General features: G+C 71.3%; 106 protein-coding genes and 1 pseudogene (1 of these 107 only partly in view). 56 read left to right on the plus strand and 51 right to left on the minus strand.

Annotated elements, in window-relative coordinates:
* The 9 genes and pseudogenes from ABZY45_RS28970 to ABZY45_RS29010 all read right to left on the minus strand — a co-directional run.
* Window positions 1-145, minus strand: a pseudogene (locus ABZY45_RS28970) (sulfate adenylyltransferase small subunit); the annotation flags it as partial.
* Window positions 142-711, minus strand: a complete 570-nt coding sequence (cysC, locus tag ABZY45_RS28975) for an adenylyl-sulfate kinase (RefSeq protein ID WP_356744570.1) — start codon at window positions 709-711, stop codon at window positions 142-144. The pseudogene ABZY45_RS28970 and the gene cysC, both read right to left, overlap by 4 nt.
* Window positions 711-1,427 (minus strand): phosphoadenylyl-sulfate reductase, encoded by a 717-nt coding sequence (locus ABZY45_RS28980; protein ID WP_356744572.1) that lies wholly within the window; start codon window positions 1,425-1,427, stop codon window positions 711-713. Before ABZY45_RS28980 ends, cysC begins: the two co-directional genes overlap by 1 nt.
* The gene (locus ABZY45_RS28985) at window positions 1,424-1,603 is read right to left on the minus strand and encodes a hypothetical protein (RefSeq protein ID WP_073748467.1); all 180 of its coding nucleotides are present in this window, start codon (window positions 1,601-1,603) and stop codon (window positions 1,424-1,426) included. Before ABZY45_RS28985 ends, ABZY45_RS28980 begins: the two co-directional genes overlap by 4 nt.
* A complete protein-coding gene (locus tag ABZY45_RS28990) occupies window positions 1,600-3,297 on the minus strand; it encodes a nitrite/sulfite reductase (RefSeq protein ID WP_356744575.1) in 1,698 nt (565 codons plus the stop codon). Before ABZY45_RS28990 ends, ABZY45_RS28985 begins: the two co-directional genes overlap by 4 nt.
* Window positions 3,298-3,410: 113 nt before the next feature.
* Complete coding sequence (locus ABZY45_RS28995; protein WP_349817346.1) at window positions 3,411-3,494, minus strand: putative leader peptide; 84 nt, start codon at window positions 3,492-3,494, stop codon at window positions 3,411-3,413.
* A gap of 255 nt (window positions 3,495-3,749) precedes the next feature.
* Window positions 3,750-4,343: a GNAT family N-acetyltransferase gene (locus ABZY45_RS29000; protein ID WP_356744577.1), complete on the minus strand. Its 594-nt coding sequence runs from the start codon at window positions 4,341-4,343 to the stop codon at window positions 3,750-3,752.
* 85 nt (window positions 4,344-4,428) lie between these two features.
* A complete protein-coding gene (locus ABZY45_RS29005) occupies window positions 4,429-5,721 on the minus strand; it encodes a GAF domain-containing protein (RefSeq protein WP_356744579.1) in 1,293 nt (430 codons plus the stop codon).
* Window positions 5,722-6,031: 310 nt separating this feature from the next.
* Entirely contained in the window at window positions 6,032-7,669 is a 1,638-nt protein-coding gene (locus ABZY45_RS29010; protein WP_356744581.1) for an acyl-CoA dehydrogenase family protein, read from the minus strand.
* 17 nt (window positions 7,670-7,686) lie between these two features.
* Between ABZY45_RS29010 and ABZY45_RS29015 the strand changes: the two genes are divergently transcribed.
* From ABZY45_RS29015 to ABZY45_RS29025, 3 genes are all read left to right on the plus strand, one after another.
* Entirely contained in the window at window positions 7,687-8,865 is a 1,179-nt protein-coding gene (locus ABZY45_RS29015) for a YihY/virulence factor BrkB family protein (protein ID WP_356744583.1), read from the plus strand.
* Window positions 8,866-9,092: 227 nt separating this feature from the next.
* Window positions 9,093-9,797, plus strand: a complete 705-nt coding sequence (locus tag ABZY45_RS29020) for a DUF5701 family protein (protein ID WP_356744585.1) — start codon at window positions 9,093-9,095, stop codon at window positions 9,795-9,797.
* 71 nt (window positions 9,798-9,868) lie between these two features.
* Window positions 9,869-10,627: an AraC family transcriptional regulator gene (locus ABZY45_RS29025; RefSeq protein ID WP_356744587.1), complete on the plus strand. Its 759-nt coding sequence runs from the start codon at window positions 9,869-9,871 to the stop codon at window positions 10,625-10,627.
* Here ABZY45_RS29025 and ABZY45_RS29030 read toward each other — a convergent pair.
* The 4 genes from ABZY45_RS29030 to ABZY45_RS29045 form a co-directional block, all read right to left on the minus strand.
* Window positions 10,564-10,959, minus strand: coding sequence for a VOC family protein (locus ABZY45_RS29030; RefSeq protein ID WP_356744589.1), 396 nt, complete (start codon window positions 10,957-10,959; stop codon window positions 10,564-10,566). The genes ABZY45_RS29025 and ABZY45_RS29030 overlap by 64 nt on opposite strands.
* Before the next feature lie 145 nt (window positions 10,960-11,104).
* Complete coding sequence (locus ABZY45_RS29035) at window positions 11,105-12,634, minus strand: 3-hydroxyacyl-CoA dehydrogenase (RefSeq protein WP_356744591.1); 1,530 nt, start codon at window positions 12,632-12,634, stop codon at window positions 11,105-11,107.
* Window positions 12,635-12,729: 95 nt separating this feature from the next.
* Window positions 12,730-13,524, minus strand: coding sequence for a CoA-transferase (locus tag ABZY45_RS29040; protein WP_356744593.1), 795 nt, complete (start codon window positions 13,522-13,524; stop codon window positions 12,730-12,732).
* A gap of 26 nt (window positions 13,525-13,550) precedes the next feature.
* Window positions 13,551-14,468, minus strand: a complete 918-nt coding sequence (locus ABZY45_RS29045) for a CoA-transferase (RefSeq protein ID WP_356744893.1) — start codon at window positions 14,466-14,468, stop codon at window positions 13,551-13,553.
* Between the two features lie 155 nt (window positions 14,469-14,623).
* Between ABZY45_RS29045 and ABZY45_RS29050 the strand changes: the two genes are divergently transcribed.
* The 4 genes from ABZY45_RS29050 to ABZY45_RS29065 all read left to right on the plus strand — a co-directional run bounded on the left by ABZY45_RS29050 (window position 14,624) and on the right by ABZY45_RS29065 (window position 18,802).
* Window positions 14,624-15,514, plus strand: a complete 891-nt coding sequence (locus tag ABZY45_RS29050; RefSeq protein ID WP_356744595.1) for a LysR family transcriptional regulator — start codon at window positions 14,624-14,626, stop codon at window positions 15,512-15,514.
* A gap of 116 nt (window positions 15,515-15,630) precedes the next feature.
* Window positions 15,631-16,857 carry an acetyl-CoA C-acetyltransferase gene (locus tag ABZY45_RS29055; RefSeq protein ID WP_356744597.1) on the plus strand — a complete coding sequence of 409 codons (1,227 nt, stop codon included), beginning with the start codon at window positions 15,631-15,633 and terminating at the stop codon, window positions 16,855-16,857.
* A gap of 113 nt (window positions 16,858-16,970) precedes the next feature.
* On the plus strand, window positions 16,971-18,314 hold the full coding sequence (locus tag ABZY45_RS29060) for an MFS transporter (protein ID WP_356744599.1): 1,344 nt from the start codon (window positions 16,971-16,973) through the stop codon (window positions 18,312-18,314).
* 29 nt (window positions 18,315-18,343) lie between these two features.
* On the plus strand, window positions 18,344-18,802 hold the full coding sequence (locus tag ABZY45_RS29065; protein WP_356744601.1) for a MaoC family dehydratase: 459 nt from the start codon (window positions 18,344-18,346) through the stop codon (window positions 18,800-18,802).
* Between the two features lie 169 nt (window positions 18,803-18,971).
* On the opposite strand, the gene ABZY45_RS29070 is transcribed toward ABZY45_RS29065, so the two are convergent.
* On the minus strand, window positions 18,972-19,772 hold the full coding sequence (locus tag ABZY45_RS29070) for a chaplin (RefSeq protein ID WP_356744603.1): 801 nt from the start codon (window positions 19,770-19,772) through the stop codon (window positions 18,972-18,974).
* A gap of 289 nt (window positions 19,773-20,061) precedes the next feature.
* On the opposite strand from ABZY45_RS29070, the gene ABZY45_RS29075 reads away from it, so the two are divergent.
* The 6 genes from ABZY45_RS29075 to ABZY45_RS29100 all read left to right on the plus strand — a co-directional run bounded on the left by ABZY45_RS29075 (window position 20,062) and on the right by ABZY45_RS29100 (window position 23,127).
* Window positions 20,062-20,463, plus strand: a complete 402-nt coding sequence (locus tag ABZY45_RS29075) for a rodlin (RefSeq protein WP_356744605.1) — start codon at window positions 20,062-20,064, stop codon at window positions 20,461-20,463.
* 263 nt (window positions 20,464-20,726) lie between these two features.
* Window positions 20,727-20,918 carry a chaplin gene (locus ABZY45_RS29080; protein WP_356744895.1) on the plus strand — a complete coding sequence of 64 codons (192 nt, stop codon included), beginning with the start codon at window positions 20,727-20,729 and terminating at the stop codon, window positions 20,916-20,918.
* Window positions 20,919-21,109: 191 nt separating this feature from the next.
* Window positions 21,110-21,412, plus strand: a complete 303-nt coding sequence (locus tag ABZY45_RS29085; RefSeq protein WP_356744607.1) for a hypothetical protein — start codon at window positions 21,110-21,112, stop codon at window positions 21,410-21,412.
* A gap of 188 nt (window positions 21,413-21,600) precedes the next feature.
* The gene (locus ABZY45_RS29090) at window positions 21,601-22,011 is read left to right on the plus strand and encodes a rodlin (RefSeq protein WP_145812626.1); all 411 of its coding nucleotides are present in this window, start codon (window positions 21,601-21,603) and stop codon (window positions 22,009-22,011) included.
* Window positions 22,012-22,288: 277 nt separating this feature from the next.
* Entirely contained in the window at window positions 22,289-22,525 is a 237-nt protein-coding gene (locus tag ABZY45_RS29095; RefSeq protein WP_356744609.1) for a hypothetical protein, read from the plus strand.
* A 194-nt stretch (window positions 22,526-22,719) separates the two neighbouring features.
* Window positions 22,720-23,127: a rodlin gene (locus tag ABZY45_RS29100; protein WP_356744611.1), complete on the plus strand. Its 408-nt coding sequence runs from the start codon at window positions 22,720-22,722 to the stop codon at window positions 23,125-23,127.
* Between the two features lie 102 nt (window positions 23,128-23,229).
* On the opposite strand, the gene ABZY45_RS29105 is transcribed toward ABZY45_RS29100, so the two are convergent.
* Window positions 23,230-23,727 (minus strand): DUF5949 family protein, encoded by a 498-nt coding sequence (locus ABZY45_RS29105; RefSeq protein ID WP_356744613.1) that lies wholly within the window; start codon window positions 23,725-23,727, stop codon window positions 23,230-23,232.
* Window positions 23,728-24,045: 318 nt separating this feature from the next.
* On the opposite strand from ABZY45_RS29105, the gene rsgA reads away from it, so the two are divergent.
* Window positions 24,046-25,194, plus strand: coding sequence for a ribosome small subunit-dependent GTPase A (rsgA, locus tag ABZY45_RS29110; protein ID WP_356744615.1), 1,149 nt, complete (start codon window positions 24,046-24,048; stop codon window positions 25,192-25,194).
* A gap of 50 nt (window positions 25,195-25,244) precedes the next feature.
* Here rsgA and ABZY45_RS29115 read toward each other — a convergent pair whose 3' ends face one another.
* Window positions 25,245-25,727, minus strand: coding sequence for a DUF456 domain-containing protein (locus ABZY45_RS29115; protein ID WP_356744617.1), 483 nt, complete (start codon window positions 25,725-25,727; stop codon window positions 25,245-25,247).
* Between the two features lie 78 nt (window positions 25,728-25,805).
* Window positions 25,806-26,792 carry a helix-turn-helix domain-containing protein gene (locus ABZY45_RS29120; RefSeq protein WP_356744619.1) on the minus strand — a complete coding sequence of 329 codons (987 nt, stop codon included), beginning with the start codon at window positions 26,790-26,792 and terminating at the stop codon, window positions 25,806-25,808.
* Between the two features lie 309 nt (window positions 26,793-27,101).
* Between ABZY45_RS29120 and ABZY45_RS29125 the strand changes: the two genes are divergently transcribed.
* Window positions 27,102-28,571: a protein phosphatase 2C domain-containing protein gene (locus ABZY45_RS29125; RefSeq protein ID WP_356744621.1), complete on the plus strand. Its 1,470-nt coding sequence runs from the start codon at window positions 27,102-27,104 to the stop codon at window positions 28,569-28,571.
* A gap of 62 nt (window positions 28,572-28,633) precedes the next feature.
* Window positions 28,634-30,376, plus strand: a complete 1,743-nt coding sequence (locus ABZY45_RS29130; RefSeq protein ID WP_356744623.1) for a pyruvate dehydrogenase — start codon at window positions 28,634-28,636, stop codon at window positions 30,374-30,376.
* Window positions 30,377-30,425: 49 nt separating this feature from the next.
* Here ABZY45_RS29130 and ABZY45_RS29135 read toward each other — a convergent pair whose 3' ends face one another.
* Together ABZY45_RS29135 and ABZY45_RS29140 are read right to left on the minus strand one after the other, a co-directional pair.
* Window positions 30,426-30,815 (minus strand): barstar family protein, encoded by a 390-nt coding sequence (locus tag ABZY45_RS29135; RefSeq protein WP_356744625.1) that lies wholly within the window; start codon window positions 30,813-30,815, stop codon window positions 30,426-30,428.
* Window positions 30,816-30,984: 169 nt separating this feature from the next.
* Entirely contained in the window at window positions 30,985-31,380 is a 396-nt protein-coding gene (locus tag ABZY45_RS29140) for a ribonuclease domain-containing protein (RefSeq protein ID WP_356744627.1), read from the minus strand.
* A gap of 250 nt (window positions 31,381-31,630) precedes the next feature.
* Here ABZY45_RS29140 and ABZY45_RS29145 point away from each other — a divergent pair, with 250 nt between their 5' ends.
* Window positions 31,631-32,038, plus strand: a complete 408-nt coding sequence (locus ABZY45_RS29145; protein ID WP_356744629.1) for an ATP-binding protein — start codon at window positions 31,631-31,633, stop codon at window positions 32,036-32,038.
* A 3-nt stretch (window positions 32,039-32,041) separates the two neighbouring features.
* On the opposite strand, the gene ABZY45_RS29150 is transcribed toward ABZY45_RS29145, so the two are convergent.
* Complete coding sequence (locus ABZY45_RS29150) at window positions 32,042-33,127, minus strand: DUF2637 domain-containing protein (RefSeq protein ID WP_356744631.1); 1,086 nt, start codon at window positions 33,125-33,127, stop codon at window positions 32,042-32,044.
* Window positions 33,128-33,331: 204 nt separating this feature from the next.
* A complete protein-coding gene (locus ABZY45_RS29155; protein ID WP_356744633.1) occupies window positions 33,332-34,180 on the minus strand; it encodes a (2Fe-2S)-binding protein in 849 nt (282 codons plus the stop codon).
* Window positions 34,181-34,323: 143 nt separating this feature from the next.
* Between ABZY45_RS29155 and ABZY45_RS29160 the strand changes: the two genes are divergently transcribed.
* Complete coding sequence (locus tag ABZY45_RS29160; protein ID WP_356744635.1) at window positions 34,324-35,070, plus strand: GntR family transcriptional regulator; 747 nt, start codon at window positions 34,324-34,326, stop codon at window positions 35,068-35,070.
* A 72-nt stretch (window positions 35,071-35,142) separates the two neighbouring features.
* Here ABZY45_RS29160 and ABZY45_RS29165 read toward each other — a convergent pair whose 3' ends face one another.
* Together ABZY45_RS29165 and ABZY45_RS29170 are read right to left on the minus strand one after the other, a co-directional pair.
* Window positions 35,143-35,928: a hypothetical protein gene (locus tag ABZY45_RS29165; protein ID WP_356744637.1), complete on the minus strand. Its 786-nt coding sequence runs from the start codon at window positions 35,926-35,928 to the stop codon at window positions 35,143-35,145.
* Window positions 35,929-36,120: 192 nt separating this feature from the next.
* A complete protein-coding gene (locus ABZY45_RS29170) occupies window positions 36,121-37,839 on the minus strand; it encodes a PucR family transcriptional regulator ligand-binding domain-containing protein (protein ID WP_356744639.1) in 1,719 nt (572 codons plus the stop codon).
* Between the two features lie 267 nt (window positions 37,840-38,106).
* Here ABZY45_RS29170 and ABZY45_RS29175 point away from each other — a divergent pair, with 267 nt between their 5' ends.
* The 6 genes from ABZY45_RS29175 (at window position 38,107) to ABZY45_RS29200 (ending at window position 48,723) form a co-directional block, all read left to right on the plus strand.
* Window positions 38,107-38,997 (plus strand): xanthine dehydrogenase family protein subunit M, encoded by an 891-nt coding sequence (locus ABZY45_RS29175; protein WP_356744641.1) that lies wholly within the window; start codon window positions 38,107-38,109, stop codon window positions 38,995-38,997.
* A 2-nt stretch (window positions 38,998-38,999) separates the two neighbouring features.
* The gene (locus tag ABZY45_RS29180) at window positions 39,000-39,602 is read left to right on the plus strand and encodes a (2Fe-2S)-binding protein (RefSeq protein ID WP_356744643.1); all 603 of its coding nucleotides are present in this window, start codon (window positions 39,000-39,002) and stop codon (window positions 39,600-39,602) included.
* Entirely contained in the window at window positions 39,599-42,016 is a 2,418-nt protein-coding gene (locus tag ABZY45_RS29185) for a molybdopterin cofactor-binding domain-containing protein (protein WP_356744645.1), read from the plus strand. The genes ABZY45_RS29180 and ABZY45_RS29185 overlap by 4 nt, the downstream gene beginning before the upstream one ends.
* Window positions 42,017-42,210: 194 nt before the next feature.
* On the plus strand, window positions 42,211-43,671 hold the full coding sequence (locus ABZY45_RS29190; protein ID WP_356744647.1) for an NCS2 family permease: 1,461 nt from the start codon (window positions 42,211-42,213) through the stop codon (window positions 43,669-43,671).
* 51 nt (window positions 43,672-43,722) lie between these two features.
* Window positions 43,723-44,862: an XdhC/CoxI family protein gene (locus tag ABZY45_RS29195; protein ID WP_356744649.1), complete on the plus strand. Its 1,140-nt coding sequence runs from the start codon at window positions 43,723-43,725 to the stop codon at window positions 44,860-44,862.
* 105 nt (window positions 44,863-44,967) lie between these two features.
* Window positions 44,968-48,723: a S8 family serine peptidase gene (locus tag ABZY45_RS29200; protein WP_356744651.1), complete on the plus strand. Its 3,756-nt coding sequence runs from the start codon at window positions 44,968-44,970 to the stop codon at window positions 48,721-48,723.
* A 97-nt stretch (window positions 48,724-48,820) separates the two neighbouring features.
* Here ABZY45_RS29200 and ABZY45_RS29205 read toward each other — a convergent pair whose 3' ends face one another.
* From ABZY45_RS29205 to ABZY45_RS29230, 6 genes are all read right to left on the minus strand, one after another.
* Window positions 48,821-48,988 carry a hypothetical protein gene (locus ABZY45_RS29205; RefSeq protein WP_356744653.1) on the minus strand — a complete coding sequence of 56 codons (168 nt, stop codon included), beginning with the start codon at window positions 48,986-48,988 and terminating at the stop codon, window positions 48,821-48,823.
* Between the two features lie 130 nt (window positions 48,989-49,118).
* On the minus strand, window positions 49,119-49,544 hold the full coding sequence (locus ABZY45_RS29210; protein ID WP_356744655.1) for a DUF3291 domain-containing protein: 426 nt from the start codon (window positions 49,542-49,544) through the stop codon (window positions 49,119-49,121).
* A 119-nt stretch (window positions 49,545-49,663) separates the two neighbouring features.
* A complete protein-coding gene (locus ABZY45_RS29215) occupies window positions 49,664-50,413 on the minus strand; it encodes a hypothetical protein (RefSeq protein WP_356744657.1) in 750 nt (249 codons plus the stop codon).
* Between the two features lie 211 nt (window positions 50,414-50,624).
* The gene (locus ABZY45_RS29220; RefSeq protein WP_356744659.1) at window positions 50,625-52,166 is read right to left on the minus strand and encodes a peptidoglycan-binding protein; all 1,542 of its coding nucleotides are present in this window, start codon (window positions 52,164-52,166) and stop codon (window positions 50,625-50,627) included.
* Between the two features lie 212 nt (window positions 52,167-52,378).
* Window positions 52,379-53,110, minus strand: a complete 732-nt coding sequence (locus tag ABZY45_RS29225) for a nitroreductase family protein (RefSeq protein WP_356744661.1) — start codon at window positions 53,108-53,110, stop codon at window positions 52,379-52,381.
* 76 nt (window positions 53,111-53,186) lie between these two features.
* A complete protein-coding gene (locus tag ABZY45_RS29230) occupies window positions 53,187-53,630 on the minus strand; it encodes a nitroreductase family deazaflavin-dependent oxidoreductase (RefSeq protein WP_356744897.1) in 444 nt (147 codons plus the stop codon).
* A gap of 260 nt (window positions 53,631-53,890) precedes the next feature.
* On the opposite strand from ABZY45_RS29230, the gene ABZY45_RS29235 reads away from it, so the two are divergent.
* The 3 genes from ABZY45_RS29235 to ABZY45_RS29245 are packed head-to-tail and all read left to right on the plus strand — an operon-like array spanning window position 53,891 to window position 56,424.
* Complete coding sequence (locus ABZY45_RS29235; protein WP_356744663.1) at window positions 53,891-54,124, plus strand: phosphopantetheine-binding protein; 234 nt, start codon at window positions 53,891-53,893, stop codon at window positions 54,122-54,124.
* A complete protein-coding gene (locus ABZY45_RS29240) occupies window positions 54,121-55,395 on the plus strand; it encodes a beta-ketoacyl-[acyl-carrier-protein] synthase family protein (protein ID WP_356744665.1) in 1,275 nt (424 codons plus the stop codon). The genes ABZY45_RS29235 and ABZY45_RS29240 overlap by 4 nt, the downstream gene beginning before the upstream one ends.
* 18 nt (window positions 55,396-55,413) lie before the next feature.
* On the plus strand, window positions 55,414-56,424 hold the full coding sequence (locus tag ABZY45_RS29245; protein WP_356744667.1) for an alpha/beta hydrolase: 1,011 nt from the start codon (window positions 55,414-55,416) through the stop codon (window positions 56,422-56,424).
* Between the two features lie 277 nt (window positions 56,425-56,701).
* Here the strand turns inward: ABZY45_RS29245 and ABZY45_RS29250 are convergent, their stop codons facing one another.
* Entirely contained in the window at window positions 56,702-59,125 is a 2,424-nt protein-coding gene (locus ABZY45_RS29250) for an endonuclease/exonuclease/phosphatase family protein (RefSeq protein WP_356744669.1), read from the minus strand.
* Between the two features lie 562 nt (window positions 59,126-59,687).
* On the opposite strand from ABZY45_RS29250, the gene ABZY45_RS29255 reads away from it, so the two are divergent.
* From ABZY45_RS29255 to ABZY45_RS29290, 8 genes are all read left to right on the plus strand, one after another.
* On the plus strand, window positions 59,688-60,941 hold the full coding sequence (locus ABZY45_RS29255) for an ROK family transcriptional regulator (RefSeq protein ID WP_356744671.1): 1,254 nt from the start codon (window positions 59,688-59,690) through the stop codon (window positions 60,939-60,941).
* Window positions 60,942-61,277: 336 nt separating this feature from the next.
* Window positions 61,278-61,835, plus strand: coding sequence for a flavin reductase family protein (locus ABZY45_RS29260; RefSeq protein ID WP_356744673.1), 558 nt, complete (start codon window positions 61,278-61,280; stop codon window positions 61,833-61,835).
* A gap of 13 nt (window positions 61,836-61,848) precedes the next feature.
* Window positions 61,849-62,913 carry an ABC transporter substrate-binding protein gene (locus ABZY45_RS29265; RefSeq protein WP_356744675.1) on the plus strand — a complete coding sequence of 355 codons (1,065 nt, stop codon included), beginning with the start codon at window positions 61,849-61,851 and terminating at the stop codon, window positions 62,911-62,913.
* Window positions 62,910-63,794, plus strand: coding sequence for an ABC transporter permease (locus ABZY45_RS29270; protein ID WP_356744677.1), 885 nt, complete (start codon window positions 62,910-62,912; stop codon window positions 63,792-63,794). Before ABZY45_RS29265 ends, ABZY45_RS29270 begins: the two co-directional genes overlap by 4 nt.
* The gene (locus ABZY45_RS29275; RefSeq protein WP_356744679.1) at window positions 63,770-64,516 is read left to right on the plus strand and encodes an ABC transporter ATP-binding protein; all 747 of its coding nucleotides are present in this window, start codon (window positions 63,770-63,772) and stop codon (window positions 64,514-64,516) included. The genes ABZY45_RS29270 and ABZY45_RS29275 overlap by 25 nt, the downstream gene beginning before the upstream one ends.
* Before the next feature lie 31 nt (window positions 64,517-64,547).
* Window positions 64,548-65,927: an LLM class flavin-dependent oxidoreductase gene (locus ABZY45_RS29280; protein WP_356744681.1), complete on the plus strand. Its 1,380-nt coding sequence runs from the start codon at window positions 64,548-64,550 to the stop codon at window positions 65,925-65,927.
* Window positions 65,928-65,973: 46 nt separating this feature from the next.
* Complete coding sequence (locus tag ABZY45_RS29285) at window positions 65,974-66,147, plus strand: hypothetical protein (protein WP_356744683.1); 174 nt, start codon at window positions 65,974-65,976, stop codon at window positions 66,145-66,147.
* Window positions 66,144-67,184: an aldo/keto reductase gene (locus tag ABZY45_RS29290; RefSeq protein WP_356744685.1), complete on the plus strand. Its 1,041-nt coding sequence runs from the start codon at window positions 66,144-66,146 to the stop codon at window positions 67,182-67,184. The genes ABZY45_RS29285 and ABZY45_RS29290 overlap by 4 nt, the downstream gene beginning before the upstream one ends.
* Here the strand turns inward: ABZY45_RS29290 and ABZY45_RS29295 are convergent.
* Window positions 67,127-67,585 carry a VOC family protein gene (locus ABZY45_RS29295; protein WP_356744687.1) on the minus strand — a complete coding sequence of 153 codons (459 nt, stop codon included), beginning with the start codon at window positions 67,583-67,585 and terminating at the stop codon, window positions 67,127-67,129. The two genes, ABZY45_RS29290 and ABZY45_RS29295, sit on opposite strands and share 58 nt — an antisense overlap.
* Before the next feature lie 106 nt (window positions 67,586-67,691).
* On the opposite strand from ABZY45_RS29295, the gene ABZY45_RS29300 reads away from it, so the two are divergent.
* Together ABZY45_RS29300 and ABZY45_RS29305 are read left to right on the plus strand one after the other, a co-directional pair.
* Complete coding sequence (locus tag ABZY45_RS29300; protein ID WP_356744689.1) at window positions 67,692-69,197, plus strand: MFS transporter; 1,506 nt, start codon at window positions 67,692-67,694, stop codon at window positions 69,195-69,197.
* Window positions 69,194-70,225 (plus strand): glutathione S-transferase C-terminal domain-containing protein, encoded by a 1,032-nt coding sequence (locus ABZY45_RS29305; protein ID WP_356744691.1) that lies wholly within the window; start codon window positions 69,194-69,196, stop codon window positions 70,223-70,225. The genes ABZY45_RS29300 and ABZY45_RS29305 overlap by 4 nt, the downstream gene beginning before the upstream one ends.
* 6 nt (window positions 70,226-70,231) lie before the next feature.
* Here the strand turns inward: ABZY45_RS29305 and ABZY45_RS29310 are convergent, their stop codons facing one another.
* Window positions 70,232-71,095 carry a DMT family transporter gene (locus ABZY45_RS29310; RefSeq protein WP_356744693.1) on the minus strand — a complete coding sequence of 288 codons (864 nt, stop codon included), beginning with the start codon at window positions 71,093-71,095 and terminating at the stop codon, window positions 70,232-70,234.
* 128 nt (window positions 71,096-71,223) lie between these two features.
* On the opposite strand from ABZY45_RS29310, the gene ABZY45_RS29315 reads away from it, so the two are divergent.
* The gene (locus ABZY45_RS29315; protein ID WP_356744695.1) at window positions 71,224-72,342 is read left to right on the plus strand and encodes a winged helix DNA-binding domain-containing protein; all 1,119 of its coding nucleotides are present in this window, start codon (window positions 71,224-71,226) and stop codon (window positions 72,340-72,342) included.
* A 49-nt stretch (window positions 72,343-72,391) separates the two neighbouring features.
* Here the strand turns inward: ABZY45_RS29315 and ABZY45_RS29320 are convergent, their stop codons facing one another.
* Complete coding sequence (locus tag ABZY45_RS29320) at window positions 72,392-73,243, minus strand: LuxR C-terminal-related transcriptional regulator (RefSeq protein WP_356744899.1); 852 nt, start codon at window positions 73,241-73,243, stop codon at window positions 72,392-72,394.
* Window positions 73,244-73,349: 106 nt separating this feature from the next.
* Between ABZY45_RS29320 and ABZY45_RS29325 the strand changes: the two genes are divergently transcribed.
* The gene (locus tag ABZY45_RS29325) at window positions 73,350-75,026 is read left to right on the plus strand and encodes an AMP-binding protein (RefSeq protein ID WP_356744697.1); all 1,677 of its coding nucleotides are present in this window, start codon (window positions 73,350-73,352) and stop codon (window positions 75,024-75,026) included.
* Window positions 75,023-76,630, plus strand: coding sequence for an AMP-binding protein (locus tag ABZY45_RS29330; protein WP_356744699.1), 1,608 nt, complete (start codon window positions 75,023-75,025; stop codon window positions 76,628-76,630). Before ABZY45_RS29325 ends, ABZY45_RS29330 begins: the two co-directional genes overlap by 4 nt.
* Window positions 76,631-76,651: 21 nt before the next feature.
* Here the strand turns inward: ABZY45_RS29330 and ABZY45_RS29335 are convergent, their stop codons facing one another.
* Complete coding sequence (locus ABZY45_RS29335) at window positions 76,652-76,873, minus strand: hypothetical protein (protein ID WP_356744701.1); 222 nt, start codon at window positions 76,871-76,873, stop codon at window positions 76,652-76,654.
* 81 nt (window positions 76,874-76,954) lie between these two features.
* A complete protein-coding gene (locus tag ABZY45_RS29340) occupies window positions 76,955-77,674 on the minus strand; it encodes a hypothetical protein (protein WP_356744703.1) in 720 nt (239 codons plus the stop codon).
* Between the two features lie 271 nt (window positions 77,675-77,945).
* Between ABZY45_RS29340 and gcl the strand changes: the two genes are divergently transcribed.
* Both gcl and ABZY45_RS29350 read left to right on the plus strand, forming a co-directional pair.
* On the plus strand, window positions 77,946-79,730 hold the full coding sequence (gene gcl / locus ABZY45_RS29345; RefSeq protein WP_356744705.1) for a glyoxylate carboligase: 1,785 nt from the start codon (window positions 77,946-77,948) through the stop codon (window positions 79,728-79,730).
* A gap of 353 nt (window positions 79,731-80,083) precedes the next feature.
* Window positions 80,084-82,435 carry a serine/threonine-protein kinase gene (locus ABZY45_RS29350; RefSeq protein ID WP_356744707.1) on the plus strand — a complete coding sequence of 784 codons (2,352 nt, stop codon included), beginning with the start codon at window positions 80,084-80,086 and terminating at the stop codon, window positions 82,433-82,435.
* 272 nt (window positions 82,436-82,707) lie between these two features.
* Here the strand turns inward: ABZY45_RS29350 and ABZY45_RS29355 are convergent, their stop codons facing one another.
* The 8 genes from ABZY45_RS29355 to ABZY45_RS29390 all read right to left on the minus strand — a co-directional run bounded on the left by ABZY45_RS29355 (window position 82,708) and on the right by ABZY45_RS29390 (window position 92,486).
* On the minus strand, window positions 82,708-84,165 hold the full coding sequence (locus ABZY45_RS29355; RefSeq protein WP_356744709.1) for a catalase: 1,458 nt from the start codon (window positions 84,163-84,165) through the stop codon (window positions 82,708-82,710).
* A gap of 185 nt (window positions 84,166-84,350) precedes the next feature.
* The gene (locus ABZY45_RS29360; protein WP_356744711.1) at window positions 84,351-85,244 is read right to left on the minus strand and encodes a 2-hydroxy-3-oxopropionate reductase; all 894 of its coding nucleotides are present in this window, start codon (window positions 85,242-85,244) and stop codon (window positions 84,351-84,353) included.
* Window positions 85,245-85,287: 43 nt separating this feature from the next.
* Window positions 85,288-86,127, minus strand: coding sequence for a TIM barrel protein (locus tag ABZY45_RS29365; RefSeq protein WP_356744713.1), 840 nt, complete (start codon window positions 86,125-86,127; stop codon window positions 85,288-85,290).
* A 157-nt stretch (window positions 86,128-86,284) separates the two neighbouring features.
* Entirely contained in the window at window positions 86,285-87,715 is a 1,431-nt protein-coding gene (locus tag ABZY45_RS29370) for a cellulose binding domain-containing protein (protein WP_356744715.1), read from the minus strand.
* Window positions 87,716-87,749: 34 nt separating this feature from the next.
* On the minus strand, window positions 87,750-89,312 hold the full coding sequence (locus ABZY45_RS29375; protein ID WP_356744717.1) for a beta-N-acetylhexosaminidase: 1,563 nt from the start codon (window positions 89,310-89,312) through the stop codon (window positions 87,750-87,752).
* A gap of 63 nt (window positions 89,313-89,375) precedes the next feature.
* On the minus strand, window positions 89,376-90,215 hold the full coding sequence (locus ABZY45_RS29380) for a carbohydrate ABC transporter permease (RefSeq protein ID WP_356744719.1): 840 nt from the start codon (window positions 90,213-90,215) through the stop codon (window positions 89,376-89,378).
* Complete coding sequence (locus ABZY45_RS29385) at window positions 90,212-91,180, minus strand: sugar ABC transporter permease (RefSeq protein WP_356744721.1); 969 nt, start codon at window positions 91,178-91,180, stop codon at window positions 90,212-90,214. The genes ABZY45_RS29380 and ABZY45_RS29385 overlap by 4 nt, the downstream gene beginning before the upstream one ends.
* 40 nt (window positions 91,181-91,220) lie before the next feature.
* Entirely contained in the window at window positions 91,221-92,486 is a 1,266-nt protein-coding gene (locus ABZY45_RS29390; protein ID WP_356744723.1) for an extracellular solute-binding protein, read from the minus strand.
* A gap of 248 nt (window positions 92,487-92,734) precedes the next feature.
* Here ABZY45_RS29390 and ABZY45_RS29395 point away from each other — a divergent pair, with 248 nt between their 5' ends.
* The 9 genes from ABZY45_RS29395 (at window position 92,735) to ABZY45_RS29435 (ending at window position 100,890) form a co-directional block, all read left to right on the plus strand.
* Window positions 92,735-93,592, plus strand: coding sequence for a GntR family transcriptional regulator (locus tag ABZY45_RS29395; RefSeq protein WP_356744725.1), 858 nt, complete (start codon window positions 92,735-92,737; stop codon window positions 93,590-93,592).
* Between the two features lie 73 nt (window positions 93,593-93,665).
* Window positions 93,666-93,917 carry a hypothetical protein gene (locus ABZY45_RS29400; RefSeq protein ID WP_356744727.1) on the plus strand — a complete coding sequence of 84 codons (252 nt, stop codon included), beginning with the start codon at window positions 93,666-93,668 and terminating at the stop codon, window positions 93,915-93,917.
* The gene (locus tag ABZY45_RS29405) at window positions 93,914-94,291 is read left to right on the plus strand and encodes a helix-turn-helix domain-containing protein (RefSeq protein WP_356744729.1); all 378 of its coding nucleotides are present in this window, start codon (window positions 93,914-93,916) and stop codon (window positions 94,289-94,291) included. Before ABZY45_RS29400 ends, ABZY45_RS29405 begins: the two co-directional genes overlap by 4 nt.
* A 155-nt stretch (window positions 94,292-94,446) precedes the next feature.
* A complete protein-coding gene (gene uraD, locus ABZY45_RS29410) occupies window positions 94,447-94,965 on the plus strand; it encodes a 2-oxo-4-hydroxy-4-carboxy-5-ureidoimidazoline decarboxylase (RefSeq protein WP_356744731.1) in 519 nt (172 codons plus the stop codon).
* A gap of 5 nt (window positions 94,966-94,970) precedes the next feature.
* Window positions 94,971-95,363, plus strand: coding sequence for a hydroxyisourate hydrolase (uraH, locus tag ABZY45_RS29415; protein ID WP_356744733.1), 393 nt, complete (start codon window positions 94,971-94,973; stop codon window positions 95,361-95,363).
* A gap of 8 nt (window positions 95,364-95,371) precedes the next feature.
* A complete protein-coding gene (gene pucL, locus ABZY45_RS29420; RefSeq protein WP_356744735.1) occupies window positions 95,372-96,295 on the plus strand; it encodes a factor-independent urate hydroxylase in 924 nt (307 codons plus the stop codon).
* Between the two features lie 65 nt (window positions 96,296-96,360).
* Window positions 96,361-97,761, plus strand: a complete 1,401-nt coding sequence (locus tag ABZY45_RS29425; RefSeq protein ID WP_356744737.1) for a nucleobase:cation symporter-2 family protein — start codon at window positions 96,361-96,363, stop codon at window positions 97,759-97,761.
* Between the two features lie 45 nt (window positions 97,762-97,806).
* On the plus strand, window positions 97,807-99,207 hold the full coding sequence (locus ABZY45_RS29430; RefSeq protein WP_356744739.1) for an 8-oxoguanine deaminase: 1,401 nt from the start codon (window positions 97,807-97,809) through the stop codon (window positions 99,205-99,207).
* Between the two features lie 231 nt (window positions 99,208-99,438).
* Window positions 99,439-100,890: a nucleobase:cation symporter-2 family protein gene (locus ABZY45_RS29435; protein ID WP_356744741.1), complete on the plus strand. Its 1,452-nt coding sequence runs from the start codon at window positions 99,439-99,441 to the stop codon at window positions 100,888-100,890.
* A 67-nt stretch (window positions 100,891-100,957) separates the two neighbouring features.
* On the opposite strand, the gene ABZY45_RS29440 is transcribed toward ABZY45_RS29435, so the two are convergent.
* Window positions 100,958-101,824 (minus strand): chitosanase, encoded by an 867-nt coding sequence (locus tag ABZY45_RS29440; RefSeq protein ID WP_356744743.1) that lies wholly within the window; start codon window positions 101,822-101,824, stop codon window positions 100,958-100,960.
* 105 nt (window positions 101,825-101,929) lie between these two features.
* Window positions 101,930-102,733: a chitosanase gene (locus tag ABZY45_RS29445; protein ID WP_356744745.1), complete on the minus strand. Its 804-nt coding sequence runs from the start codon at window positions 102,731-102,733 to the stop codon at window positions 101,930-101,932.
* A gap of 64 nt (window positions 102,734-102,797) precedes the next feature.
* Here ABZY45_RS29445 and ABZY45_RS29450 point away from each other — a divergent pair, with 64 nt between their 5' ends.
* A complete protein-coding gene (locus tag ABZY45_RS29450; RefSeq protein WP_356744747.1) occupies window positions 102,798-103,481 on the plus strand; it encodes an alpha/beta hydrolase in 684 nt (227 codons plus the stop codon).
* 169 nt (window positions 103,482-103,650) lie between these two features.
* Here ABZY45_RS29450 and ABZY45_RS29455 read toward each other — a convergent pair whose 3' ends face one another.
* The 4 genes from ABZY45_RS29455 to ABZY45_RS29470 all read right to left on the minus strand — a co-directional run bounded on the left by ABZY45_RS29455 (window position 103,651) and on the right by ABZY45_RS29470 (window position 105,679).
* A complete protein-coding gene (locus tag ABZY45_RS29455) occupies window positions 103,651-104,082 on the minus strand; it encodes a hypothetical protein (protein ID WP_356744749.1) in 432 nt (143 codons plus the stop codon).
* Between the two features lie 37 nt (window positions 104,083-104,119).
* Window positions 104,120-104,380, minus strand: coding sequence for a hypothetical protein (locus ABZY45_RS29460; RefSeq protein WP_356744751.1), 261 nt, complete (start codon window positions 104,378-104,380; stop codon window positions 104,120-104,122).
* Entirely contained in the window at window positions 104,377-104,742 is a 366-nt protein-coding gene (locus ABZY45_RS29465) for a DUF2089 domain-containing protein (RefSeq protein ID WP_356744753.1), read from the minus strand. The genes ABZY45_RS29460 and ABZY45_RS29465 overlap by 4 nt, the downstream gene beginning before the upstream one ends.
* Before the next feature lie 328 nt (window positions 104,743-105,070).
* The gene (locus ABZY45_RS29470; RefSeq protein WP_356744755.1) at window positions 105,071-105,679 is read right to left on the minus strand and encodes a TIGR03086 family metal-binding protein; all 609 of its coding nucleotides are present in this window, start codon (window positions 105,677-105,679) and stop codon (window positions 105,071-105,073) included.
* A gap of 117 nt (window positions 105,680-105,796) precedes the next feature.
* On the opposite strand from ABZY45_RS29470, the gene ABZY45_RS29475 reads away from it, so the two are divergent.
* The 3 genes from ABZY45_RS29475 (at window position 105,797) to ABZY45_RS29485 (ending at window position 109,003) form a co-directional block, all read left to right on the plus strand.
* Window positions 105,797-106,789, plus strand: coding sequence for a fibronectin type III domain-containing protein (locus ABZY45_RS29475; protein WP_356744757.1), 993 nt, complete (start codon window positions 105,797-105,799; stop codon window positions 106,787-106,789).
* A gap of 168 nt (window positions 106,790-106,957) precedes the next feature.
* Window positions 106,958-107,530 (plus strand): QsdR family transcriptional regulator, encoded by a 573-nt coding sequence (locus tag ABZY45_RS29480; protein ID WP_356744759.1) that lies wholly within the window; start codon window positions 106,958-106,960, stop codon window positions 107,528-107,530.
* A 111-nt stretch (window positions 107,531-107,641) separates the two neighbouring features.
* Window positions 107,642-109,003 (plus strand): hypothetical protein, encoded by a 1,362-nt coding sequence (locus ABZY45_RS29485; RefSeq protein ID WP_356744761.1) that lies wholly within the window; start codon window positions 107,642-107,644, stop codon window positions 109,001-109,003.
* 61 nt (window positions 109,004-109,064) lie between these two features.
* On the opposite strand, the gene ABZY45_RS29490 is transcribed toward ABZY45_RS29485, so the two are convergent.
* Window positions 109,065-111,947 (minus strand): DUF3039 domain-containing protein, encoded by a 2,883-nt coding sequence (locus ABZY45_RS29490; protein WP_356744763.1) that lies wholly within the window; start codon window positions 111,945-111,947, stop codon window positions 109,065-109,067.
* Window positions 111,948-112,035: 88 nt separating this feature from the next.
* Between ABZY45_RS29490 and ABZY45_RS29495 the strand changes: the two genes are divergently transcribed.
* On the plus strand, window positions 112,036-112,263 hold the full coding sequence (locus tag ABZY45_RS29495; protein WP_356744765.1) for a hypothetical protein: 228 nt from the start codon (window positions 112,036-112,038) through the stop codon (window positions 112,261-112,263).
* A gap of 128 nt (window positions 112,264-112,391) precedes the next feature.
* On the opposite strand, the gene aceB is transcribed toward ABZY45_RS29495, so the two are convergent.
* Window positions 112,392-112,833, minus strand: partial view of a malate synthase A gene (gene aceB / locus ABZY45_RS29500; protein ID WP_356744767.1) — the end only. It continues 1,178 nt past the right edge of the window; only the last 442 of its 1,620 coding nucleotides appear in the window; its start codon lies off the right edge, out of view — the gene reads right to left on this strand; its stop codon occupies window positions 112,392-112,394.

A 112,833-nucleotide genomic window follows, 5' to 3' on the forward strand; every position in this document is an offset into this window, starting at 1 on the left:
TGCCGCCGGAGAACAGGATCACCGGCCGCTCGAACTCACCCGCCACCTCACGGAAGATGTGCACCGCCTCCGACTCCAACGAGTCCAGATGGCTCAGCGCGTACGGGTTGACGGTGCCTTCCGGCACGGTGGCGACAGTGCTCACGCCAGGCCCCTCTCGGTGAGCAGCGCGTGAAGCGCCGCTGCGGACTCCTGCACGGTCTGCTGGTGCGACTCGATCCGCAGATCCGGCGACTCGGGTGCCTCGTACGGGTCGTCGACCCCGGTGAGACCGCTGAGCTCGCCCGCTGCCTGCTTGGCGTACAGCCCCTTCACATCGCGCTCGGAGCACACCTCGACCGGGGTCGCGACATGCACCTCCAGATACGCGGTGCCTTCCTGCTGGTGACGCTTGCGGACCGCGTCGCGGCTGTCGGCGTACGGCGCGATGACCGGGACGAGGGCCTTCACGCCGTTGGCGGCCAGCAGTTCGGCGACGAAGCCGATCCGCTGGACGTTGGTGTGCCGGTCCTCGCGGGAGAAGCCGAGGCCCGCGGAGAGGAACTCCCGGATCTCGTCACCGTCCAGAACCTCGACCCGGTGCCCGTCCCCGCGCAGCCGGCCCGCCAGTTCGTACGCGATGGTGGTCTTGCCGGCGCTCGGCAGACCGGTGAGCCAGACGGTGGCTCCCGTCTCCGTCACGCTCATCGATATCTCCTGATCAGTCGTCATCAGCCGTGCAGCCCGCATTCGGTCTTCCCACGCCCGGCCCAGCGGCCGGCCCTGGCGTCCTCGCCCTCCAGCACCCGCCGGGTGCAGGGCGCGCAGCCGACGGAGGCGTAACCGTCCATCAGCAGCGGGTTGGTCAGCACGCCGTGTTCCGCGACGTACGCGTCCACGTCGTCCTGGGTCCAGCGGGCGATCGGCGAGATCTTGACCTTGCGGCGCTTCGCGTCCCAGCCCACGACCGGGGTGTTGGCCCGCGTGGGGGACTCGTCGCGGCGCAGTCCGGTCGCCCAGGCGGCGTACGCGGTCAGGCCCTCTTCCAGCGGCTTGACCTTGCGCAGCGCGCAGCACAGGTCGGGGTCGCGGTCGTGGAGCTTCGGGCCGTACTCGGCGTCCTGCTCGGCCACCGACTGACGCGGGGTCAGCGTGATGAGGTTGACGTCCATCACGGCGTCCACCGCGTCCCGGGTGCCGATGGTCTCCTCGAAGTGGTACCCGGTGTCCAGGAACACCACGTCCACACCGGGGAAGACCCGGGAGGCCAGATGGGCGACCACCGCGTCCTCCATCGAGGAGGTGACGCAGAAGCGCTTGCCGAAGGTGTCGGCGGCCCACTTCAGGATGTCGGTCGCGGAGGCGTCCTCCAGCTCGCGCCCGGCCCGCTCCGCCAGTTCCCTCAGTGCTTCGTCGGTGAGCTCGGCAGCTTGCAGCGTGTCCGTCATGTCGTGTCCCCTTCGACGTCGTCGCGCTGGAGTCCCTGGGCCAGCAGGCCGAGGAACTTCAGCTGGAACGCGCGGTTGCAGGAAGCACATTCCCAGGCGCCGTGTCCTGCCTCGTGCGGGCGCAGGTCCTCGTCGCCGCAGTAGGGGCAGTAGAACGGAGCCGCTCGTTCGCTCATGACAGCGACTCCGCACTGGCGCGGGCCGCCCAGGTCGCGAAGCGCTCGCCTTCCTCACGCTCCTCCTGGAACTTGCCGAGCACCCGCTCGACGTAGTCCGGCAGTTCGGCGGAGGTGACCTTCAGGCCACGGACCTTGCGGCCGAAACCGGCCTCGAGCCCGAGCGCGCCACCGAGGTGCACCTGATAGCCCTCGACCTGGTTGCCGTCGGCGTCCAGCATCAGCTGGCCCTTGAGGCCGATGTCCGCGGTCTGGATGCGGGCACAGGCGTTGGGGCAGCCGTTGATGTTGATGGAGAGCGGCTCCTCGAAGTCCGGCAGGCGGCGCTCCAGTTCGTCGATGAGCGCGGCGCCGCGCGCCTTCGTCTCGACGATCGCCAGCTTGCAGAACTCGATACCGGTGCAGGCCATGGTGCCGCGCCGGAACGGGGAGGCGTTCACCTGGAAGTCCAGTGCCTCCAGACCGGCGGTCAGGGAAGCGACCTGGTCCTGCTCGACGTCGAGGACGATCATCTTCTGCTCGACGGTGGTGCGCACCCGGCCCGAGCCGTGCGCCTCGGCGAGGTCGGCGATCTTGGACAGGGTGGAGCCGTCCACACGGCCGACGCGCGGGGCGAAGCCGACGTAGAAGCGGCCGTCCTGCTGCGCGTGCACACCGATGTGGTCGCGCCAGCGGGAGGAGGGCTGCGCGGGAGGCGGGCCGTCCAGCATCGGACGCTTGAGGTACTCGTCCTCCAGGATCTGACGGAACTTCTCCGGACCCCAGTCGGCCATCAGGAACTTCAGACGGGCGCGGGTGCGCAGCCGGCGGTAACCGTAGTCACGGAAGATCCCGACGACACCGGCCCAGACGTCGGGCACCTCGTCCAGCGGCACCCAGGCGCCGAGCCGCTCGGCGAACCGCGGGTTGGTGGAGAGCCCGCCGCCGACCCACAGGTCGAAGCCGGGGCCGTGCTCGGGGTGGTCGACGCCCACGAACGCGATGTCGTTGATCTCGTGCACCACGTCCTGGACCGGCGAACCCGAGATCGCGGTCTTGAACTTGCGGGGCAGGTTGGAGAATTCCTTGCTGCCGATGTAGCGCTCGTGGATCTCGTCCACCGCGGGGGTGCCGTCGATGATCTCGTCGGCGGCGATGCCCGCCACGGGCGAACCGATGATCACACGGGGGCAGTCGCCGCACGCCTCGGTGGTCGAGAGGCCGACCGCCTCCAGCTTCTCCCAGATCGCCGGGACGTCCTCGATGCGGATCCAGTGCAGCTGGACGTTCTGCCGGTCGGTGATGTCGGCCGTGCCGCGCGCGTACTCCTCGGAGATCTCGCCGATGACGCGCAGCTGAGCGGTGGTCAGCTGCCCGCCGTCGATGCGTACGCGCAACATGAAGTAGCGGTCGTCCAGCTCCTCCGGCTCCAGCACGGCGGTCTTGCCGCCGTCGATCCCGGGGCGGCGCTGGGTGTAGAGGCCCCACCAGCGCATACGCCCGCGCAGGTCGTTGGGGTCGATGGAGTCGAATCCGCGCTTGGAGTAGATCGTCTCAATGCGTGTCCGCACGTTGAGACTGTCGTCATCCTTCTTGAACTGCTCGTTCCCGTTCAGCGGGGTGAAGTGACCCATGGCCCACTGACCTTCACCACGGTGACGTCCCGCCTTGCGGCGGGGCGTGGCGGTAGCAGGCTTCTCGGGGATGGCGGCCATGGATATACGTCCTTCGGGACTGCAGGAGGGCGGCTCTGAACTGCACACTCGCGTGAGGCGCGGCGGTGCGCAGGGGATGGAGCGAATACGGTGGATCGCGGTGCTGGAAGCTCTCAGCGGACCGGACAGATGGCGCTGGACATGCGGCCGAGGTCGACGTGCCGCCGACTCACCAAGGCAATTCCAGTTCCAGACATGACGGAAGCGTGTCACGCCGATCTCGGAGCAGTCCACCACGATCCATCATGTGGACGAGATGGTCCCGAAATGCGAGACGGTGTGGTGTCTGTCACGCCGATCTGTCGACAAAGCGACCTGAGTGGCGTGCATCCGGTGTTCGGACCGGCGTGAGAACCGGCGTGCGGGGGACCAGTGCACCGGCGTGGGACCGGCGTGCGGGCGGACCGGAGCGCCGGTGCATGAACCGGCGCGGCGGGCGTCGAACGGGCCGGTCAGGCGTGCGCCCCCGGCCACGGGCCGGGGTTGGCGACAGCGGGCACCCGCTCGGTCTTCGTGTCGTACAGCCGGAAGCCCCGCCGCTGGTAGTTGGCCATCGCGTGCGGGCCGTCGTCGGAGCAGGTGTGCAGCCACACCCGCTTCGTGGGCGTCCGCTCCGGGTGGCGCTCGGCGAGGTCCCAGGCCCGCGCCACCCCGTAGGACAGCAGGTGCCCGCCTATCCGGCGTCCTCGGAAGGCGGGAATCAGGCCGAAGTAGGCGATCTCGACCGTGCCCTCCTCCTGGGGCTCGAGCTCGATGAAGCCGGCGGGCGTCCCGTTCTCGTACGCCACCCAGGTCTCCGTCCCCGGCCGTTCCAGGAGCTCCTGCCACTGCGCGTACGTCAGACCCAGCCGGTCGGTCCACCGGACGTCGCCGCCCACCGCCGTGTAGAGGAAGCGGCTGAACTCGGGCAGCGCCGTCTGAGACCGCACCACCGTCACCTGGCCCTCGGGGACCGCCGCCGGCCGCAGATCCTCGGGCGAGGTCTGCTCCAGATACCAGACGGTCACGTCGGAGAGGGGGGCGGCGGGGTGCGTGGCGTTGCTCATGGCGGTCAGACAACCACGTCACGGGCTCCCAGCCCAAAAATGATCAGGTCCCGTCCAAAAGCGCTCGGGTCGCACTCCAAGGTCATCAGGTCACCCCCGCCGACGCACGGGCCCCGAGCACCACCGGCGCCGTCGAGCGGGGGAGCAGGTCGGCAGGCACGTCCGGGTGGACCACTTCCACCTCGACGTCGTCACCGAAGCGGTACGGACGGTGTGCCAGCACCTCGGCCAGATGCCGCCGGATCCGCGACACCTCGGCCCGCACCGTCACCGTCCTCGACGCGTCGCCGAAGACGTCCTGGGCCAGCTCGGCCGCCGTGCGCCCCTCCCTGTGCAGGGCCAGCGCGTACAGCAGCTCCGCGTGCCGGGGTGAGAGCCGGTGCGTCCAGGTGCCCACCGGCCCAGCGACATGCACCGCGAGCCCCTGCTCGCGACTGAGATCGAGCACCACCCTGCGCGGCGGCCCCTCGTGCTCCCCCTCCTCGACCTGTATCAGCCAGCCTCCCGGCAGGGGCTCCACCCGGCACATCCCCAGCGAGGCCAGCCACACCCTGCCCGGCCGCATCGACTTCGGCAGCGGCAGCCGGTCCATGGGCGGCATACGGCTGACGGCGGCCGGCCAGCCGTGCGTGTCCACCACCACGGCGCGGCCGGGCAGCCTGCATAGAATCGGGGCGGCGACGGACCGCAGGCGGTCCGTCGCCTGCAGGTGGCGGTTGCGCAGCTCGCTCTCCGCCAGCGCCGTCACCGAGCCGACCAGGGCGAGGGTCGCGGGATGGAAGGTGGAAGCCGGCCCGCTGATGTCGACGACACCGATCAGCCGGCCGTCCCGCGGGTCCCGCAGCGGCGCCGCCGCGCAGGTCCAGCCGTGCAGGGCGCGTATGAAGTGCTCGGCGGAGTGGACCTGGACGGGGACGCGGGCGGCGAGCGCCGTACCGATGGCGTTCGTCCCCGTGGCCGACTCCGCCCAGGCCGCTCCCTCCTCCAGACAGATGTCCTTGGCCCGGCGCAGCACGGCCGCGTGCCCCTGCCTCCACAGGACCCTGCCCTCCGGGTCCGTGACCACCAGGATCTGCTGCGCCGCGTCCGCGATGCCGGCGAGCCCGTCCCGCAGCAGCGGCATGACCTCGCCGAGCGCCGTGCTGCCCCGCCGGTGCTCGATCTCCGCCGCCCCCAGCAGAGTGGTCTCCGGCGACTGCTCCGGATCGATGCCGCTGCGCAGCACCCGGTCCCAGGACGCGCCGATCTCCGCGCGCGGCGCGTCCTCCGTGCGCCGGCCTGCCAGCCGGGCCTCCCGCGCGCGGTGGACCAGGCGCTCACTCACCGCGGGACGCGGGGTGTACTCCGGCCGCGAAGGTGCGGCAGGGCGTGTCTTCATGACGAGGTCCCCCCCAACAAGGCCTGGGCCCGGTCCGGAAGACGGAAACCGGACCCCAGGACCCATCCTGCCGTGCCAAGGGTGCCGTCACCCCGCAGTCCACACAATGGTTGCAACCCTTTGCAACTCTGGCGACAGGCCGCAGATCGTACGAGAGTCTGCGGCACGCCGTGCGGGGAGTCCTCGACCCGCCGTGCGGCGGTGCACAAGCGTGGGGGGTGGTGCCGTGTCGGCGCAGCATCACCCCCCGTCGTTTGGCCCCGGCGCGCAGCGCCCGCGCGCCAGCGCCCCCGGGCCACGGCCGTACGTCCTAACGCTCCCGCGCCCGCGCACGCTCCACGATCGTGGCCAGATCCAGACTGTGCGGCAGCGTCCCGAAGGCCGAGCCCCAGTCCCCGCCCAGCCGGGACGCGCAGAACGCGTCCGCGACCTCCGGCGGCGCCCAGCGCAGCAGCAGAGAACCTTGCAGGACGAGCGCCATCCGCTCCACCAGACGCCGCGCCCGCGCCTCGACGGCCTCCAGATCCGCCAGCTCGGTCAGCAGGTCCTTGATCGCCGCGTCGAGCCGGTGGTCGGCGCCGCGCGCCTTGCCGACCTCGGTGAGGAAGGCGTTGAGCGCCCCCGGCTCGCGCTGCAACGCCCGCAGTACGTCGAGCGCCTGTACGTTGCCCGATCCCTCCCAGATCGAGTTGAGCGGCGCCTCGCGCAGCAGCCGGGGCATCCCGGACTCCTCGACGTAACCATTGCCGCCGAGGCACTCCAGGGCCTCGCCGACCACCGCCGTGCACCGCTTCGTCACCCAGTACTTGGCCGCCGGCACCGCGATCCGCAGGAAGGCCCGTTCCTCCTCCGTGTCCGCGTCGTACGCCGCGGCCAGCCGCAGCGCGAGCGTCGTCGCCGCCTCCGACTCCAGGGCCAGGTCGGCCAGGACGTTGCGCATCAGCGGCTTCTCGATCAGCAGTCCACCGAACGCGCTGCGGTAGGCGCTGTGATGGATCGCCTGGGCCACCGCCTGCCGCATCAGGGCCGCCGAACCCACCACGCAGTCCAGCCGGGTCGCCGCCACCATCTCGATGATGGTGCGCACCCCGCGCCCCTCCTCACCGACCCGGCGGGCCCACGTGCCGTCGAACTCGACCTCGCCGGAGGCGTTGGACCTGTTGCCCAGCTTGTCCTTGAGGCGCTGGATCGCGAACACGTTGCGCGCGCCGTCGGGCAGGACCCGCGGGACCAGGAAGCAGCTCAGGCCGCCCGGTGCCTGGGCCAGCACCAGGAAGCCGTCGGACATGGGAGCCGAGCAGAACCACTTGTGGCCGGTGAGCAGGTACTCCCCGTCCGCCGCCAGCGGTTCGGCCAGGGTGGTGTTGGACCGCACGTCGGTGCCGCCCTGCTTCTCCGTCATACCCATCCCGAAGAGCGCACCGGCCTTCTGCGCCGGGACCCGCAGTCCTTCCTCGTACACGTGCGAGGTCAGCAGCGGTTCCCACTCGGCGGCCAGTGCCGGGTCGGTGCGCAGCGCCGGGACCGCCGCGTGGGTCATGGACAGCGGGCATCCGTGGCCCGCCTCGGCCTGCGTCCAGACCAGGAACCCGGCCGCGCGCCGGACATGGCCGCCCTCCCTGCCCCAGGCGTCCGTGAGCCCCGCCGTCACCGCGTGGCCCAGCAGCCGGTGCCAGGACGGATGGAAGTCCACCTCGTCGATCCGGTGCCCGTACCGGTCGTGCGTCCGCAGCTTCGGGGGGTTCTCGTTCGCCTGCGCACCCCATTCCTGGGCCTGGGCGGAGCCGGCGGAGAGGCCCAGCGTGCCGAGTTCCCCCCGGGCCTCGTCGAGGACCGCGGGCGCGAGGTGCCGCTGGACGGCCTCCGTCAGGGCGAGATCGGCCGTGAAGACGTCATAGCCGACCAGCGGCGGAACCTGATTGGTCACTGTGTGGGTGCTAGCTGCCATGCCGATACGGTAAGGAGGTGCAGGCAGCAAACGAAACACCCGAGCGGCCACCGGGTCGGCTCCACCGGGCTCGAGTCCTCTACCGCAACGTGTCGAAGCGGCAGATGGCATGGCATTTGCTCAAGGACACGGTCAATTCGTGCATCGAGTACCGCATCCTGGGCCTCGCCGCCGAGGCGGCGTTCTTCACGCTGCTGTCCCTGCCGCCGCTGCTGCTCGGTCTGATCGGGCTGCTCGGATACGTCGACGACTGGACGGCCACCACCACGGTCGCGTCGATCGAGCGCAACATCCTCGGGGCGGTCCAGACGGTGCTGTCCGAGCGGGGTGTCAACGACATCGCCAAACCGCTCATAGCCGACGTCACGACCGGTGCGCGCCCTGACGTCATCTCCATCGGCTTCGCGATCGCGCTCTGGTCGGGCTCACGCGCGGTGAACGTCTTCATCGACACCATCACCGTGATGTACGGCCTCGACGGTCACCGCGGCATCGTCAAGACACGGCTGCTCGCCTTCCTGCTGTACGTGGTGGCGCTGCTCCTGGGCGCGGTGGTGCTGCCGCTGCTGGTGGTCGGCCCCGACCGGGTGGTGGAGCTCGTCCCCTGGGGCACCGAGGTGCTGGCCGTCCTCTACTGGCCGCTGGTCATCGTCCTGTCCATCGCCTTCCTGACGACGCTCTACCACGTGTCCGTACCCGTCCGTTCGCCGTGGATAGAGGACGTGCCCGGGGCGCTCGTGGCGCTCGGGATGTGGGTGCTGGGCAGCTTCCTGCTGCGGATCTACCTCACGAGCACGGTCGAGGGGCCGACCATCTACGGGTCGCTGGCGGCGCCCATCGCCGTCCTGCTCTGGATAGGCATCTCCGCCTTCGCCGTCCTGGTCGGAGCCGCCGTGAACGCCGCGATCGACCACGTGTGGCCCTCGCTGGCCACGGCGGCGGCCCGCGCGGCCAGCGACCGGCTCAAGGCGGCGCAGGCCGCCGAGCTCGTGGCCCGCACCCAGGCGGCGAACTGGGACGCCTATGCCGACGAGGACGAGGAGGAGGACGTCTCCATGCCCTCCGAATTCCCCGAGCGCTGGTCGCGCTTCCTGCCTCCGGACGACGTGAAGTCCCGTCTGCACGGCGCCCGGGAAGCGAAGGAGGACCGGAGCCACCGCTCCGGCACGGACCGCGGGAGCCAGGCGGGCGGCTGAGGATTTCGGAGGCGCTGACCGCCCGGCCGACGGCTGGGGCCTGACCGCCGGCCTGCGGCCCGGCCGACAGCTGGGGCCCGGAGACTCGGGGCTCCTTGCGGCCCGTGATCCCAAGCCGGTCCGCGCCGCGCCTGCAGGCAGCCGGGAGGAGCGGCCGGACGGGAACGTTCCGCGCACGCGCCTCGTTTGGTCCCGAGCCCGTCCACGACGTCGTCCCTGGGAGCATCGTGCCCGAAACCTCCACCGTCCGTCCCGCACTCCCGGCACCGCGCGCGCAGGCCGAGCGCCTGATCGAACTCGGGGTGCACGAGATCGCGGGTCTGTCCGCCGCCGAGCTGCGCACCTTCGCCGAGTCCGCCGACGCCGGCGCCGACGAGGGAACGCTGCTCGCGGTCCACCCGGACCGAGCACCCGCGTCCGCCCTCGCGCCGTTGCTGCGCCGCAACGACAAGCCGGGCTTCGTCGTCACGGACATGCCCGACGTCGACCTGTTCGCCCCCCTCGACACCGTCGCGCTGCCCGGCACGCCGCTCTACCTCGTCACCGGACTCGACCGCGGGGACGAGATGGCCAACTGGAGCCCGAACGAGGCCCTGCCCGCTCTCACCGGGCAGGGCCGCACCCCTTTGCTGCTCACCGAGGGCATCACCTGGGTCCTCCAGCAGCCCGACGTCCTGGAGCGCAACCACTGCTTCATGACCATCGGTTCACGGCTGCGTAAGGCGACGGGCAAGGCGACCGGCACGGCGGAGGACGCTCTGGACGCCCGTACCCCCGCCCTCTGGATCAGCAACGGCACCGGCCGGGACGGCCGGGAGCGGCGCGACGCCCCCAAGGTCGGCTGGTGCTGGGCCGGTAACCGGCACACCTGGCTCGGCTTCGCCTCGGCGGCGGGGCGGGGCGTCGGCCCGGGCGGCTCCGCGGAGGACTGATTCACCTGGGGCGCGGCCATGCCGCCCGGACCCGCGCGGGCGGGATCCGGGCGGCGCGTAGCGTGGTGAGCATGGGACACGGCTATACGGAGTGGGCGGCTCGCCTGGACGGCGCGACCCTGTGGACCTGGTCCGGACCGCGCGATCCGGCGCGGCTCGTGCTCCCCGACGGCTGCATGGACCTTCTCTGGCTGGGTGGCAGGCTGATGGTGGCCGGTCCCGACACCCACGCTTTCGGACCCGGCCCGTCCGACGGCGGCTGCGCGGGCATCCGCTTCGCCCCCGGCAGCGCGCCCGCCCTCCTCGGTGTCCCCGCGCACGAGCTGCGTGACCGCCGGGTCGCGCTCGACGCGCTCTGGCCGGGCACCGAGGTCCGGGAGCTCACCGAGCGGGTCGGCGCGGCCGGCGATCCGGCCGCCGCGCTGGAGGGCATCGCGCTGCGCCGCGCGGCCCGCACCGGGCCTCCCGATCCACTCATGGCGGCAGTCGCCTCACAGCTGCGCCAGGGGCGGTCGGTCGCCGCGACCGCCCGCGCCGTCGGACTCGGAGCCCGCCAGCTGCACCGCCGCTCACTGGCCGCGTTCGGCTACGGTCCGAAGACGCTGGCCAGGGTCCTGAGACTGCAGCACGCGCTCGCCCTCGTACGCGCGGGCAGGCCGTACGCCGAGGCGGCGTATGCCGCCGGGTGCACCGATCAGGCGCATCTGGCCCGGGAGATGCGCGACCTGGCCGGAACCACGCTCGGCGGCTACCTCGCCGCCACGGGCTACGAGGTCCCGGCGGCGAACAGCGAGACGGCGCTGCCGTCCGGGTCCAGGACGACCGCGTAGCGCTGTCCCCAGACCGCGTCCCAGGGCTTCAGATGCCCCTCGTACCCCGCGGCGGTCAGATCCGCGTACACGGCGTCCACCTCCTCCGGGCTGTCACAGAGGAAGGCGAGCCCGACGCGCTCGCCGCCCCTGGAACCGGCCCAGCCCGGGTCGAAGGAGCGGACGACATCCTCGGTGTCCCAGAGCAGGCGCTGCCCGCCCGGGAGAGCCACCTCCACATGGGGCGCCGATTCGGCGCCCTCGGGGATGTCGAGCCCGAGCCTGCGGTAGAAGGCCAGGGACGCGGCCAGATCGGCGGTGGTGACGGAGATCGCGTCGAGTCGTGGAGTCATGGGACGACCGTAGGCCGGGCCCGTGAGCGCGTCTTGTAAGAAACGGACACGGGCCGCGACAGACAGGGCCGCGCCGGACACGAGCCGAAGCGGGCAGGGGCCGAAGCGGGCACGGGCCGCGACGGCTTCGCCCCCGCCGGCTCCCTTACGCGCAGTCAGCCGGTGAGGTGCCCGGCTCCGTCAGCGGCAGCCCGAGCTGGGCCCGCTCGGTGAGCCAGCGGCTCGGACGGTGGCGCGGATCGCCGGTCGAGGCGTGCAGAGCCCGCTGGAGGTCCAGCAGCCGCGCGGCGCCGATCCGGTCGCCCCAGGCCAGCGGCCCGGCCGGGTAACCGAGGCCGGTCGTCACGGCCAGGTCGATGTCCGCGGGGGTGGCGAGCGAGCGCTCCGCGATCGAGGCGGCGACGGAGACCACCGAGGCCAGGAGCCGCTGCGCCACCGAACCTGCGGTGTCCCGCACCACCGACACGGCGTAGGGCTCCGCCCCGCCGGCCCCGCGCGCCAGAACCGCGCGGGCGTCCCGCGCGGCCGCCGGACCGGCCGCAGGGGTCACCGCGAGCACCCTGCGGCGGCCGGCGGCCGGCAGCGGGTCCACGCCGAAGGTGCGCGCTGCGGGCAGCCCGAGGGAGGCGACCGCCGCGGCGACCGTGGTGCCCCACACCGGCACGAGGACCAGGGCGTCGCCGGAAGGGCCGGTGCCGCTCTCGACCGTCGCTCCGGCCGCGTCCAGCGCGTTCCGCAACTCCTCGGCCCCCTCGCCGGCCACGACGAACACCGGCCGGTCAGGGTCACCCGTCACCGGCGGCTCCGGAGCCGGGGCCGGCGCCTCGGAGCCGTACGCGAACCAGCCCTGCCCGGTCTTGCGGCCGTGCAGGCCCGCCGTCACCCGGTTCGGGGTGAGGAAGGAAGGGCGCAGCCGGTCCTCGTGGCGGAAGCCCTCCCAGATGGAGTCGATCACCGCCGCCGTGACGTCGAGCCCCGTGAGGTCCATCAGCTCGAACGGACCCATGCGGAGTCCCAGCACGTCCCGGGCGATCCGGTCGATCCCGGCCGGGTCGGCGACCGACTCCTCCAGCAGTGCAAGGGCCTCCGTCACCAGTCCCCGCCCCGCGTGGTTGACCAGGAACCCGGGGGTGTCGGCGACGGTCACCGCACGGTGGCCGCAGCTCTCGACCAGCGCCGTGAGGGCCGGCGGGATCTCGGGGCGGGTGGCCGCGCCCGGCACGACCTCGACGATCTTCATCAACGGCACGGGGTTGAAGAAGTGCAGCCCCGCGAGCCGCCCAGGGTCCCGGAGCGAGGCGGCGATCCGGGTCACCGACAGGGACGAGGTGTTGGTCGCGAAGACCGTGGACTCCGGCAGCGCCTGCTCCAGCTTCCCGAACACCTCGGCCTTGGTGTCCAGGTCCTCACGCACGGCCTCCACGACCAGTTCCACGTCCGGGCCCCCGGTCCACGGGTCGTCCAGCGGGACCAGCCGCTCCAGGGCGGCGGCGGAGTCGTCGGCGGACATCCGGCCCTTCTGGACGGCGCGTTCCAGCATGGAGCGCACGAAGTCCACGGCCGCCGTCACCGCCTCGGTCCGTACGTCGCAGAGCTCGACGGTGTGTCCGGCGGTCGCCGCCCACTGGGCGATCCCTCGGCCCATGGCTCCGGCGCCGACGATCCTGATACGCATGGCGGTTACGTCCTCTCGGCAGGTGCGGTCGATGTCAGCGACGGTAGCCGCGGTCGATGGCGGAAGGTGGCGCGGTACGGCGCCGCGTGCGGGGGTCAGCGGAGGTAGACGCGGCCGGGGTCCACGTCCTCGCGCAGGAGGCGCAGCTCGGCCTCGGTCGGTGGAGGCACGGTCTCGACGGAGCCGGCGACCTGGAGGTCCCAGCCGGTGGCCTCCCGCACCTGGTCCACCGTCACGCCGGGGTGCACGGCGACGAGGCGGAGCTCCTCGCCGATCCCCGCGCGGGCCAGAATGCCCAGTTCGGTGATGACCCGGGTGACTCCCGCACCCAGCGGCCGGATGCCCTCGGCGAGCGCGCGGTCCGGACCAGGGGTGGTGCAGAAATCCAGCTCAGCGGTGAAGGAGCGAGGATTGTGCCGCCGCATCACCACGAAGACCTCACGGGAGTTGGCCATCACCTCGACGGCACCCCCCGAACCGGGTAGCCGGACCGTGGGGTTCTCCCAGTCGCCGATGACGGAGGTGTTGAGGTTGCCCCACCGGTCGATCTGCGCCGCGCCGAGGAAGCCCACGTCGATGTGGCCGCCCTGGAGCACGCAGCCGAACAGCGCGGGCATCGAGAGCACCGCCTCCGCGCCGGAGATGAGCACGGCGTCGGCGATGGTCTCCGGGAGGTGCGAGGGGTGGGCACCGCAGACCCCGGACTCGTAGACGACCTCGATCTGCGGGGCGACCGTCAGATGGGCCAGTTCGGTCGCGAGCGTGGGCAGTCCGATGCCGGCGAACACCGTGCGCCGGGAGGCCAGTTCCCGGCTGGCGACGACGGAGAGCAGCTCCGACGAGGTGACGGTCTCCGAGGAGGTGACGGTCTCCGGTGCGGTGGTGGTCATGTCCCGTTCCCTCTCCTGCGGCGCGTTCACAGCCGCCGCCCGTAGTTCACGGGCTCGCTGAGCGCTTCGCCCACCGCGAGTCCCGCCCAGAAGTCCTCGCCCAGCTTGTCGACGTACTCGGCGTGGTCGGCCGTCCCGTACACCCACTCGGCCAGCCACTCCCGCAGCCGTTCGGGGTCCTTGCTGATGTGCGACCAGGCCCGGTAGAAGGCGTTGTCGCGGTCGTAGTAGCCCTGGGCGAAGGAGGGGTGCGCGCCGCGCGGACAGACCACGACGGCGTCCACCGCGTGGGACGGGACGAGCGTGCGGTTGGGGTCCGAGCGGACCACCTCGTCCTCCACGACCTCCTCGACGACGACGATCGCCTTCTCCGCCGCGTAGACCGCCTCGGCCTGGATACCGGTCAGTCCCCAGATCTGGGTGTTGCCCCGGCGGTCCGCCCGCTGGGCGTGGATGATCGTCACCTCCGGGTTCACCGGCGGCACGACGTAGATCTGCTCCGGCTCGCCGTCCGGCCCCGGGTAGGGCGAGGTCACCTTGCGCAGGTCGCCGTTGACGCCCGGGAGGTCGCTGCCGCCGTAGCTGCGCAGCGGGTAGAACGGCAGCCGCTGGGAGCCGGCCAGGTAGCGGCAGACCATCCCGTAGTGGCTGTACTCCTCGAACGCCAGCGGCGCCGGGTCGGCGCGCTCGATCCTGCGTCGCAGCTCACCGAGCGAACCCGCGGAGGAGTTGCCCACGAAGGAGGAGACCAGCCGTGAGACACAGCCCGCGGCGATCATCTGGTCCACCACGATGTCGGCCGTCATCCGTACGACGGTGAGGTCCTTGCGGCCCTGGCGGATGATCTCGTGCCCGGCGGCGGTGGGGACGAGGTGGGTGAAGCCCTCGATGGCGACGGTCGCCCCGTCGTGCACGAAGGCGGCCACGGCCTCCCTCATCGACATGACTTTGCTGGGCCCGTCGGCCGTATCCGTCCGCTCCACGGTGCTCCTCGGCGAGTGCGTGCTGGTCGCCCTCACCGTGTCAGCGGCCATTGATTGCTGTCCAATACCAAATTAAGGTCGGATCAAGACTGTCAGTTAATGAATGGAAGTCCTCGATGGAACTGCGTCATCTGACGGCGTTCACCGCCGTCGCCGAGGAACTGCACTTCGGCCGTGCCGCCAAGCGGCTGCAGATGGCCCAGCCCCCGCTCAGCCAGCAGATCCGCCAGCTGGAGAAGGAGCTCGGCGTCCAGCTCTTCGAGCGCAACACCCGCTCGGTGCGGCTGACGAGTGCGGGGGAGTCGTTCCTCGAACCCGTACGGACCGTGCTGGACGACCTCGACACGGCGGTACGGGCCGCCAAGGCCGCCGGGCGCGGGGAGTACGGCAGGGTCACCATCGGATTCGCGGGCGCCTCCAGCCACGAGACGCTGCCCCTGCTGACCCGGGCCGTGCGCGCCGCCCACCCCGGGATCGAGCTGGCGATGAAGGGGCAGACGTACGCGAACGTCGCCCTCTCCCGCGTCGCCGACGGCTCCCTCGACCTCGGGTTCGTCCGGCTGCCCGTCACCCAGCCCGGGGTGGCCTACCGGGTGATCGACGAGGAGGAGCTGCTGTGCGCACTGCCCTCCGACCACCGGCTCGCCCGTCTGGAGAGCATCCCCATCGGCGTCCTCGCCGACGAGCCCTTCGTCTCCTTCCCCGCGAACGCCGGATCGACGGTGCGCGACGCGATGGTGCAGGCCTGCGAGGCCACCGGATTCAACCCGCGCGTGGTGCAGGAGGCCCCCGACTCGTACACGATCCTGGCCCTCGTCGCCGCGGGCGTCGGGGTCACGCTCACCGTCTCCTCCGTACGGCACATCCAGCAGAACGGGCTGGTCTACCGCTCCCTCGCCGGGCCGCCCATCCTGCGCCAGGCGGCTCTGGCCTGGCGGACGGACAATCCCTCGGCGGCACTGCGCGCGGTGCTCGCGGTCGCCGAGGAAGCGCTGCCCACCCCCTAGCCGTCCGATTGAGACGCAGCGCGTCTTGATGGTGGGGGAACTCGATATTGGACCGACTCAGTGGTCCAGTGCGAAGGTCGCCCCACACACCCGAATCCGCCGAAAGGTGTTCTGCCGTGCCCGACCAGACCGATGTCGTCATCTGCGAGCCGCTGCGCACACCCATCGGGCGTTTCGGCGGCGCGTTCGCCCAGCAGACCCCGGCCGCGCTCGCCGCACGCGTCATCGCCGAGGTCGTCGCCCGCACGGGCATCGACCCCGACCGGGTGGACGAGGTGATCCTCGGGCACGCCTACCCCACGTCCGAGGCCCCCGCCATCGGCCGGGTCGCCGCACTGGACGCGGGACTCCCCGACACCGTCACCGGTGTCCAGACCGACCGTCGCTGCGGCTCCGGTCTGCAGGCCGTTCTCGACGCGGCGATGCAGATCCGCGCCGGATTCAGCGAGGTCGTCGTCGCCGGCGGCGTCGACGTCATGAGCGCCGCCCCCTACTACACGCACGACGGGCGCTGGGGCATCAAGGGCCCCGGCCTCCAGCTCCACGACTCGCTGGCCAGGGGCCGGGTCACCGCGGGCGGCGTCCACCACCCCGTCCCCGGCGGCATGATCGAGACCGCGGAGAACCTGCGCCGTGCCTACTCCATCAGCCGCGCCGACCAGGACGCCCTCGCCCTGCGCTCCCAGGCCCGCGCCGCCCGCGCCGTGCGGGAGGGCCGCTACGACGCCGAGACCGTCCCCGTCACCGTGCGCACGCGCAAGGGTGAAACCGTCGTCACCGCCGACGAGCACCCCCGCCCCGACACCACCGCCGAGCAACTCGCCGCGCTGCGCCCCATCATGGCCAAGGCCGACCCCGAGGCCACCGTCACCGCCGGCAACGCCAGCGGCCAGAACGACGCTGCGGCCGCCTGCCTGGTCACCAGCGCCGCCACCGCCGAACGGCTCGGGCTCACCCCGCTCGTCCGGCTCGTCTCCTTCGCCCGCGCGGGTGTCCCCGCCGCGACGATGGGCATCGGCCCCGTCCCGGCCACCCACGCGACCCTCGGCCGCGCCGGACTCACCCTCGCCGACCTCGACCTGATCGAGATCAACGAGGCCTTCGCCGCCCAGGTCCTGGCCTGCACCCGGGAGCTCGGCCTCGGTGAGAAGGACCACGAGCAGCGGATCAACATCAACGGATCCGGCGTCTCGCTCGGCCACCCGGTGGGTGCCACCGGTGCCCGCATCCTCGCCACCCTCAGCCGCGAGATGCACCGCAGCGAGGCGCGCTACGGCCTGGAGACCATGTGCATCGGCGGCGGCCAGGGCCTCGCCGCGGTCTTCGAACGCATCCCCGCCTGACCGTCACGTTCCTCTCCGTCCCCAGTTCCACCACGCGACCCAAGGCGTCTCGGGCGACGCCGGGTTCGGCGTGTCCCCATCCGCTTGTTCAACGAAGTTCCACGGGAGCCACCATGAGTGCGACCACCGCAAACGCACGCGAGCGAACGAAAGCCGCCAACCGCGCAGGATTCGGAGCCTTCATCGGCTCCACCATCGAGTGGTTCGACTTCTACATCTACGGGACCGCGGCGGCGCTCGTCTTCGACAAGGTGTTCTTCCCCGAGCTCGAGGGCCCGATAGGCACCCTGGTCGCCTTCGCCACCTTCTGGGTCGGCTTCCTCGCCCGCCCCCTCGGCGGCATCATCTTCGGCCACTACGGCGACCGGCTCGGCCGCAAGAAGACCCTCGTCATCACCCTGCTGATGATGGGCATCTCGACCACCGCCATCGGTCTGCTGCCCGGCTACGCCTCCATCGGCATCGCCGCCCCCATCCTGCTTGTCTGCATCCGCATGATCCAGGGCATCGGCCTCGGCGGTGAGTGGGGCGGCTCCGTGCTCATCGCCTCCGAGCACGCGCCCAAGGGCAAGTCCGTCCTGTACGCGGCGTTCGCCCAGCAGGGCTCGCCCGTCGGCAACACCCTCTCCACCGTGAGCTTCCTGGCCATCAGCCAGCTGCCCGACGACGCCTTCGTCTCCTGGGGCTGGCGCGTGCCGTTCCTCGCGTCCGCCGCGCTCGTCATGGTCGGTCTGCTGGTCCGGCTGAAGGTCGCCGAGTCCCCGGCCATGGCCAAGCTCATCGAGAAGAAGGAAGTCGTCAAGCTCCCGCTGACCGAGGTTCTGCGCAGCCACCCCATGCTGATCGTCCTCGGCATCGGCGCCTGCACCATCGGGCTGTCCGCCACCTACTTCAAGTCGACGTTCGCGCTGTCCTGGGCCACCACGTCCCTGGACTTCGACCGCAGCTCGTTCCTGACGATCATCCTCGTCGCCAACATCACCCAGATCATCGTCCAGCCCTTCGGTGCCCTCATCGCCACTCGCATGAAGAGCTGGTCCCGCGCGGTGATCGTGATGCTGGTGCCGGAACTGGTCCTGATGCCGGTCATGTTCGTCCTCATCAGCACCGAGAACTACGGCCTCGCGATGTTCGGCGTCGCCGTCGCCACCATCCCGCACTGCCTCTACTACGCGGCCCTCGCCGGCATGCTCGCCAGCCGCTTCCCGGCCCATCTGCGCTACACCGGCATCTCGCTCTGCTACCAGCTCTGCGGCACCCTGCTCGGCGGTACGACCCCGATCATCGGCCAGTTCCTGCTGAACCGGACCGGCTCCATCACCGCGGTCATCGCCTACGCCGTCTTCCAGGTGGCGCTGACCCTGGGCTGCATGCTCCTCCTGCTCAAGCGCCCCAACCACGACGAGCAGTCCGCAGAGCCGGTCGCCGCGCCGCGCACCGCGCCCGTGACCGCCTGACCGCCGTACACGCAGAACGGAGTACCGCCATGGCGCTCGCCGCGCACGGCATCCCGGAGATCCTCGCCCTCGGCGGACGCGACCTCGGGCGCTCGGAGTGGAAGGAGGTCACCCAGGAGCTGATCGACGCCTACGCGTACGTCTCGGGCGACCACCAGTGGATCCACACCGACGTCGAGCGCGCCGCCGCCGGACCGTACGGGCGCACCATCGCCCACGGCTACATGGTGCTGAGCTGGGGTATCCCGATGTTCGCCGAACTGCTCCAGGTGAGCGGCGTGGGGCGGGCGCTCAACTACGGCGTCAACCGGGTCCGCTACCCGGCACCCGTCCCCGTCGGCAGCCGGGTCCGCCTGCACGCGAGGGTCACCGGGGTGAACGAGGTCGCGCGCGGCGGCGTACAGATGACGCGGGGCTTCACCTTCGAACTCGAGGGCTCCGAGAAGCCGGCCTGCGTCGCCGAGTCACTCACGCACTTCTACCCGTAGGCCCCGCCCACCCGCAGGACACGCGACGGCGCCCGCCCGGAATCTCCGGGCGGGCGCCGTCGCGTGGAGCGGGATCACCGGACGCTGTCCGCCTTCTTCGGCGTCCTCACCACGGCCGGGGCTGCCGGATGGTCCGCCTGCGCGCCCCCGGGTCCAACAGCCGGTTCGGCTAGTTACGGGCTCCGCGGGTGCGGCGCATGAGCACCGCGCCGCCGAGGAGCAGTCCCGCGCTCGCACCGGCGGCCAGGCCGATGTCACCGGCACCGGTCTGGGCCAGCTGAGGGCCGGGTGTGTTGGGGCCGGGGGTGGAGGCCGGGGGCTCGTCCACCGGGGGCTTGGAGGTGGGCGGCTCGACCGGAGGCTTCGAGGTGGGGGGCTCCTCGGTGGGCGGCTCGACGGTGGGGGGCTCCTCGGTGGGCGGCTCGACCGGCGGCTGCTCGTGGTCGTAACCGCTGTCGTTGACGCAGGTGTTGCCGCCGGCGGGGTTGAGCAGGCCGACGACGTCCACCGTGTTGCCACAGGCGTTCACGGGGATGTCCACCGGGGCCTGCACGACGTTGCCGGACCCGACGCCCGGCGAACCGACGGCCGCACCCTCGGCACTGGCACCGGACGAACCGTGCCCGTTACCGCCGTGGTGGCCACCGCCGCTGTGCCCACCGCCGTAGGCGTCGTCCCCGTACGAGCCCCCTCCGTGCCCGCCGTTGCCGTGCCCGCCGTCGTGCGAGCTGACGTTGGCGCAGCTGTTGCCGAAGGCCGGGTTCAGCAGGGCGATGACGTTGACCGTGTTGCCACAGACGTTGACCGGGACGTGGACCGGGACCTGTACGGCGTTGCCCGAGCCGACGCCGGGCGAGTTGGCCGCCACTGCGCCGGCCGAGGAGTCGGCGTGCGCATACCCTCCCGCGGCGGACAGGATGCCCGAGGCCGCCGCCATGACGATCATGCTTTTATTCAGAACCTGTCGCATTACATGCCCTTCTCCGGAAAATTCGCGTGGGCGGTGACCCTGATGGAAGTCATTCCATCGACGCGGACGAATCCGTAACGAGCGAACCGGCGCGAGGGATGCGGGGGAAACTTGAAGAGTCGTGGAAATTGTGTAACCACCCGAAAGAGACACGTACGCGTGTTCGTGCGAACGGGGTACCGCGTACCGGCATTCGGGTGAACGGGTGCCGCGGAGGGGAACCAAACGGCCGAGGCCGAGTTGATCAGGGAGCTCCGCCGCGGGGCAATCGGTACGAGAAGGGTTAATCGTGATCAAGAAGGTTCTGGCTACGGGTGCCGTCGCCGCCTCCATCCTCGGTCTCTCGGCGACGAGCGCCATGGCGATCGGTGACGACACGGGCACCACGTCGATCAACGGCAACGGTGCCGAGTCGGAGTTCGGCAACAGCGAGACCAAGGGCGACCAGAGCCCGCAGCTCAGCCTCGTCCAGGGTTCGCTGAACAAGCCCTGCGTCGCCCTGCCGGTCAAGGCCAACGTCGGCTCCCTCATCGGGCTCATCCCGATCGCGGTCCAGGACGTCAACGTCCTCTCGAACCCGCAGAACCAGCAGTGCACCGACAACTCCACCCAGGCCAAGGGCGACGAGCCGCTGTCGCACATCCTGTCGGACATCCCGGTGCTCTCCGGCAACGGTGCCGGCAACAGCTGACCGGGCTGCAAGACCGGTCCGGGCCGCCGACACTCCTCCATCGTGCGGCCCGGGCCTGCATCATTCGGGCGGTTTTCCGAGAAACGTGTCACAGAGCGTTTCGTCGGCGCCTCCCAGTCGTTACGGATGACAACACCGGAGTCGCGAGCGCATTTCAGAGAATCGCTCACACGGCACGAAAGTCGTGTCGGCCCAGGACTCCGCTGCAGAAAGGGACCAAAGTGAAGTACACCAAGGCTGCCGCCGTCGCCGCAGGAACCCTCATGGCGCTGGGTGGCGCTGCTCCGGCCATGGCGGACTCCGGCGCCGAAGCCGTCGCCGCCCACTCCCCGGGCGTCCTGTCGGGCAACGTCGTCCAGGTTCCGATCCACATCCCGGTGAACGTCTGCGGTAACACCATCAACGTCATCGGCCTGCTCAACCCGGCGTTCGGCAACGTCTGCATCAACGACTGAGGTTTTCCCGGTCGAGCCGACGGTTCGTCATGAAAAGGCCCTGGAGCGCACGTCCTGCTCCAGGGTCCTTTCGCGTTCCTTCCGGCCGGGCGAGGTCCGAGGAAATCCGGTGACGCACAGTTTCCCCGTGGGCCGTCCGGTCGTTGTCCCGTGCAAAGGCGGCGGACGCCGCCGACGAAGGGATTCGAGAAGTGAAGTACGCGAAGACAGTCGCCCTTGTCGCCGGTTCGGTGGCCGCTCTCGGCGCTGCCGCTCCCGCCTCCGCCGCGACCACTCCGACCGCTCCCCGGATCAGTCTCACCGGTGGCATGAACGAACTGACCTCCGCGGTCCCGCAGGTCCCCGACCAGGTGGTGAACCCTGTCGTCGACGCGGCCGGCCGTACGGCGGGCGCGGTGCGTGAGGACGGCACGATCGCCAGGTCCGCGGACGCGGTGGCAGAGGTCGCGGACTCCGCCGGCCCGCTCCTGGGCGGTCTCCCGCTGGGCGGCTGACCCGTCGCGGGTGCGTCATCCCCTCGGGAGGCGCCATTTCCCTGACGTATTTCACGTACCGCATACCGCATCGGTGATGCCGGGAAGAGAAATCGTTCGAGTGAAGAGGCGCAACCGAAACCCTCCGGGCGGAGTTGTTCAGAATGCTCCGGACAGGCGGGCAACAGATTAACCAGAAGGGCACGTTCATGATGAAGAAGATTCTGGCGTCGGCGGCAGTCGCCGCCTCCGTCGCCGGTGTTTCCGCCGCCGCGGCCCCCTCGGCCATGGCGATCGGCAACGACCAGGGCACGACGACGGTCAACGGCAACGGTTCCGACCAGTACTACGGCAACAGCAGCACCCACGGCGACATGAGCCCGCAGATCGGCCTCATCCAGGGCTCGTTCAACAAGCCGTGCATCGCGCTGCCCGCCAAGGCCAACGTGGGCTCGCTCCTCGGCCTCATCCCGGTCTCGGTCCAGGACATCAACGTCCTGTCCTCGCCGCAGAACCAGCAGTGCACCGAGAACTCCACCCAGGCCAAGGGGGACGAGGCTCTGTCGCACATCCTGAACGACATCCCGATCCTCTCCGGCAACGGCGCGGGCAACAACTGACACCGCGCGACCACGGCCTCCCTGAGCCCATCCCCGGCCAGGGTGCAGAGTTCCCCGCCTTGTCATAGTCCGTGAGGACCTGTGGGGCCAGTCCGTCATCGAGGCGACCGACCGTCGGTCGGGAGCCCGGGCGTACCGGCCCCACACGTCTGTCCGCGTCCGCTGAGCCGCCCCCGGCGCCCCCGGTCCGCACGTCGGGTAGCCCGATAGTGCGGAAATTGGTCTGGTTGACGCATGCACGGCCGACGGCGATGGTCCGGCCGGGTAGGGCCTCCTCATGGACCCGTACGACAGCTGCCACCCGACCGGACGTGACCGGTTGCCCGAAAGCTCCACACCCATCTACGACCGCTTGCTCGCCGAGTGGCGTGAGGCCGCTCGCCGCGATGCCGCGCGGCAGCCGGGGGACACGGCATCCGGCCCCGGGCAGTCCGGCGCCGTGACCCCCCGCCGTGCCGGAGCCTTCGTCCCCGCGGCACGTACGGCGGCCGGGGCGGACGACCGCAACGGCTAGGCCCTCTCGTTCGGCCATGCCGGGCTCGCGTGCCCTGGAACCGCCCCCGGACCCGCCTGATCCGGACGAAAGGCCCTGGTGAGACGTCGACCCGGGACCGGATCCAACCCGTTCGAGTGGTGTAGCGGAACCGAACCCTCCGTTTGGGGTTATCAGTACGTTCCACAACGGGACGCTCCGAAAGGTGAAGCGTGATGAAGAAGATGATGGCCGGCGCCGCCGTAGCCGTGTCCCTGATCGGTCTGTCCGCTGCCGCGGCCCCCGCGGCGATGGCGATCGGCAACGACCAGGGCACGACCACGATCAACGGCAACGGTGCCGAGTCGGAGTTCGGCAACAGCGAGACCCGGGGCGACCAGAGCCCGCAGCTCAGCCTCGTCCAGGGCTCGCTCAACAAGCCCTGCATCGCCCTGCCGGTGAAGGCCAACGTGGGCTCGCTGATCGGGCTCGTCCCGATCGCGGTCCAGGACATCAACGTCCTGTCCAACCCGCAGAACCAGCAGTGCGCCGACAACTCCACCCAGGCCAAGGGTGACGAGCCGCTGTCGCACATCCTGAACGACATCCCGGTCCTCTCGGGCAACGGCGTCGGCAACAACTGACGCCCCGCGGCGCCGGGGAGCACCGGCGCGGCGAACGAACCGCGCACACGGCGATGCCCACCACTCCACGGGGGGTGGTGGGCATCGCCGTGTGTCCGGTGGTCAGCCCAGGCTGCGCACCGGGAGCAGGCAGTGCGCCGAGCTCGCGATGACGGCGGGGTCGCCCACGAAGGCCCGCAGCTGCTCCTCCCCGACGGGCTGCCCCGGCACGGCGACGGGCCACGGGCGGGTGGCGAACATCCCGTGCACCGTGCCCTCCGCCCGCGCCGCGGCAAGCCACTCCGGCGGCACGCTGTACTGGGCCTTGAAGTGCGGCAGTGTCAGGACGGCCTGGCCGGCCTGCACGAGGAGCTTCACCGGGAGGTTCGGCATCCCCGTGGCGTCGAGCGTCTCGCCGCCCACCCGCAGCCCGCTGCGTTCCAGCGCCGTACGCATGGCCCGCTCCCCGGCCTCCGGGCCGTCCGCGCCGTCCCCGAGGGAATAGGCGAGGAGGAACGCCGTCTCGCGCCCCTCGGGGTTCGCGCCACTCCAGCCGATCAGGATCTGGGTGCCCAACTGGGCAGGTGAATAAGGGAGGGTGGGGGATTTGGGTGAGGTCATGTCCGGCACACTAACCGCCCGGGACCTGACGTTGTGCACGCGTATCACCTGATCGTGGAGTATTTACGCCAACTCGTGCCGAACGGCCGGACGCGGACTCCCGCCGTAAAACCTGTTGACGTCACGGGGAGCACTCCGGCTACTGTGTGCGGAGTTCGAGGAACCAGGAGGTGAGGACATTGATGACTGTCGTCGCGGTGGGCGCTGCCCACGACCCGAAGCACATCGATCCCACCCCCGTGGCCGCCGGCTGACCTCGACCTTCGATCCCCGCGCCTGAACGCGCGTTGCCGGGGCCGCCCTTGTGAAGGGTTTCCCTTGTCTTTCTCCACTTCTCAGACTTCTCCGTCGCACCCGCTCGCACCGTACGGCTGGGACGACGACTGGGCCTGTGCCTTCACCCCGTACGCCGAGCAGGGGCTCCTGCCGGGACGCGTGGTGCGGGTCGACCGCGGACAGTGCGACGTGGTCACTCCGCGCGGCACGCTCAGGGCCGACACCGCCTTCGTCGTGCCCCGCGATCCGATGCGGATCGTCTGCACCGGCGACTGGGTGGCCGTCGACCCCGACGGCGACCCGCAGTTCGTCCGCACGCTCCTGCCCCGTCGCACCGCCTTCGTACGCTCGACATCGTCGCAGCGCTCCGAAGGCCAGGTGCTCGCCACCAACATCGACCACATCGTCATCTGTGTGTCGCTCGCCGTGGAGCTGGACCTCGGACGGCTGGAACGGTTCCTCGCGCTGGCCATGTCCAGCACCGCGGGGGACGCGCTGCTCGGCGACGGGACGCGGACCGAGTACGAGGCGCAGCCCCTCGTGCTGCTCACCAAGGCCGACCTCGTCCCCGACCCCACCACGCTGTCCCACCTCGTGGAGGACATCGAGCGCATCGCCCCGGGGGTCCAGGTGCTGCCCGTCAGCTCCGCCACCGGGGAAGGCGTCGACGTGTTCGGCGCGATCGTCGGCGGCGGCACGAGCGTGCTGCTCGGCACCTCCGGGGCCGGCAAGTCCACCCTGGCCAACACCCTGCTCGGCCAGGACGTGATGCACGTACAGGCGGCGCGTGAGGTGGACGGCAAGGGCCGGCACACCACCACCACGCGCAACCTGCTCGTGCTGCCGGGCGGAGGCGTACTGATCGACACCCCCGGGCTGCGCGGGGTCGGGCTCTGGGACGCGGAGGCCGGCGTCGGCCAGGTCTTCTCCGAGATCGAGGACCTGGCCCGGCAGTGCCGCTTCCACGACTGCGCCCATGAGTCCGAGCCCGGCTGCGCGGTGCTCGGCGCGATCGAGGACGGGTCGCTGGCGGAGCGGCGCCTGGACAGCTACCGCAAGCTGCTCCGGGAGAACCTCCGCATCGCGGCCAAGACCGATGCCCGGCTGCGCAGCGAGACCCTGCGGGAGTGGAAGCGCAGGGGCGCGCAGGGCAAGGCGGCCATGGAGCTGAAGCGGGGCCGTACCCGCTGACGGAAGCGGGCGGGGGTGCCGGGGCCGACGCGGCCCCGGCACCCCCGGCCTCAGCCCCAGACGACCGCTCCCAGCCATGCCCCCACCGCCAGCAGGCAGAGGAACAGCTCCAGGAGGACCGAGTACCCCGTCGCCCGCATCACGGACCTGAGGGAGGCCCGGCCCGCGGCCCGGCTGCCCAGCCGCAGGCGCTCGGCGCCGTAGACGGCACCCACGTACCCCAGGATCCCGCCCACCACCGGGACCACGAAGAACCCGGCGATCGCCGCCAGCCCGCCCGCCGTCAAGGTCTTGCGGGGTACCCCCGTCTCGTGGGGGCGGCGCGGGGGCATCAGCGCCTTGAGCGCCTGGTTCAGCAGCAGCAGAGCCGTGGCGCCGATCAGCACACCCCAGGCGACCTGCGTCGGGTCCGTCAGCGCCCACCAGAGCACGGCGGCCCAGATGATCGCCTGCCCCGGCACCCCCGGCACCAGCACGCCGACCAGGCCGAGCAGCATCAGCGCCCCGACGGCGACGAGCTGCCACACACTCATTCGACCAGCGTGCAGGAGTCCGCCGCGTCCCGCCCGTCAGCGCGGGCCCGCCCGGGGGCGAAGCCACGGCCGGGGCGGTCAGCGCGGGGCGCGGGCCACCCAGCCGCGTTCGTACGCGTGCCAGCCCAGCTGCAGCCTGGTGGTGACCCCGGTGAGCTCCATCAGCCCTTTCACCCGTCGCTGCACGGTCCGCAGGCCCAGATCCAGCTGCTTCGCCACGCTCGCGTCCGTCAGCCCCGCCAGCAGCAGCGAGAGGATCTCCAGGTCGGTCGGATCGGCTCCCGGGCCGTTCTCCTCGCTGATGCCCTCGCTGCCCAGCCGCAACGGCATCGCGTCCCGCCACACCGCCTCGAAGAGCCCCATGAGGGACTCCAGCAGCCCACTGGCGTGGATCACCAGGGCGGCGGGCTCGGCGCCGCGGCCCGTCAGCGGCACCATGGCCAGCGTGGAGTCGGCGACGACCAGCTTCGTCGGTACGCGGTCGACCACACGGCACTGCTCGTCGCGGCCGAGCGCCGCCGACAGCTCCACGATCCCCGACGGCAGCGAGAGCACGTCCCGCTCGACGACCACGCGGTACGAGACGCCCCGCATCGACGCGCGTTCCTCGGACTCGTTCTCCATCCCGGTGACCGCGATGGGCTTTCCCGTGACCAGGGCGCACACCTCCGAGGTGGCGCCCAGCTGCATCTGGTGGAAGCGGTGGACCACCGCGCTCGCGCCCGTCACGACCTCCACGAGGTCGTGCACCGCGGGTTCGGCCGCCTCGGCCCGGTACTCCTCCGCCAGCAGGGCCGAGGCCAGCTCTGCCTGCTCCAGCTCGTGGCGCTGCTGCGTGAGCAGCGCGCCCAGCGCGACCCCGGGCGGTGCCGCGACCCAGCGGCCGGCCCTCGACGAGGACTGGGCCACGAGCCCCTGCTGTTCCAGCTGGCGCAGGGCGCGTTCCGTCTCGGCTTCCGGCTGGGCCAGCCGGCGGGCGAGATCGGAGAGTTCCGCGGCTCCGGCCGCGACCAGCGCCCTGTAGGCCGCTTCCTGTCTCTCGTCGAGACCTATCGCTGACAGCATGCTCGGCCCTCCCCGGATCGGTGCTCGCGCGTTCCCGCGCTCGTCGGGCGGGGTGTGACGTGGCGGGAACCGGCCACGGCGTAAACCCGCCTGGGTCATCATGCCCGTAGCGCCCGTCCCTCTGACAATCTGGCGGCACCTCAGTACCGATCGCCCCACGGGCGGCGGGCTGGGCCCGCGGACCGGCCCGCCGAGCGACCTTCCCGTGGGGGGTGGGGACGCCCGGCGGGTCTTCGCACGGACCCATGTCCGAGCCACTTTTTCGGGATGACCCGGTTTCGTACGCCCCGAGCGGTCGACACTATGGGCATGAGCCAGCAGGGGGAGCGGCCCGCCGCGCACGAGGACGAGTGGTGGCGCCGGCTGTACGACGAGACCGCCCCGGACACCGGACCGAGCGGCGCGGCCGACAGTCTCGACGACCGCTTCGACTCCGCGTCGGACGCCGTGGGCGAGGCGGCGCGACAGGACGATCACCCGGTCACGGCGGTGCCGTTGCCGGATCCGCGTCTGCCGCAGGCGGCCCCGCCGGCCGGCCGGGACACGCGAGGGCTGACGAATCCGCCGGTGGACCGCGACCCGCTGTCACCGGAGAACCCGGCGGCGGACCGTGGGGAACGGCCGGCTGCGGAGCAGGCACCTCCGGCCCCGCCCCCGCTCCAGGGCCGCACCGCGTTCGGCCCCGCCCCCTGGGAGGCCCCCGCCGGGCCCCGGTCACCACGTACCTTCGCCGTACGTGCTCCTGCCGCACCGCCTCCGGAGCCCGCGCCGCCGAAGGTTGTGCCCCCCGAGCCCTCCGAGTCCCCCGAGCCTCCCGCCGACCCCCCGCGCCCCGTCGTAGGCCACATCGGGGACAGGCCGCCCACCTACGCCGCGGAGCCCGCCGCGCTGCCCGCCTCCGGGCCCGAGGACCTCGACGCCCTCGTACCCGACACGGTCCTCGACGGCGCGCGCCACGGGACCTGCACACTGCGGGCCGCGTCCGTCCGCGGGGACTCGGCGCGCTTCCGCGGCGAGCCCCGGAGGGACGCCCTGCTCACCGCCCGCTTCGGCACCGGGGACGGCGCCCTGGTCCTGGTCGCCGTGGCCGGCGGCGCCCGGGGCGAGGGACAGGCCGCGCTTGCCGCAGCCGACGCCTGCCGCTGGATCGGCGGAGCCGTCGCCCGCAGCCACGCCCGGCTCTCCGACGACATAAGGGCGGGGCGCAGGGGCGACCTCAAGTCGGGCCTGCACCGCCTCACCGACCGGACCTACGGCAAGCTGCGCGCACGCGCCGCCGAACTCGGCCTCGAACCGTCGGCCTACAGCGCGGGCCTGCGCTGTCTGCTCCTGTCCGCCGACCCGGAGTGCCGCACCCGCGTCTTCTTCGGTGTCGGCCCCGGAGGCCTCTTCCGGCTGCGCGACGGCGTGTGGCAGGACCTCGACCCCGTGCTCCCCCCGAGCGGGAGCGCGACGAGTGAGGCCGGCCCCGGCGGCGACCGGCTGACGATGGATCTCCAGATCACCACGCCCCGTTCCCCGTACGCCGGTGAGCCGGCGCCACCGCCTGCCGAACCGTTCAGGTTCCGGGCCTCCGTCGCCCGGCCGGGGGACGTCCTCCTGCTCTGCGGGAACGGCTTGGCCGAGCCGATGCGCGGGGAGCCGGCGCTCGCCGAGGAACTGGCCCGGCGCTGGACGGCCGGCGGCCCACCGGGTCTCCCCGCCTACCTCGCCGACACCCAGCTCCGTGCCAAGGGTTACTCCGACGACCGCACGAGCGCGGCGGTCTGGGAGGCGTAACGGCTCACGTCGTGGGTTGATGGAGTGCAGATGCAGCCGGAGGCAGAGAGGGTACGGAACCCATGGCCAAGCAGAACGTGTCGGAACAGTTCGTCGACATCCTCGTGCGGGCGGGGGTCAAGCGGCTGTACGGCGTCGTCGGCGACAGCCTCAACCCCGTGGTCGACGCCGTCCGGCGTAACGCCGCCATCGAGTGGATCCAGGTCCGGCACGAGGAGACCGCCGCCTTCGCGGCAGGCGCCGAGGCCCAGGTCACGGGCACCCTCGCCGCCTGCGCCGGGTCCTGTGGGCCGGGCAACCTCCACCTCATCAACGGCCTGTACGACGCCCACCGCTCCATGGCCCCGGTCCTCGCCCTCGCCTCCCACATCCCCTCCAGCGAGATCGGCCTCGGCTACTTCCAGGAGACCCATCCCGAGCTGCTCTTCCAGGAGTGCAGTCACTACAACGAGATGATCTCCAACCCGCAGCAGATGCCGCGTCTGCTCCAGACGGCCATCCAGCACGCGATCGGCCGCGGTGGAGTGAGTGTCGTCTCCATGCCGGGCGACATCGCCTCGCAGCCGGCCCCGGAGAAGTCGATCGAGCACGCCCTGGTCACGTCGAGGCCCTCCGTGAAGCCGGGCGACGAGGAGATCGAGAAGCTCTGCCGCATGATCGACGAGGCCAAACGGGTGACGCTCTTCTGCGGGAGCGGCACGGCGGGCGCGCACGCCGAGGTGATGGAGCTGGCGGAGCGGGTCAAGGCCCCGGTCGGCCACGCACTGCGCGGCAAGGAATGGATCCAGTACGACAATCCGTACGACGTCGGTATGAGCGGACTGCTCGGCTACGGCGCGGCGTACGAGGCGACCAACGAGTGCGATCTGCTGATCCTGCTGGGGACCGACTTCCCGTACAACGCCTTCCTGCCCACCGATGTGCAGATCGTCCAGGTCGACGTCCGCCCCGAGCACCTGGGCCGCAGGTCCAAACTCGATCTGGCGGTCTGGGGCGACGTGCGCGAGACGCTGCGCGCCATCACACCGCGGGTGAAGGCCAAGACCGACCGCAAGTTCCTGGACCGGATGCTCAAGAAGCACGCCGACGCACTCGAAGGCGTGGTCAAGGCCTACACCCGGAAGGTCGAGAAGCACGTCCCGATCCACCCGGAGTACGTCGCCTCGGTCCTGGACGAACTGGCCGACAAGGACGCCGTGTTCACGGTGGACACCGGGATGTGCAATGTCTGGGCGGCGCGCTATCTCACGCCCAACGGGCGGCGCAGGGTGATCGGTTCCTTCAGTCACGGCTCGATGGCCAACGCGCTGCCGCAGGCGATCGGCGCCCAGTTCACCGACCGGAACCGCCAGGTCGTGTCGATGTCCGGCGACGGTGGATTCACCATGCTGATGGGTGACTTCCTCACGCTCGTCCAGTACAACCTGCCGGTGAAGGTCGTCCTCTTCAACAACTCCTCCCTCGGCATGGTCGAGCTGGAGATGCTGGTGGCAGGGCTGCCGTCGTTCGGGACGACCAACAAGAACCCCGACTTCGCCGCCATCGCGCGGGCCGCGGGAGCCTACGGCGTACGGGTCGAGAAGCCCAAGCAGCTGGAGGGCGCGCTCAAGGACGCCTTCAAGCACAAGGGGCCCGCGCTCGTCGACGTGGTCACCGATCCCAATGCCCTCTCCATCCCGCCGAAGATCAGCGCCGACATGGTCACCGGCTTCGCCCTCTCCGCCAGCAAGATCGTGCTGGACGGCGGGGTCGGCAGGATGCTCCAGATGGCCCGCTCCAACCTCCGTAACGTGCCGCGTCCCTGAGCGGCCATGGGCCGCTCCCACGAGGCGCGGGTGGTGGCGGAGGCGCGGCTCACACGAGGCGCAGGGTGCCGGGAGCGGTCCGTTCGGTGATGATCTCCACCAGCTGGTCGAAGAGCGTCGGCCCGCGGCCCGCCCGGGCATCGGCCAGTTTCGCCTCGAAGAGGCTCCGGTTGGTCGGGTGTACGCGCGGGAGGAGCCGCTCCAGCCGGCGGGCGGTCTCCTCGTGGCCCAGCGCGCGGGCGGAGTGGGTGTGGTCGCGCCACTCGATGACGAACACGCCGTCGTCCGGGGTACCGAAACCACCGCTCAGGCAGTCCGCGAAGGCGTCGAGGCCTCGGCCGAAGTAGCCGCCGGGGCCGTTCACCGCCTCGCCGATCGCGTCCCAGAAGCTCTCCAGGCCGGTGATCCCGGAGCCGTCGATCACATAGGTCACGGTCATGCGTGGAGCGTACAAGCGGGTTCTCCAGGGCGGCTGTCGGCGGCCCCGAGGCCGACGGTCCGGTGGGCCGTCCGGTCGGGTCGCTGGTCGCGCCGCGCCTGTCGCCGGTCCGGTGGCCCGCGCCGCAGGTGGGGGACTACGGCGCGGACCGGACCGGGGGAGTGACTGCTCAGCAGTCGTGGTCGACCAGGTCGAAGGACTCGTAGTGGTCGGCGGTGTAGTAGTCCTCCTCGACCGCTTCGCCCGTCACGATCCGGCGGGCGCCGCGGTCCGGGGAGCCGGGCGTGATGACGGTGTACTCGTGGTAGTAGCCCGCCCCTTGGCTGGGCAGCAGCGCTTCCCGGTTCTGGAAGACGGTGCCGTCCTGGTCGTACGGGAACGGGCCGCCCGCCTCGATGAGGTCGAGCGTGTCGTGGGCCTGGGACGGCAGCGCGGAGTAACAGACGCTGCCGACCGCGGCGGCCGAGGGGGTGGCGGCCGAGGCGGAGACCGGCCCGCCGACGAAGAGGACGGACATGAGGGCGGCGACGCCGCCGAGCGTGGTGACCCGTGGGGGGATTCGCATGACTCCTATGATGACGCGCGTAGATCCCCATCCGTCAACGCCAACTCTTGTGAATTTTCTGGAAGTTAACCGTGAGTAGAAGTTCGTGATGTTCGGCGTCCCGAGCGTGGCCGCATGGCCGCCCGTTCATATGTCGATGCCCGGGAAGCGTGACCGCACTCCCGTGGGGAATGCATTGCGTGTGGGCGTTCGAGACATGACGGGTCGAAACGGAACCGAAGGAGACCGATTCACCGTGCACACGGGGGACATGACGAAGCGAGAGAGTCCGGCGGTGCGGCTGCACCGCAGACTCGGGAACGCCGACCTGTCGGGGGTCGGGGAGGTGCGGAGCGCCCTACGGGAGTTCCTGCGCTACCGCCGCCCGCCGGAGGAGACCGAGGTGGCGGAGCTCCTCCTCAGTGAGCTGGTGACGAACGCGCTCATCCACACGAGGAACGGCGCCGTGGTCACCGTGACCTCCGCACCCGCGCGATTACGGGTGGAGGTCCGCGACTTCGTCACGGGACAAGAGCCCGCGCCGTACGTACCGAACGCCGACGACGGTACGCACGGCAGGGGGCTGCTCCTCGTCCAGAGCCTGGCGGACTCCTGGGGAGTCATGGCCCAGGCGCTGGGCAAGGTGGTCTGGTTCGAACTGCACGGACAAAAAGCCTGAGGCTCAGCCGAACTGCTGCTCCAGATCCTTGAGCTTCTGCTCCAGCGAGTCGAGCCGGGGCAGGGCTTGGGTGTCGTCCTCGGCGGTGAGGTCGACGGTCGCGGTCTCACCGTTCGTGGTCTGTGCCGAAGTGCTCCTGGAGTTCGAGCCGTTCACGGCTTGCAGGGATGGCCGGGGGCGTAGAGGCAGTTGTCCCGGCTCTGTTATGGCAGGCTCCGCGACGGCCGGTGGGCCGCCTCCCGAAGCGGGGGAGATGGCCTGGACATCCACCTGGCCACCAGTACGGCCGCCGCGTGTCCAGACCCGGTTCTGCCGGTTCAGGGCCTTGATGTGGGCCCGGTCCAGCTTCGCCTGGTCCCTCCGGCGGTGCCGGTCCTGTTCCTTCTCACGGCGGTCCTCGCGCACCTCGTCCACCGCCTCGTCCAGGGTGCGTACGCCCTCCAGGAGCATCAGTGACCAGGCGCCGAAGGTCTCCCTGGGGGCGCGCAGCCACCGCACGATCCGGATCTGCGGCAGCGGGCGGGGCACCAGGCCCTGCTCGCGCAGCGCCGCTCGGCGGGTCTGCTTCAGCGCGCGGTCGAAGAGGACGGCCGCCGAGAGCGACATGCCCGCGAAGAAGTGCGGCGCGCCCGCGTGGTCCATGCCGCGCGGTGCGTGCACCCAGTTGAACCAGGCGGCGGCACCGGCGAACGTCCACACCAGCAGCCTGGAGCCCAGCGCGGCGTCGCCGTGGCTGGCCTCACGGACCGCGAGCACGGAGCAGAACATCGCGGCCCCGTCGAGGCCGAAGGGCACGAGGTACTCCCAGCCCCCGGAGAGGCTGAGGTTTTGCCGGCCGAAGCCGACGAGCCCGTGGAAGGAGAGGGCGGCGGCGACCGCGGCGCAGCAGAACAGCAGGACGTACGAGGCGGTGGCGTAGAGCGCCTCCTTGCGCCGGCGGCGCTCCTCGCTGCGTTCCCAGCTGTCGTCGGCCGCGGCCTTCTCAGCGGCGCGCTTGCCGCGCGCGACCACCGTCACCGCCGCCATGACCCCCACGAGCAGCACGGCGCCCGGAAGCAGCCAGTCAAGCGATATGTCGGTCAGTCTCATGCGCGGTCCCTTGCGTCACGTAGGGCGTTTCGGGCGTCATCGTGACGGAAATACCGGGCCGCTCAGGGGGTTTCGGGGCAAGTGAACGCCATAGGGGTGGCCGGGCTCATCGATGGGCGGAATCTTTTCGAACGCCCGCATGGTGAAGCCGAGTTGCGTTCGAATTATGGTCGCCCGGCGGAGTGGTGTGAGTCTCCGTACGGTTCAGGGGGCGGCGGTCAGCTTCCGGATACGGTCCGCATCGCACGTGCGGGGGCAGGTCACGCAGGTGTCCTCGGGCCGCAGGGTGTAGAACATGCAGCAGCTGGCCCGGTCGCGCGTGGGCAGTGCCTCGCCGTCGGGGCCGGTCAGTTCACGGAAGCCGGCGGTGCCCACGTACGGCTTGGTGGTGCCGGGCAGCAGGAGCTCCAGCTCCCTCATCGCCCGGCTCTCCTCGCCGAGGAGATGGGCGACGTACCAGAGGCCCTCGACGATCTCGTCGGTCGCCATGCCCCACAGGGCCCGCTTGCCGCGCCGCATGCGCGGCTGGAAGCCGTCGAGCACCGGCCCGATGTGCTGGGCCACGGCGTCGAGGACCTCCGTGCGCAGCGCGGCCTCGTCCTGGACGACCCGGGCGCCCGGCCGGGTGGCCGCCGGGTCGTCGGGCAGGCAGGCGAACTCGCTCACGCGGAGGGCCAGATGGCCGAGGCCGCGGTGGAAGAAGACGTCCGCCGCCGGGATGCGCGGCACCCGGCGGTGGGTGAACCACGGAAGGGTCACCAGGAGGCAGGCAGGCCAGGCGTAGCGGTGCAGCCCGAAGCTCGCGACCACGTCGGGGCGGGCCTCGGTGCCGTAGTCCCGCCGCACCTGCGCCGCGTCCCAGGCGAGGAACTCGTCCAGCGCCACGCCGCCCGCCGCGAGCTCGCCGGCGCCGACCCAGCCGGGACCTGAGGGTGCCGCCGCGTCGTCGGCGAGCACCTCGGCGCGCAGTCCGGGGAAGACCTCGGCCAGACGGGTGTACGCCGCCGTCAGCGGGGACGGGGCGGTGGCGGTGAGCAGCGCGGGCACGGTCATACGGGGACCACCGAATCACGGAACTTTGCAGGTAAGCCTTACCTTACCCGAAGTGATCGATGTTTGAACTGCGGCCCGCTCCGCCTATCGTGCACACGGGGCCCGGCACACGCGAGCCGGCCCGCCAGTGCGAGGAGGTGGCCGTGGAGCAGGGCAGAGCGCGTGAGGGCGCGCGGCCGTACGCGTCCGCGGGGACCCCGCCCGACGTCCGGGTGCCCGAACAAGCGCGCGGCGAGCACACGCACGGTGAGCCGCCTCCGCCCCGAGGTGTCCAGCGGCATTCCGTGCGTGGCCAGATACTGGACGCCCTGCGTGCCGCCCTCGTCGACGGGGAGCTGATCCCCGGCCACGTCTACTCCGCCCCGGCGCTCGGCGCCCGCTTCGGCGTGTCGGCCACCCCGGTGCGCGAGGCGATGCAGCAGCTGGCCGCCGAGGGCGCCGTCGAGGTCGTGCCGAACCGGGGATTCCGGGTCAGCGAGCGCGGCCCCCGCGATCTGGCGGAGCTCGCGGAGGTGCGGGCGCTGCTGGAGATCCCCGTCGTACTACGGCTCGCCCGCACGGTCCCGGCCGCCGGCTGGTGCGCCCTGCGCCCGCTGGCCGACGCCACGGTCGCCGCCGCGGCCCTGGGGGACCGCGCGGGCTACGCGGAGAGCGACCGGGCCTTCCACCGCGCCGTACTCGCGCTCTCCGGCAACCAGCAACTCGTGGCGGTCGCCGACGACCTGCACCGCCGTTCCCAGTGGCCCCTGGTCAGCGGCCCCGCCGCCCGCCGTGCCGACCTGCTCGCCGACGCCTCGCAGCACACCGCGTTGCTGGACGCGCTCATCGCGCGGGACCTCGCCGTGGCGCAGTCACTCGTACGCGAACACTTCAACGGCGCGGACGGCTGACCGAGGAGCCGGGCCCGGGCCGTTCCTGGGCCAGGCTCGTCGGCGTACTCCCCGGGCGGCCCGTCGCGGCGGTCAGTTCGCCTCGACCGTCTCCGGGGCAGGCGGCTCCAGCCGGGGCGCCAGCCAGGTCGGGACGCCGCCGAGCAGCCGGAACAGCCTGCCGGCCTCGGCGCGCAGCCGAGCCGCCGCCTCCGGTTCCGCCTCGGCGTCCGCGAGCGAGATGAGCGCCGGGGCCGTGCCGACGAGATAGCCCAGCTCCTCCCTTATCCGCAGCGACTCGGCGAAGCCGTGCCGCGCCTCGGCGAGCTCGCCCTCACGCAGGGCCAGCGAGGCGAGATGGCGCCAGGTGAACGAGAGCAGCAGCTCGTCACCCCGGGCGGTGGCACCGGCGTGCGCCCTGCGGTAGGCGGCGCGGGCGGACTGCGGTGAGTCGGCGATGTTCTGGGCGATGAGGCCCCGGCGGAAGTCCAGCAGGGGGCGGCCGGGAGCGGCGGGTGAGAGCAGCGCCGCGGCCCTGCTGAGGGCGACGCTCGCCTCGTCGGCCCGGTCGCGCGCCCCGAGCAGCGTCGAGGCGTAGGCGAGGTAGCCGCGCTCGCACGCCGCGGCCCCGCGCTCCGAGTCGTCGCGGGCGAGGGCCTCGGCGGTGCGCAGCGCGTCCTCGGCGTCGGTCCAGCCGGTGCCGGTGTAGAGGCACCGCTCCGTCAGCAGGGAGGTGCGCTGCAGCGCGGCGGCGTGGTCGGTGGCCGCGTGGGGTTCGAGGAGTGCGGCGGCGTCCGTCCAGCAGGCGCGTGAGCGCAGCCGCCATACCGCGGTCTGGAGCGGCGGATCGTCATCTGCTGTCGTTCCGGAACCAGACATGGCGGTATGCGCCACGTTGCCCTCCCCGAGCGCGCCGTCGAGCTGTGGAGGCCGACCGGCGAATGACGGTCGGCCTGGGTCTGGGCGCATCTCAGCACGGAATGGCACGCGGGGCCAAGGGGTCGGATCGATGTCAGGTGAAAGATTTCACAATCGGCTGGAACCCGGTCGGGCCGTGAGGGTGCCGGGAAGTCAGCTCATGCGCAGGGCGAGGAAGAAGTCGAGCTTGTCCTCGAGCCGCGAAAGGTCACGTCCCGTCAACTGCTCGATACGTCCGACGCGATAGCGCAGTGTGTTGACGTGCAGGTGCAGCCGGGCCGCGCAGCGCGTCCACGAGCCGTCGCAGTCCAGGAAGGCCTCCAGCGTCTCGATCAGCTCCGCGCGGTGGCGGCGGTCGTAGTCGCGCAGCGGGTCCAGGAGCCGGGCGGTGAAGGCGCGGCGGACGTCGTCCGGGACGAAGGGCAGCAGCAGGACGTGCGAGGCGAGCTCGTGGTGGCCGGCCGCGCAGACCGGGCCCGGACGGGCCGCCGCGACCCTCCGGGCGTGCCGGGCCTCCTCCAGCGCCCCGCGCAGCCCCTCGGCGGAATGGACGGCGGCGCTGACACCCAGTGTCAGGCGGCCGTCGTCCGCGAGGCCGGCGGAGAGCGGGGCCCGGACGCTGTCGAGCAGCGCGTCGGCGTGCAGCGCGGCGTCCTGCCCCTCCGGGGCGCCGGCCCCCTCCGGGGCCGCGGACTCCGGGTCGCCCGGGGCGTCGGCCCGGGGAAGCGCGGTGAGCGGGACGAGGGCGATGGCCTCCTCGCCCGTGTGCGCCACGGCGATGCGGTCGGCCGATTCGGGGCCCGCCACCGCCGGGTCGACCAGGATCTCCTCCAGCAGGGCCTGCGCGGCCGGGCCGCCCGGGAGCCCCGTCCCGTGCGTCCACTCGACCCTGGCCACCACGACCTGCCAGTGCGGGGCGGTGCCGAGGCCCGGCAGCAGCACAGGAGCGGCCACCCGCAGCCTCGCGGAGATCTCCGCCGGGGCGGCGCCCGTCTGGACCAGCTCCAGGACCTCCTGGGCGAGCCTGCGGCGTACGGAGCGGGCCGCGTCACGCCGGTCCCGCTCGACCGCGATCAGCTGGGTCACGCCCTGGAGCAGATCCAGCCGGGCAGCCGGCCAGTCGCCCGCGTCGGCCGCCACGGCCAGCACCCACTCCGACAGCACGGACTCACGCACATCGCGGTCCCGGTCCGCCGCCGCCCGGCCCGTGTGACGGACCGGGAACAGCGAGTAGACCGCGCCGCCCACCTCCGCCCGGTGCGGCCCGGGGCGGCCGGTACGGGACGCCGCGAGGTGCTTCCCCGCGAGTTCCGCGCCGGCCCGTGGCGGCAGCGGCTCGCCCGCCCCGGCGATCTGCCGGCCGGTGGGCGAGAGGACCCACGCGCGCAGGTCCAGGTCGGAGGTGAGCAGATCCAGGACGACCTCGGGACCGCCCCCCGCCGGGCCCGAGGTCATCAGCCTGCGGTGGCGGTCGACGACGGCCGCGAGGTCACCGGCCCGCTCGCCCGACACCTGGCGCACCACGTGCTCGGTGATCGTCGCGAAGGCCACGGTCTCGTCGACCGCGAAGAGCGGGAGCCGGTGACGCAGGCACGACTCGATCAGATCGTCCGGTACGGCGCCGAGCTCCGCCTCACCCGCCGCCAGGCCGGCCACCCCGGCGTTCGCCAGGATCCGTACGAACGGCTCCGTGTCCGACGCGTCCCGCCGCCAGGCCAGCCCTGTGAGGACCAGCTCCCCGCCCGAGAGGTACCGGCTGGGGTCGCGCAGGTCGGTCGTCATCACGCCCCGCACCGGACGGTCCAGCTCGTCCTCGCCGCCGAGCAGCTGCAGGCCCAGCGCCTCGGTGTCCAGCAGTGCGCGCAGCCGCATCGTCGATCGCCGCTTTCTCGTCGTCGGTCAGGGGGCGGCGGAGGTCACCTGTGAATTGCGGTGACGTTACGGGTGTCCGCCATTCGTTCGAATCTACAAGACGGGGACGGGGACCAGCCAATTCCTTCATGGTTTCGGTGACTGCACCGAGTGGAGCAAGGCTTGTGTACTGGGCCACACACCGCGTGAACATCACAGGAACGATCCTCGAGGGCCGGCCGTCCCCAGCCCAGCCGAACGACCCGATTGAGAAGAAGAGAGCCACTCATGGACTTCCTTCGCCCCGCCAGCTGGGAGGAGGCGCTCGCCGCCAAGGCCGAGCACCCGACGGCTGTGCCCATCGCGGGTGGCACCGACGTGATGGTCGAGATCAACTTCGACCACAGGCGGCCCGGACACCTCATGGACCTGAACCGCATCGGTGAGCTGTCCGAGTGGCAGGTCGGCCAGGACGCCGTCCGCCTCGGCGCCTCCGTGCCGTACAGCGCGATCATGGAGCACCTGCGGGCCGAGCTCCCCGGTCTTGCGCTCGCCTCGCACACCGTCGCCTCGCCGCAGATCCGCAACCGCGGCGGCGTCGGCGGCAACCTGGGCACCGCCTCGCCCGCCGGGGACGCCCACCCCGCCCTGCTCGCCGCCGGCGCCGAGATCGAAGCCGCGTCCGTACGGGGGACGCGGATGATCCCGGTCGACGAGTTCTACACCGGCGTCAAGCGCAACGCCCTGGCCCCGGACGAGCTGATCCGGGCCGTCCACATCAAGAAGGCCGACGGCCCGCAGCAGTACTCCAAGGTCGGCACCCGCAACGCGATGGTCATCGCCGTCTGCGCCTTCGGCATCGCCCTCCACCCGGAGACCCGCACCGTGCGCACCGGCATCGGCTCCGCCGCCCCGACCCCGGTCCGGGCCAAGGAGGCCGAGGACTTCCTCAACGCGGCGCTGGAGGAGGGCGGCTTCTGGGAGAACGGAAAGGTCATCACCCCTTCCGTGGCCAAGCAGTTCGCCCAGCTCGCCGCCGGGGCCTGCAACCCCATCGACGACGTACGGGGAACCGCCGCCTACCGCCGGCACGCCGTCGGCATCATGGCCCGGCGCACGCTGGGATGGACCTGGGAGCAGTACCGCGGAGCGGACCGCACCCTCGAAGGAGCTGCTTGATCATGCGAGTGAACTTCACGGTCAACGGCCGTCAGCAGGAGGCCGACGACGTCTGGGAGGGCGAGTCCCTCCTCTACGTCCTGCGCGAGCGCATGGGGCTTCCCGGTTCCAAGAACGCCTGTGAGCAGGGCGAATGCGGCTCCTGTACGGTCCGCCTCGACGGCGTGCCCGTCTGCTCCTGTCTCGTCGCCGCAGGCCAGGCGGAGGGCCGCGAGGTCGTCACCGTCGAGGGTCTCGCCGACTACGCCAGGCATCGCGACGACGCCCACCCCGGCACCGGCTGCGCCACCGGCGCCTGCGGCACCTCGCTGGACGCCGCACAGCGGTGGCAGGCCAGGCCCGCCGACGCGCAGAGCGCGGAGGCGGCCGAGCTCTCGCCGGTCCAGCAGGCGTTCATCGACGCGGGAGCCGTGCAGTGCGGCTTCTGTACCCCCGGCCTGCTGGTCGCCGCCGACGAGCTGCTGGAGACCACACCCTCCCCGTCCGACCAGGACATCCGCGAGGCGCTGTCCGGCAACCTCTGCCGGTGCACCGGTTACGAGAAGATCCTCGACGCGGTCCGCCTCGCCGCCGCCCGTCAGGAAGAGACGGTGCGACAGCCATGACCCTGCGTCCACGAGCCGCGACCGTACCGGCCGGCACCCCCACCAAGATCACCCAGGGGTCCACGACCCCGGGCGGCATCGGTGAGTCCACCCTGCGCCCCGACGGCACCCTCAAGGTCACCGGCGAGTTCGCCTACTCCTCGGACATGTGGCACGAGGACATGCTCTGGGGCCACACCCTCCGCTCCACCGTCGCGCATGCCGAGATCCGGTCGATCGACATCGGCGAGGCCGTCGCCACCCCCGGTGTGTACGCCGTCCTGACCTACGACGACCTGCCGGCCGCGGTCAAGAACTACGGCCTGGAGATCCAGGACACCCCCGCCCTCGCCCACGGCAAGGTCCGCCACCACGGCGAGCCGGTCGCCCTGGTGGCCGCGGACCACCCCGAGACCGCCCGGCGCGCCGCCGCCAAGATCAGGATCGACTACGCCGAACTGCCGGTCGTCACGGACGAGGAGTCCGCGACCGCGCCCGGCGCCGTCCTGGTCCACGAGGGCCGCACGGACCACCACATCGGGCACGTCCCGCACCCCAACATCGTCCACCGGCAGCCCATCGTCCGCGGCGACGCCGACCGGGCCGCCGAACGGGCCGACGTCGTCGTCACCGGTGACTACGTCTTCGGCATGCAGGACCAGGCGTTCCTCGGACCGGAGTCCGGCCTCGCCGTGCCCTCCGAGGACGGTGGCGTCGAGCTGTACGTCGCCACCCAGTGGCTGCACTCGGACCTCCGCCAGATCGCCCCCGTCCTCGGCCTCCCCGAGGACAAGGTCCGCATGACGCTCTCCGGCGTCGGCGGGGCCTTCGGCGGACGCGAGGACCTGTCGATGCAGATCCACGCCTGCCTGCTCGCGCTGCGTACCGGCAAGCCCGTGAAGATGGTCTACAACCGCTTCGAGTCCTTCTTCGGCCACGTCCACCGCCACCCCGCGAAGCTCCACTACGAGCACGGGGCCACCAAGGACGGCAAGCTCACCCACATGAAGTGCCGGATCGTGCTGGACGGCGGCGCCTACGCCTCCGCGTCCCCGGCCGTCGTCGGCAACGCCTCCTCGCTCGCGGTCGGCCCGTACGCCGTGGAGGACGTCGACATCGAGGCGATCGCCCTCTACTCGAACAACCCTCCCTGCGGCGCCATGCGCGGCTTCGGCGCGGTCCAGGCGTGCTTCGCCTACGAGGCACAGATGGACAAGCTCGCCGCCGCGCTCGACATGGACCCGGTCGAACTGCGGCAGCTGAACGCCATGGAGCAGGGCACCCTGCTCCCCACGGGGCAGCCCGTCGATTCGCCGGCCCCGGTGGCCGAGCTGCTGCGCCGTGTGAAGGCCCGCCCGATGCCCCCCGAGCGGCAGTGGCTCTCGGCCGACGCCCAGGGCAGCTCCGTCGACGTACGCGCGCTGCCCGGCGGGCTGTCCAACACCACGCACGGCGAGGGCGTCGTACGCGGTGTCGGTTACGCCGTCGGACTGAAGAACGTCGGCTTCTCGGAGGGCTTCGACGACTACTCCACCGCCCGGGTGCGGATGGAGGTCATCAACGGCGAACCGGTGGCCACCGTGCACACCGCGATGGCCGAGGTCGGGCAGGGCGGAGTCACCGTTCACGCCCAGATCGCCCGGACCGAGCTGGGCGTCAGCCAGGTGACCATCCACCCGGCTGACACCCAGGTCGGCTCCGCAGGGTCCACCTCCGCGTCCCGCCAGACGTACGTCACGGGCGGCGCCGTCAAGCACTCCTGCGAGGCCGTCCGGGAAAAGGTCCTGGAGATGGGCCGCCGGAAGTTCGGGACGTACCACCCCGCCTGGGCCACCGCCGAACTCCTGCTGGAGGGCGGCAAGGTCGTCACCGACGCGGGGGAGGTGCTCGCCCCGCTGGCCGAGGTGCTGGAGGACGAGGCCGTCGACATCGAGCTGGAGTGGCGCCACCGCCCCACCGAGCCCTTCGACCTGCGTACGGGCCAGGGCAACGGCCACGTCCAGTACTCCTTCGCCGCACACCGCGCGGTCGTGGAGGTCGACACCGAACTCGGCCTGGTCAAGGTCATCGAACTGGCCTGCGCCCAGGACGTCGGCAAGGCACTCAACCCGCTGTCGGTCGAGGGCCAGATCCAGGGCGGCACCACCCAGGGGCTGGGCGTGGCCGTCATGGAGGAGATCATCGTCGATCCGAAGACGGCGAAGGTGCGCAACCCGTCCTTCACCGACTACCTCATCCCCACCATCCTCGACACCCCGACCATCCCGGTCGACGTGCTCGAACTCGCCGACGACCACGCCCCGTACGGGCTGCGCGGCATCGGCGAGGCCCCGACCCTGTCGTCCACACCGGCCGTCCTCGCGGCGATCCGGAACGCGACGGGCCTGGCGCTCGAGAGGACACCGGTGCGTCCCGAGCACATCACCGGTACCTGACGGCTCGTCAGAATCTCCGGGGTGGTGCCCGCGCACGCCGCGGCACCACCCCGGCTCTCCAGCCCAACCGATCCATCTGCACGAAGAGTTCGCCTCGGGCCGTCCCCCGGGTCGTGCGCCTCGCAGTCATCCCAAATCCCGCAGTCACGTCAGCTCCACGCGGGTGCCCCTGTGAACCTTGGGAGTCAGGCAACATGACCCAGCAGTCCGTGGAACCCAGGACCGGATCGGAGGACGCGGGCCCCGGCTCGCGCGTCCCCGCCGGGCGGTCCTGGCTCGACCGCTACTTCCACATATCCGAACGGGGATCGACCGTCGCGCGCGAGGTGCGCGGCGGCGTCACGACCTTCATGGCCATGGCGTACATCCTCCTGCTCAACCCGCTCATCCTCGGCGGCGAGGACGTCGACGGCCGGCTGCTCGGCCAGCCGGGCCTGATCACCGCCACGGCCCTCGCGGCGGCGGCCACCACCCTGCTGATGGGCTTCGTCGGCAAGGTCCCCCTCGCCCTCGCCGCCGGTCTCAGCGTCTCCGGGGTGCTCGCCTCGCAGGTCGCGCCGGCCATGACCTGGCCGCAGGCCATGGGCATGTGCGTCGTCTACGGCGTGGTGATCTGCCTGCTGGTCGTCACCGGCCTCCGCGAGCTGATCATGAACGCCATCCCGCTCGCGCTGAAGCACGGCATCACCATCGGGATCGGCCTCTTCATCGCCCTCATCGGCCTCGTCAAGGCCGGGTTCGTCCACCAGGGGACGTCGACGCCGCTCTCCCTCGGTCCTGCCGGTGAACTCGCCGGCTGGCCCGTCCTCGTCTTCGCCGTGACCCTGCTGCTGATCTTCATGCTGCAGGCCCGGAACGTCCCCGGGGCGATCCTGATCGGCATCGTCGCCGGAACGCTGGCCGCCGTCGTCCTGAACGCCGTCGGTGACATCGACCCCAAGTCGTGGAGCAGCGGCCCGCCCGAGCTGAGCGGCAGCGCGGTCTCCTCACCGGACTTCTCGCTCCTCGGGGACGTCGAGTTCGGCGGCTGGGGCGATGTCGGCGTGATGACGGTCGGCATGATCGTCTTCACCCTCGTCCTGGCCGGCTTCTTCGACGCGATGGCCACCATCATCGGTGTCGGCACGGAGGCGAAGCTCGCCGACGACAAGGGCCGGATGCCCGGCCTGTCCAAGGCCCTGTTCATCGACGGCGCGGGCGGCGCGATCGGCGGAGTGGCCGGGGGATCCGGCCAGACCGTGTTCGTCGAGTCGGCGACCGGAGTCGGGGAAGGGGCCCGCACCGGACTCGCCTCCGTCGTCACCGGGCTCTTCTTCGCCGCCTGCCTCTTCTTCACCCCGCTCACGGCGATCGTGCCGGCCGAGGTGGCCTCCGCCGCCCTGGTCGTCATCGGCGCCATGATGATGCAGAACGCCCGGCACGTGGACTGGGGCGACCGCTCCGTCGCCGTACCGGTCTTCCTCACCGTGGTCCTGATGCCGTTCACTTACACCATCACCACCGGTGTCGCCGCGGGCGTCATCGCGTACTCGGTCATCAAGCTCGCCCAGGGCAGGGCCCGGGAGGTCGGCGTCTTCATGTGGGTACTGACGCTGGTCTTCCTCGTCTACTTCGCCCTGCACCCCATCGAGAACTGGCTGGGCGTCAGCCCCTGACGCCCACCGCGTCACCGCACCCAGCGCCCCTCAGCAAGAAGGAGACACGCCATGCTGGACATCGCCGAAGAGCTGCACCGGTGGGTCGGGCAGGGCCGCGCGTTCGCCGTGGCCACCGTGGTGGCCGTCGGCGGCAGCGCGCCCCGGCAGCCGGGTGCGGCCCTCGCCGTGGACAGTGAGGGCACAGCCGTCGGATCGGTGTCCGGCGGGTGTGTGGAGGGTGCGGTGTACGAGCTGTGCCGGCAGGCGCTCGAGGACGGCACCACCGTGCGCGAGCGCTTCGGATACAGCGACGACGACGCCTTCGCGGTCGGCCTGACCTGCGGTGGCGTCATCGACATCCTGGTGACCCCGGTGCGCGCGGACGACCCCGCGCGCCCGGTGTTCGCCGCCGCGTTCGCCGCCGCGGCGCAAGGCCGCGCGGCGGCGGTCGCCCGCGTCACCGAAGGGCCGGACGAACTGCTCGGACGGCCCCTGCTCGTCCACCCGGACGGGACGCACGAGGGCGGGCTCGGCGGAGACCCCGAGCTGGACCGCACGACCGCGGCCGAGGCCCGCGCGATGCTCGACGCGGGGCGTACGGGGCAGGTCGACGTCGGCGCGGACGGCTCCCGCTGCGGGCAGCCGCTGAGCCTGCTCGTCGAGTCCAGCGTCCCGCCGCCCCGGATGATCGTCTTCGGGGCCATCGACTTCGCAGCGGCCCTGGTGCGCGCCGGCCGCTTCCTCGGCTACCGCGTCACCGTCTGCGACGCCCGGCCCGTCTTCGCGACGGCGGCGCGTTTCCCGGACGCCGACGAGATCGTGGTCGACTGGCCGCACCGCTATCTGGCCACCACGGACGTGGACGCGCGGACGGTGCTCTGCGTTCTCACGCACGACGCGAAGTTCGACGTCCCGCTGCTGGAACTGGCCCTGCGGCTGCCGGTCGCCTACGTCGGCGCGATGGGTTCGCGCCGCACCCACCTGGAGCGCAACGAGCAGCTGCGCGAGGCCGGCGTGCCGGAGGCCCGGCTGGCCGCCCTGCACTCACCGATCGGGCTGGACCTCGGCGCCCGTACGCCGGAGGAGACGGCCCTCTCGATCGCCGCCGAGATCGTCGCGGACCGGCGCGGTGGCAGCGGACTGCCGCTCAAGGGCGCCCACACCCCCATCCACCACGAGAGCGCCACGCCCCTCGTCCCGGTGGCCTGAACACCACCGTCGACAGCTGACCACGCCGGGCGGGTTGCCGCCACGGCGGTTTCACGCCAGGGGGGAAGTCGTCCGCAGCCCCGGATTTACCGGTAGATCAGCTGCATGACATTTTCCCTCTCCTCCGTTTCCGGCCGGGCGAGACCCGCTCGCGCGGGACGCAGGGCTCTGCTCATAGCGACCTCGGTCGCCCTCGTGAGCGGCGTCATGCTTCCCGCAGCGGGTTCCGCGACCGCCGCTCCGAAGCCGCCGACCGCCGGGGAACGCCCCGGGCCCGAGGTTCGCGACTACGACATCACGCTGGTCACGGGTGACGTCGTCCACTGGACGGACGGCGCGGGCGACCAGGACACCGTCACCGTCGACCGCCCCCGGGGCGCCGAGGGCGGCGTACACGTGCAGCAGGCCGGGGAGGACGTCTACGTCATCCCCGACGAGGCGAGCGCCCTCGTCGCGGCGGGGAAGCTGGACCGCCGCCTGTTCAACGTCTCGACCCTGGTCGAGATGGGGTACGACGACGAGCGGGCCGGTGGCATCCCTCTGATCGCCACCTACCCCGCGAGCAAGGCGCGTTCGCTGCCCGCCGCCCCCCGCGGCAGCAAGACCGTCCGCCGGCTGGAGTCGGTGCACGGGGCGGCGCTCAAGGCCGACAAGGACGACGCCCGCGCCTTCTGGAGCGACATCTCCCGTACGGACAAAAGCCGTTCGCTGGACAACGGCATCGCCACCCTGTGGCTCGACGGCAAGGCCGAGGTGGCGCTGAAGGACTCCGTGCCGCAGGTCAACGCCCCCCAGGCCTGGGCAGCCGGCTACGACGGCAAGGGCACGACGGTCGCCGTCCTGGACACCGGCATCGACGTCGACCACCCGGACGTCAAGGACCGCATCACGCAGTCCAGGAGCTTTGTGCCCGGTGAGGAGGTCGACGACAGGAACGGCCACGGAACGCACGTCGCCTCCACCGTCGCGGGCTCCGGCGCGGCATCGGACGGCGCCGCCAAGGGCGTCGCCCCCGGTGCGGACCTGATCATCGGCAAGGTGCTGAGCGACGGCGGATCCGGGGCCGACTCCGGGATCATCGAGGCCATGGAGTGGGCGAAGGCCGAAGGCGCCGACGTCATCTCCATGAGCCTGGGCTCCAGCATCCCGGACGACGGCAACGACCCGATGGCGCAGGCCGTCGACGCGCTCTCCGCCGACGGCGGCCCGCTCTTCGTGATCGCCGCGGGCAACGCCTACGGGGCGGGCACCATCGGCTCGCCCGGCTCCGCCGCGAGCGCCCTGACCGTCGCCGCCGTCGACAAGCAGGACGGCCGGGCCGACTTCTCCTCCATGGGGCCGCTCGTGCGGTCGCACGGCCTGAAGCCCGACCTCTCCGCGCCCGGCGTCGACATCGAGGCCGCCGCATCGCAGTCGGTCCCCGGCATCGAGGGCATGTACCAGTCGATGTCCGGTACCTCGATGGCCACCCCGCACGTCGCGGGCGCCGCCGCCATCCTGAAGCAGCGTCACCCCGACTGGTCCGGCCAGCGGATCAAGGACGCGCTGATGAGCTCGTCGGTGCGGCTTCCCGGATACACCCCGTACGAGCAGGGCACCGGCCGGCTCGACGTGAAGGCCGCCGTCGACACGACGATCGAAGCCACGGGTTCCGTCGAGGTCGCGTCGTACAACTGGCCGCACAGCGACGCCGACCCGGTCACCGAGCGCACGATCACCTACCGCAACACCGGTGCCTCGGACGTGACGCTGGACCTGGCGACGGACACGGACGCGGCCGCGTACACGCTGTCCACGTCGAAGCTGACCGTCCCGGCGGGTTCCACCGCCGAGGCCGTCCTCTCGATCGACCCGGCGAAGGTCCCGGTCGACACCCAGTTCTCCGGCCAGGTCGTCGCCACCGACGCGGCCGGCACGACCGTGGCCCACACCGGCTTCGCCGTGCACAAGGAGCAGGAGCTCTACGACCTGACGATCCAGCTGCGTGACCGCGCGGGCGAACCCGCCGACGGCACGGTGGTCCTCGGCGCCCTGGGCGACCCGAACCTCAGCCCCGTCAACATCTCGGGCGAGACCACCCTGCGTCTGCCGCCCGGCAACTACACCGCGTGGAGCGCTCTCGACGTCGACGGCGACCGGGCCGACTCCCAGGGCCTCGCCTTCCTGATGGCCCCCGAGATCGTCCTGGAGAAGCCGGTGACGGTCAGCCTCGACGCCTCGGAGGCGCGCAAGGTCACCGTGCGCACCCCCCAGGAGACCGAGCAGCGGCAGATGCGCCTCGACATGGCGCGCACGGCCCCCAACGGCGTCGTCCAGCGCGAGGCGTTCACCCTCCCGATCTCCTACGACCAGCTGTGGGTGAGCCCCACCGAGAAGGTCGAGGAGGGGGACTTCAGCTACCTGACGCGGTGGCGGCAGGGCGAGAAGGCGATCGACGTGTCGGCCGGCGGACGTGACGTCCCGGTCACCGCGCAGATCGGATCCCCGGTCGCCGAGGACAGCCACCGCAAGCTCGCGGCCGTGTACGCCGGGAACGGCGCGGCCTCCGACTACAAGGGCCTGAACGCCAAGGGCAAGGCGGTCGTGGTCGACCGCAGCGACGCTGTCGCCCCCGCCGACCGGCTGGCCAACGCGCTCGCCGCGGGTGCCTCGGCGCTCTTCGTCGTCAACGACGGCCGGGGTGTGCTGATGGAGTCCTCCTACCTGCCGTACGGCGAGGAGACCACGATCCCGGTCGCCTCGGTGCAGCGGCTCGCGGGTGCGTCCCTGATCGAGGCCGCCCGTAAGGGCACCCGGATCGACGTGGACCAGCGGAAGTTCGCCCGCTACGTCTACGACCTCGTCGACCGGCACGACGGAGCGGTCCCGGACCGTTCGCTGGCCTACGCGCCCTCGGCCCGGCAGCTGGCGAAGGTCGAGAACACCTTCTACGGCCACCGGGACGTGCTCGGCGCCGGCTACCGCTACGACATCCCGGACTACGGCTTCGGCATCGGCTTCGAGGAGTACGAGAAGTTCCCGGGCACCCGCAGCGAGTGGGTCACCCCGCTGCCCGGCGCTTCCTTCTGGTACGAGAACCACTCGGTGTTCAACGCCGAGGCGACCGACACCGCGCTCGAGATGCGCAGCGCGGACCTGGACTACGCGGCGGCCAGGACCTACCGCGCCGACTGGTTCGCCCCGGTGACCGGTCCGCGCCTGGGCACGGGCTACTGGGGTCCCTTCCGTACCGCGTACGACGACTTCCAGTTCAACATCACGCCGTGGACCGACTCGGGCGAGGGCCACTCCGGCGCGATGCCCGCCGACGAGTACGACACCACTTCCTACGCCTTCTACCAGGGCGACACCTTGGTCAAGAAGGGTGCGGGCCGCGCCGGTGCCGTCTGGGATCTGTCACCCGAGAAGGTGCCGTACCGCCTGGTCATCGACTCTGCGCGGGACGAGGCCACCTGGAAGACCTCGACCCGCACGCACACCGAGTGGAACTTCGTCTCGGGCGCCCTGCCCGAGGGCACGCAGCGGGCCGACATCCCGCTTCTCCAGCTCGACTACGACGTGGACACCGACCTGGCGGGCGACGTCAAGGCCGGCAAGCAGGTCGAGGTCGGCATCGAGTCCGGGACGCAGGACTGGCTGGACGGCGCGGTGAGGGCGGCCAAGGCCTCGCTGTCGGTCAGCTACGACGAGGGCCGGACCTGGAGCGTGGTGCAGCTGCGCAAGGGTGCGTCGGGGGAGTGGACCGCGAAGCTGCGGACGCCCGCCAAGGGTGCGGCCTCGGTCTCGCTCAAGGCGCACGCCGAGGGCCCCGGCGGTCTGTCCGTCGACCAGGAGATCATCAAGGCCTTCGGCCTGAAGTGACCTGCTGAACGATCCAGGAGAGGTGGTTCCGCGTCCCGCGAGGGGGGCGGAACCACCTCTTCTCACGTGCCTGAGCCGCGACGGCGTACGGGCCGGGTCAGCCGCGGCGGCGGGCCGCCTTCTCCTGGGCCTTGCGCCTCGCGACGGTGTACGTCGACCAGTCGCCCCGGTGCCGGTCGCACCGCGAGGCGTCCTTCATCGCCAGTCGCCGGCAGCGCGTGCCCTTCTGGGTGAGTGCTCCGCACCTCGACTGCGTACGAGCCATGTCCGACCGCCCTCCTGGCCTGCCGGCCCCGTGCCGGCAGGTCTCAGGTTCGCCCGTGGGCGCGGCGTGGGGGAAGGCGTACCCGCGCTCGGCGGGTGCGCTCCGGAGCGTGCGGGCGGGCGGCCCGGCGTCAGGCCGTCTCGTTCCCCCGGCCGGCGGCCTCGGCATGCCGCTGCTCGTCGATGCGCCGCATCGCCTCGTCCCAGCTGATCGGCAGCCGGTCGACCGGTACGTCCCAGAAGGTGAACGTGGAGGAGCGCATCGTCGGTCCGAGGCCTGTCATGACCGAGCGGTGCGGCTCCGTCCTGGCGTAGGCGTGGAGCGCCTCACGGCTCTCCCAGGCCGACAGGGTGTAGAACACCCGCTTCGAGGGCCGGGCCACGAGCGAGGCGCCGAACGCCCCCGGCGCGGACCGCACCTGCTTCCAGGCGGCCAGTGACTTCAGTAAGAAGCGCGGTACGTCGCGCAGTGAGCGGACCTCGAAGCGCGAGGCCATGACCACGGCCGTGCCTTCGGAGGGGGGCGGCTGAGGGGTGATCCACGGGAGTGCCGGCATTGCTCTGCTCGCCTTCTATTATGGATAGTGATGCTTTCTGCTTCCTATGTTAGGGACTGGGGCTCGCCCATACCACCGAAATGCGGCCGACAGCTTCGGGGAGAGTGCGGCGTGAGAGCTCAGGACGCGTCGTCGGCCGTCCGTAGCAGCCGCAGGAACGCCTTGAGGCCGCTGATGATCTCCTGGTTGTCCGTCAGACGGTTCACCGTGGACTCGAATTCACGCGCGAGCGCGGCGATCCTCCGGTCGGCGTCGTCGGCCCGACCGTGAGCGGAGACGTTCAACGCGTCCATGGTGCGGCGCAGTTCGGCCAGCGCCCGGTACTGCTCCTCCGCCTTCTCCTCCAGGGCCTTCGTGCCCGCGTGGAGTCGTGCCACGCTCTCGCGCAGTTCCAGCACGTCGTCACGGGGGAAGGTGACGTCCTTCAGCAGGGTGCCGAGCCGTCGCCGCAGTTGCCCGAAGTAGGCGCCGGCCGGCCTGAAGGCCGTACTGAGCAGGAAGAAGCCCGCGAACCAGTAGCCCGTCACAGCTCCCGTGGCCGCCGTGACCGTCACGACCAGGGCGGCGGTCAGGGCGTGCCCCGCCACGGCCACCCGGAGCATCAGCCGCGCGATCCGCGTGGCCTCGGTGTCGCGCTCCTTCGGTACCTCCAGGCCCTTCGAGCGGCTCACGCCGATCTCGGCCAGCACCGAGTGCGCCCGGAAGTACAGATTCCATGGCACCGTCAGCAGCAGGAGCAGCCACAGCAGGCTCAGCACCCCCGCGGCGGCGCCCAGCAACAACGAGGCCGGCGCCCCCGACGTGTACGCCAACGTCAGGGCGCCGGCCAGTACCGCCGCCGTGAGCACCACTCCGATGAACCGGCTCATGCCGTCCCCCTCGACCGGCGCCGGAAGGCGCCCCGCCCCGTGTCCCGCCGTACCCGCTCGTCCGTCATGGTCCCGGCGCGAGGGGGCCGGGGCATGAGTACCGGTACTCAGAGGGCGGTGCGGGGCACGGGGGAGGCGCCGGCCGGGATCAGGGGCGGGGGTGGAGGCGCCGGAGGGGATCAGGGGCCGGGGCGGGAGGCGTTGGCCGGGATCAGCGGCCGGACTGGAGCGCCGCCCAGGTGTTCGGCCCCACGCTGCCGTCGACCGAGAGGCCGCGTGAACTCTGGTAGCTGCGCACCGCCGTGTCCGTCGCCGTACCGAAGGCGCCGTCGGCGGACACCGTCGTGCCCAGGGCCGCGGTCAGCGCGCGCTGGAGCCGCTTCACGGCGTCGCCCGAGCTGCCCTTGGTCAGTACCGGTGTGGTGCCGGCCGAGAGCAGTGCGGTCCAGGTCTTCGGCCCGACCGTGCCGTCGGGGCTCAGCCCGCGGGCCGTCTGGAACGCCTGCACGGCGCTCTTGGTGGCGGCGCCGAAGATCCCGTCCGCGGCGCCCGCCTCGTAGCCCTGCTGGTTCAGCAGCGTCTGGAGCGCTGTGACCTGCGCGCCCGTCGAGCCCGACGTCTGCGTGGTGTACGCGCCGAAGCTCAGTCCGTCGCCGCTGCCGCCGGTGCCCCCGACGAGCTGCATGTAGTAGGTCCAGTTCCAGTTGCCGCCCGGGTCGGTGTGGTCGTTCCCGGGTGCCTCGCTGTGCCCGATGACGTGGGAACGGTCCTTGGGGATGCCGTAGCGGTCGCAGAGGTGCTTCGTCAGCGCCGCGGAGGAGCGGTACATCGTGTCGGTGAACCAGGAGGGGTCGTCGACGAAGCCCTCGTGCTCGATGCCGAGCGACGAGGCGTTGGCGCTCTTGGCGTGGTAGGCGGTGTCCTTGTCGCGCACCATCTGGGTGATCTGGCCGTCCGAGGACCTGACCACGTAGTGCGAGCTGACCTTGGACGTCGCGTTCTGGAACCAGCTGATGGTCCCGGCGTACGAGCCCTGCGTGACGTGGACGACGACCTTGTCGACCGTGGCGGTGCGGCCCACCGCGTAGTTGGCGGTGTTCGCGGCGACCCAGAGGGCGGCCGGGTAGTCCGGGCTCTGGGTGGTGATGTCCGCCTTCGCCAGGGGGCCCTTCTCGGGGGAGACGGGGCGGGAGGTGACCGAGACGCGTTCGCCGCCGACGGTCGTGCGCAGCCCTTCGGCGAGGAAGGTGTAGACGGTGTCGGCGTAGAGAGCGGCGACGGCTCCCTCCGCCCCGCTGTAGCGGGCGACGGCCGGGTACCAGGAGTCGATGTCCGCGCGCTCGGCCGCGTCCATGCCCAGCGCGTCCGCATGGCTCCGCAGGACGGCCGCGCCACCCAGGATGTTGGTCCCGGTGTCCCGGCGCAGCTCGGCCACGGCCTCACCCGTGAGGGAGGCGGCCTTCTCCAGGGAGTGGTTGGCGGGGTTGCTGACCAGGTGCATCACGCCGTAGCCGTTGTCCTGGCTGGGGAGCCCTCCGTGCCCGTTCAGGTGGGTCTCGCTGTAGCCGACGGCGGTGAGCAGATCGCGCGGCACGCCGTACTCCTCGGCGGCCCGGGCGAAGGCCTGGTTCATGGAGTCCGGGTCCGCCGGCGCCGCGGACGCCGGATGGCCGGTGGCGACGAGCGCCGTGACGGTGAGTGAGGCCAGGACGGCTGCGCGGCCTTGGGTGTGGCCGGCGGGACGTGGGGGCATGACCTGCTCCGAGTCTGTGGGGGAGAGGGAGGCCGAAGGCCGGAGGTGTGGCCGAGGGCCGTCGAGCCCGCACAGGCTATCCACCTGAGCAATGCATGACAACGACGCACCGGTGCGTCCAACTCGCTTTCACTCCAATGGAGTTGGATAGCCAGTCCGGCCTCCCTGCGCCGTCACCCCACCGGCCGAGGGGTGACGGCGAACGGGTGCGGTTACCAGCGGTCCCGGTGGACGACGTCGGCGACCGGACGGCGGCGTACGGGCCCGAAGTTGCCCTCGGGCCACCCCACCGGAATGGCCGCGAAGGTGTGCGTGTCCGCCGGGACGCCGAGCGCCTTCTTCCACTCCTGCTCCAGCATCAGGTGCCAGATGGTGACGTTGGCCGCGAGCCCCAGCGCCCGGGCCGCGAGCAGGATGTTCTGGACGCCCGGATAGACGCAGGAACCCTCCGCGAGCGCCTGGAAGCGGGTCTGCGTGCCCGCCATGTGCTCCAGGCCCGCCGGGCCGAGCGCCTCGGCGTAGACGGCCAGGCCCTCCTCGTCGAACTGCGCCTCCGGGAACTTGTAACAGGGGATGATCAGCGCCGGCGTGTCCGCGAAGTGGTCGCGCTGGTACTCGATCGCCGCCACCATCCGGCCGTACGCCGCCTCGGGCATCCCCTTCGGCGCGTGCTTGCCGGTCGTCGCCAGATAGGCGTCCACACACCGCTTCCACAGCGGAGCCAGGTCAGCCATCACCGCACGGTCGGTGACGACCACGTACTCGTACGCCTGCATGTTGCCGCCGCTGGGACCCCAGACGGCGGCCTGTATGAGCTGGTCGAGCGTCTCGTCCGGGACGGGCTCCGGCTTGAGGCGGCGCATGGCGCGCATCGTGGACATGGTCGGGAAGAGCGCGGGCCCGTCGGGGGAGGGGGCGTCCGCGTACACGGTTTCGAAGGTCATGATCGCGGAGTGTACGGCTCAAGGACCCTCCCGGGGAGTCCTGTTGGCGCCCGCCCCCGCACGCCCCCGGCGCCGGTCAGCGCCGGCGCAGCCGGACCACCGGAATCTCGCGCGAGGTCTTCGCGCGGTACTCGGCGTACCGGGGGAAGACCTCCACGAGGTGCGGCCACACCCGCTCCTTCTCCTCGGAGGAGAGGGGCTCCGCCAGGGCGGGGAAACGCTCCGTGCCCACCCGGACGTCCACCTCCGGTCCGGCCAGCAGGTTCAGGTACCAGAGCGGGTGGCTGTCGGAGCCGCCGTTCGACCCCACGATCAGGTAGTCCTCGCCGTCCCGCCCGTACATCAGCACCGTGCGCCGCACGGCGCCGCTGCGCCGGCCGACGTAGTCCAGCAGCAGGCAGTCCACGCCGAGCTGAGTGGTCCCCTTGGTGCCGCCCGACGACTCGTACAGCTCCGCCTGCTTCGCCACCCAGCCGGACGGGCTGAGCCGTACCGCCGCGCCGTGCTGTTCCTCCGCCATGACCGCCTCGCACTTCCCTGGGAGCCCGTGTCCGTACGTCTGTACGTCCGTGTCCGTGTCCCGGCCCATCGTGTCATCCACGGCACCGGCGCGGCGGATTCGCACACCTGGACGCTCGCCCTCCTCCCGGGGGAACGAGGGCCGGAGGACCGGCCGCGAAGGCGTATAAAGGGTCCCTCCCGAGCAGCCGGCGTCCCCGATGGCCACCCCACCCCCCACGCGGCCGGCGTCACCGCGTACCGAAGCGGAGGAGCGTCCCCATGAGCACCTCGGAAGAGATCAGCGCCTTGCTCGTCACCAGGTTCGGAACCGATCCCCTGGACATCCGGCCCGAGGTGCCGCTCCGTCAGCTGCGCCTGGACTCCCTGGCCCTGGAGGAACTCCGGCTCCTCATCGAGGAGCGGATGGACGTCGATCTGGAGGACGTCGTCCTGTCGTCCCGCGACACCGTCGGCCGTCTGGTCGCGGCCGTGCGCGACAAGGCCGGCGCGTGACGGGCCGCGGGCCGTTCGCCCGTCGTTCGGCCCGGCCGGGCGTCGAGCCCTTCAGCGCCGCGGTCACCGGCATCGGCCTCGTCACGGCCGCCGGAGTGGGGGCGGAGGCGGCCTGGCACGGGGTGTGCGATCCCGCTGTCGCCCCCTCGGTCGAGAACCCGCCCGAACTCGACGGGCTGCCCTGCGACTTCATGTACACGGTCACCGGTGTCGACCCCAAGGCCGTGCTGGGTGTCGCCGCGCAGCGGCTGATGGACCGCTTCTCCCAGCTCGCCGTGATCGCCGCGCGCGAGGCCGTCGCCGACGCCGGGCTCGACCCCGCGGTCTGGGACAGCGGGCGGGTCGGGGTCGTCATCGGCTCCGCCCACGGCGGCCTGCCGTTCTACGACGAACAGCACACCACCCTCACGCAGCGCGGGGCACGGCGCGTCTCCCCGAAGCTCGCCCCGCTGAGCGTCGTCAACGGCGCCGCGAGCAGCGTCGCCATGGACCTCGGCGTGCACGGCCCCAGCCAGGCCGTCTCCACCGCCTGTTCGTCGGGCACGGTGGCCATCGGCACCGCCCACCAGATGCTCCGCACCGGGGCCTGCGACATCGTCGTCGCGGGCGGCGCCGAGTCGGTCCGCTCCCGGCTCCTGATCGCCAGCGCCTGCCAGATGCGGGCCGTCTCCACCCGCCGCGACGACCCGCAGGCCGCCTGCCGCCCCTTCGACACGCACCGCGACGGATTCGTCGTCGGTGAGGGCGCCGGCCTCCTCGTCCTGGAGCGCCCCGAGCACGCGCGCGCCCGCGGGGCCACCGTCCGCGCCAGGGTCGCCGGTTACGGCGCGTCCAGCGACGCCCACTCCGCCGTGGCCCCCGACCCGGACGGCCTCGGCATCGAACGGGCGCTGCGCACCGCCCTGGCGGACGCCGGGATCGACGCGCTCGACGTGGGCCACGTCAACGCCCACGGCACCTCGACCGTCGCCAACGACCTCATCGAGGCGGTCATGCTGCGCCGCGTCCTCGGCGAGCACCCCCTCGTCACCTCGACGAAGGCCATGACCGGGCACACCCTGGGTGCGGCGGGCGGCATCGAGAGCGCGCTGACCGTCCTCGCGCTCCAGCGCCAGCTGGTCCCGCCGACCGCCAACCTCGACGCCCCCGACCCGGCGATCCCCGTGGAGGTGGTGAGCAAGGAGGCCCGGCACGCCTCCTTCGACTGCGCGGTCAAGACGTCACTGGGCTTCGGCGGTCACAACGCGGCGCTCGTGCTGACCAGGGCCTGAGGGGAAGCGAGGAGCATCATGCCCGAGGAGATCATCCGGTCCCTGACCGTGGACGGACTGCGGTACTGCTACCGGGTCCTGCCCCGTGACCCGGCCGCCGCGGGAGCGCCGGCCACCGAACCGGTTCTCGTCATCGGCGGCGCACTGCAGGGCATGTTCGGCTGGCCGCAGATGGACGACCACCTCGGCGCGGTCGCCGACGTGGTGACCGCCGACCTGCCCGGCATGGGAACGGCCGACCCCCTGCCACCCGGCCCCGGGGCCCCGGTCCTGCGGGCCGCGGTGACCGGCATCATGGACGACCTCGGCGTTCCCCGGATCAACCTCTTCGGCTTCTCCTACGGCGCGGCCGTCGCCTTCGGCTGTGCCCAGCACGCGCCGGGGCGTATCGCCCGGCTCGTGCTGGGCGGCGTGCCCACGCACATCGGCGCGGAGCGGCGGGACTACTGGCAGCGGGCGGTGCGGCGGCTGGCCGACGGGGACACGGAGGGCTTCGCGAGCCTGGCCACGGACGGCCTGATGTGCCTGGACCCGGATCGCCACGTGCACCGCAGGGAGCTCGCCAGGCGCTACGTGCGGCGCTCCTTCCTGCACGCGCTCGCCCACTCGGAGCACGCCGCCGAATCCCTGCGGCGGGCGCTGGCGGACCGGCCGGACTTCTCCGGCGGGCTGTCCGGCGTGCCGACGCTGGTCTTCGCGGGGGAGCACGACACGGTGACCTCGCCCGAGAGGCAGCGGGAGTTCGCGGGGACGATCGAGGACAGCCGCTTCCTCACCCTGCCGGATTCCGACCACTGGGTGGTGCTGGAGCGCTCGGAGGAGGTAGCCGCTCTCGTGACGCGCTTCTTCACCGGCCGGCCGCTCGACCCGGTTGCCGCCCCGCTCCCGCACCAGACGCGGGCGCCGGCGGCCCCTCCGGCACAAGCGCGGGTGGTCACTCCGGCACAAGCGTCGCGCTCTCCGGCGGAATCCACCCCCGCATCGCGCCTGCACCACGCTTCCCCCGCACCGCGTACTGCACCGCGGTGAGCTCACCGGCCGTCACCACCGTGACGCCGCCGAGGAGTCCGGGACGGCGCTCTGCTTCGAGAGCGCTGCTCGCGTCGAGGAGCACCTCGCCCGTCGAACGGACGGCGGTCCGGGGCCGGCGCCCGCGGGCCGGGGCGGCGGCCCCGTGCCCGTGGTGTCTCGGGGGCCCTGTGCCCGCGGTGATCCCGGGTGTGCGGTGATTCAAGTGCCCGGGGTGGCGGTCCCGAACCCGAGGTGATCCGGGTGGCGGCCCCTCACCGGGCCGCCACCCGGTTCGTCAGTGGTGGGGGTGGCCCTTGCCCTGACCCTTCACGTCGAACCGCACGATCTGCGGGTCGTGGTCGCTCGCCTGGTCGGCGAACTCCGCGTTGATGTGCACCACGTCGTAGTCGAAGCGGCGCACGGAGGGGCTGGTCAGGATGTGGTCCAGCGTCTGCGAGTTGCCGTCGTACACGTAGCTGTACTGCTCCCCGGCGGGCAGGGTCGTGATCAGCGGCTTGAGGACGTTGCCGCCGGTCAGCGCCGCCATGGTGGGGGAGAACGCGAAGTCGTTCAGGTCGCCGAGCGTGATGACCTGGGCCGACTTGTCGGCCTTCAGCAGCGAGGTCACGAAGGTGTTGACCTCCGCGGCCTGCCGCACGCGCTGCGTCTCGGAGCTGCGCGCAGGCTCCTGGAAGCGGCCGTGCAGGGACTGGTCGCCGCCCTTGGACGCGAAGTGGTTGGCGATGACGAAGACCGACTCGCCACGGAAGCGGAACTCGCCCACCAGCGGCTTGCGGCTGCTGTCCCAGGCCGTACTCGTGGGGTTGACCCGGCCGGGCGAGACGGAGAGCGTGGCACCCTTCTTCGTCTTCACCGCCTGGACCGCGGTCGTGGCGTCGCCGCCCGCACGGTCCACGAAGTCGACCCGCTCGGGGTTGTAGAGGAAGACGTTACGGATGTTTCCGCCGGGCTCGCCGCCGTCCTGGCCGTCCGCGGGCGCCACGTAACGCCACGCGTACCGGGGCCCGCCCGCTGCCACGATGGCGTCGGTGAAGCGCTTCAGCGTCGCCTCGGAGCCCACGGTCCCGTCGTTCACCGCTCCGTTGTCGTCCTGGATCTCCTCCAGGGACACGATGTCGGGGGACGAGAGACTGACCGCCACGCCCTGGGCGAGGGTGTCGAACTTGCCCTGGTCGTCGCCCGCGTCGAGGTTCTCCACGTTGTACGTGGCGACGGCCAGCTCCTTGCGCTTCTGCTTCCGGGTCACCTCGCGCTTCAGGCCGTTGTCCTTCAGCGTGCCCAGCTCGGTGGCCTGGACGTTGTAACCGCCGTAGGACGCGTAGTCGACGACACCCGTGGTGGTGCCGGACAGCACGTCGCCGACGTTCGCCGCCGGGACGGGCCTCGCAGCGTCCAGCGACATCACCTTGAGGCGGCCGGTGTTCTGATCCTCGTAGGAGGCGTACAGCGTGCCGCCGCGCGCGGTCGGGTTCTCCTGCGGTTTCACCGTCACCCAGACCTCGTCGTACGCGGTCGTCGCGCCCGTCACCCGGGTGTCGGCCATCGTGACGCGGCTGCCTTCGAGCGACTCGTACAGATCCAGGGCGTACGCCGCCGGGTCGAGTGCGAGCCCCTCGATCGACCCGCCGCCGGCCGACGGCACGTAGCCGTCCGGTACCGAGGAGGCGTCCAGGACGACGGCGTCGGGCAGCGCGTTGCCGGAGGACAGCACCGTGGTGAGCGGAGCGGTGATCTGGGTGAGCGACTGGGTTCCGGTGGCCGGGTAGTACTCGGCCACCTTGCCGCTGACCAGCACCGAGTCACCGATCGTGACGGTGGGGGCGGCGGAGCCAGTGTAGACGAACAGGCCTTCGCTCGTGCGGGCGTCGGCGTCCGGCACGGCGTCCTGGATCCAGAAGCCGCGCGAGCCCGTGGACCGCACACCCGTGACGACGCCTGGGACCCCGGTCACCGACTGCCCGGCGAGCGGGGAGAGGCGGGTGGTGCCCTGGATGTCGTGGACCCGCACCGTGCCTGGCTCGGTCGGGCCGCCGGGCTCGCCCGGCCCGGAACCGCCGGACGTCTCGCCCGCCGCGTTGACCGGTGACGGGACGCCGGAGGCCAGGTCGGCGGCGTTGTCGTCGGTGTCCGCCAGCGATGTCCCACGTGCCACCGACGCCGTGGCCGAAGCGCCCGTGACCGGGCCGCTGCCCTCCCGCACCACCGCGGAGCCGTAACCGACGAGGTCGACGATCCGGGTGTCGGCGGCGCAGTCGGCTGCCGTCCTGCAAGTCAGAGGGGTGGTGCCCGAGACGAGCGCGACGGTGCCGCTCGCCGCGGACATCGCCACCGTGCCGGTCGCGTCGGCGGCCGGAAGGGCCACCGTGCCGCCGGTGCCGGCGGCCTGCGCGACGAGGTACCGGCCGCCGGGCGCGACGGCGCCCGACAGCGCGGAGACCTGCCACAGCGAACCGGCGGAAGGGGTGCCCGGCAGGTACTGGACGCTGAAGCCGGACAGGCCGAAGGAGCTCTGGCCGGCGTTGGCGAGCTCGATGAAGTCGCGGGTGAGCGTCGCACCGGAGTTGCCCCCGCCGCCGTACACCTCGGAGATGACGGCAGACGACGACGGTGCCGCGAAGGCGGCGGGCAGGGCGGTGACCGACAGGGTTACGGCCACTGCGGCGGCCAGCAGGGCGGAGCCGGGTCTGGCTATGTGCACGGGAACTGCCCCCAAATGTGTAGTGAGGGGCCAAAAACTATGCGCGTAGACCAGTCCTGGCAAGAGACCGGAGGTTAATTCCGGGCGTCATTCCCCCGCTTCCGCCGATCAGTTCGGCGCCGGGTGGCCCCCCTCACGCGGATCCGCGACCGCACGCCCGGGTGCCGTGGGCGCCCGCGGCACCGTGACCCGCCGCGACCTGCGGGGTTCACGGAACGCCGTCCGGCGGCCGGTAGTTCGCCCACGGCACCGGAGTCCACCATGCGGTCAGGTGTTTGACCGGCTTGCCGTGCTCCGGATACGTTGCGTGACATGCAGCGATCCGCACACCTGACGACGCGAGGTCATGTCGACCTGAAGCGCGTGTGCTCCGCGGCGTGTCACCGGGGCTGAGTACCCGCAGTCCGCGCCGGAGGATCTTGACTCCTTCCCGCTTTCCGCGCAGGACGCCCCGTCACGGACCGGCGAGACCTCGGACCGGCACTGCTGCCGCCGGGCCCGCCAGGAGGTCCCCTTGCGGCCTCACCTCCACGCCCGCTGCCATCGAGGACCTGGAAGACCTGTGACGAGTCTGCCTGCGCCCACCCGCCGCCCCCGGCCTCCGCGCCGCTCCGAGATCCCTTCGTCAGGACACACGCGCCGTGCCTCCGGCACGGGATCCGTTCTGGGCGCGATCCTCGACCACGGCCCGGTCGCCCGTTCCACGGTGGCCAGGCTCACCGGGCTCTCGCCCGCCTCGGTGACCGGCCACGTGGGGCAGCTGCTGTCCCGCGGTCTGGTCCGGGAGAGTGCCGAGGCGACCGGCCCGCGCGGGCTCGGCCGTCCTCATGTGCCCCTGGAGATCGACACCTCCCGCTACCTGGTGGCCGGAGCCCACATCGCGGTGGCGCACTCGACGGTGGCCCTGATGGATCTGCGGGGCGGGGTCGTTGCCGAGGACCGCAGGCCGCACACCGCCACGGATCCGCGCGCGGTCCTCGACGACCTGGCCGCTCGGCTGCCTCCGCTGACGGCCTCACACGCGGACGGCCGGCAGGTGCTGGCGCTGGGCGTCGCCACCGGACACCGGGTGGATCCCGCCGCCGGAGTCGTCGTGGAGCATCCGCACCTCGGCTGGCGCGCCGTCCCCGTACGCGAGATCCTGGCCGCCCGCACCGGCCTACCCGTCCATGTGGACAGCCACTCAAGGGCGCTGGCGCGCGCGGAGCAGATGTTCGGCGAGGTGTCGACGCGACGCAGCACGGTGCTTCTCTTCATCGGCGCGGTCGTCGACGGTGCCTACGCCACCTCCGGTGAACTGCACCGGGGGCCGCGCTCGGGCGCCGGCAGCGTGGCTCATCTCCCCCTGGGCTCCGGCGGATCGGGCGACGCGGAGCCCTGTAGGTGCGGACGCACCGGATGCCTGCAGTCCGAGGTGTCCGAGCGGGCCATGATCCGCCGCGCCGCCGAACAGGACCTGCACGTACAGACGTTCCAGGAACTGCTGGATCACGCGGTCTCCGGGGAGCCGCGCGCGGTGGCTCTCTTCCGCCGCCGCGCCCGCCTGGTGGGCAGGGCCGCGGCGCTGCTCCTGGACATGTTCGACCCGGACTGCCTCGTGGTGGTCGAGCCCGGAGCGGGCCGGCTGCCGGAGTGCCTCGCCGACCTCAGGGAAGAGGTGGGGATGCGCTCCTGGGTCTGCGACGACCCGGAACGGGCCGTGGTGCCCAGCAGCTTCACCGGATCGGTGCTGGCGACGGCGGGCGGCGCGGTGGCGCTGGGCGCCCTGTACACCGATCCGCTGGGGCCGTGGCCCGCGCTTCCCGCGGTGTCCTGACCTTTTCCGATACCCGCATTAATTCAAGAAGTTGCATTGTTGACCGGCCGCAGCCAGAACGGGAAGATGGATTCATGACCAGCCGACAGCGGAATTCGGAGAACGTGCCCACACCGGCACGCTCCTGCCGCGCGGCCGCGCCGACGAGCGAAATCGCCCGGCGCTCCTGTTGTCGCCCCTGTCCGGGTGTCCGATAGCACTCTGCTGAATTGCAGGGCGGACCGCACTCGTGCGTGATTCTCCTTCCGCCCGTGCCCCCGTGCGCCCTCGCGCGCTTCCGTAGGTCCTCGCGCGACTTCGCACGCCCATTTTCCGCCCTTGACCCGGGGAGAGACATTGACCGTCACCGTGTCCTCGTACGCCGCCCTCCGACCTTCCGAACCCGACGGCGCCTCCGCCGCGCCCGGTATCGCACCGGAACGCTTCAAGCAGGCCTTCCGCCGCTACCCCGCGGGCGTCGTGGTCGTCACCGCCGACGCCGGTCACGGGCCGGTGGGATTCACCGCCACCTCGCTGAGCTCACTGTCCCTCGCCCCGCCGCTGGTCTCTTTCGGCATCGGGACGTCCACCTCGTCCTGGCCGCACATCGAACAGGCCTCCACGGCCGTCGTGAACTTCCTTGGCGTCGAACAGAGGCAGGTGGCCACCACCTTCGCCACCAGCGGCATCGACCGGTTCGCCCCGCCGACCCGCTGGCACCGGCTGCCCGGCGGGGACCCCGTGCTCGACGGGGCGGCCGGCTGGCTGCGGCTCACCGTGCAGAGCATCGTCCCAGCCGGCGACCACCGCATCGTCGTCGCCAGGGTCGAGGAGTCCTGGCTGGACGAGGGACGCAGTCCGCTGCTCTTCCACGACGGCTCCTACCACTCCATCCGCCCCGCGTCCGACCAGTGATCAGGAATTCACGATGACACGCCACGACAACCGGCGGGCCCTGGCCCGGAGGTCATTTCTCGCTCTTGCGGGAGGCACCGTACTGAGTCTTGCCGCATGCTCGCCGCAGGTGAAATCCGTCGCCGGCGCGGAGCCCGCAGGCGCCCTTCCGTCCGGAGTTCCAGAATCCGGGACCAAGCTGAAGATCGCCGCTCGTACGACGCAGCTCCAGCTGAAGGACGCAGGGCTGGAGAAGGAACTCCCCTTCACCGTCACCGAATGGCCGAACCTCTCCGCGGGGCCCGATATCATTCAGGGTTTCCGTGCGAAATCCATCGACCTGGCCACCAATGCCGGAATTCCGCCGATCCAGGCGCACGCCATCGGCGTCCAGGCGAAGATCGTCGCGGTCCAGGTCCGCCGGCACCCGCTGTACACCTTCGCGACGGCCCCCGGCTCGTCCATCGCCAAGGCCGAGGACTTCCGGGGCAAGAAGATCGGGTTCTCCCAGGGCCAGGCGCAGGGCGTCGTCGTCCTGCGCGCGCTCAAGGAAGCGGGGCTGAAGAACTCCGACGTCGAACTGGTCGCCCTGCCCAGCACACAGTTCCTCACCGCCCTGCAGTCCGCACAGGTCGATGTGGCACCGCTGGGGGAGCCGACCCTGACGAAGTATCTCGACCAGTACGGCAAGGACGGCGCCCGCGGGGTGAAGACGGAGGTCGTCGACCTGCTGACCGTGCTCTGGGCGCCGAACGAGGTGCTCGACGACCCGGAGAAGGCAAAGGCGGTACGCAGCTTCATCCCGCTGTGGGCACGCGGTCAGGTCTGGGCCTGGGAGAACCAGGACGAGTGGATCGACACGTACTACGTGAAGGACCAGGGCGTGTCGAAGGAGGACGGCAGGCGCATCGTCGACTCGCAGCGCAAGCCGCAGTTCCCCGCCAGCTGGGACGAGGCCGTCGAGTGGGAGCAGGAGACCGCCGACCTGCTGGCCGAAGGAGGCTTCGTACCGAAGCAGAAGGCATCCGAGCTGTTCGACCGCCGATTCGAAGCCCTTGCGGCGAAGGCCGTGGCAGCCGAGTACCGGGAGGGGTCATGACGGACCTGCTGGCGAAAGCGCGGACCACCGGGACGGACGCGGAGAGGCCGGAGCCGACCGGGCCCCGGGCCCCCGCGGGGCCGGCCCGTGTCTCCAAGGGCACCCGCCGACGCCTCGGCCCCGGCCGGGCGCTGCCCTTCGGGCGGCTGATCGGCCCGGTGCTGCTCGTACTCGTGTGGTGGACCGCCTCCGCCTCCGGATACCTCGACCCACGGATCCTGTCGTCGCCCGGCACGGTGCTCGCCACGGCGGCAGACCTGCTCGAAACCGGCCGCCTCCAGGACAACGTCCTGATCTCCCTGCAGCGCGCCGGACTCGGTCTCTTCTTCGGCGTGTCCGCCGGTGTGATCCTCGCCGTGGCGGCCGGCCTCAGCCGCAGCGGTGAGTACCTGCTGGACGGTCCGCTCCAGATCAAGCGGGCCATCCCCTCCCTGGCGATGCTGCCCCTGCTGATCCTCTGGCTCGGCATCGGCGAGCAGATGAAGGTCACCGTGATCGCGCTCGGCGTCGCGGTGAACATGTACATCAACACGTACGCCTCGCTGACCGGCATCGACAGCAAGTACGTCGAGCTCGCCGAAGGACTCGACCTGAGCCGCGGGCAGTTCATCCGCAAGGTCGTGGTGCCCGGCTCGCTGCCCGGCTTCTTCGTCGGCCTGCGGCTCGGCGTCACCTCGTCCTGGCTCGGCCTCATCGTGGTCGAGCAGATCAACGCCACCAGCGGAATCGGCTACATGATGTTCCAGGCCCAGCAGTACGCCCAGTCCGACGTGATCATCGTGGGGCTGGTGGCCTACGGCATCTTCGGCTTCGCCTCGGACGCGGCGGTTCGCGCAGTCGAGAGGAAGGTCCTGTCATGGCGACGCACACTGGCGGGCTGACGGAGGACCGGCCGGCGATCCGCACCGCGCGTCTGGTACGGCGGTTCGGTGACCGGGACGTCCTCAAGGAGCTCGATCTGACAGTGGGCCAGGGGGAGTTCACCGCGCTCCTCGGGCGCAGCGGCTCGGGCAAGTCCACCCTGCTGAGGGCCGTCGCCCGGCTCGACCACACCGTCGAGGGGTCCGGTGAACTCGTCGTGCCGGACAGGGTCTCGCTCTCCTTCCAGGACTCCCGGCTTCTGCCCTGGCTGCGGGTGCTCGACAACGTCGTCCTCGGACTGCGCGGCCCCGGGGCTCGCGAGCGAGGCCTGACGGCGCTCGCCGAGGTGGGCCTGGAGGGCCGCGACCGCTCCTGGCCCCATGAGCTGTCCGGCGGCGAACAGCAGCGCGCCGCGCTGGCCCGCGCCCTCGTGCGCGACCCCGAACTCCTGCTCGCCGACGAGCCGTTCGGTGCCCTGGACGCACTGACCAGGATCAAGATGCACGACCTGCTGCGCGAGCTGTACGAACGCCACCGCCCCGCGGTGCTGCTGGTCACCCATGACGTCGACGAGGCGGTGGAGCTCGCGGACCGGGTCCTCGTCCTGGAGGACGGGCGTATCTCCGTCGACCTCAGGATCGACCTGCCCTCCCCACGCTCCCGCCGTGAACCGCGCTTCCAGGAATACCGCGACACCCTGCTCGCCGCCCTGGGTGTGGCGCAGCCCCAGCTCACGCACTGATCTTCCGAGATCCGCCGAGGAGAAGACACCCATGCCGCGCAAGCAACTCCACCTGAACGCCTTCCTGATGTCCACCGGTCACCACGAGGCGTCCTGGCGGCTCCCCGAGAGCCACGCCGAGGCCAACTCCGACCTGGAGCACTACAAGAACCTGGCCCGCATCGCCGAACGCGGCCTCCTGGACTCCCTGTTCTTCGCGGACGGCCCCGTCCTCATGGGCGACCCCGGCCGACGGCCCGCGGCCAAGCTGGAACCCACCGTGCTGCTCACGGCCCTCGCCGGGGTCACCGAGCGCATCGGGCTGATCGCCACCGCTTCCACCAGCTACAACGAGCCGTACAACCTGGCCCGCCGGTTCGCCTCCCTGGACCACATCTCCGGTGGCCGGGCCGGCTGGAACATCGTCACCACCGCGGGTGCCGACGCGGCCCGCAACTTCGGCCTCGACGACACGCCGCTGCACCGCGACCGCTACCGACGTGCCGCCGAGTTCGTGGAGGTGTCGACGAAGCTCTGGGACAGCTGGGCGGACGACGCGGTCGTGGCCGACAAGGAGGCCGGGATCCACGCCCTGGCCGACCGGGTCCGCAGCATCGGCCACACCGGCGAGTTCTTCCGGGTCGACGGACCGCTCAACGTCCAACGGCCGCCGCAGGGATACCCGTTGCTCGTGCAGGCGGGTTCCAGCGAGAACGGCAAGGACTTCGCGGCCCGCTATGCCGAGGCGGTGTTCACCGCGCAGCAGACCCTGGAGGAGGGCATCGCCTTCTACAAGGACGTCAAGCAGCGCGCCGAGGCGCTCGGCCGCAATCCCGACGGCATCAAGATCCTGCCGGGCATCGTTCCGGTCATCGGCGACACCGAGGCGGAGGCGCTGGAACTGGACGCCGAACTCGACCGGCTCATCGTGCCGGAGTACGCCAAGCGGCAGCTGGCGAAGACGCTGAAGCTCGACCCCGCCGACCTGCACCTCGACCGGGAGCTCCCGGACGACCTTCCCGACGAGGACGAGATCGAGGGCGCCAAGAGCCGCTACACACTCGTCGTGGAGCTCGCCAGGCGCGAGAAGCTGACGGTACGCGAGCTCATCGGGCGGCTGGGCGGCGGGCGCGGGCACCGCACCTTCGCCGGCACGGCGGAGCAGGTCGCCGACACCATCGAGCACTGGTACGACAGCGGCGCGGCCGACGGCTTCAACATCATGCCCGCCGTGCTCCCGTCCGGGCTGGAGGTCTTCGTGGACCGGGTCGTCCCGATCCTCCAGGAGCGGGGCCTCTTCCGCACCGAGTACACCGGCTCCACCCTGCGCGAGCACTACGGGCTGCCGAGGCCGGCGAACCGGCTGTTCGACACGGTCGACACGAGCGAGGGCCACACCGGCATCGGCCTCGCCACAGCGGCGGCCCGGTGACCGTTCCCCGGCACCCTGCCCTCGGCCACCGTGCTCGTCATCGGCGGTGCTCGACGGGGCGGCCTCCTCGCTCGACCTGGCGACCGAACGCCGGGTCTCCGCCGCCACGGACCTGCTGTCCCGGCGCCGCACGACCGTGGTCGTCGCCCACCGGCTGAGCACCGACAACCTCACCGACCACCCCACCACCGACGCACTCGTCAAGGAGAACGCACGATGACGGAGTACCGCAGCCTCGGGCGCACCGGCGTGAAGGTCAGCCCGCTGGCCCTCGGCACCATGATGTTCGGCCCCCGCGGCAACCCCGACCACGACGACAGCGTCAGGATCATCCACCACGCGCTGGACTCGGGCATCAACTTCGTCGACACGGCCGACGTCTACTCCGCGGGCGAGTCGGAGACCATCGTCGGCAAGGCCCTCGCCGGAGGCCGGCGCGACAACGTGGTGCTGGCCACCAAGTTCCACGGCAGCCTGGGCGACGACCCCAATGAGCGGGGCAACAGCCGCCGCTGGATCATCCGTGAGGTCGAGAACAGCCTCCGCAGGCTCGGCACCGACTGGATCGACCTCTACCAGGTGCACCGTCCCGAGCCGGACACCGACTTCGACGAGACCCTGGGGGCGCTCTCCGACCTCGTCCACCAGGGCAAGATCCGCTACATCGGCACGTCGACCTTCGAGGCGTCCGCGATCGTCGAGGGCCAGTGGCTCGCCGAGCGGAGGGGCCGCGAACGCGTCGTCACCGAGCAGCCCCCGTACTCCCTGCTGGCCCGCGGCATCGAGCGCGAGGTCCTGCCGGTCGTCCAGCGGTACGGCCTAGGGGTGCTGTCATGGAGCCCGCTGGCCGGCGGCTGGCTGTCCGGCCGCTACCGCACCGGAGCCGAACAGCCCACGTCCAGCCGCACCGCACGCCAGGCCGCCCGCTTCGACATCTCCGCACCGGAGAACGCCGCCAAGCTGGCCGCCGCGGAGGCTCTGGCCCGGCTCGCCGAAGAGGCGGGACTCACCCTCGTACAGCTGGCACTGGCCTTCGTGCTCGAACACCCGGCCGTGACCTCGGCGATCATCGGGCCGCGCACATTCGAACAGCTGGACACGCAGCTTGGTGCGGACAAGGTGAAGCTCAGCCAGGACGTCCTGGACCGGATCGACGAGATCGTCCCGCCCGGCACCAACCTGTCCGCCCGCGACGTGGGTTACACCCCGCCTTCGCTCACCGAATCCGCGCTCCGCCGCCGGTCCGCCTCCGCCTGAGCGGCGTCGGCCTGCCGCGCCGGGTAGACGGCCAGGGAGAAGGAATGGCCGGCCGGATCGGTGTAGACGCGGACGTCGCGCGGGCCGCTGTTGCTGTCCCCCGTGTCGACGGGCCGGGCGCCGAGGCCTATCGCCTCGCGCTCGGCCTCGTCCATGTCGCCGGGGTCCACCAGGATGCGCAGATGCGCCTGCTGGGAGTCCTCCGGGCGCGGCCAGCTCGGCGGCGCGTAGCCGTGGTCGCGGCGGACGGCCAGGTGCACACCGGCGGCACCGACGATCTCGACGAAGTCGGGATCGCTCCCGATCCTCGTCTCCGCCCCGAGGAAGTTCGCGTAGAAGTCCGCCAGCTCCAGCGGCTCGGCGCAGTCCAGGACCAGAACGCTCGTTTTACCGACTGTCATGTCCAGTCGGTACCCACGACGGCGCCGGACACGCCTGCCGGACGCCGTCCCGCCGCACGGCGCGCCCGGGGCGGGGTCCGGGCGGGCGCGAACTAGGGTGCGGAGCATGGCAGAGAGTACGGACCACCGGGACACCGGCAAACCCGGTACCGGCCCCGCCGACCCCCGTCGCTGGCGCGCCCTCGCCGTCTGCCTGGTGGCCGGCTTCATGACACTGCTGGACGTCTCCATCGTCAATGTGGCGCTGCCGTCCATCAAGGAGGGCCTCGACACCCCGGAGTCCGACCTCCAGTGGGTGCTGTCCGGCTACGCGCTGGCCTTCGGCCTGGTCCTCATCCCTGGTGGCCGGCTCGGCGACGCCCGGGGCCGGCGCACCGTCTTCATGGCGGGCCTGACCCTCTTCACCCTGGCCTCCGCCGCCTGCGGGGCCGCCCAGTCCAGCCTGTGGCTGGTCATCGCCCGGCTGCTGCAGGGCGCGGCGGGCGGGCTGCTCTCGCCCCAGATCTCCGCACTGATCCAGCAGATGTTCTCCGGCCGGGAGCGGGGCCGCGCCTTCGGCATGTTCGGCACGGTGGTCGGCATCTCCACCGCCGTAGGCCCGCTGCTGGGCGGTCTGCTGATCCAGGGCGCCGGGGCCGAGGAGGGCTGGCGCTGGGTGTTCTACGTCAACCTCCCCATCGGGGCGGTCTGTCTCGTGCTGGCGCGGCGGCTGCTCCCCGACACCCCGTCGGCGGGCCGGGTGCGCCCGCGCGATCTGGACCCGGTCGGCGTACTGCTGCTCGGAGCGGGGGTGCTCGCCCTCCTGCTTCCCTTCGTCCAGGCCCAGCAGTGGCCCGGAAACGGCAAGTGGCTGCTCGTACCGGTCGCGGCTGTGCTGCTGGCCGCGTTCGTCGCCTGGGACTCCCGCTGTGCCCGGCGTGGCGTCCAGCCGGTGCTCAACCTGGCCCTCTTCCGGCTCCGGGCCTTCTGGCTCGGCTGCCTGATGATCCTGCTGTACTTCGCGGGATTCACCTCGATCTTCTTCATCAGCACCCTCTACCTGCAGTCCGGACTCCACTACAGCGCGCTGGAGGCAGGCCTCGCGATCACCCCGTTCGCCCTGGGCGCGGGGGCCTCGGCGAGCATCGGAGGCCGGCTGGTCGGCCGCTTCGGGCGGCCTCTGATCGTCGTGGGGCTGACCATGGTGGCCGTGGGGCTCGGCCTCACCGCGCTGGCCGCCCACCTCGTACCGGGGCGGGGCGCCGGGCTCGCGATGGCAGCCCCGCTGCTGCTGTCCGGACTGGGCAGCGGACTCGTCATCGCACCCAACCAGACCCTCACCCTGTCCGAGGTGCCGGTGAACAACGCGGGCAGCGCCGGCGGCACGCTCCAGACCAGCCAGCGCGTCGGCTCGGCCATCGGGATCGCCGCCGTGGGCTCGGTCTTCTTCGCCAGACTGGGACCCGACGACTGGGCCGGCGCCTACGACCACGGACTCGTCGTCTCCGTGGCGTTCGTCGTCGCGGCCCTGATCGTGGCCCTGGCCGATGTCGGGGCGGGCCGACGGGGAAGGAGACGTTCCGAGACGTCCGAAGCCTACCGAGCCACCGACACGCCGGGGAGAACACGATGAACGACACCGAGGACCAGGGGCCGAACGCGAACACCTCGTACGGTCACAAGCCCTTCAAGCGCTCGCGCAGCCACTTCGCCGACCGCATCACCGCCGACGGCCGTGACGGATGGCCCGTCGAACCCGGGCGCTACCGCCTGGTCGTCAGCCGCGCCTGCCCGTGGGCGAGCCGTGCCCTGGTCTCGCGGCGGCTGCTCGGGTTGGAGGGCGCCCTCTCGCTGGCCGTCGCCGACCCGATCCAGGACGACCGCAGCTGGCGGTTCACCCTCGACGAGGACGGCAAGGACCCGGTGCTCGGGATCCGCTTCCTGAGCGAGGCGTACGACGCGAGGGAGCGCGGTTACCCCGGCGGGGTCAGCGTGCCCGCCGTCGTCGACGTACCGACCCGGACCCTGGTCACCAACGACTACCAGCAGATCACGCTCGACCTGGCCACCGAGTGGACCGAGCTGCACCGCCCCGGGGCCCCCGACCTCTACCCCGAGCCGCTGCGCGCCGAGATCGACGAGGTGATGGACGGCATCTACCGGGACGTCAACAACGGTGTCTACCGGGCCGGATTCGCCGCGGGGCAAGGGGAGTACGAAGCGGCGTACATCGACGTCTTCCGGCGCCTGGACCTGGTCTCCGAGCGCCTTGCCGGGCAGCGCTACCTCGTCGGCGACACGATCACCGAGGCGGACATCCGGCTCTTCACCACGCTCGTGCGCTTCGACGCCGTCTACCACGGGCACTTCAAGTGCAACCGCTCGAAGCTGGCCGAGGACCCGGTCCTGTGGGCGTACGTCCGTGACCTCTACCAGACGCCCGGCTTCGGCGACACCGTCGACTTCGACCACATCAAGCGCCACTACCACCAGGTGCACACCGGCATCAACCCGACCGGGATCGTGCCGCTCGGCCCCGACCTGTCGGGCTGGCTGACCCCGCACCACCGTGAGCAGCTCGGCGGCCGGCCGTTCGGCGACGGCACCCCGCCCGGACCGGTGCCGCCGGGCGAGGAGGTCCCGGCCCGGGGACGCCCCTGAGCCGGTTCATTCCGCCCGGGGCGGCGGTCCGGCGGCGGCCAGCGGCGAACGCGAGAGCACGACACAGCCGACGGCGATCAGCGCCAGCCCGGCCAGCTGGGGCAGCAGCCACCACCCGGTCCGCAGCTCCTCGCCGAACAGCGTCACCCCGTACAGCACGCTGATCAACGCGTCCCCGAGCGTCAGCATCGGCTGTACGGCGACGAGGCTTCCGGCCTGGAGCGCGTTCTGCAGGAGGAACAGCGCGCCGACGCCGGCCGCGGCGGTCGCGTACAGCTGCCACGCCGTCAGCAGGCCCACCACACCGTCGCTGTCCAGCCGCGCCATGGCGTCCTTCATCAGCGCGGCCGTCAGCGCGTAACCGCAGGCCGCCGCCAGTCCCAGCAGCGCGGCTCGGGGGTCGCCCCGGGTGCCGAGCGCGACGGCGATCAGCGCGGCCTCGAAGATCCCGGTCGCCATCAGAGCGGGGATCCAGGCCGCGCCCCGGACCTCGTCGCTGCCCCCCGCCGGGTCCGCCGCCGCCATGGCGAGGGCCAGCCCGAGCGTCACGGCGGCCACCCCGTACCAGACCGGGCGCGGAACCCGGGCCCGCATGACGAACCCGGCGATGAGCAGCGTCGCGGGAAGCTCGATGACGAAGATCGGCTGGACCACCGCGATCGGACCGGTGGCCAGCGCCACCGCCTGGCAGACGGCGGCGACGATCACGAGCCCGATCCCGGCCAGCCACACCTTCTGACGCACCAGACGCCCGATCAACGACAGGCGCATCGCCTCGCTGTCGGGCACGGTGAGTGCGGCACGCCGCTGCAGTACGGAGGCGGAGCCGTTGCTGAGCGCGGTCAGGACGGCGAACAGGACACTGATCACCCGCCCCATCATGAGGGCCCGCACCGCCGCTGCCGCGGCGCCGCGGACCGTGCGAGTGTCGCGGCCCCCGAACCGCGAGTGCCGTATTTCGCCGACCGGCGCCGGCAGGCCCGCGTAATCTGCGGGACATGGCCGCCAAGAACGCTCCCGTGCTCTCCACCCGCGCGCTCAACAGGGCGACTCTGGAGCGGCAGTTGCTGCTGCGCCGCACCGCCGTGCCGGCGAAGGAGGCCGTCAGCCGCCTGGTCGGACTCCAGGCACAGAACACCAGGCCGCCGTACTTCCAGCTCTACTCCCGCCTGGAAGGCTTCGATCCCGCCGAGCTCTCGGCGCTCATGGAGTCCCGCGAGGTGGTCAGGATCGTCACCCTGCGCTCCACGATCCACACCCACACCGCCGAGGACGCCCTCACCCTGCGCCCTCTGGTCCAGCCGGCCCGGCAGCGTGAGCTGAACATGTTCCGGCACGGACTCACCGGTGTGGACCTCGACCGGCTCGCCGCGCTGAGCAAGGAGCTCGTCGAGGAGCGGCCCCGCACCATGAAGGAGCTGCGCGAGGAACTCCTGCGCCACTGGCCGGAGGCCGATCCCAGGGCGCTCGCCGTCGCGGCGCGCTGCCTGCTGCCGCTGGTACAGGTCACCCCGCGCGGACTCTGGGGGCGCAGCGGACAGGTCGCCCTGACCACGGCCGAGCACTGGCTGGGCAGCCCGGCACGCCCCGCCGCCACACCGGACGCGACCGTGCTGCGCTACCTCGGCGCCTTCGGACCCGCCTCGGTCAAGGACATGCAGATGTGGGCCGGACTCACCCGGATGCGCGAGGTCTTCGAGCGGCTGCGGCCACAGCTGCTCACCTTCCGCGACGAGAGCGGCGCCGAGCTCTTCGACCTGCCCGAGGCCCCGCGCCCCGACCCGGACACCCCGGCCCCACCGCGCTTCCTGCCGGAGTTCGACAACGTACTGCTCGGCCACGCCGACCGGACCCGGGTGATCCCGCCCGCGTACAAGGGGAGCAACGGCGTGGGCAACCAGGCCTACGGAACCGTCCTCGCCGACGGGTTCCTGTCCGCGCTCTGGCGTCTCGACGAGGCGAGGGACACCGCGGTCGTCACCGTGCAGGCCCTGGGCACGCTCGGCCGTGCCGCCCGTGAGGAGATCACCCAGGAGGCCGTGGGCCTGCTGACGGTGATGTCCTCCGCGCCCGTGCACGACGTCCGGTTCGGCCGGTTCGTCGACCTCGGCGACTGAGCCGCCCCGGCCGCCTTCACCTCGCGGCCCTCCCCGCCTCGGGATCGGCCTACGGAAGCAGCCCGGCGCGGCGTGCCGCCACCACGGCCTCCAGCCGCGTGCGCGCCCCGAGCTTCCGCATCGCGGACCGCAGATAGCTCTTCACGGTCTCCGGCCGCAGGCCCAGCCGGCCTGCCGTCGCGGCGTTCGTCGCACCCGAGGCGACGCAGGCGATCACGTCCAGCTCACGCGGCGCCAGCCGGACGGGCCCGACCGCCCGCGGCCGGTCCGCGCCCGCCGCCGACGCGAGCCGCCCGCAGGCCGAGAGGAGCTCGTCGCGCAGCGCGGGGTCGGCGATCCTCGGGGCCAGGGCCCGCAGCTCGCGATGCGCCTCGCGGACGTCCTCCCAGGTGCCGGGGGCCGTTCCCGTGACCGGGTCGGTGACCCGGGCACGGGTGGAGGCGAGGAGCTGCTGCACCTCGTCCCGCACGGCGAGCGCCTGCTCCACCTGCCGGGCCGCCGAGGCAGCCGCGTCGAACGCACGGTCGCCGAGCGTGTGCGGCTCGCGCAGCGCCCCGTACAGCACACCGCGCACCGTGCGGCCTACGACGACGGGCACCGCGACGACCGAACGCAGCCCCTCGGCGGCGACTGCCGTGTCGTACTCGTGGCTGATGTGGCGGGCCGACGGGTAGTCCGTGACCGCGCACGGCCGTGACAGCGCGATCGCCTTGCCGCCGAGACCGCTGCCCGCCGAGATCACGAGACCGCGCAGCGCGGGGGTCTGCGCCCCGCTCAGCTCGGCGATCCTGGCGTGGCGCGCGTCGGACAGCAGCCCGCCGAAGACCACCGGCAGCCCGCTCGTCCGGCGCAGCCGCAGCAGGGCCGCACGCAGCTCGGTCTCCTCGCCCGCTTCCGGCATGCCGATGACACCCCGCCCTGTCCGGCTGTACCCCCGTTCGGGGGTGGTGAGATCTGGGTCACTGTTCACATGATGTTAAAGGACGGGTTCGCAACGAGGAGGGCACATGCCGGCAACCACTGCGACGGAGACGTTCCGGGCGGCCCGGGACTTCCTGATCGAGCACCGGGAGGACTACGACGCGGCGTACGGGGGCTTCAGCTGGCCCCGGCCCGACCGGTTCAACTGGGCGCTCGACTGGTTCGACGTCATCGCCGAGGGCAACGACCGCACCGCACTGCACATCGTGGAGGAGGACGGCGGCCGTACGGAGATCTCCTTCGCCCGGATGGCGGCCCGCTCCAACAGCGCCGCGAACTGGCTCCGGGCCCAGGGCGTGGCGGCGGGGGACCGCGTCCTCGTGATGCTCGGCAACCAGACCGAGCTGTGGGAGACCGCCCTCGCCGCGATGAAGCTGCGCGCCGTCGTCATCCCCGCCACCCCGCTGCTGGGGCCGGTCGACCTTCGCGACAGGGTGGAACGCGGCAGGGTCCGCCATGTCCTCGTGCGGTCGGCCGACACCGGGAAGTTCGACGAGGTGCCCGGTGACTACACCCGCATCGCGGTCGGCGGTGACGTCGAGGGCTGGCTCTCCTACGGCGACGCCGACCGGGCGCCGGAGTCGTTCACGCCGGACGGGGAGACCGACGCGGACGAACCGCTGATGCTGTACTTCACCTCCGGTACCACCGCGAGCCCGAAGCTGGTCGAGCACACCCATGTCTCCTACCCAATCGGCCACTTGTCGACGATGTACTGGATCGGCCTCAAGCCCGGGGACGTCCACCTGAACATCTCCTCACCCGGCTGGGCGAAGCACGCCTGGTCGAACCTCTTCGCACCGTGGACCGCCGAGGCCACCGTCTTCATCCACAACTACACCCGCTTCGACGCGCCCCGGCTGATGGCGGAGATGGACCGCTCGGGCGTCACCAGCTTCTGCGCCCCGCCCACGGTCTGGCGGATGCTCATCCAGGCCGACCTCACCCAGCTGCGGACCCCGCCGCGGGAGGTCGTCGCGGCCGGTGAGCCGCTCAACCCCGAGGTCATCGAGAGCGTCCGGCGGGCCTGGGGGGTCACCATCCGGGACGGCTTCGGCCAGACCGAGACCTCCGTCCAGGTGGCCAACAGCCCGGGACAGCTCCTCAAGGCCGGCTCCATGGGGCGGCCCAGCCCCGGCTTCGACGTGGTGCTGCTGGACCCGGTCTCCGGCGAGCCCGGAGCCCTGGAGGGCGAGATCGCCCTCGACCTGTCCGCCGCGCCCGTCGGCCTGATGACGGGTTACCACGGCGACCCGGAGCGCACCGCCGAGGCGATGGCGGGCGGCTACTACCGCACCGGCGACATCGGCTCGCGCGACGAGGACGGCTACATCACCTATGTGGGCCGGGCGGACGACGTCTTCAAGGCATCCGACTACAAGATCTCGCCGTTCGAGCTGGAGAGCGCCCTGCTGGAGCACGAGGCGGTCGCCGAGGCGGCCGTCGTGCCGGCCCCCGACCCCGTCCGCCTCTCCGTCCCGAAGGCGTATGTCGTGCTCGCCGCGGGCTGGGATCCCGGCCCCGACACCGCCAAGGTGCTGTTCGAGCACTCGCGGTCGGTCCTCGCCCCCTACAAGCGCATCCGCAGGCTGGAATTCGCCGACCTGCCCAAGACCGTCTCCGGGAAGATCCGCAGGATCGAGCTGCGCGAGCGGACGGCACAGGGCGCCGGCACCGAGTTCGACGAGGGGGACTTCCGGTGACCGACCTCTCCTACGCGCACGGCACGAGTGGCACCGCCCTGCTGGGCGACACCATCGGCCGCAACCTGGACCGGGCGATCGAGGCGCACGGTGAACGGGAGGCCCTCGTCGACATCGCCTCGGGACGCCGCTGGACCTATGACCGGCTCGGCGCCGATGTCGAGGAACTGGCCCGGGGGCTGATGGCGTCCGGGGTGGCCAAGGGCGACCGCGTCGGGATCTGGGCGGTCAACTGCCCGGAGTGGGTCCTCGTCCAGTACGCGACGGCACGCATCGGGGCCATCATGGTCACGATCAATCCCGCCTACCGGGCGCACGAGCTCGCATACGTGCTGGGGCAGGCCGGCATCTCCGTCCTGGTCGCCTCCCTCTCCCACCGCACCAGCGACTACCGGGCGCTGGTGGACCAGGTGCGCGCCGAGTGCCCCGCACTGCGGTCGGTCCACTACATCGGCGACCCGTCCTGGGACGAGCTGACCGCCGCCGCGGGATCGGTGACGAAGGAACAGCTGGCGGAGCGCGAGGCGGGGCTGTCCTGCGACGACCCCATCAACATCCAGTACACGTCCGGTACCACCGGATTTCCCAAGGGGGCCGTGCTCTCCCACCACAACATCCTCAACAACGGCTATTTCGTGGGGGAGATGGTCGCCTACACGGAACAGGACCGGGTCTGTCTGCCCGTGCCGTTCTACCACTGCTTCGGCATGGTCATGGGGAACCTCGCCATCACCTCCCACGGTGCCTGCGCCGTGATCCCCGCTCCCGCCTTCGAGCCCGCCGCCGTGCTGGCCGCCGTCGAGCAGGAGCGCTGCACCTCGCTCTACGGCGTGCCCACCATGTTCATCGCGGAGCTGGGCCTGCCCGATTTCGCCTCGTACGACCTCTCCTCGCTGCGCACCGGGATCATGGCCGGATCGCCGTGCCCGGTCGAGGTGATGAAGCGGGTCGTGGCCGAGATGCACATGGAGGAGGTGTCCATCTGCTACGGGATGACGGAGACCTCGCCGGTCTCCACGCAGACCCGCCGGGACGACGACCTGGAGCGCCGCACGGGCACGGTCGGGCGCGTGATGCCGCACATCGAGGTGAAGGTGGTCGACCCGGTGACGGGCGTGACCCTGCCGCGTGGCGAATCCGGTGAACTGTGCACGCGTGGCTACAGCGTGATGCTCGGGTACTGGGACCAGCCCGAGCGGACCGCCGAAGTCGTCGACGGGGGACGCTGGATGCACACCGGCGACCTCGCGGTGATGCGGGAGGACGGATACGTCCAGATCGTCGGCCGGATCAAGGACGTCATCATCCGCGGCGGCGAGAACGTGTATCCGCGCGAGATCGAGGAATTCCTGTACGCCCACCCGAAGATCGCGGACGTCCAGGTGGTCGGGGTGCCGGACGCGACCTACGGCGAGGAGATCCTGGCCTGCGTCATCCCCCGCGACCCGGCCGATCCGCCGACGCTGGAGGAGGTGACGGCGTACTGCCGCGAGCAGCTCGCGCACTACAAGATCCCGCGGGGCCTGCGGATCCTGGACGCCTTTCCGATGACGGTCAGCGGCAAGGTCCGGAAGGTCGAACTCCGGGAGACCTACGGCGCTTAGCCGCGGTGGGGCGGCGGAGGGTCAGGCGGCTTCGGAGACGCCGGAGCCGAGTCCCTGGGTGGCCGCCGCCCACTCGATGAGCAGTACCTCGTACTCCGCGGCCTCCACCGGAGTCCAGTCCTGGCCGGCTCGCGCGTCGACGAGCGCACGGATCGCCTCGTTGGCCTCCACGGCGGACGGGTGGGCGGGCTGGGTCAGGAAAACGGGGGAGGAGTGAGTGGGATGCCGAGGAGTTAAGACCATGCCTTCACTCTACGTCCTCAAACTGACAACACCCCGAACATATGCGGCTGGCAGGGCACAGGTGACCGAAATCATGCGGCGTCAGGGTCCGCCGCTGATCAATTCGTCGGCGGGGCCGTTCACCGGCTGAGGGGTCCCGGTGAGGTCGAGGACGAACAGAGGGATGACGAGCCCGTCCGCCCGGGAGCGTGCCTCGTCCGTGTAGCCGGCCAGGGAGAAGAGCACGCCGGCCACCGAGGCGTTCAGGGCGTTCAGCCAGAGGCACTCGACGTCGCGCAGGGCCGTGGGCCGCGTGGTCGCGTCGACCTGGGCGACGAGGCCGGCGGCCCGGAGGTCGATCCGGGAGCTGGGCCGCACTTCGGGCTGGACGACGTCCCGGTAGCCCAGCCAGCGCAGATAGAGGGCCGCGGTGCTCACCGCGTCGCGCGCCGTGCGTATCACCAGCGGCCTGAACGACGGGCGCGGGTGCGCGGCGGTGCGGGGCACCGGTATGGGGGGCGCGGCGGCCGGGCCTGCGGCGGGTGGCGTGATGCCGCGCGTCGCCACGGGGCGTACGGCGATCCGCAGCACCGCCCCGCAGGGGCAGCAGAGTTCGGGATGCGGCCACTGGTCGCGGCGCCCGCAGGAATGGCAGCGGACACTCACCCAGTCGTCGTTCCAGGTGCGGTGGGTGATGGGCACCGCGGGTGCGCCGCGCATCAGCGGCGGGGCGGTCGGGGCGCCGCACGGGCAGGGGTAGACCGGCGTGACGTACGCGTGCTCACGGCGGCAGGCCGGGCAGCGCACCGGTAAGGACTCCACGTGCTGCCCCTTCCCTCCGCCGCTCGGGCGGCGACCGCGTTCCGTGCTCCATCGTCCACCAGGAGCGACGTCCCCGGGAGGGACTTGGCGTACTTCGCGGTCGTATCTTCGCCCGCACCCCGGCCGTGCCGGCCGCGGTTCTCTTGACGGCCCCCGAGGGCCGTCCTACATTGGATTCCGTATAGCAGAACAAAACTTCCGTAATGCGGAATTGGTGCTCTCAGGTGGCGCGACAGAGCCCGAATCCACCAGGTCCGAGCAGGAGCACTCAATGCCTCGTATGACCGCTGCCCGAGCGGCAGTTGAGATCCTCAAGCGCGAAGGCGTCAGTAACGCGTTCGGTGTGCCGGGTGCGGCGATCAACCCGTTCTACGCGGCTCTCAAGGCCTCCGGCGGGGTGCACCACACCCTCGCCCGCCATGTCGAGGGCGCCTCGCACATGGCCGAGGGCTACACCCGTGCCGCGGCCGGAAACATCGGTGTCTGCATCGGCACGTCGGGGCCCGCCGGGACCGACATGATCACCGGTCTGTACTCGGCCATCGCCGACTCCGTCCCGATCCTCTGCATCACGGGCCAGGCCCCGACGGCCGTCCTGCACAAGGAGGACTTCCAGGCCGTCGACATCGCGTCCATCGCCGCGCCGGTGACCAAGGCCGCGACCACCGTCCTGGAGGCGGCGCAGGTCCCGGGCGTCTTCCAGCAGGCCTTCCACCTGATGCGCACCGGCCGGCCCGGCCCGGTCCTCATCGATCTGCCGATCGACGTGCAGCTCACCGAGATCGAGTTCGACCCCGAACTCTACGAACCGCTGCCCGTCCACAAGCCGGCCGCGAGCCGCAGGCAGATCGAGCGTGCCGTCGAGATGCTCAACGCGTCCGAGCGGCCGCTGCTCGTCGCGGGCGGCGGCATCATCAACGCGGACGCCTCGGAACTCCTGGTGGAGTTCGCGGAGCTGACCGGCGTCCCCGTCGTCCCCACCCTGATGGGCTGGGGCATCCTCCCGGACGACCACGAGCTGAACGCGGGCATGGTCGGTCTGCAGACCTCGCACCGCTACGGCAACGCGAACTTCCTGGAGTCGGACTTCGTCCTCGGCATCGGCAACCGCTGGGCCAACCGTCACACCGGCAAGCTGGACGTCTACACACAGGGCCGTACGTTCGTCCACATCGACATCGAGCCCACCCAGCTCGGCAAGATCTTCGCGCCGGACCTCGGCATCGCGTCGGACGCCGGGGCCGCGCTGGAACTCCTCGTCGAGGTGGCGCGGGAACTCAAGGCGGCGGGCGGACTCAAGGACCGCTCCGCCTGGGCGGCTTCGACCCAGGAACGCCGGGCGACGCTCCAGCGGCGTACGCACTTCGACGACGTGCCGCTGAAGCCGCAGCGGGTGTACGAGGAGATGAACCGGGCGTTCGGCCCCGAGACCCGGTACGTCACCACCATCGGCCTCTCCCAGATCGCGGGAGCGCAGATGCTGCACGTCTACCGTCCGCGCCACTGGATCAACTGCGGCCAGGCCGGGCCGCTGGGCTGGACCATCCCCGCCGCGCTCGGAGTTGCCACGGCAGACCCCGAGGGCTCGGTGGTCGCCCTCTCGGGGGACTACGACTTCCAGTTCATGCTGGAGGAGCTCGCGGTCGGCGCGCAGCACCGCATCCCGTACGTCCACGTGCTGGTCAACAACTCCTACCTGGGGCTCATCCGCCAGGCCCAGCGCAACTTCGACATCGACTTCCAGGTCAACCTGGAGTTCGAGAACCTCAACTCCCCGGAGGTGGGCGTCTACGGCGTCGACCACGTGAAGGTCGTGGAGGGCCTGGGCTGCAAGGCGATCCGGGTCACCGAGCCCGGTCAGCTGCTGCCGGCCTTCGAGGAGGCCAAGAAGCTGGCCGCCGAGTTCCGGGTGCCGGTGGTGGTCGAGGCGATCCTGGAGCGGGTCACGAACATCTCGATGAGCGGCTCCGACATCGCCTCCGTGAACGAGTTCGAGGACGTGGCGACCGAGCCGGGCCACGCGCCGACCTCGATCCGCGCGCTGACCGTCTCCTGAACCGTTCCGGCGCCGGCGCCCACGGCCTGTGCGGTCGAGGGCGCCGGCGCCGTCATGTGCCGGGAGGGGGAGGGTGATGCGCCGGACGCGACCGACCCGGTGCGCGCTCGGGTCGCTGCGAACCCCTGGGATGTGGAGACGGTTCCGCCGCGCGGTAGCCTGAACCGGTTCGTGGAGCGCCTCGTCGCAGGCCGTGGCAGCCTCCTCCCCGAAGCCGAGGCAGGCCGTCGACGCGGGCCGCGCGGCGGGGCGAGGATGCGTTGTGATCGTTCGCGTACGGCCGTCCTGCGGTCGTCCACGGGAGCTCCGCGGTTGTCGGCGAACTGAGTGTGGGGGCAGGGTTGGCAGCGAGGGTGTTGGCGCACCGGTACGAACTCGAGAAGCTACTGGGCCGCGGAGGCATGGGTGAGGTCTGGCTGGCCCGGGACAACAGGATCATGCGCCGGGTCGCGGTCAAGCTGCTCCACCACATGCCGGACGAGGTCGGGGCGGCCGAACTCTTCTTCCGTGAGGCACGTACCGCGGGAGGGCTGAATCACCCGGGTGTGGTGGGGATCCACGACCTGGGGGAGGACACGGACGGCACGCTCTTCCTGGTGATGGAACTGGTCGAGGGGCGGGACCTGCGCGCGGTACTGCGCCAGGACGGCCGGCCCCCGGTGGCCGCGGCCGTGGACTGGACGGCCCAGATCGCCGATGTGCTGGTGGCCGCCCACGCGGTCGAGATGGTGCACCGCGACCTGAAGCCGGACAACGTCATGCTCACCGCGGGCGGCACCGTGAAGGTCCTCGACTTCGGGATCGCCCGCTACCTGTCCGCGGCCACCCTGGCCAGTCGTGTCATCGGCACCCCGGCGTACATGCCGCCGGAGCGGCTGCGGGGCAAGACCGGCGACGGGCGGGGCGACCTGTACTCCCTCGGCTGCGTCCTGTACGAACTGCTCACGGGACGGCCGCCCTTCGACTCCTCCGAGCCCGGGGCCCTGGTGTACGCACACCTGCAGCAGGAGCCGGTTCCTCCCGGAAGCCGCCGCGGCGGCATCCCGACCTCGCTGGACGAGCTGGTGGCCGACCTGCTGGCCAAGGACCCCGACCGGCGGCCCGCGACGGCCGCGGAGGTGCGCGACAGGCTCCGCGCCTCGACCGATCCGCGCGACGGTGTGTCCTGGCCGGCGGGCCCCCGGGCCGACGCGGTTCCGCGCGACAAGCAGCGGGTCGCGTCCGAGGGTGGTACCCGGATCCTCGAGCCGGAGCCCTCGAACACCGGGCGACCCCGGCAGGAGGATGCCCCGAAGTCGAGCGAGGCCGACAAGAAGCAGGACGCCATCGCGCTGTTCGCGGCCCTCGTCAGGGACCGGGCCCGGGTCCTGGGGCCTGATCATCCGGACACGCTGCTGTCCCGGCACCAGCATGCCTGGAACGTGGGCAACGCCGGCCGGAACGAGGAGGCGGCGGAGCTGCACGCCGCCCTCGTCAGGGACCGGGCCCGGGTCCTGGGGCCTGATCATCCGGACACGCTGCTGTCCCGGCACCAGCATGCCTGGAACGTCGGCAGCGCCGGCCGGCACAAGGAGGCGGCAGAACTCTTCGAGTCCGTCATCGCGGACCGGATCAGGGTCCTGGGCGCCGACCACGCGGACACCTTGCAGTCCCGGCACAACGACGCCTGGTTCGTGGGTGACTCGGGACAGAACCGGCGTGCCGTGGCGCTCTTCGGGGCGCTCGTGGAGGACCGCGTACGGGTTCTGGGCCCCGTCCATCCGGACACGCTGCTGTCCCGGCACCAGCACGCCTGGAACGTCGGCAGGACCGGCCGGAACGAGGAGGCGGCGGAGCTGCACGCGGCGATCGCCGAGGACCGGAGCCGAGCCCTGGGCCCCGACGACTCCCGCACGCTGCTGTCCCGGCACCAGCACGCCTGGAACGTCGGCAGGACCGGCCGTCACAAGGAGGCGGCGGAGCTGCACGCGGCGATCGCGAAGGACCGCGCCCGGGTCCTCGGTCCGGACCACCTGGACACCCTGTTGTCGCGCCACCAGCACGCCTGGAACGTCGGGCACACCAACAAGCCGCAGGAGGCGGCGGCGTTGCACGGGGCGCTCATGGAGGACCGCGCCCGGGTCCTGGGGCCCGATCATCCGGACACGCTGCTGTCCCGGCACCAGCACGCCTGGAACGTCGGCAGCGCCGGCCGGCACGCGGAGGCGGCGGAGCTGTTCAAGGGCGTCATCGCGGACCGTGTCCGGGTCCTGGGCGCCGACCACGCGGACACCTTGCAGTCCCGGCACAACGACGCCTGGTTCGTGGGTGACGCGGGAAAGAACCAGGAAGCGGCCGAGCTCTTCGCGGCCCTGGTCGAGGACCGCGTCCGCGTCCTCGGACCCGACGACCCGGACACGCTGCTGTCCCGGCATCAGCACGCCTGGAACCTCGGCAGGACCGGCCGGTACGAGGAGGCGGCGGAGCTGCACGGAGCGATCGCCGCCGCCCGCCACCGTCTCCTGGGGCCCGACGACTCCCGCACCCTGCTGTCCCGGCACCAGCACGCCTGGAACATCAGCGCCACAGGCCGGTACCAGGAGGCGGCGGCGCTGCACGCGGCGATCGTCGAGGACCGGACCCGGGTCCTGGGCGCCGACCATCCGGACACCCTTCAGTCACGCCACCAGCACGCCTGGAACCTCGGCAAGATGTCGGGCGCCTGACGGGAGCCCCTGGTGGGCAGGCCGCGAGCCCTGCCCCGACACAGGAACGCGGTGCACGCCCCACGCGTGCACCGCACCCCTGCGTAGCCGTTCACAGCGACCGCGACGGCGGGCTGTGGGCAGTGGTGGACGGCACCTTCAGGTCTGGTGCCGGCCGCCGTGCCCTTCGCCACCGCACTGGCGTCGTCCGCCGTCGCGGTCCCGTCCTGCCGGTGCCGCGACGGCACCCCTCATCCGGGTGTGCGGCACGGGCAGGGCCCTGGGACGGAGGCTCAGTCCTCGCGCAGGGCGCGGACCGCCTCCTCCACGCGCTTGCCGTAGTCGGCGTCGGCGGCGCGGAAGTGGGCGATGTTCTTCTCGATCACGTCGTCACGGGTGACCTGCGAGAGGCCACCGGCGATGTTCGCGATCAGACGGTCCTTCTCGTCGGCCGACATCAGCCGGTAGAGCTCGCCCGCCTGGAAGAAGTCGTCGTCCTTCGCGTGGGCGGGGGCCTCGTGCGTGCCCGTCCAGCCGTGCACCGGGAGCGGCGCCGCCAGGGCCTGGCCGGTCTGAGCGGGGCCGGCGTACGAGTTGGGCTCGTAGTTCTTGTCCTGGCGCGAGCCGTAGCGCGTCGCGTGCAGACCGTCGCGCCCGTAGTTGTCGACGGTCGCCGCCTTCGGCGCGTTGACGGGGAGCTGGGTGTGGTTGATGCCCAGGCGGTAGCGCTGTGCGTCGGCGTAGGCGAACAGCCGGCCCTGGAGCATCTTGTCCGGGGACGGACCGATGCCGGGCACGAAGTTGTTCGGGGAGAACGCCGCCTGCTCCACCTCGGCGAAGACGTTGTCCGGGTTGCGGTCCAGCACCAGACGGCCCACGCGGCGCAGCGGGTGGTCGGCGTGCGGCCACACCTTCGTCACGTCGAACGGGTTGAAGCGGTAGTCCGCCGCCTCAGCCGCCGGCATGATCTGCACGTACAGCGTCCAGGACGGGTTGACGCCGCGCTCGATGGCCTGGAGCAGGTCCGTCTGGTGCGAGTTGGCGTCCTTGCCGACCTGCTCCGCGGCCTGCTCGGCGGAGAGGGAGCGCACGCCCTGGTTCGTCTTGAAGTGGTACTTCACGAAGAAGGCCTCGCCCTCCGCGTTCGTCCACTGGTAGGTGTGCGAGCCGAAGCCGTGCATGTGGCGGTAGGAGGCGGGGATGCCCCGGTCGCCCATCAGCCAGGTGATCTGGTGTGTCGCCTCCGGGGAGTTCGCCCAGAAGTCCCAGACGTTGTCCGGCTCCTGGCGGCCCGTGAACGGGTCACGCTTCTGCGAGTGGATGAAGTCGGGGAACTTCACCGGGTCCTTGATGAAGAACACCGGCGTGTTGTTCCCGACGAGATCGTAGTTGCCCTCGTTCGTGTAGAACTTGAGGGCGAACCCGCGGGGGTCGCGCACCGCGTCCGCGCCGCCCAGTGAGTCGGCCACCGTGGAGAAACGGATGAACGTCTCGGTGCGGCGGCCCACCTCGGAGAGGAAGTCGGCGCGGGTGAAGCCGGTGACGTCGTCCGTCACCTCGAAGTATCCGTACGCGCCGGAACCGCGGGCGTGGACGACGCGCTCCGGGATGCGCTCACGGTTGAAGCGGGCGAGCTTCTCGAGCAGGTGCTGGTCCTGGACGAGGATCGGCCCGCCGGCGCCGGCCGTGGCGGAGTTCTGGTTGTCGGCGACCGGGGCGCCTGACTCGGTCGTGAGCACACGCTGGGACATGGAGGCCTTCCGTACGGGGCTGCTGACGGCCTCAGGAGCGTAGATTCGCCGAGAACGGCACGTCAACAGTTTGTTGAAATTGGAGTGTGAGGTTCCGGGTCGCGGCAGCGCCTGGGCGCGACAGGACAGGTGTCAGCGCCGCCGCGACCCGGAGTTCAGTGGGCCCTGTGGAGGGCCGGAGGGTGTCAGACCTGGGAGCCGGAGAGGCGCTCGACCGAGCGCAGCAGCGCGGAGTGGTCGAGTCCGCCGTCGCCCTGGGCGCGCAGCGAGGCGACCAACTGGGCCACGACCCCGCCGACGGGCAGGGCGGCGCCGACGTTGCGGGCGGCGTCCGTGACGATGCCCATGTCCTTGTGGTGCAGGTCGATCCGGAAGCCCGGGGCGAAGTCCCGCTTGAGGAAGTTGTCCTTCTTGCGCGTCAGGACCGTCGAGCCGGCGAGCCCGCCGTTGAGGACGTCCAGCGCGGCGCTCAGGTCGACCCCGGACTTCTCCAGGAAGACGACGGCTTCCGCGCAGGCCTGGATGTTGACCGCGACGATCAGCTGGTTGGCGGCCTTCACCGTCTGGCCGGAGCCGTGCGGCCCGCACAGCACGATCGTCTTCCCGAGGGCCTGGAGCAGGGGCTGCGCGGCGTCGAAGTCGCTCTGCTCGCCGCCGACCATGATGGACAGGACGGCCTCGATCGCACCTGCCTCGCCACCGGAGACGGGAGCGTCCAGGACACGGATGCCCTTCTCCTTCGCCTTCTCGGCCAGGTCCACGGAGGTCTGCGGGGTGATGGAGGACATGTCGATCAGCAGGGCGCCCTGCCTCGCGTTCTCCAGGATCCCGTCGGGACCGTACGCGATGGCCTCGACCTGCGGGGACGCCGGGACCATGGTGATCACGACGTCGGCGTCGCCGACGGCCTCCGCGATCGAGGCGGCGCCCTGGCCGCCCGCCGCGACGAGCCGGTCGATCTTGTCCTGCTCCAGGGTGTAACCGGTCACCTGGTAACCGGCCTTGACGAGGTTCTCGGACATGGGGGAGCCCATGATGCCGAGCCCGATCCAGGCGACCTTGGGGAGGTTGCTGCTCATGAGGGTGCCTTCCGGTAAGCGTGTGTGCGTGGGGCGGGGGCCCTCAGCGGGCCGGGCGGTGCTCGGCCGGGAGCCAGCCGAAGGACTCGGCGCTCGGCCGGTCGCCCGGCTTGTACTCCAGGCCGACCCAGCCGTCGTAACCGGCCTCGGTCAGCTCGTCGAGGAGCCGCTCCAGGGGGAGGTCGCCGGTGCCGGGTGCGCCGCGCCCCGGGTTGTCGGCGATCTGGACGTGGCCGGTCTTCGCGGCGTACGCCTTGATCACCTGGCCGAGGTCCTCGCCGTTCATCGAGAGGTGGTAGAGGTCCAGCAGGAACGCGGCGTTGCCCAGGCCCGTCGCCGCGTTGACGCGGTCGACCACCTCGATGCCCGCCGGCGCGCTGACCAGCGGATAGAGCGGTGACTCCGTGTCGTTGAGCGTCTCGATCAGGAGTGTCGCCCCGATCCGGTCGGCGGCGCGGGCGGCCAGGACCAGGTTCTCCAGGGCGAGTTCGTCCTGGACGGCGGGATCCACGCCTTCGACGCGGTTGCCGTACAGCGCGTTGAGCGCCTTGCAGCCCACCGAGGCCGCGAAGTCGGCCGCCACGTCGATGTTGGCGCGGAAGCGGTCCGACTCCTCGCCGGGGAGCGAGAGCGCCCCCCGGTCGGGGCCGGGGAGCTCGCCCGCGTAGAAGTTCAGCCCCACCAGCCGCGTGCCCGCGTCGTCGAGCGCCTTCTTCAGGGCGTCGAGCTCGGCCTGCGCGGGGGTGGGGGTCTCGGTCCAGGGCCACCAGAGCTCGACCGCGGTGAAGCCCGCGGCGGCGGCGGCCGCGGGGCGCTCCAGGAGCGGGAGTTCGGTGAAGAGGATCGAGAGGTTCACATCGAAGCGCTGGTCCGAGTAAGCCATCATGCGCTCCTTCCGTATTGCGGAAGTTAGTTTCTGCTTAACGGAAGATTGCCTGGCGGATGGCGCGGCTGTCAAGAGGCGGCCCGAATTCCGGGCACGCGGAAGCGGGGTGGAGGCCGTCCGGCCCTCCACCCCGCTCCCGCTCACACCTGCCTGGTCAGACGGCCGGCACCGTGTCCTCGAACCTCGTCCCGGCGGCCCGGTAGTCCTGCACCAGAGCCGACACCTGGGCGGGGGAGAGGACCTGGTCCTTCACGTGCAGGACGTAGTCCACCTGCTGGTCGTACGAGCGCGGCGTGGTGCTGCTCTGGCCGGCCAGATCGATCAGCCACTGGTTGAAGTTGATCGACATCGGCCGCTCGGGAAGGTACGCCGCCCCGTGCGTGCCGAAGAGCTGTCCGTCCACGTAGTACGTGATGGCGCTGCCGTCGATCGTCACCACCAGGTCGTGCCAGCCGGCGTAGCTCTGCCGTGTCTCGCTGTGCTGGTTGACGGCCTCCCACGGGTCGGGCCGGTAGGTCTCCCAGGACGTCGTGTACAGGATGTTGGCCGGCTCGCCCCAGCCGCCGTTGGGCAGGTACTCGAAGTCGTACTCCGCGTAGTCGTCGGCCATCGGCGCCTTCAGGTCGTTGATGGTGAAGAAGGTCTGGACGAGGTGGTCGCCGTCCGGACCCGACCTCGGGGCGTCGCTGAACTTCACCCGGGCCGCGTAGGTGCCGTTGCGGAACTTCATGGACTTCGTGAGGATCTCCGTCTGCACGGTCGAGGCCCCCGTGCCGGCGGTCGAGGTCTCCAGGTTCATCACCGAGTTGCCGTTCTGGCTGCTGAAGGTGACGTTCTCCGGGGCCCAGACGGCCCCCGGCACCCCGGGGCCGCCGGAGTTCGAGCGGACGCTCCAGCCGTTCGCCGAGATCCTCGGATCCGCGTGACCGGAGTAGTCGAAGTCGTCGAACAGCGTGGGCCCGTCGGCCGGCGGGTCGGTGGGGGGATCGGTCGGATCGGTCGGGCCCTCGCCGCCGGGGGCCTCACCCCAGGCCGCGACGCCGCCCACCTGCGCGGTGATGCGCGACCAGTCGGCGTAGGTGGTGCGTTCGGCGCCGAAGGAGTAGTCGTCGGACTGCCTCAGCGGCTGCCAGTCGGCGCGGTGGAAGCGCAGCTGCATGTCCCCGGTGTCGGCGCCCGGGGCGAGGGACCCCGCGCCCGACGTGAAGGCGATCTCCAGGTAACGGTCGGCGGTGGCGGTCGGGTTCGTCAGGTTCTTGAACGTCCCGGTGATGTTCGCGCAGCCCTTCACCGCCCAGGAGCAGGCGAAACGGTAGGCCGCCGACGGCGAGTCGGCCTTGAAGTAGTACCGCACCTTGACGTCCGGGAGCGGCACGCTCGTACTGCCCGTGTTGCGTATCTTCAGCCACGGCTCGGCCTGGTCGGCCGAGGCCCCGGACGCGCTCGTGCGGTACTGGACGGCGAGCCCGCCGGCCGCGGCGGCACCGGCCGTCGCGGGCAGGGCGGCCAGGGCCGTACAGCCCAGGGCCAGGGTGACGGCGGCGGCCGACGCCGCGCGGATACGGCTCCTGCGGAATGTCCTCATGACGATGTTCCTCTCCGGAACGGTGGGGGATGAGCTACCGAGGGGGGTGCGCTGTACCTGCGGACGCGGTCGCCAAGGACCGCGAGGTCAGGGGCCGGTAGGGGACGCCGAGGGCGTCCAGCCGGGTGGTGTGACGGCGCAGGCGCTCGACGAAACCGGCCCAGTCGGCGTGCCCGCCGGACCAGGCACGGTCCGCCAGGGCGCAGAGCCGGGGGTAGGTGAGGTATTCGATGCGGTCCGGCGTCGTCACGTACTCGGTCCACAACTGCGCCTGTGTGCCCAGCACGCGGGCGGCCTCCTCCGGCTCCCAGCCCTCCGGCACCGGCTGGTTGGCGTGCACCGCGTGGAGGGGGACGAGGGCGCCCGGCTGCGCCGAGGGTTCCCCGGGGTCCGTGGACTGGGCGTAGTCGAGGTAGGTGGCACGGTGGTGGGCGGTCACCACCTGGTGGCCGCGCCGCGCGGCCGTGCGGGCGTGCGAGGGGTCACGCCAGGTCATCACCGTGAATTCGGGCGGCAGTTCGGCCCCGCTCTCCGCCCAGCCGGTGGGCCGGCGTCCGTGCTCCACGAGGAACGAGCCGATCCGGTGCATGAACCAGCCGTGCAGCTCCCCGGGCCCGGCGAGGCCCTCGGCCGCCGCACGCTCCCTGGCCGCAGGGCTGCTCTCCCACTCACCGGTGGGGCACTCGTCGCCGCCGATGTGGACGTACGGCGAGGGGAAGACGTCCATGACCTCCTCCAGCACGGCCCGGCAGAAGTCGAACACCTCCTCGTGGACGCCGAGCACGGTGTCGCAGACACCCCAGCGGGTCCACACGTCGAGCTGTCTTTCCGGGTGGTTGCCCAGGTGGGGGTAGGCGGCGAGCGCCGCGCGTACGTGTCCGGGCATCTCGATCTCGGGCACGACGCTGACCCCGCGCTCCGCCGCGTGGCGGACCAGGCCGCGCAGCTCGGCCTTGGTGTACGACCCGGCGTGCGCGATCCCGTCGGTCAGGGACTGCGCCCGGTGCCCGCCGACCGAGGTCAGCCGGGGGTAGGCGTCGACCGGCATGCGCCAGCCCTGGTCGTCGGTGAGGTGCAGATGGAGGACGTTGAGCTTGTGCAGCGCCATGAGGTCCACGTACCGGCGCAGGTAGGAGACGGGCTGGAAGTGCCGGGCGACGTCGAGCATCGCGCCGCGCCAGGGATAGCTCGGCACGTCGCTGATCTCGACACAGGGCAGCTCCCAGGGCATGCCGCGCACCCCGCCCGCCAGCGCCTCGGCCGGCAGCAGCTGCCGGACGGTCTGGACACCCCGCAGCAGCCCGTCCGGCCGGGCGGCGCGCAGCAGCAGGGCCTGCGGGCCGACGGTGAGGCCGTACCCCTCGTCGCCGAGCCCGCCGAGCTGCGGGTCGAGCGCCAGGACGACACGGCCTTCGGCGGAGGGCGGCAGCGGCAGCCCGGTCGTCGGCCCGAGGAGCGTACGCAGCAGTCCGGCCGCATCCTCCGCCCCCGGCAGGGCGCGCACGGAGGTGTCCTGGTCCAGCACGAAGCAGCCCGGGCGTGGGGAGACCTTGCGGGGGAGGGGGACGAGGGAGAGCTCGGGGCGTGATGCGGGCACGGGGGCCTCCGGGGTCGGACTCGGGGGTTCGGCGGGACGGTGGGGCGGGCGCCCCGGAAGGGCTCAGCCCTTTACGGCGCCGGCCGCGAAGCCGGAGGTCACATGGCGCTGGAGCAGCAGGAAGATCGCCAGCGCGGGCAGGGCGAAGAGCGTCGAGGCGGCCATGGTGGCGCCCCAGTCGGTGCCGAAGGTGTTCTGGAAGGAGGAGAGCCAGACCGGCAGGGTGCGGTTGTCCTGCTGCTTGATGATCAGGAAGTTGGCGTAGGCGAACTCGTTCCACGCGGTGATGAAGCCGAACAGGGAGGTCGCCATCAGGCCGGGGGCGAGCAGGGGCAGCGCCACCCGGACGAACGCCCCGGTCCTGGTGCATCCGTCGACCTGGGCGGCTTCCTCCAGTTCGGGCGGGATCGTCGCGATGAAGCCCCGCAGCACCACGATCGTGAACGGCAGCGTGATCATGAAGTAGACCAGGGTCAGGGTGGGCAGCCGGTCCAGCATGTCCGTGTCCCGGGAGATGATGTAGATCGGGATGATCAGCGATTCCCAGGGCGCCATCTGGGCGACGAAGACCAGCAGCATGAACTGCCTCCGCCCCTTCCAGCGCAGGCGGGCGACCGCGAACGAGGCTCCGAGCGCCACCAGGAGAGACAGCAGTACGGCTCCCAGCGTCACCAGGACGCTGTTGCGCCAGAACAGTTCGAAGCCGTCCGCCTGAACCGCCCGGCGGAAGTGCTCCAGCGTCCAGGTGCAGGGCACGAGCCGGGGCTCGGCGGACCGGATGTCCCGCGACGGCTTGAACGCCGTGGAGATCATCCAGTACACCGGGAACGGGCACACCGCGACGGTCACGACGGCGGCGGCGTTCAGCGGGATCCGCCGGAGGCGGGGACGGAGCAGGGTCATCGCGGGTCGTCCTCCTGGCGGAACATCTGGCGGAAGTAGAGCACCAGCACCCCGGACATCAGGACCACGGTCACCATCGACGCGGCGGAACCCAGGTCGTAGCGCTGGCTGGAGAGCGCTGTCTGTACCGCGTAGACGGGCAGGATCGTGGTGGCGTCCCCCGGACCGCCCCGGGTCATCACCCAGATCTGGACGAACGCCTTGAAGGTCCAGATCACCTCCAGCGACAGCACGAGCATGAAGATCGGCCGCAGCATCGGGAAGGTGATCGAGCGGAAGACTCGGGAGGCGGAGGCGCCGTCCATCCGCGCGGACTCGTACAGCTCGGCGGGCACGGTGGTCAGGGCGGAGTAGAGGGTGATCGCGGCGAAGGGGACGGACTGCCAGACGATCAGCAGGACCAGGATGGCGAAGGCCGCCGTGCCGTTCGCGAACCACGGGTAGCGGTCGAAGGACCCGAAGCCGAGCGCGGTCAACGACTGGTTGACGATCCCGAACTCCGAGTGGAACAGCCACTGGAAGACCGTCGTCGCCGCGACCACGGGCATCGCCCAGGCGAGCACCAGCGAGCAGAGTACGGCTGTCCGCCCGGCCCGGCGCAGCCGCTCCGTCATCAGCGCGACCAGCGTGGAGATGCTCATGATCAGCACGACGTTGACGGCCATGAAGGCGAAGGTGCGGCCGGTCACCTCCCAGAAGCGCGGGTCGGACAGCAGGGTCCGGTAGTTGCGCAGCCCCACGAACTCGGCGTCACCGCTGATCAGCTGCCGGAGCCGGAAGTCCTGCAAGGAGATCACCACGGCCCGCACCAGCGGGTAGACGAGCAGATAGAGCATCCCCGCGATCGCGGGTGCGATCAGGGCGTACGGCCAGAAGCCGCGCGCGGGCCCCCCGGGCCGCCGCCCCGGCGGTGGTTGCGGTGGACGGTGGACGTGGGGCGCGGTGCGTTCACGGACAGCCGGCACGGCGGGCCTCCTCTCGGTGACGGGTCATCGGTGGGGACGGTCAGGAACCGGCGTTCATGGCGCGGGTGATGTCCGCGGAGGCCTTGGCCGCTTCCTTCGCCGCGTCACCGCCGGTGAGGACCGCGGTCATGTAGTCCTTGACCGGGTTCTCGGCCTCGACCGCCGCCCAGCCAGGGGTGTTCGGCGTCGCGTGGCCGTTCGCCGCACCCACGGCCATCGCGGAGGCGCCCGGGTCTCCCGCCACCGCGGAGGCGAGCGTGGTCCGGTTGGGCACGTAGCTCATGGCGACCGCGAGCTTCTTCTGCCAGGCGTCGCCCGTCAGCTCCTTGATGAAGGTGACCGCCGCGTCCGGATGCCTGGCTGCCGCGGGCACCACCAGATCCGAGCCGCCGGTGAACACGGCGCCCGGGGTGCCGGCGGTCTTCCCCGGGATCGGGAAGAACCCCAGCTTGCCCTTGAGTCCGGGGTTGTTCTCGATGACCACGCCGGCGCCGCCGGGAGTGGAGATCACCTGGGCGACCTGGCCCTGGGCCATCACCTCGGCCTGCGGCGGATCGTCCTCGTCGGAGTCCTTGGGGCCCTTGCCGAGCGCCTGGAGCTTGGCGTAGAAGTCCATGCCGCGCAGGGCCTCCGGCGTGTCCAGCGCACCCTTCCACTTCCCGCCGGACTCGGTCGCCAGGTCCCCTCCCTCGTCCCAGACGAAGCCGGCGAGGGCGTACCAGAGCTGCCCCGGCAGGTAGATGCCCTGCGTGCCGCCCTTGTTCAGCTTCGTGGTGGCCTCGATCCACTGCTCCCGGGTGGTGATCCCGGCGGCGTCGACACCCGCCTTCTCGAAGAGGTCCTTGCGGTAGATCACGACCCGGTTGGCCGCGTAGTACGGGATGCCGTACTGCTTCCCGTCGTACGAACCCGGCTCGGCCAGCCCCTTCAGCCAGGCGTCGCCGTTCAGCTCGTCCTTCTTGTCGCTGAGGTCCGTCAGACCGCCGCTCTCGGCGAACTGCGCCACCTGCGTATTGCCCGCCTCGATCACGTCCGGGGCGTCGTTGCTGGCCAGCGCGGCGGTGATCTTCTGGCCGATGCCGTCCCACTCCTGGATCTGGATCCGGACGTCGATGTCCGGGTGGGCCGTCTCGAAGCCCTTGGTGAACTCCTCCTGAAAGGCGGCCGAGACGCTGTCGCGCATCAGCCAGACGTCGACCGTGGTCACGCCCCCGGCCTCGTCGGTGTTGTCCCCACCAGAACTGCAGGCACTGAGAGCGGCGGCTGTCACGAGCGCGGACACACCGGCAAGCAAGCGGTACTTCACGGTTCACCTCAACGGGAGCAGAGACCTGACCACCTGACCGGTGAGGTCCACTGGACAGCTCACCTCTTGATGGTGGATGAAGGTGGCATAGACCAATGGGGCCGTCAACCCCTCCTGCAGAAAGGGTTATTGGCGATCTATCGGTGAAGGTGGCCTGTTCTTCCGGGCGTGGATGGCTACACTTTCCCTGACCAGTTGCCCTCAGTTGCTCAACTGGTAAAGCGGGTGGAACGCCAGAAGGGGCACGCATGAAAGCCGACGTACCGGGGACGGTGCTCAAACGGGAGCGGGCGCGCGACGCGGTCCTCGAACTCATCGAGGACCGCAGCCCTGGGGACGCCATCCCCTCGGAGCGGGCCCTGTGTGCCCTGCTGGGGGTGTCCCGGCCCACCGTGCGGGCGGCCGTCGACGAACTCGTCGCGGCCGGACTGCTGGTCCGCGAGCACGGGCGCGGCATGTTCGTCGCACCGGAGAAGATCACCCAGGAACTGATATCCGCAGATCTGGCCCTCGGCGTGCCGCAGGCCGCCGGGGCGTGGTCGAGCAGGCTGCTGGAGTTCACCACCCACCAGGCCGGTGCGCGGGTCGGCCGCAAGCTGCGGATGTCGCCTGCCGAGAAGATCGTCTACGTCGCCCGGCTGCGTCTGGTCGACGGCGCCCCGATGGCGATCGAGCACCTGCACATCAGGGCCGCGCTGGTCCCCGGGCTGTCCGCCCAGGAACTGGAGAGCGGCGATCTCTACGAGCATCTGCGCCACACCCACGGGGTGCACGTACGTGAGGCGGTCCAGGCCATCGAGCCCACCGTCGTCACCCGCGCGGAGGCCCAGCTCCTGGAAGTCCCGGAGCTCTCCCCGGCCCTGCTCTTCGAGCGCCTGACCTCGGACGTCGCCGGAGTGCCCGTGGAGTACGTCCACTCGCTCTACCGGGGTGACCGCTACCGGATCGTCTCCCGGCTGGCACTGGGGCCCGCCGCCGCGGAGGCCGGGCCGGCCGGCGGCGGGCCGGTCAGGGACGGCCACCACCCGGGGATCCCGCCCGGCGACTTCGCGCACGGCGACCCGATCACCTCGTCGACCCGGGGCGACATCCAGGCCGGGCCGTGAGGCGGGTGGTTTGCCTTAGGGTCGGGACGAGCCGCGCGAGCCGACGGACGCGGCGGGACATGAGGGAGACACCGTGCGCTTGAGGGTGGAATTCACCACCGAGCCCTTCGATCTCGACGAGGCGCCCGCCCACGCGGTGGTGGCCCGCGAGGTCGTCCAGGCCGCCGATCTGGACGCCGTCGACGTGGGCCCCTTCGGGAACACGGCCGAAGGCGGTGCCGACCAGGTGCTGACCGCGGTGGACTCCCTGCTGCGCAAGGCGCTGGCCTCGGGTGCCACCCGGGTCTCCCTCCAGCTCAACGTGATCGGGGATGACGCCCCGTGACCGAACCCGCCGATCACCCCTTGGTCGCGGCGGTGAAGCCGCTCGTCGACGCGATGGGGGCCGAGATGCTCAGCCCCGCGCAGGCGGCAGCCGACGACGTCGTGCTCGCCTGGGAGGGGGCGGACATCATAGCCGTGCGGCTCCCCCAGCTCTCCGAGTCGCTCGACCACATCCTGGCCGCGATGGAGCGGCGGCACGGCATGCCACTGTCCGACCTGGACCGTAAGACCAAGCAGGGCGTCGTGCGGTCGCTGGAGGCACGCGGTGCCTTTGCCGTGCGACACGGAGTGGAAACCGTGGCCGGCGCGCTCGGGGTCAGCCGTTTCACGGTCTACAACTATCTGAACCGGGACAATCCTTCCAAGGCGGAGTAGCCGAGGGTAATGCGGGTCAATGCCGCCGTCCGGTAACTCGGGCGGCGGCATTATCTGTTCGTGGAATTTCAACAAACTGTTGACGTGGTGTTGTGAAGGGCGTTAGCTATCCGCAGCCCGACAACGCACAGCGAAAAACAGCCACGGAGGCTCCCGTGACTTCGAGCTCCACACCGGGCCTCGCCCGGTTCAACACCCTGGCGGCCGGCGAGGCCACAGCCGTGCTGCACGAGGTGTGTGCCAGTGCGGCGTGGGGAAGCTTCGTTCTCGCCCACCGGCCGTACGCCGACACGGAAGCCCTGTTCTCCGCGAGTGACGCCGCCATGGCGGGACTCTCCGCGGAGGATCTGGCCGAAGCGATGGCCGGCCACCCGCCGATCGGCCGCCCGAAGCCCGGAGATCCGGCCTCCGCCCGTGAGCAGCGGGGGATGGCCGGGGCGTCCGAGGAACTCAGGACCGAGATGCTCGAACTCAACCTGGCCTACCAGGAGCGGTTCGGACACGTCTTCCTGATCTGCGCCACCGGAGCCACCGGTGAGCAGATGCGCGACGCGGTGAAGTCCCGGATCGGGAACTCGCCCGAGCAGGAGCGCGAGATCGTGCGCACCGAACTGGGCAAGATCAACCGCATCCGGCTGACCCGCCTCGTACAGGACCCAGAACAAGGAGCGTGACGGTCTTGAGCACCGAAACCACCGCATCGGTGTCCACCCACATCCTGGACACCAGCATCGGCCGCCCCGCCGCAGCCGTCAGCGTCTCGCTCGCCGCACGCGGCGGCCCGGACGCCGGCTACGTGACGCTCGGCGGTTCCGCGACCGACGCGGACGGGCGCTGCAAGGACCTGCCGGCACTGCCGGAAGGCACCACCCACGTACGGCTCGTCTTCGACACCGAGTCGTACTTCACCAGCCAGAAGCAAGCCGAGGCGCAGCAGGACGCCCCCCGCGTAAGGGACAGCGGCGCGTTCTTCCCGGAGGTGGCGATCGCGTTCGCCGTCACCCCGGGGGAGCACTATCACGTACCGCTGCTGCTCAACCCGTTCGGCTACTCCGTTTACCGAGGGAGCTAGCAGACAACATGCCCACGATTCTCGGCCAGAACCAGTACGGCAAAGCAGAGAACCGCGTCGTCAGGATCACGCGGGACGGCGACACCCACCACATCAAGGACCTCAACGTCTCGGTCGCCCTCTCCGGCGACATGGACGACGTCCACTACTCGGGCTCCAACGCCAACGTCCTTCCGACCGACACCACCAAGAACACGGTGTTCGCCTTCGCCAAGGAACACGGCATCGAATCCGCCGAGCAGTTCGGCATCCACCTCGCCCGGCACTTCGTGAGCTCGCAGGAGCCGATCAAGGTGGCCCGGATCAGGATCGAGGAGTACACCTGGGAGCGCATCGCGACCTCCGACGGCAACTCGAAGTTCATCGGAGCCGACGAGGTCAAGCACTCCTTCGTCCGCAAGGGCCAGGAGACGCGCGTCACCCAGATCACCTACGACGGTGCGAAGTGGGAGGTCATCTCCGGCCTCAAGGACCTCACCGTCATGAACTCCACCAACTCGGAGTTCTGGGGCTACGTCAAGGACAAGTACACGACGCTGAAGGAGGCGTACGACCGCATCCTCGCGACCGACGTCTCCGCCCGGTGGCGCTACAACTGGACCGACGACGAGCAGCGCATGCCCAACTGGGAGAAGTCCTACGAGCAGACGCGCAAGCACATGCTCCAGGCCTTCGCCGAGACGTACTCCCTCTCGCTCCAGCAGACCCTGTACCAGATGGGCTCGCGGATCATCAACAACCGCAGTGAGATCGACGAGATCCGCTTCTCGCTGCCGAACAACCACCACTTCCTGGTGGATCTGGAGCCCTTCGGCCTCAAGAACGACAACGAGGTCTACTTCGCGGCCGACCGCCCGTACGGCCTCATCGAGGCGACCGTGCTGCGGGACGGCGTCGAGCCGAAGATCCCGGTCGACCTGACCAACCTCTGACGCGGTGCTGAACCGGCCCCCGCCCCCCCAGCGGAGCGGGGGCCGGTCATCCCGGAGGAAATACCATGGCACAGCCTGCAACGGGGCCGGCGAAAGGCCCATGTACCGCCCCACCGGCCGCTGCCGACACGGCAGTTCACCCGGTGGACGAAAAGATTCCGCCCTCGCGGCTCGTCCCTGCCGCACTCCAGCACATCGCCGCCATGTACGCGGGCGTCGTCACCCCTCCGCTCATCATCGGGCAGGCCGTCGGTCTCGACGCTGCCGGAATGACCCGGCTGATCGCCGCCGGCCTCCTGATCGCGGGCCTCGCCACCCTCCTCCAGACCCTCGGCGCCGGACGCTTCGCGGGCAACCGCCTGCCCTTCGTCAACGCCGCGTCGTCCGCCGGGATCGCACCGATGCTCGCCATCGCCGAGACCAGTGCGCCCGGCCGCCAACTACCCGCCATCTACGGGGCGGTGATCGTCGCAGGAGTCTTCTGCCTGGCCGTCGGCCCGTTCTTCGGGCGGCTGCTGCGCTTCTTCCCGCCGCTCGTCACCGGCGTGGTCATCACCCTCATCGGTGTCACCCTGATGCCGGTACCGGTCGGCTGGGCCCAGGGCGGCGACGCGACCGCCGGAGACTTCGGCGCCATGAAGTACCTCGCGCTGGCCGCCTTCACGCTGGTCGTCATCCTGCTCATCCAGCGCTTCGGCCGTGGCTTCGTCAAGCAGATCGCCCTGCTCGCGGGCATGTTCGCCGGCACACTGGCCGCCATACCCTTCGGACTCGCCGACTTCTCCGCGCTCGGCTCCGCGCCCGTCGCCGCCCTGCCCACGCCCTTCGCCTTCGGCGCGCCCGAATTCCAGCCCGCCGCGATCCTCTCCCTGTGCATCGTGATGCTGGTGCTGATGACGGAGTCCTCCGCCGGCATGCTCGCCCTCGGCGAGATCTGCGAGAGGGACACGGACGGCACCACCATCACCCGTGGCCTGCGCACCGACGGCATCGCGACGCTCCTCGGCCCCGTCTTCGGCGGCTTCCCGACCAGTGCCTTCGCCCAGAACGTAGGCGTGGTGTCACTGACGAAGGTGCGCAGCCGCTACGTGGTCGCGGCGGCCGGCGGCGCCCTGCTGATCCTGGGCGCCTTCCCCGTACTCGGGGCGGTCGTCTCGCTGGTCCCCATGCCCGTGCTCGGCGGTGCCGGCATCGTCCTGTTCGGCTCGATCGCCGTGAGCGGCATCCGGACCCTGGCCGAAGCCGGGCTCGACGACAGCTCCAACATCATCCTCGTCGCGGTCGCGCTGGGCGCGGGCATCATCCCCCTCGCGGCCCCCGGCTTCTACGCCGGATTCCCGTCCTGGGCGCAGACCGTGCTCGGTTCCGGGATCAGTGCGGGAGCGCTCGTCGCGGTCCTGCTCAACCTGTTCTTCCACCATCTCGGCACCCACAGCCGTAACGCTGTGGCACTCAAATCCTCCTAGGGTCCTGCCGTGCCCACATCGCCAGAGACAGAAGAGGGAAGCGCCATGGCAGCTTCGGCGGATCCAAGGAACACCACGCAGCGCATCGTCATCGAGAACTGCTCGATCGCCACCGTCGACGCCGACGACACCGAGTACGCCTCGGGTCACGTCGTCGTGGCGGACAACCGCATCGAGTCCGTCGGCGCGGGCCGGGCGCCCGAGGGCCTCAGCGGGGTCGTACGGCGGGTCGACGGCACCGGGCACCTCGCCACACCCGGACTCGTCAACACCCACCACCACTTCTACCAGTGGATCACCCGGGGCCTCGCGACGGACCACAACCTCTTCGACTGGCTGGTCGCGCTGTATCCGACCTGGGCGCGCATCGACGAGCCGATGGTCCGCGCGGCAGCGCAGGGCTCCCTCGCGATGATGGCCCGCGGCGGGGTCACCACTGCCATGGACCACCACTACGTCTACCCCCGGGGTACCGGCGACCTGTCCGGCGCGATCATCGGCGCCGCCCGGGACATGGGCGTACGCTTCACCCTCGCCCGCGGGTCCATGGACCGCAGCGAGAAGGACGGGGGACTGCCGCCGGACTTCGCCGTGGAGACCCTCGACGGTGCGCTCGCAGCGACCGAGGCGACCATCGACGCACACCACGACACCGCGTTCGGCGCGATGACCCAGATCGCGGTCGCCCCCTGCTCACCCTTCTCCGTCTCCACCGAACTCCTGCGGCAGGGCGCCGAGTTGGCCCGGCGCCGCGGCGTACGGCTGCACACCCACGGTTCGGAGACCGTCGAGGAGGAACAGTTCTGCAAGGAACTGTTCGGGATGGGACCGACCGACTACTTCGAGTCGACCGGCTGGCTCGGCGACGACGTGTGGATGGCGCACTGCGTCCACATGAACGACTCCGACATCGCCGCGTTCGCCCGCAGCGGCACCGGCGTCGCGCACTGCCCCTCCTCCAACGCCCGCCTCGCCGCCGGCATCGCCCGTGTCCCCGACATGCTCGCCGCGGGGATCCCGGTAGGGCTCGGCGTCGACGGCACCGCGTCCAACGAGTCCGGCGAACTCCACACCGAACTGCGCAACGCCCTGCTCGTCAACCGTCTCGGCGCCCACCGCGAGAAGGCCCTGAACGCCCGTCAGGCGCTGCGCCTGGGCACCCATGGCGGTGCCAGGGTCCTCGGCCGGGCCGACGAGATCGGTTCCCTGGAGCCGGGCAAGCTCGCCGACCTGGTGCTGTGGAAGCTGGACACCCTCGCTCACGCCTCCATCGCCGACCCGGTGACCGCCCTGGTGTTCGGCGCCGCGGCCCCCGTCACCCTCTCGCTCGTCAACGGAAGAGCCGTCGTCGAGGACAACCACCTCACCACGGTGGACGAGGACGCCATCGCTCGCGCGACCCGCGACGAGGCGAGGCGACTGGCGCAGATCGCCGCCGGAGCCTGACGCTCCGTATCCCCTGACAGGCCGGCCGAGGGGGACGGCCCTCGGCCGGCCGCCATGGACCCGACGGGTTCACGGCAGCCTGTGGCAGGTGCGCGTACGTCTCCGTACGCGCACCTGCCACAGGTGAGCTCCAAGCTGCCCGCACCAGCTGCACGACCTGCACCAACGCACCACTCAGCACCACCTCCCTGACACCCACGTCGCCCGACGTGTACCCGACCGGAGGAAGCCGTGGCAGCTACGCCCAGGTTTCGCAAGAACGCAGTCGACGCAAACGCGGTAGAAGGAAGCACAGCGGGAGAACCGGTCCCCAAACACCCGGTCGACGAGACACTTCCGCCCTTCAGGATGTTCACCAGCGGCTTGCAGCACGTCGCCGCGATGTACGCGGGTGTGGTGGCCCCGCCCATGATCGTCGGGCCCGCCGTGGGGCTCAGCGCCAAGGACACCGCCTTCCTCATGGGAGCGAGTCTCTTCACCGCCGGGATAGCCACCCTGCTCCAGACCCTCGGATTCTGGCGAATAGGCGCCCGGCTGCCGTTCGTCAACGGGGTGTCCTTCGCCGGGGTCACCCCGATGATCGCGATAGGCAAGGACCGCGGCCACGACGGCATCGCCGTCATCTTCGGCGCGATCATCGTCGCCGGTCTCCTCGGCTTCGTCCTCGCCCCGTACTTCTGCAAACTGGTCCGGTTCTTCCCACCCGTCGTCACCGGCACCGTCATCACCCTGATCGGCGTCTCGCTCCTGCCGGTCGCTTTCAACTGGTCCCAGGGCGGCAACGCCACCGCCGACGACTACGGTTCGACGACGAACATCACGATGGCCGCCGTCACCCTCGTGATCGTGCTCGCCCTGCGCAAACTGCTGCGGGGCTTCCTCCAGCAGATCGCCATCCTGCTCGGTCTGGTGGTCGGCACGCTCATCGCGATACCCGCCGGCATCACCGACTTCGGCGCACTCGGCGACGCCGACCTGGTCGGCTTCCCGACGCCCTTCCACTTCGGCGCACCGCAGTTCGAGATCGCCGCGATCATCTCGATGTGCATCGTGATGCTGGTCTGCATGACGGAGTCCACCGCCGACATGCTGGCCCTAGGCAAGATCGTCGGCCGTCCGGCCGACGAGCGGACCATCGAGGGCGGTCTGCGCGCCGACACCCTGGGCAGCGCCGTCAGCCCGCTGTTCAACGGCTTCATGTGCAGCGCGTTCGCCCAGAACATCGGACTGGTCGCCATGACCAAGGTCCGCAGCCGCTTCGTCGTCGCCGCGGGCGGTGTCATCCTCGTCCTGCTCGGCCTGGTGCCGGTGGCCGCCTCCGTCATCGCGCTCGTACCGCTTCCGGTCCTCGGCGGCGCAGGGATCGTGCTCTTCGGTTCGGTCGCCGCGAGCGGCATCCAGACGCTCGCCACCGCCGCCCTGGAGAAGGGCGAGAACGCCCTGATCGTCGCCGCGGCCCTCGGTGTCGGTCTCGTCCCGATCGCCGCGCCGGACTTCTACCACGCCTTCCCCGAGGATCTGCTCGTCGTCCTGGACTCGGGCATCTCCACCGGCTGTGTGGTGGCGATCGTGCTGAACCTCGCCTTCAACCACTGGGGGCGGCCGTCCGGCCAGGACCCGGAGGCGGAGGCCGTGGAGAGCGAGCAGCCGAAGGATCCGATGGCGCTGCCCGTCGCCCACTGACCGGCCTCGCGGGTGCGCGTACGGACCCCAGGGGGATCCCGTACGCGTACCCGCGGCGCGGGCGGCGTCAGCCGATGTGGAAGCTGTCGCCGTAGACCTGCCAGTCGAGCGGCGGGTCCAGATCCAGATTGCCGTCGCGCAGGAAGACCCGCTGGGCCGTGTCCACCCGGCTGGTGTCGGAGTGGGCTTCCTCCTGCTTCATCGCCCCGACCCGCGCGTCCAGGAACGCGCCGAGGTAGGTCACCTCGTCACCGCCCTGGGACGGGGGCGCCGCCTGCGCCAGGGCCCTCTGCCGGATCGCGCCGAAGCTCGCACTGTCGGTGCCGCCCCCGTGCATGACGATGGCGTCGTAGTACGCGAACTGACCGAGCGTGCCGAGGCCGTCGGCCTTGCCCTGGCGCACAGCCGGGTCGAAGTACACCCGGTCGCGCTCGTCGTTCTGGGCCTGCTGGAAGGCGGGGTCCGAGGCGGCCTCCGCCCAGTGCCCGGGGTAGCCGGGGTCGAGCCCGTCGTGCGAGTCGGACCCGTCCACCGACCTCAGAGCCGGCAGGTACGCCGCCAGGACATTGCCCGGCACGCGGCGGGTGTACAACTCCACGAGGGCGAGCATGTCGCTGGTGCCGGAGCAGAATCCGATGATCCCGGCGGTGTAGCCGCGGCCGTCGCCGATGTCCTCGATGTAGCCGTACTGGCCCTTCCAGTCCAGCGTGGAGTTCTCCGCGCTGGAGACCAACTGCATCGCGATGTCCTTCTTCGCGGGGTCGTCGAGACCGGTCGCGGCTGCCTCCAGGTGTGCGGCCGGCGGCGTGGGGGCGCCGGCGTGGGCGGTGGCCGGAATCATCGTGAAAGTCAGCCCGAGGGCCAGCACGGCGAATCCGGTGGTGCGGGTGAGTCGGGTGGTGCGACGTGAGGTGCTGGTGTGGGGGTGATGCACCGGTCCTCCCAAGGGAGTTCGTCGTCCGATGTTCTGTTAGGAAGCTTTCCTATCAGGCCTGGGACGGTGCGGTAACCCCTCGTGCGCCCGGATGGCGGCAGGCTCTCAGCCCTCGTCGATGCGGAAGCTCTCGCCGTACACCTCCCAGACCAGCGGAGTCTCCAGCTGCAACCTGCCCTGGTCCACGAAGACCCGCTGTTCCGTCTCCACCCTGCTGGTGTCGCTGTGGGAGGGCTCCTTGCGGATCGCGGCCACCCGGGCGTCGAGGAAGGCGTTGAGGTAGGCCTCCTCGTCACCTCCCTCGGACGGCGTGTCCGCCGTGGCGACCGCCTGGGCGCGGATCGTCCGGAAGCCGACCGTGCCCGGTGTGTCGCCGTACCCGTGCATCACGTAGGCGTCGTAGTAGATGAACTGCCCCAGCGCGCTGAGCCCGTCGGCCCGGGCCCGCCCGACGGCCGGGTCGAAGTAGGCCTCGTCGCGCTCGGCGTCCTGCGCCGCCCGGAACTTGGTGTCCGCCGCCGCCTCCTCCCACGCCTCGGTGAAGGCGGCGCCGAGCCCTGCGTGGGAGTCGCTGCCCCGTACCGCGCGGAGCGCCGGAAGGAATGCTTCCAGCGCGTTCCCCGGGCGCTTCGCCGCGTAACGCTCCACGACCTTCAGCATGTCCCCGGTGCCGGAGCAGAATCCGATGATCCCGGCGGTGTAGCCGCGGCCGTCGCCGATGTCCTCGATGTAGCCGTACTGGCCCTTCCAGTCCAGCGTGGAGTTCTCCGCGCTGGACACCAGCCGCATGGCGATGTCCTTCTTCGCGGGGTCGTCGAGCCCCTTCTCGGGGCCGGCGGAACCACCTCCGGAGCAGCCGGCCAGCAGGAGGGCCGCGAAGGCGGCGAGGGCGATACGTCTGTGCTTCACGCGCCAAGCGTGCCAGGCCGGGGGGCGGCGCCGACCGGGGCGTGGCGCCTGTAGCGTTCGCGACATGGAAGATCAGTCTGTTGTGGACGTCGGCGATGTGCGGCTGGCGTATCGGACCTGGGGCGACCCGTTCGGCTCACCCGTCGTCCTCCTGCACGGTCTCGGCGGCTCGTCCGCGAGCTGGGAGGCCGTCGGGGCCCTGCTCGGCGAGGAGTGGCGGGTGTACGCCATCGATCTGCGCGGGCACGGCGAGAGCGACTGGCCGGACGAGTACGGCCTTGAGCAGATGCGGGACGACGTCCTGGAGTTCCTCGACGCCTGTGAGCTCGACCGGGTCGGGCTCGTCGGCCATGCGATGGGCGGAGTGGTCGCCTACCTCCTCGCCGAGGAGCACGCGGACCGGGTGGAGCGCCTGGTGCTGGTCGAGACCCCGCCGCCGTTCCCCGGCCAGCTGGTCGCCGAGGCCGGGCTCACGGGTCCGGTGGACTACGACGAGAACGCCGTGCCGGCCGTCCGCGCCCAGATCGGCGCGCCCGAGCCGCGGTGGGAGGAGGAGCTGGGCCAGATCGTGGCCCCGACCCTGATGATCGCCGGAGGGCCGGAGAGCGACATGCCCCAGCACCGGCTGCCGGACATGGCGTCCCTCGTCCCGGACTGCCGGCTGATCACCCTGGGCGGCGGCCACCAGGTGCACAGGAGGCACCCGGACCAGGTGGCCCAGCAGATCACGGAGTTCTTCACCAGCTGAGGCGGGCTCACCGAACAGGGCGCTGCCGGTCCGCAGCAGGTCGGCCGCGTGCCTGCGTCGGGTCGCGGTCGAACAGGCCGGCGGACCAGCTGTGGCCGGGCGCGGTGAGGGCGAGGCACCGGGCGAGGGAGGCCGTGAGGTCCGGGGGGGCGCCCCGCCCGTGGCGATGTCACTCGCAGAAGATCTGCACCTTGGCGTCTGCGTCGTCGACGTCGACGACGATGTCGTCGAGGTGCTCGATGAGGTCCTCGAGGTGCTGTGGCCTGAGCTCGGCGAGGTCGACCGGCACTCCCGACCTCTTCAGCTCGGCGTTGACCTTGGTGAGCGCCTGAGGGGGAAGGAGGCTGGTGAGCCGGACCCCGGCGCGCAGCAGCTGCATCGGGACCCGGATGTTGACCCGGCTCGCCCCGTCGCCGCCGGCGTCGTCCGCCGCGTCCACCACCACACGCAAGTACTTGGGCCGTGACGTGGGGCCGGGCGCGGCGGCCGGCGGCGGCTCGGGCCGGTCTCGCTCGAGGGCGTCCATGAGCCGTTCGGCCTCATCCGCGGTGATCTTGCCCTCGGACAGCATCTGCAGGACCTGACGGCGCTGCTCGTTCATGGGAAGCTCCTGGTCTTCTGGTCTCTGGTCTTCTGATTCATCTGACGCTCACGAGCACGGCCGTTCGGCCCTGCTCGATCTCGAACCGGGTGCCGGGCAGTGCCCACAGCAGCTGCCAGGTGCCGCGCAGCGCGCCCACGGGGTTGATCCTGCTGGCCAGGCAGGCGACAAGGCCGGCCGCCGCGACGAGCAGCAGCAGGGGCGACAGCACCAGGGCCACCGGCAGTAGCGGGATGTGCAGACGCCGACGGCGCCCGTCGGCGCGGCGGTAACCCAACGTCACCAGCTGCGGGATCACCGGCGTCCCTCCAGCTCGGTCAGCGCCTCTTCGGCGCTGATCTCCCCTCGCCGCAGGCGGTCGACGACGTCGGCGGCGGCGGTGGGTGCCGGATCCGTGTCGACGAAGTCGAGGTGCTCGGCGATCCGCTTCAGCCGGGACTTGATCGTCGGGTAGCTCACCCCGAAGATCCGCTCCATCTCCTTGATCGAACCGTGCGACCTCACGAACGCGGCGACGAACACCTGGTCCTCGACGCCCAGTTGCGCCAGCTGCGGCGGCTCGAACTGACCCTCCACGGCGATCCCGCTGCCGGTCAGACGGACCCGCTCGATCACGAACGGCTGCCCTTGCGTCAGGTCCGTCAGTTCCTGCCAGTCCACGCGCGGCTCCCTTGCTCTCGACGACGAGTCCGCCCCTCATTTGTACCTTGAGATTCTCAAGGTAGCAACGGTCAAAAATTAATTTCCTTAATCTCGATTGCGAGATTCGTTACCGGGCGACCGTCGCCGACCGTGTCCGAACGGCCTGCGGCCTGGCCCGTCGCCTCAGGTCATGCGGAGGGCCGGACACCCGGAGAAGCTCGAGCTTCGGTGGGGTGGCCGGCCCAGGGCGCGGGTGGTCTTCGCGGGGGCGTGGGTGGTCTTCGCGGGGGCGTGGGCGGGCGGTGGATCGGTGACTCGTGATCCGTCGCGGATGCCGGTCGTGCCGTCAGTCGCCCGGCCGCCAGTCGGGCCGGCGTCCGCTCAGTGCGATCACGCGGTCCAGGAGGGGCGCGCCGGCCGGGACCGGGACAGGCGGACCGAAGATCGCGCCGGGGCCCGACCTGTCGTCGTCCCCGGGGGCCAGCATCGCCTCCGACGAGCGCAGGCTCGCCTCGTCCGCCCGGAATTCCTGTCCCGTGGAGCGGGCCAGGTCCCAGCCGTGCACGAGCAGCTCGTTCCGGGCGACCGCTCCGGCGATCTCGCCGGGCAGGTCGACACCGCCCGCCCGGGTCATTCCCTCCAGGGCGTCCGGGGAGCGCCATGCGGTGACGAGCTCGTCCAGCAGTGGGGGCAGGGTCTCGCGCCAGTCGGCCGGGAGTACCGGCAGGGCCGAGTCGGGGGAGGTGTCGGTGGTCGGGCCGAGCTTCTTGTACGCCGCGTCCCGGAAGGCGACGGTCAGCCCTGCCAGGTGCCCGAGCAGCTCCCGTACCGAGTAGTCGGGGCAGGGCGTCGGACCGGCCAGCTGTCCGTCCTGGACGGCGCCCGCCAGCTCGCTGATCTGCCGCGCCACCGGTTCGAGGTCGAGACCGGGGGCGGTGCTGTGGTGTGTATCCATACTCTTCAGACACCTCCCGCGCCCGGAACTCATCGCGGACATTGCGGAACGTTCCCATCCGCCCCCTTGTGGGCGCGCCCACCCGCATGGCATATAGGTCTGGACCATTGCTGTCGGATGGAAGGCATCACCGTGCAACGCCCCCACGCACGCACCGCGTTGGCCTGCTCCACCGCCCTGCTCCTCTCCGCGCTCACCGCCTGCGCGGGGTCCGCGGCAGCGGACACCGAGAAGCCGACGGCGCCCGAGGGGGTGACAGCGCAGGCAGGCAGCGCCACCTCCGTACACGTCATGTGGCAGCGGGCGTCCGACGACGAGGGGATCACCGGCTACGACGTGTACCGCGAAGGGAAGAAGGCCGCTTCGGTGGACGCCACGAAGCTGATGACCGACATCGACCGCCTGACCGCTTCCACGGCCTACGCCTTCACCGTCAGAGCCCGCGACGCCGCCGGGAACCTCTCCGCCCCGAGCGCCGCGGTCTCCGTCACCACCCCCGCCGCCGCGCCCGCCGACGAGGAACCCCCCACCGGGCCCACGAAGCTGCGGGGCACGGCCGACAGCGGACGGACGGTCACCCTGTCGTGGGGCGGTTCCACGGACGACGTGGGCGTGACCTCGTACGACATCTACCAGGAGGACTCACGCATCCACAGTGTGTCCGGCACGCGGACCACGGCCCGGGTCACCGGGCTGAGCCCCGGCACCGTCTACACCTTCACCGTCCGTGCCCGTGACGCCGCCGACCGCTCGTCGCCGGACAGCAACGCCCTGGACCTGACCACCCCCTCCGCCCCCGGCGCCCCCGCCGGCACGGCGCCCACCGGGCTGCGGACGAAGACGACGGCGGCGGACCAGGAGTTCCTGGTCGACCTCTCCTGGGACCAGCCGGACACCGGGGGCACGATTCCCGCGTACCAGCTGTACCTGAACGGGAAGCTGACCACCACGATCGTCTGGGGCGGCACACCGCCCGCGGGCCGCGCGACGTACCGGCTCACGCTGACCGATCCGCCCGGCACCCGGTACTCGCTCAAGATCCGCCCCAAGCTCCCCGACGGAAAGTGGGGCGACTTCTCGGCCCAGCGCACCGTGGTACTCCCGGGCTGACCGGCGGTGACCGTCGCGCGCGGGCGTCGCCTCACGCGCTCGCCGCCTCGGGGCGCCGGCAGGCCCCAGGACGTCCGCCGGCTCGGAGGCACTCGTCCGGGGCGCGGCCCGCGCGCTAAGGTACCGGGCCCGGCGGAGGTGCCGGAGTCGGCGGAGGAGGCGGTCGGCATGCCAGGTGCACGGGCTTCCCGACGGGTGGTCACCAGGAGTCATGTCGTCCACCAGGCCTGCCGGTTGTTCCTTCGGCACGGCACGGTGGACATGGGCGCACTCGCCCAGGACCTGGCGGTGAGCCGCGCGACGCTCTACCGGGTGGTCGGCAGCCGGGACGCGCTCCTGACCGACGTGCTGTGGGGGCTCGCGGAACGCCTCCTGGACGGGGCGCGGCGCCGGCGTACCCGGGCGGGTGTGGACGGAGTGCTGGAGATCACCCGCTACTTCGTCACGGCGCTGCGGGACTCCACCCCTTTCGCGGCCTTCCTGCGCGCCGAACCCGAGACGGCAAGACGGCTGCTGACCGGCGGATGCGTACACCGGCGAGCGGTCCTGGCCCAGCGGAGCATCCTGATGGAAGCGGCGGAGCGGGACAGCCTCTGGCCCACTTCGGGCATCGACGACCTCGCCTACCTGTACGTAAGGGTCGTGGAATCCACCCTGTACGCCGAGCTGTTGAGCAGCCGTCGGCCGGACCTCGCGCTGGCCGAGCGCACTGCCCGTGCCCTCCTGCGCCAAACCCGCTGAACCCCGGCGGATGTGATCTGAGACCGCCGTCTCAGCCTCGGGCCCGGGACTGGCGGGCCCTTCGGCGCCGGCCGTAGTTTCCGACTCCCACGACGGCACCCGGAGGACACGATGTACGGTTCCCAGCCGGCCAGGACGGGCCGGACCACGCTGTTGGCTGTCTTACTGGCGCCGGCACTCGCACTCGCCGGAGCACTCGTCCTCCTGGCCGCTCCGGCGCACGCCGCCAACGCGCCGCGCACCTCGGTCAATCCCGTGATCTTCGTACACGGCCAGGAGGGTTCGGCCCAGCAGTGGCAGTCCCAGGCCAAGCGGTTCAGCAGCAACGGCTACCGCGACGACCAGCTGTACGTCCACGAGTACGACACCTCCGTGGCCACCGACGACCACGCGATCGCCGGGCTGGAGGCGCTGGTCGACACGGTCCGGGCGCGCACCGGGGCGGCGCAGGTCGACATCCTGGCGCACTCGCGGGGCACACGCGTCGCGCACGCCTACCTGGCCGTGCCCGAGCGCGCGGCCGAGGTGGCGAAGTACGTGAACCTGGACGGCCGCACGGCAGCCGCGCCGCCCGGCGGGGTGCCCACCCTCGCCATCTGGAGCAGCCTCCAGCCGAACGGTTCGATCGGCGGAGCGGTCAACGTCCACGAACCCCAGGCGGGTCACACGGAGAGTGCCACCTCCGCCGAGAGCTTCGGGCACATCTACGCCTTCCTCCGCGGCCGGGCACCGCTCACCACCCGGGTACTGCCCGAGCTGCCCACCTCCGTGGAGATCGCCGGCCGCGCCCTGTACTTCCCGCAGAACACGGGCCTCGCGGGCCGCCTGGAGGTGTGGCGGCTGGACCCGGCCACCGGCGCCCGGGCCGGTCTGCTCCCGCAGCACGTCGTACGGGTCGGCGCGGACGGCGCCTTCGGCCCGCTCGCGGTGAACGGACGCGGCCACTACGAGCTGGCGCTGGTCCGCTCCGGCGAGCGCACCAACCACTTCTACTTCGAGCCGTTCGAGCGCAGCGACCGCTTCGTGCGACTGCTCGTGTCGCCTCCCGGCGGTGTCGCGGACTCCATCGACGCCTGCCCCGGCCACACGGCGCTCACCGTCGTCCGCGCACGCGAGTGGCGGGCGGACACGGAAGGTGACGACCGGCTCCGTATCGGCGGGAGCGACGTGCTCAACGCCGCCGTCTCGCCCCGGCTACGCCAGATCCTGGGCCTGTTCGTCTTCGACAAGGGGTGCGACGCCGTCAGTCATCTCGATGCGGCACTGCCGCCGTTCGACCGCATCCCGTTCCTGACGGCGACCGACCTCCACCTGCCGGCCGACGCGCAGGCCCGGGGAACGATCCCGGTCACGCAGACGATGCGCGGGACCGGCGGCATCGAGGAGACCATCGCGGTGCCGAACTGGCCGTCCGACCGGCACACCGTGTCCCTGCTCTTCAAGGACTACGCCGACATCCCGTCCGGCGGCTGAACGGAGGGTCCTTCGTCCGCTGAGAACCGGCCGCGGGGGGCAGGGGAGACCGAGTCCGGGCTCAGTCCCGCAGGCGCTCCTCGCAGAAAGCGACCCCGCGCCGGAAGTTCTCGTTCCCGGGTTCCAGGCGGGCTCCCTCGGCGAAGACCTGAGCGGCCTCCCCGTAACGCCCTGCCGCGGTCTCCGGGTCGTCGGCGGCGAAGCCCGCGTACCGCACCAGCGAATCGCCGAGCCGCAGCAGGGTGATCGGCGTCCCTGGGCTCAGGGCGAGCGAGCGCCGGAAGTGGTCAACTGCCCTGCTGTACAGCTCCTCCGACATGACCGGGTCCGAAGCCCGCATCCACTTGCCCCGGTTGGCCAGTGAGATGCCCACGATGCCGAGAGCCGTGGCGTCGTCCGGTGCCGCTTCGAGGTACGGGCGGTACGCGCTTTCGATCTCCCGGACCAGTTGTTCGGCCTCCATGGGCGCTGTCGGCACCAGAACGAACGCGTGCCGGGTGAGAGCTTCCTGCAAACCCTCCAACGCGCCTGACCCGTCGGGCCGCAGGGCCAGGGACTCGCGGTAGGCCCGTGCCGCGGCGAGGTAGTGCGAGCACCGCTCCTCCACCGGCCGGTCGTCCATCAGATACGTCCGGTACAGCAGTGTGTGCCCCAGCAACTCGTGCCCGGCGGCGTGGAGACGGGCGTTCTCCACCTCCAGTTCCAGATACCGCCGCACCCACGTCTCGCTGTCGTCGAGCCAGCCGTGCTTCTGTTCGTCCGACGCGCCCGTCGCGAGGTTGTGGACCTTCAACGCCGCTGTCGCCATGTCGAACAACTCGGCGGTGCCCGGGATCTGGGGGAGCGCGATCGAGGGCGACGGATCCCGCAGCAGCTCCAGGTAGGCGACGGCCCTCCCGGCATCGTGCCCGGCACTCCTCGGGTCGGCGGCCCGCAGGAGCTTGCGGAGCAGGAACGGGAGGCTCGGGGCCGGCCGGCCGGTCATCCGGTCGACCCTGGGTTCCATCCGGGCCGCGCAACGGGGGCAGACCGGCAGGCCGTCGAAGCCGGCCGCGCTCCTCACCCACTTCTTGCCGCACACCGCCCGCGTCAGCCCGTCCTCCAGCTGGGCGCTCCGCGACACGTAGTGCACCAGACCGTCGTACTCGGACACCTGGTCGTCGACCGGAGCCGGTACGGCGAGGCGACGCAGGACGACCATGGCCTCGTAGTAGTCCTTCGTCTGCTCCACCAGTGTCTCCAGGGCCTCTCCACGCATCGCGTGGCGGGTCCTGCCGTCCGTGGTGTAGACGGCCTCCGGGCGCACCTCGTAGCGGACGGGCCCGCTACGCCCGGTGCGATCGAGCCACAGCCACACGTCCGAGCTGAGACACAGCAAGGACTGTTCGCCCGGCCAGAACGTCCGCATGACCCGGTCCATGACGACCAGCTCACTGTGCATCCTGCCGGTGAGCGGGCTGCCTCCGGGGCTGGCCTCGCGGAGGAACGAGAAGAAGTCGGTGACCACTTCGCCGGAGCTTTCCGCCAGCATGCCCTGGAGGATCACGGCCGTCAGCGGATGCATGACGAAGGCGTCGTTCTCCTCCGAGACGATCGCCCAGCGGTCCAGGACACGCAGGGCGGCCGAGACGCGGAGCGCGCCGATCGTGCCGGCGAAGCGATGGCGCAGAAAGTCGCCGGCGAGCGTCTTGGGGACCGTGCCCTTCGACGAGATGAACAGCAGTGCTGCCAGCACTTCGACGTTGATCGCCGCCTCGTCCCGCAGGGTGGCCAGCGTCCGCCGGTAGACGCGGGATAGATGCTCCCCGGCTCCGCTGATCGAGTCGACGCTGTCGAGCGTGCTGAGCAGGTCGGCGACGAGCGCCGCGGAGAGGTCCTCCACCGAGTGGCCCGACTCGCCCAGCACATGGCGGCAGACACGGTCGATCACCAGGGGGTGGTGGTCGACGGCAGCCGTGAGCCGCCTCGCGTCCTGCGGGGGCAGGGCCGGCAGGAGCCCGCCGACCACGGCCAGCGCCTCCTCGGAGGAGTAGGCCCCGACATGCAGGCCTGCCGCGGCCGCGTGGTCCGAACGCTTACGGCTGGTCACGATCAAGGGCACCCGGAGGGTGTCGGGCACCAGCTCCCAGAGGGCTTCCTCGTCCGTCACCCCGTCGATCACCGCGACCCCGACGCTGCGGCCCTCCGAGAGCATCTTCCTGAAGTGCAGCAGGCACGCGGCCGGGCTCCAGGAGCGGGCGTCCACGTCGTCGAGTCCGACCGCCGACAGCACGTCCGACTCGGCCACACGGGAGTTCTCCAACCGGACGGTGACCTGCGGCAGATGGGTGCGGACCCGCTGGGCGGCCTGCTGGGCGAGCACCGTCTTGCCGGTGCCGGGCCCGCCCCAGATCCACAGCACCTTCCCGGTGCCCTGGAGCAGTGTCCGGGCCTCCTCCAGCCGGCCGGTCCGGGCGATCGTCTGTGCCGCGTGCCGGTCCTGGGTCTCCTGCGCCGTGACCGGTGCGGAGAGCCGCGCCAGCGCCGCGGCCAGTTCGTCGACGATGCGTGGGGTGTACTGCGGGCGCTGCCGGAAGGTGCTGGGAGCGGGTTTCGGCGTGAAGCAGGCCGCTGCGGCGTCCTGCCGTGCGGCCAGGCTCTTGCCGTACGACGAGGGTTCCAGCCCGAACAAGGCAGCGGCGGAGGCGCCGAGTTCCTGGTCCTGGATCTCCGCGACGGCCGCCCGTAACAGCTTGCGCAGCGGTGGGGCGGCGGACTCGGCCGTCGGATACAAGGCCCGCGCCATGCCCTCCAGGGCAGGGGCACGACGGGCGAGGTCCCGCTCGCTCAGCTCTCCGAACGAGCGGCGCTTCAGCTGCCGCAGCTCTTCCACCAGCACGGACGAGGAGAACAACTCCAAGTCGGCCGATGGGGAGAACGGTGGATCCTGTGGGCTTGTCACCATGTCAGAAGCCTGTCATCGGCGTGTCACCCGCTGCCGCCTTCCGCCCGCACTCTGAGGTCTCGACGACGAGGAACACGAGGAGGAACACATGAGTACTCTCGGCTCGACGAGCGGGGGAGGGGTGGACATGCTCACCGTCAAGCTGCTCCTGGCCATGATGGTGCTGGCGGTATCGACGATCGTAGCTCTGACGGCTGTCATCGTCAGTCGTTTCGCTCCGGCCGGCATCGCGCGGTCGGCGATCTGCGCGGGGGCGGCCTTCGCGGGAACCGCGACGCTGCTGCTGGCGGGCATCGTCTCGTTCACCGCCTTCTGAGCGCCCCGCCAGGGCGCACGAACGAGTCCCGTCAGCTGCTGCTGACGGGACTCGTGGCTGTGCGAAGGTCCCGGCCGCGCCGCCCGCGCCCGGTGAAGGGCGCGGGGAAGGTCACGAACGCGAGAGGGTCAGCGCAGCTGCTCGTACGCCGGCAGCGTCAGGAAGTCCGCGTAGTCCTGGTCCAAGGAGACCTGGAGCAGCAGGTCGTGGGCCTGCTGCCACTTGCCGGACTCGAACGCCTCGTCGCCGGTCTCCGCGCGGATCGCCGCCAGTTCCTCGGCCGCGACCTTGCGGGCGAGGTCCGCGGTGGCGTGCTCGCCGTTCTCGAAGACCACGTCCGCGTTGATCCACTGCCAGATCTGCGAGCGCGAGATCTCGGCGGTGGCGGCGTCCTCCATCAGGTTGAAGATGGCCACGGCGCCCATGCCGCGCAGCCACGCCTCGATGTAGCGGATGCCGACCGCGACGGCGTTGCGCAGGCCGTCGTACGAGGGCTTGGCGTCCAGTGTGTCGATGGCGATCAGGTCGCCCGGGGCCACGGAGACGTCCTCGCGCAGGCGGTCCTTCTGG

It is taken from the genome of Streptomyces sp. NPDC006516 (genome assembly GCF_040611875.1).
Lineage (GTDB): Bacteria > Actinomycetota > Actinomycetes > Streptomycetales > Streptomycetaceae > Streptomyces.

Excerpts from the sequence above, each read along its gene's own strand:
- cysC (WP_356744570.1), bottom strand. The coding sequence starts at position 711 with ATGACGACTGATCAGGAGATATCGATGAGCGTGACGGAGACGGGAGCC.
- ABZY45_RS28980 (WP_356744572.1), bottom strand. The coding sequence starts at position 1,427 with ATGACGGACACGCTGCAAGCTGCCGAGCTCACCGACGAAGCACTGAGG.
- ABZY45_RS28985 (WP_073748467.1), bottom strand. The coding sequence starts at position 1,603 with ATGAGCGAACGAGCGGCTCCGTTCTACTGCCCCTACTGCGGCGACGAG.
- ABZY45_RS28990 (WP_356744575.1), bottom strand. The coding sequence starts at position 3,297 with ATGGCCGCCATCCCCGAGAAGCCTGCTACCGCCACGCCCCGCCGCAAG.
- ABZY45_RS28995 (WP_349817346.1), bottom strand. The coding sequence starts at position 3,494 with ATGTCTGGAACTGGAATTGCCTTGGTGAGTCGGCGGCACGTCGACCTC.
- ABZY45_RS29000 (WP_356744577.1), bottom strand. The coding sequence starts at position 4,343 with ATGAGCAACGCCACGCACCCCGCCGCCCCCCTCTCCGACGTGACCGTC.
- ABZY45_RS29005 (WP_356744579.1), bottom strand. The coding sequence starts at position 5,721 with ATGAAGACACGCCCTGCCGCACCTTCGCGGCCGGAGTACACCCCGCGT.
- ABZY45_RS29010 (WP_356744581.1), bottom strand. The coding sequence starts at position 7,669 with ATGGCAGCTAGCACCCACACAGTGACCAATCAGGTTCCGCCGCTGGTC.
- ABZY45_RS29025 (WP_356744587.1), top strand. The coding sequence starts at position 9,869 with ATGGGACACGGCTATACGGAGTGGGCGGCTCGCCTGGACGGCGCGACC.
- ABZY45_RS29030 (WP_356744589.1), bottom strand. The coding sequence starts at position 10,959 with ATGACTCCACGACTCGACGCGATCTCCGTCACCACCGCCGATCTGGCC.
- ABZY45_RS29035 (WP_356744591.1), bottom strand. The coding sequence starts at position 12,634 with ATGCGTATCAGGATCGTCGGCGCCGGAGCCATGGGCCGAGGGATCGCC.
- ABZY45_RS29040 (WP_356744593.1), bottom strand. The coding sequence starts at position 13,524 with ATGACCACCACCGCACCGGAGACCGTCACCTCCTCGGAGACCGTCACC.
- ABZY45_RS29045 (WP_356744893.1), bottom strand. The coding sequence starts at position 14,468 with ATGTCGATGAGGGAGGCCGTGGCCGCCTTCGTGCACGACGGGGCGACC.
- ABZY45_RS29050 (WP_356744595.1), top strand. The coding sequence starts at position 14,624 with ATGGAACTGCGTCATCTGACGGCGTTCACCGCCGTCGCCGAGGAACTG.
- ABZY45_RS29060 (WP_356744599.1), top strand. The coding sequence starts at position 16,971 with ATGAGTGCGACCACCGCAAACGCACGCGAGCGAACGAAAGCCGCCAAC.
- ABZY45_RS29065 (WP_356744601.1), top strand. The coding sequence starts at position 18,344 with ATGGCGCTCGCCGCGCACGGCATCCCGGAGATCCTCGCCCTCGGCGGA.
- ABZY45_RS29070 (WP_356744603.1), bottom strand. The coding sequence starts at position 19,772 with ATGCGACAGGTTCTGAATAAAAGCATGATCGTCATGGCGGCGGCCTCG.
- ABZY45_RS29080 (WP_356744895.1), top strand. The coding sequence starts at position 20,727 with ATGGCGCTGGGTGGCGCTGCTCCGGCCATGGCGGACTCCGGCGCCGAA.
- ABZY45_RS29090 (WP_145812626.1), top strand. The coding sequence starts at position 21,601 with ATGATGAAGAAGATTCTGGCGTCGGCGGCAGTCGCCGCCTCCGTCGCC.
- ABZY45_RS29095 (WP_356744609.1), top strand. The coding sequence starts at position 22,289 with ATGGACCCGTACGACAGCTGCCACCCGACCGGACGTGACCGGTTGCCC.
- ABZY45_RS29100 (WP_356744611.1), top strand. The coding sequence starts at position 22,720 with ATGAAGAAGATGATGGCCGGCGCCGCCGTAGCCGTGTCCCTGATCGGT.
- ABZY45_RS29105 (WP_356744613.1), bottom strand. The coding sequence starts at position 23,727 with ATGACCTCACCCAAATCCCCCACCCTCCCTTATTCACCTGCCCAGTTG.
- ABZY45_RS29115 (WP_356744617.1), bottom strand. The coding sequence starts at position 25,727 with ATGAGTGTGTGGCAGCTCGTCGCCGTCGGGGCGCTGATGCTGCTCGGC.
- ABZY45_RS29120 (WP_356744619.1), bottom strand. The coding sequence starts at position 26,792 with ATGCTGTCAGCGATAGGTCTCGACGAGAGACAGGAAGCGGCCTACAGG.
- ABZY45_RS29125 (WP_356744621.1), top strand. The coding sequence starts at position 27,102 with ATGAGCCAGCAGGGGGAGCGGCCCGCCGCGCACGAGGACGAGTGGTGG.
- ABZY45_RS29130 (WP_356744623.1), top strand. The coding sequence starts at position 28,634 with ATGGCCAAGCAGAACGTGTCGGAACAGTTCGTCGACATCCTCGTGCGG.
- ABZY45_RS29135 (WP_356744625.1), bottom strand. The coding sequence starts at position 30,815 with ATGACCGTGACCTATGTGATCGACGGCTCCGGGATCACCGGCCTGGAG.
- ABZY45_RS29140 (WP_356744627.1), bottom strand. The coding sequence starts at position 31,380 with ATGCGAATCCCCCCACGGGTCACCACGCTCGGCGGCGTCGCCGCCCTC.
- ABZY45_RS29145 (WP_356744629.1), top strand. The coding sequence starts at position 31,631 with ATGACGAAGCGAGAGAGTCCGGCGGTGCGGCTGCACCGCAGACTCGGG.
- ABZY45_RS29150 (WP_356744631.1), bottom strand. The coding sequence starts at position 33,127 with ATGAGACTGACCGACATATCGCTTGACTGGCTGCTTCCGGGCGCCGTG.
- ABZY45_RS29155 (WP_356744633.1), bottom strand. The coding sequence starts at position 34,180 with ATGACCGTGCCCGCGCTGCTCACCGCCACCGCCCCGTCCCCGCTGACG.
- ABZY45_RS29165 (WP_356744637.1), bottom strand. The coding sequence starts at position 35,928 with ATGTCTGGTTCCGGAACGACAGCAGATGACGATCCGCCGCTCCAGACC.
- ABZY45_RS29170 (WP_356744639.1), bottom strand. The coding sequence starts at position 37,839 with ATGCGGCTGCGCGCACTGCTGGACACCGAGGCGCTGGGCCTGCAGCTG.
- ABZY45_RS29175 (WP_356744641.1), top strand. The coding sequence starts at position 38,107 with ATGGACTTCCTTCGCCCCGCCAGCTGGGAGGAGGCGCTCGCCGCCAAG.
- ABZY45_RS29180 (WP_356744643.1), top strand. The coding sequence starts at position 39,000 with ATGCGAGTGAACTTCACGGTCAACGGCCGTCAGCAGGAGGCCGACGAC.
- ABZY45_RS29185 (WP_356744645.1), top strand. The coding sequence starts at position 39,599 with ATGACCCTGCGTCCACGAGCCGCGACCGTACCGGCCGGCACCCCCACC.
- ABZY45_RS29190 (WP_356744647.1), top strand. The coding sequence starts at position 42,211 with ATGACCCAGCAGTCCGTGGAACCCAGGACCGGATCGGAGGACGCGGGC.
- ABZY45_RS29195 (WP_356744649.1), top strand. The coding sequence starts at position 43,723 with ATGCTGGACATCGCCGAAGAGCTGCACCGGTGGGTCGGGCAGGGCCGC.
- ABZY45_RS29200 (WP_356744651.1), top strand. The coding sequence starts at position 44,968 with ATGACATTTTCCCTCTCCTCCGTTTCCGGCCGGGCGAGACCCGCTCGC.
- ABZY45_RS29205 (WP_356744653.1), bottom strand. The coding sequence starts at position 48,988 with ATGGCTCGTACGCAGTCGAGGTGCGGAGCACTCACCCAGAAGGGCACG.
- ABZY45_RS29210 (WP_356744655.1), bottom strand. The coding sequence starts at position 49,544 with ATGCCGGCACTCCCGTGGATCACCCCTCAGCCGCCCCCCTCCGAAGGC.
- ABZY45_RS29215 (WP_356744657.1), bottom strand. The coding sequence starts at position 50,413 with ATGAGCCGGTTCATCGGAGTGGTGCTCACGGCGGCGGTACTGGCCGGC.
- ABZY45_RS29220 (WP_356744659.1), bottom strand. The coding sequence starts at position 52,166 with ATGCCCCCACGTCCCGCCGGCCACACCCAAGGCCGCGCAGCCGTCCTG.
- ABZY45_RS29225 (WP_356744661.1), bottom strand. The coding sequence starts at position 53,110 with ATGACCTTCGAAACCGTGTACGCGGACGCCCCCTCCCCCGACGGGCCC.
- ABZY45_RS29230 (WP_356744897.1), bottom strand. The coding sequence starts at position 53,630 with ATGGCGGAGGAACAGCACGGCGCGGCGGTACGGCTCAGCCCGTCCGGC.
- ABZY45_RS29235 (WP_356744663.1), top strand. The coding sequence starts at position 53,891 with ATGAGCACCTCGGAAGAGATCAGCGCCTTGCTCGTCACCAGGTTCGGA.
- ABZY45_RS29245 (WP_356744667.1), top strand. The coding sequence starts at position 55,414 with ATGCCCGAGGAGATCATCCGGTCCCTGACCGTGGACGGACTGCGGTAC.
- ABZY45_RS29265 (WP_356744675.1), top strand. The coding sequence starts at position 61,849 with ATGACACGCCACGACAACCGGCGGGCCCTGGCCCGGAGGTCATTTCTC.
- ABZY45_RS29270 (WP_356744677.1), top strand. The coding sequence starts at position 62,910 with ATGACGGACCTGCTGGCGAAAGCGCGGACCACCGGGACGGACGCGGAG.
- ABZY45_RS29275 (WP_356744679.1), top strand. The coding sequence starts at position 63,770 with ATGGCGACGCACACTGGCGGGCTGACGGAGGACCGGCCGGCGATCCGC.
- ABZY45_RS29280 (WP_356744681.1), top strand. The coding sequence starts at position 64,548 with ATGCCGCGCAAGCAACTCCACCTGAACGCCTTCCTGATGTCCACCGGT.
- ABZY45_RS29290 (WP_356744685.1), top strand. The coding sequence starts at position 66,144 with ATGACGGAGTACCGCAGCCTCGGGCGCACCGGCGTGAAGGTCAGCCCG.
- ABZY45_RS29295 (WP_356744687.1), bottom strand. The coding sequence starts at position 67,585 with ATGACAGTCGGTAAAACGAGCGTTCTGGTCCTGGACTGCGCCGAGCCG.
- ABZY45_RS29300 (WP_356744689.1), top strand. The coding sequence starts at position 67,692 with ATGGCAGAGAGTACGGACCACCGGGACACCGGCAAACCCGGTACCGGC.
- ABZY45_RS29305 (WP_356744691.1), top strand. The coding sequence starts at position 69,194 with ATGAACGACACCGAGGACCAGGGGCCGAACGCGAACACCTCGTACGGT.
- ABZY45_RS29315 (WP_356744695.1), top strand. The coding sequence starts at position 71,224 with ATGGCCGCCAAGAACGCTCCCGTGCTCTCCACCCGCGCGCTCAACAGG.
- ABZY45_RS29320 (WP_356744899.1), bottom strand. The coding sequence starts at position 73,243 with ATGCCGGAAGCGGGCGAGGAGACCGAGCTGCGTGCGGCCCTGCTGCGG.
- ABZY45_RS29325 (WP_356744697.1), top strand. The coding sequence starts at position 73,350 with ATGCCGGCAACCACTGCGACGGAGACGTTCCGGGCGGCCCGGGACTTC.
- ABZY45_RS29335 (WP_356744701.1), bottom strand. The coding sequence starts at position 76,873 with ATGGTCTTAACTCCTCGGCATCCCACTCACTCCTCCCCCGTTTTCCTG.
- gcl (WP_356744705.1), top strand. The coding sequence starts at position 77,946 with ATGCCTCGTATGACCGCTGCCCGAGCGGCAGTTGAGATCCTCAAGCGC.
- ABZY45_RS29355 (WP_356744709.1), bottom strand. The coding sequence starts at position 84,165 with ATGTCCCAGCGTGTGCTCACGACCGAGTCAGGCGCCCCGGTCGCCGAC.
- ABZY45_RS29360 (WP_356744711.1), bottom strand. The coding sequence starts at position 85,244 with ATGAGCAGCAACCTCCCCAAGGTCGCCTGGATCGGGCTCGGCATCATG.
- ABZY45_RS29365 (WP_356744713.1), bottom strand. The coding sequence starts at position 86,127 with ATGGCTTACTCGGACCAGCGCTTCGATGTGAACCTCTCGATCCTCTTC.
- ABZY45_RS29370 (WP_356744715.1), bottom strand. The coding sequence starts at position 87,715 with ATGAGGACATTCCGCAGGAGCCGTATCCGCGCGGCGTCGGCCGCCGCC.
- ABZY45_RS29380 (WP_356744719.1), bottom strand. The coding sequence starts at position 90,215 with ATGACCCTGCTCCGTCCCCGCCTCCGGCGGATCCCGCTGAACGCCGCC.
- ABZY45_RS29395 (WP_356744725.1), top strand. The coding sequence starts at position 92,735 with ATGAAAGCCGACGTACCGGGGACGGTGCTCAAACGGGAGCGGGCGCGC.
- pucL (WP_356744735.1), top strand. The coding sequence starts at position 95,372 with ATGCCCACGATTCTCGGCCAGAACCAGTACGGCAAAGCAGAGAACCGC.
- ABZY45_RS29425 (WP_356744737.1), top strand. The coding sequence starts at position 96,361 with ATGGCACAGCCTGCAACGGGGCCGGCGAAAGGCCCATGTACCGCCCCA.
- ABZY45_RS29430 (WP_356744739.1), top strand. The coding sequence starts at position 97,807 with ATGGCAGCTTCGGCGGATCCAAGGAACACCACGCAGCGCATCGTCATC.
- ABZY45_RS29450 (WP_356744747.1), top strand. The coding sequence starts at position 102,798 with ATGGAAGATCAGTCTGTTGTGGACGTCGGCGATGTGCGGCTGGCGTAT.
- ABZY45_RS29455 (WP_356744749.1), bottom strand. The coding sequence starts at position 104,082 with ATGAACGAGCAGCGCCGTCAGGTCCTGCAGATGCTGTCCGAGGGCAAG.
- ABZY45_RS29470 (WP_356744755.1), bottom strand. The coding sequence starts at position 105,679 with ATGGATACACACCACAGCACCGCCCCCGGTCTCGACCTCGAACCGGTG.
- ABZY45_RS29475 (WP_356744757.1), top strand. The coding sequence starts at position 105,797 with ATGGAAGGCATCACCGTGCAACGCCCCCACGCACGCACCGCGTTGGCC.
- ABZY45_RS29480 (WP_356744759.1), top strand. The coding sequence starts at position 106,958 with ATGCCAGGTGCACGGGCTTCCCGACGGGTGGTCACCAGGAGTCATGTC.
- ABZY45_RS29485 (WP_356744761.1), top strand. The coding sequence starts at position 107,642 with ATGTACGGTTCCCAGCCGGCCAGGACGGGCCGGACCACGCTGTTGGCT.
- ABZY45_RS29490 (WP_356744763.1), bottom strand. The coding sequence starts at position 111,947 with ATGGTGACAAGCCCACAGGATCCACCGTTCTCCCCATCGGCCGACTTG.
- ABZY45_RS29495 (WP_356744765.1), top strand. The coding sequence starts at position 112,036 with ATGAGTACTCTCGGCTCGACGAGCGGGGGAGGGGTGGACATGCTCACC.